Origin of the sequence: Umezawaea tangerina, from assembly GCF_003002815.1 — a bacterium.
Taxonomy (GTDB): domain Bacteria; phylum Actinomycetota; class Actinomycetes; order Mycobacteriales; family Pseudonocardiaceae; genus Umezawaea; species Umezawaea tangerina.
Genome location: NZ_PVTF01000005.1, coordinates 1 through 115343, shown reverse-complemented (window position 1 = coordinate 115343; position 115343 = coordinate 1). Strand labels below are relative to the sequence as shown.

Genomic DNA, 115343 nt, shown 5'->3' with positions numbered 1-115343 from the left:
GGACGGTCGCGCTCACCTGACCGCCCAGGGCGTTCCGCCGGATCTGCACGACCGGTTGCTGAAGATCAGCCGTGGTCATCCCCTGACCCTGTCGATGATGGTGGACGCCGTGCGGCGCGGCGCCGTGCCGCGCACCCTGGACGACCTGCCGGACGTGGTGGGCGCCCTGCTGGCGCAGCTGGTCGACGAGGTGCCGAGCACCCGGCACCGCACGGCGCTGGAGGTGTGCGCGCTGTCGGCCGTCACGACCGAGGACCTGCTGCGCGCGCTGGCCGACGGAGACGCGGGCGAGCTGTTCGCCTGGCTGCGGACGCAGGCGTTCGTCGACGAGTCCCCCTACGGGCTCTACCCGCACGACGTGGTCCGCGACGCCATCACCGCCGACCTGCGCTGGCGCGACCCAGTCCGGTACGCCGACCTGTACCGCCGCAAGCTCGCGTTCTTCCACGACCAGGTCCGGGCGACCGCGGGTGAGCGCGAGCGGCTGGACCTGGTGGTGCTGACCGTCGTGCTGAACGGCGCACGGTCCCCTTACGCCGCACTGGCTTCGCTGCCGCCGCCGATGCGGACCCGCGCCGACGGGCTGCGCGACGGCGACCGGGCACCGATCGCCGCCATGACCGCCGAGTGGCAGGGGAGCGAGCAGGCCGAGCTGGTGGCGCACTGGATGCGGCGCCGGCCCGAGTCCTTCCGGGTCTTCCGCGCCGAGACCGGTGAACCGCGGGGCTTCGGCGCGTGCCTCGACCTGACCGCGGCCGATTCCGGTGTGGACCCCGGCGCCGACGCGATGTGGGAGTACGCGGAGCGCCACGGGCCGCCGCGCTCCGGTGAACGCGTCCGCGCCTGGCGCTTCTTCCTCGACCGCGACCACGGGCAACGCCCGTCACCGTCGCTGACGCTGTTCGTCGCGTGGCAGATGCTGGACGTCCTGGTCGGCGACGACATGGCGTGGAGCTTCGTGGGCGCGTTCGCCGACGCCGAGCTGTGGACGCCCGCCATGGAGTCCCTCGACTTCTGGGCCGCCGCCGACTACACCGTCGGCGGGACGCGGTTCCCGGTGTTCGCGCACGACTGGCGCCGGACCGGCGTCGTGGGCATGGCCGACGTGCTGCACGCCCGTCGGATCGGCGCCCCGACCCGACCCGCCGGGCAGGTCCTCGCCGAAGCGGTGCTGTCCCGACCGGAGTTCACCGACGCCGTCCGCTCCGCCCTGCGCGCCTTGCGCACACCGGAGCTCCTGCGGTCGAACCCGTTGCTGCGCACGCGGATGGTCCGCGAGGACGGCCGAGCCGACCGCACGCCCACCGAGACCCTGCGGGACCTGCTCACCGAGGCCACCGCCGCGCTGAAGCCCGAGCTCGGCGTGGTCGTCGACCGCACGTTCCTGCGACCGGTCGGCGTCCAGGAGCACGTGGCGGACTCGCTGCACCTGTCGTTCAACACCTACCGGCGGCACCGGGACAAGGCGGTCGCACAGCTGGCGGAGTTGTTGTGGGACCGCGAAACGGGCAGCCCCCGTGGTTAGCCCGCTCGTCGACCACAGGGCCGAAAACCCGCACTCGCGCACTGTCCACTCGGGGCAAACACCGGCGGGTCGCGGAACAGGCCGGGATGGGACTCGCCACGGTCCACCTGCACCAGCCCGAGAAGCTCCTGTTGGAGGCCATCTCGAGCGTGAGCCTGCCGTTCTTCCTCGCCCCGGTCACTCCTGCGCGCGACTGGCTGCGAGGGCAGCCGCGCTACGGCTCATCGACAGCAGCGATATCCGGCGCGGATGACAGGAGTCCACACCACTCAGCGGGATCCCGCCGCACGGTCCATGCGGAAGAGGCCACTACTCAGCTCCGGTAGCAGGTCCATATGCCGATGGCGGGTTCTGGGCCTGCCGCAGGGCTGTTGTCGCTGTCCGAGCCGGTGGTGGTGTTCTGGTCGATCGAGGTGCTGTTCTCGGCGGACACCGGTCGAGGTCATCAGCGGGATCGGCGACGCACCAGGTCGACCACCAGGCGGGCTATGCGGCTCGTCTTCGGGGAGGTCTTGGTGGGCGCGGCGCTGTGGTCGACATGGCTGGTGGGAATTCTTCGCCGGTCGGTCGTGTCGGCTGACGTGGCATGCGTAATGCCGGGTTGCATGGTCGATCGGGTCACTCGGAGGCCGATCACGGTAACGAGCCCGTCAGTCATGGCGGCCGCTCGCCACAGCGGGTCGGCTTGCGCCTCCGGCCAGACGTGCACTACTGCGGGTTCCGGCGGTGGGCACTCGGATGAGCGGGGATCAGCGGTCAAGGGAAGCGGCCACGGTGCTGGTCCGGACTGAACGATCTGCGGGGAAACGGACTCCGCTGCCGAATGCGTCCACACCGGACTCATCCAGCGGTGGTACTCCACGCCTGCCCAGGTGTGGAAGTGCTTGCGCAGCGTGGTGAGTTCGGGTGGGGGTCCGGTGCCGTGCCAACCGACGAAGGTGTAAAGTTCCCGTGCGCCGTCGGAATGCATCGAGTCGCTGAGTTCGGCGGCCTGGCACGCGACGCCGACCACACACCACCCATCACGGCGCGCCAGCAGGAAGCGCGGACCGAAACGCAGGTCGCGGCCGCCCTGCACAACGGCGTGCACGACCGTGGCCAACCAGCCTGACACCGGGATGCTGGTGCCGTTCGGTACGGTTCGCCACCAGTTGTCGTGTGCGGGGATGCGTGCGTAGACCACGGGCGACCAGGTGTTGTCGGTCATGCCGAGCCCCTTTGAACGTGCCTGCCCTCGTGGATGATAGGTACGTCGGTGTCGATCTTGCTGGCCAGCACGGAGGACCAGTAGGCGGCCGTCGCGCGGGCGTGTTCCGCGGCGGCGAGCCGAGTCCGGGCTTCCCGCAGCGAGGACTCCACCTTGGAGCGCCTGCCTGGGAGCCGGAACGGGTGCACCAGCAGGGCGTCCAGTTCGGCTTGCCGCGCGGCAACCTCTCCGGTCAGCCTGGTGATCACCGCCCGTTGGCGGAACTCCTCCGTGAAGTGCTGGTGCCGCGCGCTGAACAGGATGGGCTGGTGCAACCGTTGGGTGTCGACGCGCGCGGGGTCGATGTTGTGCTCGGCTTCGCCGAACCAGCCGACCTGCACCGGGCACACCATCGCGGTGAGCCTCGTCCGGCTCAGGACTGGCAGCATGTCGATGACGGCCACGATGACCTCCGCCAGCCGCTTGTCGTGCGGCACGCCGTTGGCATGGGCAGCGTTGACGATCCGGTCGGCCTTGGTGATCAGCACGACGATCGACGGCAGCGCGAGCCCTTGTGCTGCTCGCGCGTCGACCACGCCCCGGACCAGCGTCGACATGCGTTCGGCGCCGAGCGTGGTCGCGAGACGGGGGACGTCGTGCGGGAGCCGGGCTTCGGCGAGCGTGCCGCCGTCCAGGACCAGGTGGATGGAGTCCGACTCCATCAGCCGCGAACGCAGGCGGAGCACGTCGCTGTGCTGGTCCGAACGGGTGAACAGGGCTCCGCCGCGGAAGTCGGCCCAGCTCATGGTAGCCGCGGTGTGCTCGCGGTGCTGGAGGACGAACTCGTAGAACCGCGGGTTCTCATCCGTGGCCTCGGGCACCACGCCGTGTTCGGCGAGCGCCCGCCACCCCTCGATGAGATCCAGTTCCAGGTCGGGATCGCGCTCGAACAGGCCGAAGTCGCCCGACCCGCGTGCGAGCTGCGTGAACATGCCGTGGAGGTATGTTGTCTTGCCGGACCCGGAAGCGCCCAACATCGTCACGGTTATGGATGCCAAGTCGCCCTCTTCCGGTCGAATCCGTTGCTACCCCACGACCAAGCCGGTAGCGGGCCGACGGGCCACACGGCAGTGACCTCATTCGCCATCGCGGGTATGCCGTGGCGGAGCCCCCACAACAGCGGCAACGCGCAGTGCCCACTGGGTGAGCCCGCGTTGACAGACACGGTGAGCCCGGTGATCCGCGAGCTCGTCGCGCCCACCGCCCGTAGGGGGTCGAACAGCGCCACCACCTCCTCGAGGGTCTTGTTCTTGTCCAACTGGTCCATGTGCGTGATCGCCAGCACGACAGGCAGCAGACGCGAGGGCTCCGTACCCGAAGGACCGCGTTCGTGGATCCACCGCCGTACGACGACGGCCAGGCGTGCCACGTCACTTGACGCCGAGACCCTGGTCAACGACGGCGCGTCGACAGTCAGCACCAGCGCCTCGGCCATGGAGGGCGCGGCGAGCATCCGCTCGTCCGCAGCGGAGCGCTCCAGCAGCCTGCCGTCGTGGTCGGCGCAGTCGAGCCACGTCCTGTCACGCAGCCGGGTTCGGTAGACCGGGAGGCCACGCGTTGGTCTGGGAGGGCGCCCTCGATCGACGGCCCGTCGGACCCGGCCGAGCCGCACTCGGTCGTCCACGGTGGTGCGTGAACCCAGGAGAAGCGTGAGCTCGGCGAGTCCTCGTGCGATCACCGAGGTCTTCCCGACCCGGGACCTGCCGAGGAAAAGGATCCTCATGGTTCGTCCCGGACGTAGATGACCCGGCCGGCATGGTCCTCCCCACCTGCGCGGAGGTGGACGCGCAGGCAGGCGAGGATCTGGCTGGGTGGACGTCCGGGGACCGGGCACGAGAGGTTGTGCTTGCCGACCCAGGCGCGCTGAGCGTCGAACGGGCCCGGCGGGATGACCCGGACCTCGACCACGTCCGGACCTCCGCGCAACGCGGACGCCGACTCGGTGAGCACCGCGCGAGATCGCTTCCCAAGCCTGCCCCACCAGCTCTCGGGGTGCGCGGGAGGCACGTGGACCACCGAGTTGAGCAACTCGTCGACGAGCACCAGTTCACGCAGCTCGCGCACTGATCCCACGGGGGCGTCGGCGAGGTAGGAGAACCGGTTGGCGGCGTCGCGCCTGAAGTCCTTGAGGTTCTTCGGCTCGGCGAGGGAGTGGAAGTCCTGTCGTCGCCTGCTCTCCAGGGCATGGTGCAGGGCCGGGTCGTGCCCGGCCATCGCGAGTACCTGACCTGCCACCGCGCGCAGGTCCGCGAACCGGTCCGGCAGGGCTTCCGCACCGAGTGGAAGGGCATCGGACGACTCCCGCAGTCCCGGGACCCCGAACCCCGGCTCCACGAGCACCTCGGAGGTACCCGGAACCTCCTGCCACGGCAGGTCCGCGTTGTCACGGGGCAAGGCTCGCGCTCGTCGCCGCCAGGCATCCGCGAGGTCGGGTGGCAGCCGGAGCATCGACAACCACAGACGCTCCCATGTCGTACCCTCCGCAGTGGTGCTCACCGCCGTGTCGCCCAGCCACACCGAGACTTCGGGGTCGGCCTCGAAAGTCGCGGCCAGAGTTTGAACCGGACCAGGGCTGACGATCGGTATCGGGTCGGAGCTGTTCGAATCGTGGTCGTCCGCCAGCAGTGACGCGAGCAGGTCTGCTGCTCTGGTCACGTCGTCGGGAGCGTCTGTCGCGCTGCGCAGAGCGGCCACCGCACCGGCCACAGCCGCACGGGCCGTAGTCGCCGACGACCCGTCCAGCGCGGCTCGCAGCACCTCCTCCAAGCACCGGTGGCTGCTCATTGGAGTCCGGTGAACGGGTCGCTCTGCGACTGGTAGTCCGGTTCGGCCGAGGTCATCATCAGCCGCAGGACCGAACCAGGCGAGTCGAGGAGCTCTTGGAGGTTCTGCGCTGCACGGTAGGGCGGCGGCCCTGCGACAACGTGGAGGATCCCCGTCTCGTCGAGCACCGCGTGGTGGCGCAAGCCGTCTGCGCAGTCAGGTGCCGGGATCACGACAGGCTCGGCGTAGTTGCCGCCGGTTGATCTGTGAAACCGCCATCCGTGGGCTTGCGGGACTTCCAGAGGTCCACTGATCTTGGCACGGCGGCGGCTTCCGCCCACCACGAGGACGCAGTCGAAAGCATCACCCGCGGTGAACACGGGCTCTGGCATGGAGTCGTCCATGAAGCCGGTGATGGTGGGATCCGCCACGACGTCGTCCAGTACCACGTCGAACCGATCAACGGGCTCAACCAGCCGCATCGACGTGGATGCATGGGGGAGAGTGATGTCCGGGACCCCGCCGCGGCACACCAGTGCCCACATCTCCAGGCTTGCGGACGCCTCGACCTGGACGAAGAGCTCGCGGGCCAGTGCGGGGCCGAACTTGTGGCCATCGAGTTCCTCCACCTTGAAGAACTCCTCCAACCGCAGGTACGCCCACTGGTGGGAGATCTCGAACGCCTTGAGCCGGTCCACCCGGAACGGGTTCTGGTACTGCACCCATCCGGCTCGCACGACCGGTTCGCCGCCGGCTTCGGTTGGTCGCAGCTCCGCGTCCATGCCGAACAGCGGCGTCGTACCACTCGGTCCGATCTCGGCCGCGGCCGGGACCACGAACGCGGCGGGCATCGAGCGGAAGAGGTTGTCCACCTCCACTGTCAACCAGGTGACGCCGTCGGCCAACCGCGCTCGCACGTTCTCCTGAGTCCTGCGGTCCACAGTGGATGCCCAGCAGGCGCCGATGGACGCCGCGTGCTTGGCGTAGGCGTCGCCGTAGCTCAGGATCGGGGGAACCGGCCGCGGCACCGGCTCCTCCGTGAACCACCTCGAGAGCGCCTGCACGAGCTGGGCGCGGACCTGCGGCAGCAGCGACCCCCGTCCGGTGAGCACGACCTGGTGCAGCTGGTCGTTCGGCAGGCGCGTGGCGACCAGGTCGGCGGCCAGGTTCATGGTCTGCCGGATTTCCGGTTCGAGCAGGTGGACGAAGTCCTGCTGCCGCAGCAAGATCCGCGGCGCCGTGAGCGACTCGCCACCGACCGCTTCGTGCATCTCACGCAACGAGTCGAACACCGCCCGCAGCGCGATGTCGTCGACCTCGACCGTCTCGTGCACCCCCAGGTCGATCTTGGCCTGTTCCGCGATCTCCCAGAGCTTGGTGAACAGCTGCTCGCGCTCGGCGGCAGAACCACGAAGGCCAGGGGTGGTGTCCCGCCACTGGGTGGGCACTACGTGGCCCGCTGCCGCGGCAGCCTGGCTCAGGTCCGACAGGACGTCCAGCGCCGAAGTGACCAGCTTGTCCGGCAAGTACACGTCGTAGGCGTCGAAGTACCGCCTGCCCAGTTGGTCGCGCACCGACTCCGCCACCCGCGGGGAGGACATCAGCACGTGGTTCGCCAGCAGCACCTTGATCCACCGGAAGACCTGTAGCGTGACGAAGTCACCGCCGCGTTGACTGTCCCCGGTGGTACCGAGCAGGGTCGGTTTGAGTCGGAAGTACCTACCGTAATGCGGCGAGTCCGCACCGGGGGCCGTGCGGTCGGTCTCATCGCGCAGACCCAGTCTGATCAGCGCAATGTCGACCGTACCCCCGCCGACGTCCACGATCAGGACGTGCTGTTGCCAAGCCGTGGGGCGTCCGTCGGGCGTGAGGTTCTCGCCGGGGACGGGATCGCACCGGGACGAGAACGACTCGACGGCCATGTCCGTGCGCCCGCCGACCGAGCGCAGGACGTAGAACATCGCGGCGGCGACCGCCTCGTCGAAGCTCGTGTCGAGGGTGAGGATCCCGACTTGGCCCATCATGGACCGCAACTTGTTCCGAGCCGACAACGGTGCCATCGTCGGATAGGTGAGGACCACGTCGACGAGCTCACCGCGGATCAGGTTGAGTTCTGTCCGGAAGTTCTCGAGGTAGCGGTTGGTGCGGTAGGTGAGGTCGTTCAGGGCACCGGTCATCAGCTGGTCGAGGGTAGGGCCGTCGGACGACCCGAACTGGCGGGGTGTACGCCGCCCGAGCTGCTGCTTCAACCCGCGGTAGGCGACCGGTTCCCACAGCTGCCCGTCCGACTCCGGTCTGCTGCCCAGTCGGAAGCGCCTGGCGTTCTGCTCGTGGGTGTCCCACACGACGCTCGGCAGTTCGTCGTGGGTCCGGCCCTCCAAGTACGCGCGGTGATAGCGCAGGGAGTCCAGCGGTGGCACAGCGAGTGCTTCCCGGTAACACCGGGCCAACTGAGGGGTGAGGTACCGGCGCATTTCCGATGTGCCGTTCACACAAGCCCGCTCCAACTCGGTGATCACGGTGTCGAGAGCAGTGCGGTGCCCGTCCCTGGTGCGCAGCCGTTCTGCCGTCCCCACCCGTTCGACCCGCCCCGGCACCGGGGACAGCTTGTCGGCCACGCTGCACCCGAACTCGCGCCACGCGATCCGCAAACCGCTGCCTCCAGGAGGTTCCTGGTCGAACAGGTCGGCGAACGCGTCGGCGAGCTTGTGCCGCTGGACCGGCGACAGCGATGGGTAGGTCGCCTCCTGCGGGTCCCACACCGTCACCGTGGAGGTGGTCGTGCCCAGGTCGAAGGCGGCCCTTCCGCCGTAGCCAGGTCTGATGCGGTCAGCGGTCCGCACTCCGCGGGTTTCAGGTTCCGGAGCCGGATGCTCCGGGTCACTCAGGTTTTCGGTCGGGGGTGAGGACCACCACGGGTTCTGCGGCCATGAGAACCTGTCGTGCTCTTCGGATCCGGTTCGGGTCATCGCACGATCTCCTCAGTGCCGTCCGCGCGGCGTGCCTCGGTGACAAGAGCGATCCAGTGCACGGAGTCCTGGTTGATGGTTCCGAACGTTCTCTCCAACCCACGAAGATCGCGTTCGAGCTGGTCGGCGGCTGTGGAGAGGACTGCGGCGAGGGTGCTGCGGCACGCGGCGATCACGGCGTCGACCATCGTCTGTCGGAGCCGCAGCACCTGGCCGATGCCGGTATAGGACTCGCTGCCCCGTCGTGGCGAGTCCTGGTGCCACGGCAGTGCGCGCGTCGGGTCCAGGGGGAAGTAGCGGTCATCGACTTCGGAGGTCGTGGTCGACAGCGTTTTGCGGACGTTGCCCACCAGCACTTCCAGGTGCGAGAGCGCGTTGACCGCGACCGCGAGCCTGCGGCCTCCGAGGTCGTGGCCCAGCCGTCGGAAGACCGACTCGGTGAGCACACTGCCGATCAGGTCGTGTTGGCCCGAGGTGATCAGTGCGCTTTCGTCCAGGTAGGTCTCCACACGGTCCTCGACCAGCCTCGTCAACGAAGTGGCCACCTCGGCGCAGGCTTCGCGGTACCGCCCCTCGAAATCCTTGACCAAAACGGGTGCGGCAGCATCGTCGAACAAGTCCGCCCACATGTCGCCCAGTGGTTTCGAAGCTGTCACCCGCACCATGCCGTCGGTCAGGTTCTCGAAGAGTTGTTTCCACTCCGGCCAGTCGTACACGGTGCGCTCCGCCAACTGGCGCACCCGTTCTCCGGGGGAGGCGCCGATCGACGGGAGGGCTTCGGGGTCGGCCAGTCGCCTTGGCAGCGCTTTCCGTGCTTCCGTGACGCGGTCGGCCAGCTCGCCCAGGACGCGCTCGAACAGCAGTCGGACATCGTCGTCCCCGGTCGGTACCGGCCCGAGGTCCACGCGATGGCGCTCCAACCGCTGGAAGGCGGTGCCGAGCTCGTCCGCTTGGCGGCGCAACCGGTCAAGTGCCTGGGCGACCCCGTGGTGCGCGGCGTGGCTCGTCATGCCGTCGCGGAGGCGGCGCAGGCCACCATCGACGGTGAACGCCGTCAGCCCCTCGCCCAGCCGACCGGGAACGTGCCCGACCTCGCGCCAGCGAAGTGCCTTGTCACGTGCCGAGGTCACTTCTTGACTCGCGCGCAAGTGTGCGACGACCTGGTCTGCGTCCCAACCGAGGTCGAGTTCGTCCGCCAGTGCCATCGTGACGTAGGGCGAGACGAAGAAGATTCGTTCGTCGTGGCCGGGCGGTAGCAAGTTCCTGGATGCCGTCACGAGCTGCTGCAACACGACCGAGCGGCTCAGGACGGCCGTCTCCTCTGCGTCGACCGGAGGTTCATCGAGCAGGAGCCCCGGTACTTCGGGGATGAGGTCGAACTTGGCAGCCACCACGAGGACTGCGTCGCGGAGCAGGTCGCCGTCCCGCTTTCCCGAGCTCATCAGGTCTTGCAGGGCGCGAGACTCATGGGTGCTGCCGGGGCGGGAGTCGAGGAAGAACAGCGCGGTGTCGACGGTGTCGAGCTCGCGCACTCGTAGGTACTCGTCGCGTATTGGTCGACGGCTGCTCAGCGAACCGGGGATGTCCACCAGCTTCACCGCGGCGCCGAACAGCTTGGCGGCCTCCCACACGTCGACGGGGATCTCCACCTCGGCGACCACCTTGCGCACCAGCGCCTGCTCACCCGCGCGCTGCGTACCCCCGTTTCCAGGCTCACCGTGGTCGATGAGCGCGCTCATCGCTGCGGCGTCGAAAAAGCCATCAGGGGTGACCAGGTCTTCCGTCGCACCAGGGTTGACGCCACGGGCCCGCAGGGATTCCTCCGCCCTTAGCATCTCGTCGACCTCGGTGCGCAGATCCACCAACCCGTTCGGTGGCAACCGCAAAGACTCCGGAGTGTCGAGCACCTGCCGCAACCGGTGCAGGCCGGACCAGTTGTAAGTGATGTCCTGCACGGTGGAAAGGTCACCGCCCGCCCCTCTGACCAGGCCCCCCACTTTGTGGGCCAAGTGCCGGACGTAGTCGTGCACCTCATCGTCGCTGAGGTACTCGACCCGCGCTCCGACGATGGTGGCTACTCGCACGGCCGCCGGGCGCAACCGGAGTTCGGTGATGTTGCACGTGACGGTGCGGCTGTCCACCGGCAGCAGCAACGGGTTGCCCAGCAGAGCCCCGAGCAGCAGTGACTTGCCGGCAGACGACTCTGCGAAAACGCCGTACGAGACCTCGCACACAGCGTTGTCGGCCAGCGACCGTGCGAGACCGAGAACCCGCTCCCTCTCGTCGTGGAGCTCGGCGTGGTCGAAGACGGACTCGACTGCTTCGCGAACCTCGTTCGCAAAGGCGGCGATCTCACCGAAATCGCCGCCTGGACCGCCTAACGCCATGCGCCACGCCCTCTCGTCCAGCCTTGCGCTTTTTCTCCACCGCGAAGTTCGCGAATCACGTCGCTGTCGTTACATCTCATGACATGGCGGCGGAGACGTCTTGTTTGAGCCGCAGTTCTGCGGACTTCTCTTGGCTGTAACGGATGTTCGGATCGAAACGACGGAAGCTGAGTCTTCGGCGGTTAGGTTCGGGGGCATCCTGGGCACGGTTGAAGGGACGTGGTTGATAGGGCGTTGCGGACACGGTGAGTCATGTTGCGGGTTCGCCCGCCTAGGATCTTCGATCGGATGTATTCGCTGTTCACAGTGTTGAGCTGTGTGCTGTCAGCATCCGGCGAACACTCTTGCTCGAGTTCGCTGAGGCGTCCGGTCGAGTGCAGTCGAATGTTCACGACGGGGATTCCCTGTCGTGGTCGAAATCGCATCTTTCGAGGTAGGGCGGGGAAAGCCGGCACGGTACTCGATATCCGCGCTTGCCGGCAAAGGTGCAACGTCGGATGTCATTGTGTCCTCAATAGACAGATGATCGGGTGGTTCGGGTGAGGGAAGGGGGATGGGCGTGATAGGACCGCGTGAGTACGGCGAACACCTGGACTGGATCGTCGCCGCACTCGGGCAGGTCGACCTGCCGCGTGGGCGCAGTGAGTGGGCGAATGCCGCGGTAGCGCGGGTGCGGGCGCGCATGGGCGACCCGGAGTTGCACATCGCGGTACTCGGTGAGACCTCCAGTGGCAAGAGCACGCTGCTCAACGCGTTCCTGCGGCAGCGGCTGCTGCCCTCGTCCGCGCTCGTCGCGACCCGTACCACCTTGACCATCCGACACGGCCCCCAAGCCCGTCTCACCGGCGGTCGCACCTGTTGGGTCGAGGACTTGGCGAGCGCGTTGCGCCATGCACTCACCACCGATGCCGCCGACGGTCTCCACGACCTCGAACTGTGCTGGCCCACCCCCTTGCTCGGTGATGGCGTCACCATCACCGACACCCCCGGCTTCAGCGTCGACGACGCGGGGCACCGCGAACGGGCTGTCGCCGCCGCCGAAAGCGCGGACCTGGTGCTCGTGGTCGTCCCTGCGGTAGCCGCGATGTCCCGAACGCTGGCCGAATTCCTGTCCGGACCGCTGCGGGACCACCGCGATCGCTGCGCCTTCTTGCTCACCAAGATCGACATGGTGGAACCGCACGAGCGCGCCGAGGTGCTGGAGGTGACCGCGCGTCGGTTGCGGGAGTTGGGCGTGGAGGAGCCCGTGGTGTTCCCCTGCGTGCCGCAAGCGGTACTGCGCACGGTCGACGAACCCGACGCGGGCATGCCGTTCGCCGATGTCGAGGCAGGGCTTGTGGCGTTGACCGCCCGACGAAGGCAGGCGGCGATCGCCGCGACGTTGTCGAGTCTGCTCACCGAGTTGCTGCGCACGGTCGAGCAGGCCGCGGTCCGGCGCGGTACGCGGCTGGCTGCGGCGGAGCAGGAGTTGGCCGGGCTGTCCCTCCCGGACCTTCGGGCGTTCCTCGCGACGTGGGCGCAGGACGCGGTGGCGGCTGGCGTCGACGCTGTCAGTCTTGCATGGGGCACCGCCGCTCACCGCTACTTCGCCTCCGACCTCGTTGACCGGATGCGCGAGGCTGTGGAGCAGGGCTCGGTCACCACCGCGGCCGAGATGGCGGCTGCGGCCATCGAGGCGGTGCGAGAGTGCCTGCACAGTGCTGCCCACACCGCGGTCACCGATGTGATCACCCGCATCGACCAGGCGCTTTCGTGCTCGGCGACGGCTCTCTCCGAGGAGTTCATCGACCAGTTCGCCCGGCTTGCCCGCTTGGCCGACGCCCACACGGCCGTACCCGCTCCACCTCCGGTCGCCGCGGCGGCGCCTGCCGCGCCCGACCTGACCAAGGTCAACGACGCTCTCACCGCTGTCGGCACCAGGCTGTCGAACTCCGCCGCTCTCCGTGCAGGCGGCGGTGCGGCCCTGGGCGCCGCCGCGGGCACCGTGATGATCCCGATCCCAGTGGTCGGCACCGTGCTGGGTGCCCTGTTCGGCAGCGTCGTGGGTATTCCCGGTACCGAGACTCAGCGCACCCGTTTCCTCGCCCAGGCCACCCCTGTGGTCGCCGAGGTGCGGACCGAGGTCGCGGTGATCGTCGAAGCCGCGGTGAAGCGCGTCCTCGCGGACCACGCCGACCGGGTCGACCACATTCGCGTTGCCTACCTAAGGGCTTGGCTGTCCGATGTGGACGACCTGGCGTGGCGGGAAGCGCGGTCTCGGGAACGGTTGGCGGACTTCATCACCGCCGCCACGCGGATGGCGGAACAGGCGCGCGAGCGTCGGGAGCAGATCGGGCGGCTGCGCGCAGCGCTGAGCGGACCACCAGCAGAAGCGGTCGTAGGAAGGGCAACGACATGAACACCGAACAGACCAACACCGAGAAGACGACGTCTGCGGAGACCGACGTGGGCCGCGTTGGTCCTCGCGCCCGGACCACAAGGTCGTCACTGGCCCGTCGGCTGCCGGGTTGGCTTCGCGAGGCGCGCGATCTCGCCGAACGCCACCACCTCGACACCATCACCGAGGCGTTGGATTCGTTGGCTGCGCAGCGGGGTCGTCCTGCGTTCCGAGTGGCTGTGGTCGGCGAGTTCAACCGCGGCAAGTCCACCCTGGTCAACACTCTCATCGGACGCAAACTGCTGCCCACCGGCCAGTCTCCTGGCGCGCAGGTCGACATCGCAGTGCGCGGCGTAGACCACGCTGAGGCGCTGCGGCTGACATGGCCCGACAAGAGTTCGCAGGTTGCGGAACTGGATGAACGGGCCGTGTGGCGCGAGTTGCTGGTGGACGACTCCGACGGCGACTCCGTCCCGTCCAGCGTGGTCGCCGACGTGGCGGGTACCTGGCTCACCGACATGGACCTCGAACTCGTCGACACCCCTGGTGCCAACAGCGGCGATGAGCCTGACGTCGAGCGGCTGCGCCGGTCGGTGGCCGGGGCGGACGGAGCGCTGTTCGTGATCTCGGCGATCTCACCGTTGGGCATCACCGAACGCCTGCTCCTGGAAGAAGAACTGCTCTGCCGCCACTTGCCGAACATCGCGGTTGTCGTGACGATGCTCGACAGGGTCGATGCGGACGATCGCGACAGCATCGTCGACGACCTGCGTGAGCGGCTGGCCGCGCTACCCGGTCGCGGCGCGCTGCCTATCCTGACTGCGCCGCACCCGGAGGAGGACGACGATCGGGCAACAGCCCTGCGGTCGCTGGTGGGCGGCTGGGCAACACAGGCCGACCGCGGAAGGTGGCGCGACCGCCGGATCGCGGCGACGGTGGCCGACCACTGCGACACCATGGCCAGGCTCGCCACGGAGGCCGCCGCGCTCGCCCGGCTCTCCGAGGCCGAACAACGCGAACACGCGGCCCGCGCTGAAGCGGATCTGGCCGAGGAGGAGCAGGTCTGGTCGGAGCTGCGCATCGGCGTCCAGTCGCGACAGCTCGACACCGCTCGCCGCGTCCAGGACTTGCTGGACGGGGAACGCACCAGCGTCATGGCGAGCCTGCAGAACGAACTGGAGGCGGCACGCGACCCGCACGCTTGGTGGCAGCGGGAACTGCCCACCCGCCTCCGCTGGCACCTCTCCGTGATGGCCAAGGCAGTCGAACGCGCGATGCTCGCGCGTCTGTCCCAGGACACCGATTGGCTCGACGCCGCGGTCCGCCGCGGCCTGCCCGAGGCGCACCCGTCTCCCGTGCCGCGCGCGTTGGGCTTGGAGTCCGCCCCTGGTCAACCTACCGCCGCGGTCGACGACCTGAGCAAGCTGCGCCTGGCCGCCAGGGTGGGTGCCCAAGGTGGCGCCGCCCTGGGCTACCTCGTGGCCGCCGCCCGGCACGCGCGCCTGCCGATGATCTACACCATCGGGTTCAGCGTGCTCAGCAGTCTGATCGCGGAGAGGGCGATCCGCTCGGCCACCGAGTCGCAGAGGCGGCAGATCGACGCGCTGCTTGTGCGGACCGTGGACGAGAGCATCAGCGCCTTCGGCGCGACCGCCGTCACCACCGTCGAGGAACTGTACGGCGACGTCGTCGGGCACCTCCATGGCTCCCACGAGATGTGGCAGCGGTCCTACGCGGACGTCCTAACCGCAGTCGACCCCGTGGATGCCACTGACTGGGTGGCTTTCGCCTTCGCAACGCAGGCTCTGGCTACTCGCGTCCGCGCTGATCTCGACCGTACCGCCACCGACCTTTCCGAGAGAGGGAACTGATGTCCACAGCACCGCAGACGGACGGCTTCGCGGCCGCGGATGACCAGCGGGACCGTCTTCTGGCCATCTGCGAGCAGTTGGGGCGGGCCGCGGGCCAACTGGGCGACAACGCGGAAGCCATCGCCGAAGAGGCCGAGATCGCCAAGGACGACGCGTTCCGGGTGATGTTCGTGGGCGACTTCAACCGCGGCAAGTCCACACTGGTCAACTCGCTGCTCGGCGAACCCGTGTTGCCGGTCAAGGCGGTCGAGACCACCGCTGTGATCACCTACGTCAAGTACAGGGAGCAGCGGTTGGCCAGGCTCTGGCCGACGGACACCACGGCGGCTCCGGTCGAGGTCGACCCCAAGGAGTTGGGCAACCGGATCACCGTGGACACCGCCGACCCGGACAAGGACAACCCGTACCGGTTGGCCGAGGTGTTCTGGCGGTTGGAGCTGTGCAGGCACAACGTGGTGATCGTGGACTCACCAGGACTCAACGTGCACAACAGCCGCGACGACATCACCCAGACGGAGCTGCGTCGCGCGGACGCCGTGGTGTTCGTGCAGCATGCGATCGCGTCGATGAGCACGGCGGAGACCCAGTTCCTCAAGAACCACCTCAGGGCACACGACCCGTTCTTCGTGTTCACCCGCTTCGACGACATCGACGAGGACGAACGCGCCACCGTCATGAGCGATGCGCGGGCACGCATCGCCGGGGTTCGCGAGAAGGACACCGACGCCGACCGCACCTTCTTCGTCGACGCCCGTGGCGCGCTCCGCGCGAAGGTGGCCGGGGACAAGGCCCGGTTCGTCGAATCCGGGGTCGAGGCACTGGAGAAGGCGATGGAGACCTTTCTCGTGCGGGACCGGCACCGGGCCAAGATGCTGCCGAGGGTCAACACGCTTCGAGGCTTGGCACAGGAACTGCACCGCACCGTGCCGCAGCAGCTGGCGCTGCTCGACGTCAAGTCCGAGGACTTGGCGCGCAAGTGGGAGGAGGCCCAGCAACCGCTGCGCTCACTGGAGAAGGAGGCGCAGCAGATCTCCGCCGAGCTGGCCAACCACCGGGCCATGGTCGAGGGACGGATCGAGTCCCTGCTCGCCGAGGGGCTGAGGGCTATTGCGGGCGAAGTGCAGGGCATCGCGGTCGAGGCTCCTGTGGAGACCACGCTGACCCTGGTGCCGTGGAAGGTCAAGGAACGAGCTGAGAACGCGGCGACCGAGATCGCCCAGAGCACGCTGAACATCGTCGAGGAACGCATGGTTCGGTGGGCGGAGGAGCGCCTGGGGCCGCTGGTCGTGCGCGAGATGGAGGCCGTCACCAAGCAGCTCAACACCCGCCTGTGCACGTTCGAGGCGAACCTGGAGAAACTGCGGACCGCTCTCAGCGGCATCGCGCGGGCGGACTCGATGACCGACAGCAGCGAGGAGACACCGCTGCTGCGGTTCATCGGTGCGGTCGGCGGACTCGCCTTCGGAGGCTTGGCGGGTGGCCTCATCGGTGCCAGGTTCGGTCCGAAGGAGGCACTGCGCACGTTGCTGCCAACCTTGGCGATCTACACGGCGTGGATGTTCACCCCGTTCGGCCTGCCCACCCTGGCGGGCATGCTGGTCGTCCAAGCACTGGTGCAGGGCAAGAGCGGGCTCAGCGGGGTCGAACGGAAGATCCGCGCGAACGTGGGCGCAGAACTGGCCAAGCAGCTGCGGCTCAAGGCGCCGGAGCTGGCGCGAAAGGTTGCGGGCCAGCTCGCCGAGGAGCACATCGAACCGATCGAGGAGGCGGTCTCCACCGGCATGGCCAACCGGCTCGCCGCGGTGGAGCGGTCGGTGCGGGAGGCGAGGCAGGCGACCGAGTCGGGAGCCGAGGAGGTCGACCGGCGCAAGGCCGAATACCAGGAGGTCGACCGCACAGTACGGCGTGCGATCAGGGACCTCGGCGACCTGGTGGACGAGCTGGTGGTGACCTGATGTTCGACGGCCGGGTCCGACTGATCCTCTCAGTGGACCTGCGCAAGTACAGCACCCACAACTACCGGGGCCAGCGGGACGCCCAGAACCGGCTGCAGCGGCTGATCGGATACGCGTTGCGCCGGTGCGGCGTCACCAAGGTACGGGTGCAGCGGCAGGAACAGGGGGACGGGCATCTGGTCGTCTTCCCCGCTTGGGCGGGTGATCCCGAAGTGGTCGCCGCCCTCATCCTCGGCCTGCGCGACGGGCTCTACCACCTGAACCTGGTAACCGGCGCGTTCGGTCGGATGCGGATGCGCGCCGCGTTGACCCAGAGCCCGTTGCGGCGCTCGGCGAACGGCTACCTCGGCGATGGAATCGTACGGGTCAACCGAATGCTCGACGCACCCGGTGTGCGGGCGGCGCTGGAGGACGCCGAGGACAGCGATCTCGTGGTGGCCCTGACACCGCAGCTGCACGAGGAGATCGTCGCGCTGCATCCACCAGGTCTCACGGCCGATGACTTCCGCTTGGTCGAGCTGTCGGTGCCGGAGAAGAACTACGCGACCGAGGCGTGGCTGCACGTACCCAAGGCGGGGCCGGCGCCGGACCCCCACCCCGGAGGGGTCCGCTGGGGCGAGACCGCGACCCGACGAGCGCTGAGCGACTACGCTCTGCCCTCCATCGCCGTGGTCCAGATCGCCATTGCCGCCCGCCACGTCGTTGCGGCGTCGTCGAAGGTGCAGGAATGGACGGTCGCCGAGCCGGATCACACCACTGGCCACCACAGATCCCACGGCCACTCGTCCAAAGTGAACGACGACACCTTCGACCGTCGCCCTGACCACCATGCATCCCACCCCGACCACGACACGGCGCATCACGGGGCCCAACACCACCTCGACCCCCACCACCCCGAACCACATCACCAACACGCAAGCCCTCAAGACCTCCACCACCGGCACGACTTGCACCACAACGGGCCCGGCGGTCAATCTCACGACGGCCATCACCACGGTGACCAACATCCGCTGCCCACCACGCCGCACGACAACCTGGACCAAGCTCCCGGCCACCACGACTGGTGGCACTCCAGTTGGCACACCCACGACCCGGGTGCAGGCCACTCACCCCACTCCTGAAGAACGAAAGCGACGAGGGGAGTCGCAGGGCGGGCGCATCGAACCCGGCGAGTCGCCTGGGTAGTGTCAGGCCCGTCAGATCGCCGAGGAAACATGGTCGATCATCACCACCGGGCTGATCCTCGACACCTGGGTGTACTACATCGACGCTGACAACCACTCGCCCAACCCGCGTCCGTAGAGGTCGTCGCCGGCCTATGGTGTCGCGTTGGGCGTGCGCCGACCTCGCCCGGTGTTCTCCGAGGGAAATGGGGATATGGGGGATTTGTCGTTCCGGTTGCTCGGTGGGTTCCGGGTCGTGGTGGCGGGGCGGGAGGTCGAGATCACCCGGCACCGGCAGCGGTGCGTGCTGGTGGCGCTGCTCGTCGACGTGAACCAGGTCGTGTCGACCGACACGCTGGCCCACCGGGTGTGGGGTGAGGATCCGCCGCGACTTCCGCGCGAGGCCCTGTACAGCTACCTCTCCCGGATCCGCGTGGCGCTGTCCGGTGTGGACGGGGTGGCCATCGTGCAGCGGCCGGGTGGGTACCAGCTCACGGCGGATCCCGCGACGATCGACCTGCACCGCTTCCGCGCCCTGCACGCCGAAGCCGTGTCGGCGCCGGACGACCGGCACGCGGCCGCGTTGCTGACCGAGGCGCTCGCGCTGTGGACGGGCCCGGCGTTCGCGGGTCTGGACACGGAGTGGATCGCCGGGCTGCGCGACGCCTTCGAGGGACGTAGGCTCGCCGCCCGGCTCGACCTGGTCGACATCCGGCTGCGCGGCGACGACCACGTCGGGCTCGTCGCCGAGCTGTCCGGGCTGGCGGCGGAGCACCCCCTGGACGAACGCGTGGCGGGCCAGCTCGTCCTCGCGCACCACCGCGCGGGCAGGCAGGGTGACGCGCTGCGGGAGTACGAGAGGATCCGGCGGCTGCTCGTCGAGGAGCTGGGGGCGGACCCCGGCGTGGCGCTGCAACAGCTGCAACGGGAGGTCCTGGGCGCCGAACCCGTGGCACCGGCCCGGGCCGTGCCACGCCAGCTCCCCGCCGCGCCGCGGTCGTTCGCCGGTCGTGTCGACCTGCTGGCGGCGCTGGACGCGGAACCGGACACGGGTGACGTGGTCGCGGTCAGCGGCATCGGCGGTGTCGGCAAGACGTGGCTGGCGCTGCGGTGGGCGGCGCACAACGCGGACGCGTTCCCCGACGGCCAGCTTTACGCGGACCTGCGCGGGTTCGACCCGTCCGGTGAGCCGGTGCGGGCGAGCGTCGCCGCGCTCGGGTTCCTGCAGGCGCTGGGCGTGGACACGAGCGCGGTGCCGAGCGACCCGCAGGCGCGGTTCGGGCTCTACCGCAGTGCCATCGCCGGACGGCGGGTGCTGGTCGTCCTGGACAACGCGGCGGACACCGAGCAGGTCGCGCCGCTGCTGCCGGGCACGCGGGAGTGCAAGGTGGTGATCACCAGCAGGCACCGGCTCACCGGGCTGGTCGCCACCCACGGTGCTCGACCGGTCGGGTTGGACATGCTGTCCGGCGCCGAGGCGAACGACCTGCTCACCCTCGTCGCGGGCCGGGACCGGGTCGCCGCGGAGCCGGAGGCGGTGGCCGAGATCGTCCGCCACTGCGCCGGGCTCCCCCTCGCGCTGGGCATCGTGGCGGCACGCGCCCGTGCCCACCCCGAGGTGCCGTTGTCCCTGCTCACCGAGGAGCTGCGCGACCAGGCGGACCGCCTCGACGGGCTGGACACCGGCGAGACCGGGCTGAGCCTGCGGTCGGTGTTCTCCTGGTCCGTGCGGATGCTCACCCCACCGGCCGCCGACCTGTTCGCCCTGCTCGGCCTCGCACCGGGACCGGACATCGCGCTCGCCGCCGCCGCGGCGCTGGCGGGCCTGCCGCCCGCACGGACCCGGCAGCTGCTGCGCGCGCTGGTGTCGGCGAACCTGGTGGCGCAGACCGCGGACGGGCGCTACCGGATGCACGACCTGGTGCGGCTGTTCGCCTCCGACGAGGCGGGGCGCCGCCTCGCGGAGGCCGTGCGCGCCGAGGCGCTGCACCGGGTCGTGGACTTCTACCTGCACACCGTCGCGCTGGCCGACCGGGTGGTCGAACCGGTCAAGCAGCTGGTCGAGCTCGGCGAGCCCGTGGCCGGGTGCGTGCCGCAGCAGCACGCGGACGCCGACGCCGCCTGGCGGTGGTTCGACGCCGAGCACGCGTGCCTCTCGGCGGCGGTCGGCCTGGCGGTGGAACTCGGTCTGCACACCAGGGTCTGGCAGCTGGCCTTCGTGCTGAACGACCTGCGCAAGCGCCGCGGCCACCTGCTGGAGAGCCTGGCCGACGCGAGGCTCGCGCTGGCCGCCGCCGAGCGGCTGGACGACCCGGTGGCCACGCTGATGGCGCACCGGCACTTCGCCAGCGCCGCCGTCATCGCCCGGCGGCCCGACCTCGCCCGCGCCGCGTTGCCCGAGGCGATGGCACTGGCCGAACGCGTGGGCGACGCCCACCAACTGGCCGCGCTGCACTACATCATGGGAGGCGTGCACGAGTCCGACGGCGACTTCGGCGCCGAACTGCGGCACGCGCGGCGGGTGCTCGAGCTGATCGGTCCGGAGGTGGACCCGAGGCTGGCGGTCCGGACGTACACCATGATCGGCTTCTGCCACGCGAAACTGGGCGACCTCGGGGCTTCGCGCCGCCACCTCCTGCGCAGCGCCGGACTGGCCCACGAGTACGGCAACCTCGACTCCGAGGCGTTCGCCGAGGCGAACCTCTGCCACGTCGACTACCTGACGGGGGAGTACACCCGAGCCGTCGAGCACGGCAGGCGGGCGGTGGGGATGTTCGAGGCGTGCGGGGACGTCCGCGCGGTCGCGTTCGTGTCGACGAACCTCGGCGAGTGCTACCGGGAGATGGGCGCGCACGAGGAGGCCCGCCGGTGGTGGCACCGGGCGCGCGACTACTACACCGCGCACCAGCCCGACGCCCCCGAGCTGGACCGCGTCTCGGCCGGGTTCGCCTTCCTGGCGACGCTCGCCTGAGACGGCCGCGCCACCGGGGCGCGGGCGTCCGGGTGACCGCGTTGGCGTGGGACCGCGCACCCGCGATCTCGCGACGGGTTGGGCCGGACGTCGCGGTCGAGTGCCCTACTTCCCGCCGCCCCCGTGGAGGAGTCCGGGGTCGGGCGACGCGGGGGCGACGGTGGTCCGCAGTGCGCGCAGCGCGTCGGAGAGGTGGCGGCGCAACGGGGTGCCGTCGTCGGCGAGGATCCAGCTCCGGACCGCCGTCTGCTGGACCAGCATTCCCGCGCCGGCGGCGAGGACGGCCGTGTCGGGGGCGAGGCCTCGCTCCCGCAGCGCGGTGGCGATGGCGTCGGTGAGCGCGGCCTGCTTGCCGAGCTCGCGCTCCAGCAGGTCCGGGTTGGCGCGGATGATGTTGTGGCGTCGGGTCACCGCTGCCCGTCGGCCCTCGAACGTCGCGTCGGAGGCGAGTTGCAGGGCCGCCACGACGACGTCGAGCGGTGGCGACCCGTCGCGGTGGCCCGCTATCCCGTCCACGACCTCCCGCTCGAACGCGGAGCTGAGGTTGAAGAGCACCTCGCGCTTGTCGGGGAAGTGGTTGAAGAAGGTCCGCTGGGTGAGCCCCGCCCGTCGGGCGATCTCGGCGACCGTCGTGCCCTCGAACCCCTGCTCGTCGAAGAGGTCGAACGCCGCTGCCTGGAGGCGGTCGGCTCCGTCTGGTCGCCATCTCGACATGGCCGGAGCATAGCGACTGCACTGTGTGCAATCAGTCGTGCTACGGTGATTGCACAGGCTGCAATCGCACTCGGAGGAGCGTAGCGGCGGCCGCTGTGCGGTCGTCGGGCGCTGGACGGATCAGCGCCCGGTCGGCGCCTGTCGGACGCGGATCCGCGCCGGAACCAGGAGGCAGAAGTGAAGGTCCTTGTCGTGGGAGCCGCGGGGAAGACGGGCCGTGCCGTCGTCGCGAAGGCCGTGGAGGCGGGCCACGAGGTCACCGCCTTCGTCCGCACCGCCGACGGCTACGACGTGCCGGGCGTCCGGGTGCACGCGGGTGACGCCCGTGACGCCGACGTCGTGGGGGCCGCCGTCGCCGGTCAGGACGCCGTGATCGACACCGTCGGCGGCAAGACCCCGTACAAGCGCACGACGCTCGAGACGGGCGTGGCGAAGACGATCATCGCGGCGATGCGGCTCCACGGCGTCCGCAGGCTCGTCGTCACCTCGTCGGTCGGCGTGGGCGACAGCATCGCGAACACGCCGTTCCTCGTCAGGATCGTGGTGGCCACGTTCCTGCGCGCCTCCACGCCGGACAAGGCGACCATGGAGGCCGCGGTGCGGGAGAGCGGGCTCGACTGGGTCATCACCCGTCCCGCCGTCCTGACCGACAAGCCCGCCACGGGGCGCATCGAGGTCATCCCGTCCGGCGGCCCCGGCAAGGCCCGTGCCATCCCGCGCGCCGACCTGGCGGAGTTCCTGGTCGCCCGGCTGACCGGCGGTGAGCACCTGGGCACGGCGGTCACCCTCGGCGGCCGCTGATCCCGCGCCAGGACCTGGCGGAGGCGCGGTGCGGGCGGAGGTCAGTCCAGCATCCGTCGAAGGGCCTCGGCGCTCGCGGTCACGGCTTCGCCGAAGCGGGGACCCAGGTGGACGAAGGGGAGGAAGCCGTGCGGCAGGTCGGCCTCGCGCACGGCCTCGACCGGTACGCCCGCCGCCCGCAGCTTCTCCGCGTACCGCTCGCCCTCGTCGCGCAGCGGGTCGAACCCGGCGGTGACCAGGTGGGCGGGCGGGGTCGCCGCCGCGACGGTGCCGTAGAGCACCGACACGAGCGGGTCGGTGCGGTCGACCCCGGAGGGCGCGTAGTGGTCCTGGAACCAGACGACGTCCTCGTCGGTCAGCAGGAAACCCCGGCCGAACCGGTCGCGCGACGGGTGTCGCGCCGCGAGGTCGGTGGCCGGGTACAGCAGCCACTGGCCTGTCGGGACGGGCCCGTCGGCGCGGTCGGCGGCGCGACGGGCGGCCACCGCGGCGAGGGTGGCTCCCGCGCTGTCCCCGCCGACGACGATCCGGTCCGGGTCGACGTCGAGCTCGTCGGCGCGCGCGACCGCGTCGTCGAAGGCGGCGAGCGCGTCGTCCACCGCCGCCGGGAACGGGTCCTCCGGCGCGAGCCGGTAGTCCACCGACAGCACCCGGTGGCCGGTGCGCTCGGCGAGGAACCGGCACACGTGGTCGTACCCGGCCCGACTGCCGATCACCCAGCCCCCGCCGTGGAAGAACACCAGCGCCCCGGAACGACCACCGGCGGAGGTCGGTGCGTACAGGGTCGCCTCCAGCGGCCCCTGCGGCCCGCGCAACCGCACGTCGGACGTCACCACGGCCCGTGACGGGCGCCTGCCCGCCCGCAGCACCGGTGCGTTGCGGTCGAGTGCGGCGCGGGAGAGTTCCGGCGAGTCGTCGACCACGAGCGCCGACTTCCCGGCTCCCAGCGACCGGATCAGCAGGCGGGCGTCGACGGCCAGTCGCGCGTCGTCGACGACGATCTCCGGCCCGGCCATCCGCGCCCGCACCGCGGCGGGCAGTCGGCCCAGCAGTCCGACCACGGCTCCCTGCGCCCGCACGGACAGCGGGACTCGGGGTGTGCTCGCCATGTCCAGTCCATCCCGATCAGTTGCAGCTTGACTGAAACTCACTTTCAGGCAGACTGTAACTCATGAGCACAACACCCGGTCTGCGGGCGAGGACGTGACCGGCGGCGCTCCGGACACCGGGCCGCCGCTGAGCGCGGCGTTCCTGGTGATGGCACTCGGCAGGCGGGTCCGCGAGCACGTCGAGGACGGTCTGCGCGAGCACGGCATCGCCCTTCGCCACCTCTCGGCGCTGGGACACCTGCACCGCAGGCCCGGCATCTCCTACAGCGAGCTCGCGCGCCGCGCCGGCGTCACGCCGCAGAGCGTGCAGGGCACGCTGCGGCTCCTGGAGCAGTTGGGAGCGGTCGAGCGGGTCACCGAGCCGGGGCGCGGCCGCACCGCGATGTTGCGGGTGACCGACGAGGGCCTGCGGTTGCGGCTGGTCGGACAGGCCGTGGTCGACGAGGCCGACGCCGCCATCGCCGACGCGGTGCCCGCGGACACCGGGGACCGGTTCGCCAGGGCCGTGCTCGCGGCCCTGGACCGGTTCCCCCGGCAGGCATGACGAGCGGTACGAGGAGGAACCGAGTGGTGGTCGCCCTGGACGCCGAGATCGCGGCCGCCCTCGCCCCGGTCCGCGAGGCGATGAAGGGCGTCCCGCCGCCGGCGCCAGGGGACTGGCGTGCTCGGCGCGAGCTGTTCGGCGCGGCCATCACCGCCCAGGCGGCCCTGTGGACGGCTCCGGACGGCGTCGTCGTGACGCCGTGCGCTGCCCCGGCCGAGGACGGCGCGGCGATCCCGATGCGCCTGTACCGGCCCGCGGAGGTCCGGTCGCCCGCGTTGGCCGTCCACCTCCACGGCGGCGGCATGTTCCTGGGCGGCCTCGACACCCACGACTCGCGCTGCCGCGCCTACGCCGGGCTCTCCGGGGTGCCGCTGCTGTCGGTCGGGTACCGGCTGGCACCCGAGCACCCGCACCCGGTCCCCGTGCGGGACTGCTACGCGGCCCTCCGGTGGGCGGTCGCCAACGCCCCCGGTCTCGGCGTCGACCCGAGCCGCATCGCGGTCATGGGGGACAGCGCGGGTGGGGGACTGGCCGCGGGCGTCGCGCTGCTCGCGCGCGACCGCGGCGGCCCCGCACCGGCCGCGCAGATCCTGATCCAGCCCATGCTCGACGACCGCACGACCGTCGCCCACCCTGACCTCGACGGCGTCGCCACCTGGACCGCCGCCGACAACCTCACCGGCTGGACCTGCCTGTTGGGCAGGTCGGCGGGCGGTCCCGACACCCCTGGTCACGCCGCGCCCGCACGGGCGGCGGACCTGCGCGGCCTGCCACCCGCGTACATCGAGACCGGACAGCTCGACCTCTTCCGCGAGGAGGACATCGGCTACGCGGACCGACTCGGCCGCGCGGGTGTCCCGGTCGAGCTGGTCCAGTACCCAGGGGTACCGCACGCGTTCGACACGTTCGCCCCCGCGGCGGCCGTCAGCCGTCGCGCCGTCGCCGGTCGCGTCCTGGCGTTGCAGGGCCTGTGACCGCGGCGCACCACCCAGGGGAAGCGAGGGACATGAGCCGTCGAGCAGTGGTGACCGCGGGCACCGGCGGCATCGGTCTGGAGACCGCGGCTGGGCTCGCCGCGGCAGGTTACGAGGTGACCGTCGTCGGCCGGGACCCGGACCGCGGGAAACGCGCGGTGGAACGGCTCGACGCCGCCGGAACCGGTGCGACGGCCCGGTTCCTCGCCGCGGACCTGGTCTCCTTGGCGTCCGTGCGGGCGCTGGCCGGGCAGGTGGCGGCCGAGGGGAGGCTGACCGTGCTGGTCAACAACGCGGGCGCGATGTTCGACGACCGCCGCGTCGGCCCGGAGGGGATCGAGGCGACCTTCGTGCTCAACCACCTGGCCCCGTACCTGCTCACCGAACTGCTGCTGCCGAGTCTGCGGGACGGCGCGCCCAGCCGCGTCGTCAACATCACCTCCGGCTCCGTGCGGATCGGCGCCCGCCGGTTCGACGCGGCCGAGGTCCCCGGTGGCTACTACGGGCTCCACGCGTACGGCCGCGCCAAGCTCGCCAACCTCGTCCACACCCTCGACCTGGCGGAACGGCTGAGGGGAACCGGGGTCTCGGTGTTCGCCGCCGACCCTGGGGGAGCGGTCACCGACATGACCACCGGCACCATGCGCTCGTCCCGAGTCGTCGCCCCGTGGCTGCGGCCCTTCTGGCCCCTTGTCCTGCGCGCGTTCCGCAAGACCACCGGCGGCACCCCGGCCGAGGCCGCGTGGTCGTCGATCGTCGCGGCCACCGATCCCTCGCTCGACGACCGGACCGGGCTGGTCATCGGCCGCGACGGCAGGCCCGCCGCCGCGCCGCGCGGTGCCACCGCGCCGGATCTGGCCCGCGCCGTCCGGGACCTCGGCCTGCGCCTCGCCCCTCTCGCAGGTGACTGACGACGCACGGACGTGACGACCGGGGAACGTGGTCGAGCCGGGCTCGCCGTCGTCGCAGGGGACGGCGAGCCCGGCTCGGTGTGCTGGTCGCCGATCAGGAGCCGCCGTGGAAGGTGACGGTGAAGCCGCGGCAGTTGGCGCACTGGAACACGGTCTGGTTACCGGGCTCGGTGTCCTGTTTGGACCAGGCGTAGGCCTTGGGGCACTTGGCCTTGACGGCGTTGCTGTAGCTGGTCGGGGCGTCGCGGTTGGGGTTGACGCAGTTGATCGCGGCGCCGTTGGGGCCGTAGCGGAGGTTCTCCGGCGGGCAGAAGGGCAGGACGTTGGTGGTGCACCCCGCCGTGGCGCAGGAGTTCGAGCCGGGTGGGATGGTCGCGCCCACGGACTCGATGGTGATCGGCAGCGAGAAGGCGTTGACGTAGCTGACGTTGTACCAGGGGGCGAGGCTGTCACGGGTGTCGAAGTTGAACTCGGCGAGGCTGGCGGGTTGTTCGCCGGTGGTGCAGCGGTTGGCCTGGACGCCGCAGTCGCCGACGACGCAGTGGAAGTTCTGGCCGGACGTGCCGGTGCAGCCCTGCCTGGCGAAGAACTTGCCCCGCCAGTGCCCCGGCTCGGCCGACTCCGGGACCGTCACCGTCGCCGACTGCCCGTTGGCGAGGGTCGGCAGGGTGGTGAAGTTGACCGACCCGTCGGCGTTGACCGTGCTGCCCACCCACACCGTCTGCCCGGAGCGGTTGACGAAGGTGACCGTGTGGTTGGTGGCGGCGTCGGCCGTGCCCACGGTGAGGGCCGAGGCGATCACCACCAGCGTGAGCAGAAGTCGTTTCAACACAACGGAAAGCATGGTTCGACTCCGTTCGGGGTGGGTGCGTGCTTCCTCCGGTTCCCGGCGCGTCACGAGCGCACGAACGACCACGTCACCGGGATGTTGCCCAGGGCGGTGTCGGCGAGCCGGGAGAACGCGGGCTGGCTGAGGTCGATGTGCCCGCTGTCGCAGCTCGGGCACTTGTCCGCGACCGGCACGGTGACGGTCCGGCCGTTGTAGGTGACCCGGACGGACACGCCGCGGCACAGCGGGTCGTTGTTGGGGTTCGCCGTGGTCCAGTACGAGGCGGGCACGGCGACCAGCAGCTGCGTCCGCGCGTCGATCTGCGTGCCGCAGGCGCCGAAGCCCGCGGCGTCGTAGTAGGTGGCGTTGCCGGTGACCGGCCTGTCGAACGGAATGTCGGCCCAGGCGGTGCCGACGGTTGACGCGGAAAGCGCGACAGCGGCGGTGAGCAGGGTCAACGACTTGATGGTTTTCCGCATTCCGACTCCTTGATTCGCACAGTCGGGGAGTGGTCATCATCGCAGGGTCCGCCACGTGCACAACCCGTGTTTCGACCGCGGGGAAACATTTGTCCTGGTGTCATGAACTGTCCGGACAGGATCCGGTCGCGCTGTTGACATCACGACGCCCCGGTCGGCCTTCTGTTGAAATGGGGGAATTCGACGCGGTCGTTGATGGGAACGGGTAGAGGATTTCGGCTGAATGGTGGAGTGCGGTGCCGTGTCGCGCCGGACACCGCCGACGGTTCGGACGCCCTGGTCGACATCGACATCGACACCGTCATCCTCGCCGGTCGTGCTTCGGGGTCGCTCGAACGCGCCGTGCGCGAGGCCGTTGACGCCCGCAACGCTCTCGTGCGAACGTTCCACACCGTCCACAATGGCCTGCTCGATCGCGCGGGCTCCGGCGGCGAGCAGGTCTCGACGGTACCGGCGTTTCCTGGTCAGGGGAGTCATGTCTCAGCGTTCCGATCCGATCGCGTCCTCAGGTGGACACGCGGCCACGCTCGTCCTGATGGTCGGGCTGCCGGCGGCGGGGAAGACCACCAGGGCGAAAGAGCTCGCGGTGGCCCGCCGAGCGCTGCGGCTGACGCCTGACCACTGGATGGTCCCGCTGTTCGGGGACTCGATGGCCGACGGCAAGCGCTGGGTGGTCGAGGGCCGGTTCATCTCGCTGGCCCTGCAGGCGCTGCGCGTGGGGATCGGCGTCGTGCTCGACTTCGGGCTGTGGGGCCGCGACGAACGGTCCGCGCTGCGGTGGCTGGCCCGGTCGGTCGGGGCGGCGTGCCAGGTCGTCTACCTGCCCGTGGACAAGGACGTCCAGCTCGCCCGCATCGCACACCGCCAGGAGACGACGCCGCACGAGACGTTCCCGATGAGCGAGGCCGACGTGGACGCGTGGCGGGAGCAGTTCCAGGTGCCCGACACCGCCGAGCTCGACGGCGGCGAGATCCCGGCCCCTCCGGCGGGGTGGTCGGACTGGTCGGCGTGGGCGGTGGACCACTGGCCCACGTGCACCGACGGTTGACGGGTCGTCGGGCTTCAGGGCGGGGGTGGGTCGCCGGGTGAGGGCGCCCTGGTGGTCCGGTTCTCCTGGACCTGGATCTCGATGTGCGTCCGGTGAGCGCTCGGGTCCCAGATGTCCTCGAACGGCGCCATCAGCGAGTGGCCGCTGCCCCGGCGCCGGGCCCGCACGGCGAACCAGGCGAACACGGCCAGGCTCACGGGTACGCAGGCGAACGTGGCCACGGGTGCCAGGAAGTCCATGCGACCGACCGTACAGTAACATCATGTATCCAGAAACAGTCCGTTACTGAATGGGTGGACATGGTCAGGCTGACACGCGCGGAGCAGCAGCGGCGCACCCACGAGCAGCTGCTCGACGCGGGGCGGAAGGTGTTCCTGCGGCGGGGGTACCTGGCGGCGACGGTCGAGGAGATCGCCGCCGACGCCGGGTACACCCGTGGCGCGCTGTACAAGCACTTCGACGGCAAGGAAGGGCTGTGGCTGGCGATCGTGAGCGGCCACGCCGAGGCGCACGTCCAGTGGCTGGGCGAGTCCCTCGCGCGCGCCGGCACCCGTGACGAGCTGGTCGCGGCCCTGTTCCCCGCGGGCCTGCTGGACGAGGACGCGGCCAGGTGGAGCGCGGCCGCGGCGGAGGTGCTCGCCGCGACGGCCCAGCAGCCGGAGACGGCCGCCCTGGTGGCCGCGGTCCAGCGGCGCCACGACGAGCAGGTCGTCGCCCTGCTCACCACCCACTGCGAACGCTTGCGCGTGCGGCCCGCGATGCCACCGCACCAGGCCGTCGTGATGCTCGGCGCCCTCGGCATCGGACTCGCCCTGCGCGACACCGTCGTCCCGTCCGCCGACGCCGCCGCGATCCTCACCCACGTGCTGGACATGCTCTTCCCACCGCCCGCTCCAGCGGATTCCGGGGAGACGGGAGGAAGGACCGGTCGATGAGCGGCATCGGTTCGGACCACCGCGAGGACCGGTCGACCGGCCCGCGGTGAACGGACAACTCACCGGACAGACGTGTGGTGACTCGTGGACGGTGGGACTTCGCTGCTGGTTCGCTGGACATCCCTGCCAACCCCAGTCGATGGGAGTTGATCACATGGTGTCCGGAGTTCGTCGGATCGGAGCGCTCGTAGCGGCGGTCCTACTGATGACCAGCGGGACCACGACCACGGCGAGCGCGTTCGCGAAGACCGGGCCGGTCTCCGTGGCGTACGTCGAGGTGAACAACAACAGCATGCTGAACGTGGGCAAGTACGCGTTGGCCAACGGCGGCGGCAACGTCTTCGACATCGGCGTGATCTTCGCCGCCAACATCAACTACAACACCACCACGAAGTCGGCCTACCTGTACTTCAACCCGAACGTGCAGCGCGTGCTGGACAACGTGGCCACCGAGGTCCGGCCCCTGCAGGCCAAGGGCATCAAGGTCACGCTGTCGATCCTCGGCAACCACGAGGGTGCCGGGTTCGCCAACTTCCCGACCAAGCAGTCCGCCGAGGCGTTCGCGAAGCAGCTGTCCGACACCGTGACCCGCTACGGGCTCGACGGCATCGACTTCGACGACGAGTACTCCGAGTACGGCAAGAACGGCACCGGGCAGCCGAACGCGAGCTCGTTCGTGTACCTGGTCACGGCGTTGCGCGCGGCGATGCCCACGAAGCTCATCACGCTCTACAACATCGGCCCGGCGGCGTCGCGGCTGTCCTACGGGGGCGTCGACATCACGTCGAAGTTCGACTACGCCTGGAACCCCTACTACGGCACGTGGAGCGTGCCGGGCATGGCACTGCCCAAGTCCAGGCTCTCGCCCGCGGCCGTCCAGATCAGCTCGACGTCCACCAGCACCGCCGCCAGCCTCGCGAGGCGGACGGTGAGCGAGGGCTACGGGGTCTACCTGACCTACAACCTCGGCGCTCCGGACGTGCACACCTACATCTCCTCGTTCACCAAGGAGCTCTACGGCACGGACGCCCGCTACACCGGATAGCGTTCGGCACCACCTGATCCCGTGAGGGGCGTCGCCGTCCTGGTCACGCCCCTCACGGCGGTCAGCCGACGACGTCGGCGTAGACGGCGCGCACGATCGGGGCGAACGGGTGCCGCTCCAGGTGCCGCTCGTCGAAGAACTCGTTGTGGCAGATCATGACGGCCAGCCCGGCGTCGAGGTCGGCGAAGCCGAGCGCCCCTCCTGCGCCGGGGTGCCACAGGACGCGGTCGCCGAACCCGAGGACGTCGGCGTGCGAGGGGACCTCGCCGCCGAGCATCAGCCCACCTTGCCCGATGACGCCCCGCGCACCGACCAGTCCACCCGCCGCGAAGCCGCCCGGTCGGGGAGCCAGGAAGGTCTCTACGCGGTCGGCGGGCAGCAGTCGGACCCCGTCCAGCTCCCCGCCTTGCGCGTAGAGCGCCCACAACCGGGCACCGGCGCGTGCGGTCGTCCACGCCCCGCTGGGATCCACCCGCCGCCGGTACTCCGCGGTGTTGATCTCGTGGTCCTCGGTGACGGTGAAGGACCCCTCGTCGCCGCTCAGGATGTCGCCCTTCATCACCGCGACGCGGTCGTGCACGGACTCGGGGAGACGGTGCCAGACCTCGTCGACGCCCAGCGGTGCAAGGACTTCCGCGCGGTCGACGTCCTCGAACGAGCGGTGTACCGGGTCCACCCGGCGGATGATCTCCCCGACGATGAAGCCCCAGGTCCGCGCGTGGTAGGCGTTGCGCTCGCCCGGTTCGCGGCTCGGCGCGGAGCCGGCGAGCCGACCGGTCGTCCACTCCCAGTCCCCGAGGCGTTCCGGGGTCGCGTCGCCCGGCAGCTCGGCCAGGCCGACGCGGTGGGTGAGGGCGTCGCGAACGGTGGACGACCCCTTGCCGCGGGCACCGAACTCCGGCCAGACCGACGAGATCGTCTGGTCGTAGTCGACGAGGCCCCGTTCCACCTGCCGGTGGAGCGCGGTCGCGGTGGACACCTTCCCCGCCGACGCGACCCAGAACACCGTGCCGGAGTCGACGGGTTCCCCGCCGACGCGCGTGTTCCCGGCGCAGACGTCCACCACCAGCTTGCCCTGGTGGTACACGGCGACCTGCACGCCCACCTCTCCGCGCGACAGCGCCTCGTCCACCGCGTTCTCCACCGCACTGCTCATCCTCGCTGCCAGCTTTCGTGTCGGGGTCGTGCGGCCACCGCGCGGCGGCCGTGGTGTGGCTGCTCGCCAGGGCAACGCCCGTCAGGCGGCGGTGTCGAGCGCCGACCGCACCGCGGCGGCGATGAAGTCGGTCCAGGGTTCGGCCGGGCGGCCCAGCAGGCGTTCGAGGTCGTCACCGGCGTCCAGCCACCCGGCCGCCGCGCCGCGGTCGCTGTCGGCGATCAGGCGGGCGAGGTGGTCGGGGACCCCCGAGGCGAGCAGCGGCTCGGTGAGGGCCTGCTCGGACAGGTCGGTGTAGGACACCGGCCGGCCCGCGCAACGACCGATGTGGGCGACCAGCTCCGCGCGGGTGAACCCCGGACCGCCGAGCTCGAACACCTCGCCCGCGGTCGTCCCGGCCCCGGTCAGCACGACGGCGGCGGCCTCGGCGTAGTCGGCGCGGGTGGCCGCGGCGATCCGCCCCGCACCGGACGCGCCGATCATCCCGTGGTCGACCTGGTCCGCCAACGACATCGTGAAGTTCTCCAGGTACCAGCCGTTGCGCAGCAGCACGTGCGGGACGCCCGCGTCCGCGAGCATCCGCTCGGTGGCGGCGTGCTCCCGCGCCAGCACGATGTCCGACGTCGTCGCGTTCAGGATGCTGGTGTAGGCGACCAGGCCGACTCGGGCCTCGGCCAGCGCGTCCACGACCGCCTGGTGCTGGTCGAGGCGCTTGCCGACCTCGTTGCCCGAGACGAAGAGCACGCGGTCGGCCCCGGCGAAGGCCGACCGCAACGACGCCGGGTCGTCGTAATCGGCCCGGCACACGTCGACCCCGCTGCCGACGAGGTCGTCGAGGGCTTCGGGGCGGCGCCCGGTGGCGCGCACCTCCGAGGCGGGCACGCGGTCGAGCAGCTTCTCGACGACCAGGCGTCCCAAAGCTCCCGTGGCTCCCGTGACGACGTGCACAACGCACTCCATTCCTCGGTGGTGCCGCACACGTGACGTGGACGCGGCGGTCTCGTTCAGTGCTTGCTGTCCGACTGAGTGGGACGTGTTTCTCACAGTAGAACGTCCTGGATGCGGGTGGCAACCCTGCCCCGCAAGGTGCGCTAGGGCATGTATCTGCCAACTTGCTCTGCGTCACACCAGGTGGACGGGCAGGTCTTGCGCGTCGATGATGTCGTGCACGCCGTCTCATCTGTCGGTGACTGTCCCGACAGGTGGGGCAGTGGTGAGATCGTCGGACCACCCGGACTGGAGAACACGATGAGAGTGGGCACCGTGCGGCGGGGCGCGACGGCGACAGCTGTCGTCGTCGCCGTCGACGAGCACACGGCAGCGGTCGTCCCCGGCTACCAGGACGTGGCCGAAACCCTTGCGGACCAAGGACACGGGGACACCGTGGCCCGCGCACGGGCGCGCGGTGAACGGGTGCTCCTCGCCGAGGTGCGGTGGGCGCCGCCGATACGGCGCCCCGGCAAGGTCCTGTGCGTCGCCTTGAACAACAGCGCCAACCCGCAGCGGATCCTGTCCGGCCCGCGGACGCCCGCGATGTTCACCAAGCCGAGCTCCTCGCTGATCGGCCACGGCGAGGAGATCCGGCTGCGGGACGACTACGGACGCGTGCACCCCGAGCCCGAGCTCGCCGTGGTCATCGGGACCGGGGGCTCGGACATCGGCGTCCCGGAGGCGTGGTCGCACGTCTTCGGCTACACGATCCTCAACGACCTGACCTCGCCCACCATGCGCGCGGAGGACACCTTCCACTACCGCGCGGTCCACCCCGACCCCCACGACCCCGCCGCGGCGCGCCACGTCGAGAGCTGGGTGAGCTACCCCGCCCGCTACAAGGGCACCGACACCTTCGGTCCGATCGGGCCGTGGGTGGTGACCGCCGACGAGGTCCCCGACCCGCACACCCTGCGGATCCGGTGTCGCCACAACGGTCTGGTGGTCACCGACGACACCACCGCGAACCTCCGCTTCGGGGTCGCCGAGGTGATCTCGTTCGCCTCCCGCTACCTGGCGCTGGAACCGGGTGACGTGATCGCCATGGGCACCGCGCTGCGCCCCTCGGCGGAAGGCGGCGCCGTGCAGAACGTCGACCTGACGCGTCTCGGCGGCACGGTCGAGGTCGAGATCGACGGGATCGGGCTGCTGGCCAACCCGGTGGTGCTCCGGTGACCGGCGTGGACCCGGCGACCCGTGCCGCACTCGCGGACCTGAACGCCCGGTTCGCCTGGTCGCTGGACCGGCACCGCTACGAGGACCTGCGCGACGTGCTGGCGCCGGACGTGCACTACGTGGGCGCCGGCGGGGAGCTCACCGGAGTCGAGGCGGTCATCGCCTCGTTCCGGGCCCGCACCGGCCCCCGCACGACCCGGCACGGCCTGGGCAACCTCCTGCTCACCCCGGCGGGCGACGGGCGCGTCACGGCGCTCTCGAGCTGGCACACCTTCGCGAGCAACTCCGCGCACCCGAGAGGTGTCGGCCTCTACCAGGTGGCCGACTTCGCCGACGTGTACGCGCGCGGTGGCGACGGCGACTGGCGCATCGCCGAGCGCGTCATCCGCCCTGTCTTCCGCGAGCCGGGACTGGCGCCCGGTCCCGGAGCGACGTCCGGAGGAGCACTGTGACCGACGCCGAGAGCAGGATCCACGACCTGGCCCACCTGGGCCACCACTGCCTGCGCACCCCCGACCCGGACCGGACGGTCGGGTACTTCGTCGACCTGCTCGGGATGGACGTCGTCGCGCGGCAGGGCGACGCGACGTACCTGCGCACGTTCGGCGACTACGAGCGGTGGAGCCTCAAGGTCGTCGCGTCGCACGAGGCCGGGCTGGAGTACGCCTCCTGGCGCACCCGCAGCCCGGAGGCGCTGGACCGGCGCGTCGCCTGGCTCGAGTCCCACGGGTACGGCGGTGCGTGGACCGAGGAGTTCGCCATCGGCCCCTGCTACTCATTCCAGGACCCCGACGGGCACCCCTTCCGCCTCTACTACGAGACCGAGCGCTACGTGCCGACCGGCGCGGACACCCCCGCGCTGCCGACCTCCCCGCAGGCCTACGCGGGGCGGGGCGCCAACGTCCGCCGCCTCGACCACGTCAACCTGCTCGCCCGCGACGTCCGGCGCTGCCGGGAGTTCTGGGAGGACGGTTTCGGGCTGCGCACCTACGAGGTCGTCCTCGGACCGGACGGCGTCGCCGAGGCGGGCGCGTGGATGAGCGGCAGCATCCAGGGGCACGAGCTGATCTACACCCAGGAGCGCTCCACCGGCAGCGGCAGGCTGCACCACCTCGCCTACTGCGTCGACAGCCGCGAGGAGGTGCTGCGCGCCGCCACGATCTTCGCCGACGCCGGTGTGCGCATCGAGGCCGGACCCTCGCAGCACACGGCTATCCAGGGCTTCTACCTCTACACCAGAGAACCCGGCGGGAACCGCGTCGAGATCGCGAACGGCGGGTACCTCGTGTTCGCCCCGGACCACGAGACGTTCGTGTGGGACGCGGACCGGTGGGAGACCAAACCCGGTTGGGGCGCGCGCATCCCGCCCGAGTTCCACACCTACGGGACGCCCGACATCACCTGACGGCCGGTCACCGGGCTCGGGACCCCGGAGCCCCAGTCGGCGGCCGGTGGCCACGAGCACGATCCCGGCGAGCACCAGCGCGATGTTCCCGCCCGCGATCCCCAGCACCGCCCCGATGACGTGCCCCGGCATCATCGCGGCGGCCGCTGTCGCCTCGCCCGCCCGGAAGACGACGGCCGCCGCGATCAACGCGACTCCGGCGATCGTGGCGGCAGTCCGGCCTCTCGTGTTCGACCCTGGCGGGCCGGTGTGGTCAGTCGACGCGAGTCGGGCGCGTCGCGTGCAAGGAGGTGAGGAGCTGCAAGCGGTCCGCGTCGGCACTGCCCGGTTCGACGGTGAAGACGAGCATCACCGGTCCGGGGTTGCCCGGCAGGGGATAGGTGTCCCACCCCAGGACGATGTCGCCGACCTGCGGCACCTGGAAGGTCTTGGTGCCGCTGACCGTCTCGCGGACGTCGTGCCGGGCCCACAGCCCGCGGAACTCCGCACTGCGGATGCTCAGCTCGCCCACGATCGCGGTGGCACGGGGGTGGGTGGGGTCGGCGGCGACGGCGCTGCGCATCATGCCGATGTACTCCAGCGCCTGCTCCTCCCAGCCGGGGCAGGTCCGCGGGTCGGTGAACGTCTCGTCGAACATCAGCAGGAGCATGTTCAGCCGGTCGGGCGGGTAGTCGTCCGGGGATCCGAGCAGCGCCTCGGCCATCTCGTTCCAGTCGAGCAGGTCGAGGTGCCTGCCGAGCACGAGTGCCGGTGTGGCCATCAACCGCAGCAGCCGCCGGGTGCTGTCCGGCACCCGCTCCCTGCCGCGGTCGGCCTTGGTGGGCTCCGGTCGCCGGGCGGCGCGGGCCAGCGCGAACAGGTGCCTGCACTCCTTGTCGTCGAGACCGAGCGCCCTGGCGAGCGCGTTGAGGATGTCGTCGGACGGGCGCACCTCCCGGCCCTGTTCCATCCGCTGGTAGTAGTCGGTGCTCACCCCGGCGAGCAGTGCCAGTTCCTCGCGCCGCAGCCCGGTGACCTTGCGCCTGCCTCCCGGTACCAGGCCGACGTCCTGCGGACGCAGCTGGCCGCGCCGGGCGCGCAGGAAGTCTCCGAGCTCCCGCGCGTGCGGTCGAGAACTGTTCATACCGCCAGTGTGCCGCGACCCGGCGGACCAAGGTAGGTCCCGCAGACCTGGGCAACCGCGGACGATCGAGCCGTGCGAGGTCGCTCCTAACGTCGTCGTTGCCGCACAACGACGACACGAGGAGAAGAAGATGACCGGATGGACCGCGGACCGCATCCCCGACCAGCGCGGCCGGGTCGCCGTCGTGACCGGCGCGAACTCGGGTCTCGGCCTGGCGACGGCCACCGAGCTGGCCCGCCGCGGTGCCCGTGTCGTGCTGGCCGTGCGCAACACCGCCGCCGGTGACGACGCCGCCCGCCGGATCGGGGGCGACGTGGAGGTGCGCGAGCTCGACCTGGCCTCGCTCGACTCCGTGCGCGAGTTCGCGGCGAGAATGGCGGTGGACCACCCGGTGGTCGACCTGCTGGTCAACAACGCCGGGATCGAGCTGCTCGGACCGCGCCGCACGACCGCCGACGGCTTCGAGCTGCAGTTGGGCACCAACGCGTTGGGGCACTTCGCGCTGACCGGCCTGCTGCTGGACGGCCTGGGCGCGGCTCGGGCGGCCAGGGTGGTCAGCCTCAGCTCGATCACCCACAAGAACGCGCACCTGGACTTCGACGACCTGCAGTTCGTGCGCGGCTACCGGGGGACCACCGCCTACGGCCGGTCCAAGCTCGCCACCACCGTCTTCGGCCTGGAGCTGGACCGCAGACTGCGTGCCGTCGGGTCGTCGATCGTGAGCGCGCTGGCCCATCCCGGTCTCACCCGCACCAACCTGACGCCGAAGGCCTGGGAGCACCGCGGCCGGGTCGGGAAGGTGCTCGCGATGGCCGGTCTGCTGGTCACCCAGCCGGTGGAGCAGGGCGCGCTGCCGCAGCTGCGCGCCGCGACCGATCCCGCGGTGCGGGGCGGCGACTTCTTCGGCCCGGCGGGACTGGGGGAGACGCGAGGTCGGGTCACCAACGCCAAGCTGAGCCGGGAGGCCGCCGACCCGGCGGTCGGCAAGGAGCTCTGGGCGGCGGCCGAACAGCTGACCGGCGTCCGCTTCCTCTGAACCGCCTGTGCCATCGGCGTTCCCGCGCACCGGCCGAAGACCGCGTCGGGTCCCCCACCCGGTGTGGATGGAGGACCCGACGCGGTCGGATCGGGGCTGTGCCGGACGATCAGCGTTGCAGCGTCAGCACACCGGGCCGCCAGGGCAGGCGGTTGTAGTCGCCGCCCGCGCTCGGGTCCTTGCCCTGGTAGAGGAACTGGAGGTTGCAGGGGTCGATGGTCTTGGTCTGGTCGGGGTTGGTGCGCACCAGGTCACCGTGGCTGATGTCGTTGGTCCAGGTGGCCCCGCTGTTCGCCTTGCCCGCGAAGGGGTTGCCCTCGCTGGCGGCCTGCGGCGTCCACGACCCGCCGAGGCTGCTGGACGTGAACGAGCGGAAGTAGCGCCCGTTGGAGCCCATCGCCTCGACGATCATGAGGTACTGGTTCTGGTCCTTGACCTTGTAGACCTCGACCGCCTCGAACAGGTTGGCCTGCGTGTCGCTCATGATCTGCGTGTACGACGAGCCGAAGCTGCCGGGGAAGTTCCCGATGGGCATGCTCGCGCGGTAGATCTTGCCGTTGTCACCGGCGAAGAACAGGTACATGTTCGAGCCGTCGGCGATCAGGGTCTGGTCGATGGGGCCGGTGCTGGAGTTGGGGATGCTGCCGGTGAAGAGGGTCTGCTGCGCCGACCACCCGTTCGCGTTGGTCGGGTCGCTCGACGTCCGGTAGCTGAACGCGGTCCCGCCCCACTGGTAGGCGAGCACCCAGACGTTCTTCGGCGCGAAGTAGAACAGCGTGGGCGCGACGGTGCCGGAGTTCATCCCGTTCTGGCTCGCCGAGGCCATGTCCGACCAGTTGGTGAACGTGCCGAAGTTCATCGAGCCGTAGGACGCCGACGAGTTGACGTTCGACCCGTAGACGAGGTGCTTGCCGTTGTAGACGACGCTGGTGAAGTCCTTGAGCGAGAGCCAGCCGTTCTTCGGGCTGGCCAGCGACCCCGTCGACGACCAGCGGTAGCTGGACGGGAGGGAGCACGAGCCGCTCGGGGCGTCCAGCTTGACGAGCTGCCACTGCTGGCTGGTCCCGTTCGTGTCGGCGTTCTGGACGACGGCCGCGCCGTCCGCGGTCGACGCGCCGGTCACCTCCACCGCCTTGCCGCTGTTGCGGTTGATCAGCTTGACGTAGCCGCTGTCGGTGTCGGTGAGGCTGAACTGCTGGTTGGTCCCGTTGAGGTCCGCCCACTGCTGGACCTTCGCGCCGTCGGCGGTCGACTTGCTGTCGATGTCGAGGACCTTGCCGGAGTTCTTCGACTTCAGCTTGTAGTAGCCGCTCCCGGAGTCCACGAACTGCCACTGCTGGTTCCCGAGGTCGTGGCGGGACCACTGCTGCACCACCGCGCCGTCGGCGGTGGAGGTGCCGGAGACGTCCATCGCCTTGCCGCTGTTGCGGTTCACCAGCACGTACCACGCACTCGTGTCGACGGTCGCCGCCGACGCCACACCGGTGTCGACCGCGACCGCCGCCCCGGCCATGAGGGCGGTCGCGAGCAGGGTGATCAGCACGCGTCCCCAACGGGTCCGCCGCGGGCGACCCGAACGGCGGGGTGGCGCTGTCGACGGGGCTTGGCCCATCGAGTTCATGGTGGTTCTCCTTCGGCGTGGGGGCCGTGTGGGGCCCGAGGTGCGGGACAGGGATAGGCAGGGTGCTCTGGTCGTGCCGCCACCACTCCGGTGTTAGCGTTAACAATTCGGCCCGCGCGAAGTGCTCGTCTCGAACGGGGCAGTGGACGTGGTGGTGGACGTCGCCGTGTTCGCGGCGTTGTCGGATCGCGGTCGAACCTTCAGGGCGTGGTGGCCCGTGCGTGCGCGGAAATGCTCAACCTGGGGTTTCCCACCTCCGCGACGTCATTGTCGGCGCTCAAACTTTTAGCATTTTCACCTGAAGTTTCGAGCCAATGTAACCAGTTGTGCTGCCGTCGTCAACGGCAAGGGCTTGCGAGGTTCGTGGCTCCCTGAGGTGTCCCTACCTGCGACGTTGTCGAATGGCATTCGACACGGCGTCTCGACTTGGGTGTGTCGCCCGTTGTGCCGGATCGTGATAGGTGTGGGTGAGTAGGGAACTGGAGAACGAAACTTTCGATTGATTCGCAGGGTGACGGCCTTGGCGGGGGATCGACTCCCGAACGAGTTCGCGTTACGCTTGAGGGCTTTCCGCATCCGCGGATCGATCGGTTCGGAACAAGGGAAGGGGTGAGGTCGTGCGACGGAGGATCTAGCCGCCCGTCCGGACGGTCCGGGGTGCGGGCGGCGGGTTCCGAGAGGAACGAGATGTCCCGCACGGACAAGACGAAACCGCTCTGGGTGCGCTCCGCGGAGCACGACCCCAGGCCGGTCCACGACCACCGCTTCGGCGACTGCGACCTGCCGCCGCGGCAGACCAAGGAGCTTCCGGACACCCGGTGCCGTTGGGAGCACCCGTACACCGTGCTGTTCGGCGGTACGTGCTGTTCGGGCTGCTCCTCGCGCGTCTGCGTGAAGGAGCGGCAGGGCATGGTCAAGGAGGCCAACCGCAGGCAGCGGTACGCGGGCAGGCGTGAAGCGCGCCGGTTCTCCACCGGCGACGACCGGTACTGAACCGGGGAGCGCGAGCCGTCACGACGCACCGGCCCTCGACAGGTGGACGGGCCGGCCGCGTCGTGGGCTACGGCCTGCGGAAGATCGTGATGGAGTGGCCGACCGCGTCGATCGCTGTGCTGCCGCGGATCAGCGCGGCCAGGCGGTCGTCGGCCTTCGCGATCGAGGAGTCCGACACGACGAGCAGCCCGTGCACCCGGTCGGGAGGTGCTGTGAGCGGGTCGGAGGCGGTGATGCCGTAGTGGGAGGGCACGCCGCTGCCCTTGTAGACCAGCCAGACCCGTTCGCCGGGGTAGCGCCGCGCCAGGCGGTCGGCGAGCCTGCCCAGGTCCTGGCCCCAGTCGACGTTCGAGTCGTGCAGGCGCAGGTGCGTCCGCGCGGGGCCGCCGAACGCCTCGTTGGAGTACGGCAGGTAGTACGGGAACGTCCGCAGCGAGCTGACCGCGGTGAAGACGACCAGTGCCGCCACCACGACCCGCGCCCACCGCCGCCGCGTGCCGACCACACCCGCCGCCACACCCGCCGCCGCGACCGCCAGGAAGACCGGCACGAAGATCGCGTACCGGGCGCCGAGGTCGCGGTTGCCGGACATGGCCGCGACCAGCAGCACCGCCGTGGGGGCCAGCAGGTAGGGCGCCACCGGGCGCAGGCGGCGGACCGCGACCAGCGCGACGGCACCTGCCGTCCACAGCGCCATGGCGCCCAGCGGCGTCTTCACCAGCAGGGCGGCGGGCAGGTAGTACCAGAGTGATCCGAGGTAGTGCCTGCCGAACAGGAAACCGCCCCACACCCGGTCCTCGAAGCCGAACTGGACGAGCATCCCGTCCCGGTACGGCTGGGGGAACGGCAGCCAGGTCACCACCGCCCGCAGGCCCTGGGCGGCGGGCAGATCGCCCGGCGCCTCCCACCGCAGCCGCGGATCCACCACCAGGTAGGAGATCCACACCACGGCGACCGCGACCAGCACCACCGCGACGACCGCACCGCCGAGCCGGAGGAGCCCGCGGGACCTGGTCGAGTCGGGATCGCCGGTGTGCCGCACGGACAACACGACCAGGGCGAGCAGTACCGGAACCGCGGCCAGGGCGCTCATCTTCGTGGCCAGCGCCGCCCCGAGCGCGAGGCCCGCCAACACGAGGTACGGGACCGGTCGGCCGCGAGCCCGCCACAACGACCAGACCGACGTCAGCAGGAACCCCGCCGTGGGCACGTCGAACGTCGCCAGCGACCCGTGCGCGATGACGTCGGGCGAGAACGCGTACAGGGCTAGCGCGACCAGCCCGCCGGTGGGACCGAACAGGTCGCGGGCGAACGCGAGGACGACCAGCCCGAACAGCAGCGTGAGCACGATCATCGGCAGGCGTGCGAACAGCAGCAGTCGCTGCGGATCGTTGCCCGACTCGTAGAGGACGTGCCTGCCCAACTGCGTCTGGTCGCCGACGAAGGCGGCGTCGAACCGCACGTCGGCGAACGCCAGCCCGGCGGCGATGACCAGCTTGCCCAGGGGAGGGTGCTCGGGGTTGTACCGCAGGCTGTGCTGCTCCAGGTAGACCACCGCGGTTCCCACGTACACGGGTTCGTCGATGGTCGGCGACTGCTCCACAGCGGCCGTGACCATCGCGGCCGCCATGCTGCCCAGCAACACGACCACGACCAGCACGAACACCCACCGCCCGCGGCCGTGCTCACCCGCCGTACGGGGTGGCGCGCCCTCGGGGACCGCCTCGCTGGTGACCGGTCGCGGGATCGAGGTGAGTGACAAGCAGGAAGTCCTTCCACACCAACGCACCGGGCCCACCGCCTTGTTGCGCATCACCCCGGCCCCCTTGCCACGCCTGGGCCGTCTGGAAGGTTGCCTCGCTGTTCTTGCCGATTCGCTGTTCGCCGGGTGGGGCGGGTCGCGAACGCCGTCGCTTCGCGGGCCACTGTCGACAATGGACAGTCGAGACGTGGAATAGTCGATTCCGCCGCTTCTGTTGCGCAGCGGGATTCGCCTGCGGGTGGACTACGGCTGCGCCTCGACCGCTGAATGTCTCCGTGGTGCAGGGCAGCTGTGGGTTCCGCCGTCGGCCGGCAGTGATCGGCGTGCAGCCGAATCAACCGGTGACCGTCGACTCCATGGCGGATACCGGCGCTCAGTCCACCGTGCGAGGATGCTCTGTTGCGGCGCTCGAGGTAGGAGGCTCCCGGGATGGTCGGGTCGGATGTCGAGCACGTGTCGCCTCCGCCCGCACTGCTGTCCATCGGGGTGGTCTCGGCCGACCGCTTCCTCCGGGTCGGGTCACTTCCCAGACCCGAGGAGAAGGTCAACGGCAAGGACCTCGGCTGGTTCGTCGGGGGCATGTGCGCGAACTTCTCGGTCGCAGCACGACAGTTCGGCGCCAGGACGCGGTTCATGACGGTCTTCGGCGACGACGAGCAGTCTGCGCGGATCCAGGACGGCCTCACACGCCTGGGGGTGGACCTGCAGGGATCGGTCACCCTCGGGAACAGGAGCAGCTGGTCGTCGTTGACCCTGTTGAGCGACCAGGGGGAGAAGGTACTCGTCATCCTGGAGAGCGATCTGCCACTGCCGGCCTCGGAGAACTGCGTTCCCCACCTGTCCGAGGGCTGGGACGTGGTCTACCCGGTGTCGATCGACGCCGCTTGGTGCACGGAGATCGGCGTGGTGGCCCAGAGCCACGGGGCGTTGGTCGCCTACGACCTGGAACCGTATTTCGTCGAAAGCGCCTGGGGTACGCGGCAGTTCGCCGAGATGATGAGCTGCGGCGATCTCGTCTTCACCAAGATGGACGCCATCCGGGTCGCGGGTTTCGACACGAAGGCCGACGCCGCCGCGGCGTTGATGGATCTGGGGCCGCGGTTGGTCGTCATCACCGACGGACCCCGACCGGTGTACTGCGCCGGCGCAGGACGGACGATGTCCGCCACTCCACCATCGGTGCAGGTCGTGGATTCCACTGGTGCCGGAGACGGTTTCGCCGGTGCGTTCTGCGGCCTTTATGCTCAAGGCAGGCCACTGGAGGACTGCCTGTCCGTAGCCACCGCGGTCGGGACGCTGTGCGTGACGAGCCTCGGATGCCAGTCCTATGCGCCGATTGAGTGGTCTGCGTTCGATGCGATGCACAACCGGGTGATGTTTGCTGATCTTTGACACCCAAGGGTGTACGCCATGGGGTGGACTCTCCGTGGTGGTCTGGCCAACGCGGCAGGCGCTGGAATACTCGGGTTGTGCTTCGAGCCCCAGGTTGTTCGGGACCGACTGGCCCAGGAGGTCTCACCGCATGAAGTCCGTACATCGCGAGAAGACCGAGCACGCCGACACCCCGCTGAGCGAGAAGATGGCCCAGATCGGAATCGTCCAAGCGGACAATCCCGTTCTGCGGCAGGTCGCCAGGCCGTTCGACCTCCCCGAGGAGGCGGCTGAAGCACGGCAGGTAGTGGCCAAACTCCATGTGGCGATGACCATGGCGACCGGGATCCACCGCTTCGCCAAGGGAATGGGGGTCGCTGCGCCCCAACGCGGGATCGGTCGTGCGGCGGCTGTGGTGAGGACCGTGGACGGTGACGTGGTCGAACTGCTCAACCCCAGGATCGTCGGCCAGTCCGCTGAGACCGACGAACAGTACGAAGGCTGTTGGAGCTTTTTCGACGTCCGAGGCCGCGTTCGCAGGCCGTTGTGCATCGAGGTCGAATACCTGACGCTGGACGGTGCCACCATCACGACGTGGTTCGATCACGGTACAGCCCGGCTCGTCGCGCACGAGGTGGATCATCTGCAAGGTCGGTTGTACACGGACTGGATGGATGATTCCGCACCGCTCCTCCCTGTTGCCGAGTACCGCGAACTCGGCCTTGCCTGGAAGTACTCGTCGTAGCTGATGCGCGGCGACGGTGAGGACCAGGTCACGGCCATCACGGCGGCGAGGTCGTGCGCGGTCACGGCGCTGGGAACGGTGTTTTCGCGGGACATCACGGGCTTGAGCGAACGCGATCTCCACGACAACTGGCAAGCCGAGATCGCGAAGACACCCACGGTCACACCGCACGGTTGGTACGCGCCGCCACCGGCCGGTATGAGTGTGCTGGTCGGCGCACCCCCGGACTACCGCCGTGCGAACTTCACCTCACTGCGCGACCACGCCAAGTGGCCACGACCCGACAAGTTCGCCACCCGCGACAGTCTCCTGTTCGTCTACTGCTCACCAGTCGATCGCCGCACAGCGATGCTCGGTGACTTCCAGGCCACCTTGTACGGCGGTGACGTCGCCGAGGTCCAGGACCACATCACCGTCGCCTTGGAGGTCACGCTCGACGCGGTCGCCTACGCCGAGGTCGGCATGGAGTACCGGGAGTTGTACGACCACGCGGTCGCCGCAATGCGACGGCGGGAGGTCACCAATGACACGCACAGTTCCACGGACCGCTCCGGGGACACCAACATCGGGCACACGGTGCCGTGGTTCGGTGCGGAGCCCGAGGACGCGGTCCGGGCGGCGTTGCGCGACGAGGACCACCTTGCGCTGGCGGCGGCGATGAGCGGTGCTCGGAGGTTCCTGACCGAACGGCAGCGCGCGAGAATCGGCTGTGACGAGGCGTTCACCGTGGAGCCGCAGATCACCAGTCGACGGGGAGTCCTGGCGAGTTTCCACTTCATCGTCGTCTTCACCGGGGGTGCGAAGCTCGTGCTGGCGGGATTGTCCCCGCTCTTCGCCCGGTTCGACATGGCGCGCTACTTACCCGGTGAGCTGACCGCGGCGGTAGCCGAGCACGACCGGCAGGCTCAGTCCGGCGTACCACCGTCCGCCTGACCACCTGGCGAGATGCTTCGCCGGTTCGGCGTGGCAGAGTTCAGCTCGGCGGTGATCGCTGCGGCCCGTGCACGCAGCGATGGTGCTTGCCCGGTGTGGTCGAGACTGCCTGTGGTCAGCACATGGGCGATCCTGAGCAGGATCTCCGCGGTTGTCGACCGGTCGCCTATGGCCTCGTAGAGGACCGATGCCTCGGTGTAGGCCGCTAACGCGCCCGCGTAGTGCTCCTGCAACCGCAGCGTGTCGCCCATGTTCATCAGCACGCCTGCCTCGACCACGCGGTGTCCTAGGTTGCGGCTGATCTGAAGAGCTTTGATGTGCTGCGCCGCCGCGGCGGCGTAGTCACCCGACTGGTGGTACGCCGCACCGAGTTGGTGCAGCGCGAGCTCCTGGACTATCTGGTCGTCCAACGTGTCGGCCAATCGTAGGGATTCCCGTCCGGAAGCCAGCGCGTCCGGGAGCCGACCTGCGGCGACCTGGGCTTCACCGAGGTTGTGCAGCGTCCACGCCCTGGTCCACGTGTCGCCGACCTCCTCGGAGATGCGCAGCGATTCGCGGAAGATGTCGATCGCCCTGGCTGGTTCGCCGAGTCCGGTGACGCACAAACCGATGTTGCTGAGCGCCGTGGCGGCGCCAACGCGGTCACCGATCTCCTCGCGAAGCCGGAGCGCGCGCTCGAAATGCGCGAGAGCTTCCTGGAAGTGCCCGGCTTCCTTGTGCGCCACGCCGAGTCGGTGTGACATCACGCTCTCCGCCTCCCTGTCCGACAGCCGGGCAGCGACGCGTGAACCGATGGTGTACGACGCGACCCAGTCGTCGGAGTAGTTGCGCACGTAGAAGAAGCTGAAGAGCACTGCCGGCAGCTTCCAGCCGATCTCCGGGAACCCCGTCTCCTCTGCCGACCGGATCGCCGACACGAGGTTGAGCCGTTCCGACTCGCACCAGTCGATCGCCGACTCGTAGCTGGTGAAGTGCAGCGGCGTGACCCCGGGTGGTGGTGTGGGCAGGGCTACGTGCCGCCGATGCGGCGCCAGCACGCGGTTGGCGCGATCGGCAGTGTGGAGGTACCAGAAGAGGACGCGCTCGCGGGCAGCCCGTTGGAACTCCGCCGACTCCTCTTCGTGGACGCGCCGGATCGCGTACGCGCGCAACAGATCGTGCAGCCTGAACCGGTCCCGGCTTGTTTCCTTGATCAGGTGCGCGTCCACCAACTCCTGCGTTCCCTGGCGGGCCTCCCGCTCGCTTTCACCCAGCAGCGCGGCGATGGTGGGTACGGTGATCGAAGCTCCTGTGTGCAGCCCGATCAGTCGGAATGTCCTTGCCGCCCGGTGGGAGAGTGCCCGGTACGACCACGAGAAGACCGATTCGACGGCTGCGGCCTCGTCATCGCGCACGGTGAGCGTGTCCAACGACTGCGACTCGGTGCCGAGCTGGGAGATGATCTCGTTCAGGGGAACGAACTCCGTCCGGCTCACCACCTCAGCGGCCACCCGCAACGCCAGCGGCAGCCGTGCGCACCGGTCCGCCAACGTGGGCAGGTCATCGGGTCTGCCATCCGCGACCACCTGGGACGGGAGCAGTTTCGTCAACAACGACACCGAGTCCGACCGCGACAGCGGGGAGATGGTCACTCTGCTCGCACCGTCGCGGATCACCAGACCGCCGAGGCGGTGCCTGCTGGTGACCAGGGTGAAGCAGCCAGGACTGCTCGGGATGAGTGGTCTCACCTGCTCGGAGTCGAGGGCGTTGTCGAGCACGACGAGCATCCGCCTGCCCTGGGTCAGTGTCCGGAACAGCGCGGCACGCTCTTCCAGGGACGGCGGTATCGGGTGACGGCCAGGGAGGCCGATCGCTCTGATGAACTGGTTCAAGGCCTCACCCGGCTCCAGCGGTGCGTTGCTGGGGTCGAAGCCGCGCAGGTTGAGGTAGAGGCTCCCATCCGGGAATCCGGCCGCGACACTGTGGGCCCAGTGAAGCGCGAGCGCGGTCTTACCGACCCCGGCGGTGCCCACGATCGTCGCTACGGCTACCGACGAGCCAAGCCGTCCCAGGACCGCGAGCGAGTCCAGGCATGCCTGCTCCTCGTTCCGGTCGACGAAGTGGTCCACGCTTCGTGGTAGCTGGCGTGGTGTCGGCCACGCGAACACCGTCGCCGTTCCTCCGGCGTGCAGCGTGCCGATCTGGGTGACGTTGCCCGTCACGATGCCCTTGAGGGCGTTCTTGATCGAGTTCGTCAGGTCGTTCGACGGATCAGTCAATCGTGTTCACACCCGGTGGCTATTCGCCGTCGCGGGGCATGCGTCACTGATCCGCCGATTGACGGGCTTCGGTGCGTACGCCCCCTATGTAGACCAAGGGTACCGATGACGTGGCCGGCTTCTCTGCAATATCCGGGAGAGTGCTACCTCTGGTCGGGCGATCGCCACGCCGACGAACGAGTGATTTTCCGGCTGGATGGGACTGTGTTGGCGATGCCCCTTTCGATCGGGTGAGCCAAGCGTGTGAGATGGTACCGCCCGACTGTTCCGTGCTTGATGGCCGATCACGCATGGCTGTGAAATGTGAGGCGATGTCGAGGATGCGTCGGTGGGCGCGGTTTCGGCATGCGCATTCCAACTGTGACAGAAAAGGGCGTCTCGGTGAGTGTCGAAAGTGGAATGACCTACAAGGGCTCCGGTGTCGACATCGAAGCCGGTGATCGGGCAGTCGCCCTCATGAGGGCGGCCGTGTCGTCGACCGACCGGCCTGAGGTTGTCTCCGCGATCGGCGGTTTCGCGGGTCTCTTCGACGTCTCGCGCCTGAAAGGGATGCGTCGACCGCTGCTGGCGACCTCGACCGACGGTGTGGGCACCAAGCTGGCCATCGCTCGCGCACTGGGCAAGCACGACACCATCGGGCTCGACCTGGTCGCGATGGTAGCCGACGACCTGGTGGTCTGCGGTGCTGAGCCGCTCTTCCTCACCGACTACATCGCGTGCGGGAAACTGGTCCCGGACCGGATCGCGGCGATCGTCTCGGGTATCGCCGACGGCTGTCGGCAAGCCGGGTGCAGCCTCATCGGCGGAGAGACGGCAGAGCATCCAGGTGTGATGGCGCCGGACGAGTACGACGTCGCCGGTGCCGCCACCGGGATCGTCGAGGCGGATGCGGTGCTCGGCGCGGACAAGGTCCGGCTCGACGACGTGATCATCGCGATGGGTTCGTCGGGGCTGCATTCCAACGGTTACTCGTTGGTGCGGAAGGTGTTGCTGGACAACGCTGGTTGGGATCTGTCGCGGCATGTGGACGAGTTCGGTCGGACGGTGGGTGAAGAACTGCTCGAGCCCACGACCATCTACAGCAAGGCATGCCTCGATCTTGTTGCCCGAGCCGAGGTCCACGCCTTCTCCCACATCACCGGTGGAGGCATCGGCGGCAACCTCGGCCGTGTGGTGCCGGAAGGCCTCATGGCGACGGTAGATCGGTCGACCTGGTCGCCGCACCCGATTTTCGGAGTGGTGGGCGAAGTTGGCGGAGTGGCTGTGGAGGAGTTGGAGAAGGCTTTCAACATGGGTGTCGGAATGATGGCGGTGGTGGCGCCGGACAGTGCGGACGCCGCGGTGGACGTCCTGGTCGAGCACGGTTTGTCGGCCTGGGTGGTCGGTCGGGTGGATTCGAGTGACGGCACCAGTGTGGAACTGGTGGGTGAATATAATTGACAGGTCACTGTCGTGACCATTCGGAGGCCGCCTTGTTCTTGATGTCCTGAGTACCTCCTCTGCCGCACGTAAGCAGCTCAGGAAACCTACGATCATCACAACCGGTGTTCCCCATATGACTAGGGCGTTTTTCTGATACTGACCACGGCGCGGCCTTGATGACAGGCCGGTCTGGCAGGTTGTCGGACGTCCCGCTCTCGGGGGCATCCGGGTGAGCGGGCTTTCCGCCGTGCGGGTGGACCGGTGCGAAACGCCGGTCGGGCGCGGGTGGCGTGGTTACGCTGCTGGTATCCGATGAGGGGGGCCTCAGATGGCGGATTTCGAGACTGATCTCCAGGACGTCGAGAACGGGATCGTGCGCGACGTGGTGCCGATGGTCGAGCACTTCACCAAGGTCGTGTCGGACCTGGAGACGATCACCGAGGGTCGTGCGGCGGCGATGTTCGGCGGGGGAGCGTTCTTCAGCACTGTGCAGGCCATGTCGCTCTACGAGTCGACCAGCACGGCGGCGGTGGAGGGGCAGAGAGCGGTCGTCGGGTCGCTGGAGGCGTTCCGCGAGGCGTTGGAGGATGTCGTGCGGACGTACCGGGCGGTGGACGAGGGCGCGGCCGACGGGTTCAGGGGGTCGCTGTGACCGACGAGCTGGATCCCGTGTTCACGCAGGGCATGCGCGGGATGATGCCCTTCATCGTCGAGTACCTGAACTGGGCCGCGTTCATGACCGGGAAGCAGGTCGGTTTCGGGCTGCCGCAGACGGGGGAGGACCTGCCGCTGTCGGGCCGTTCGGCCGACGACTTCATGCGGGTCCCGCGGATGCTGTCCGGGCAGTCGTTGGACGACGTCGCGGCCGTCTACGAAGCGCTGGTGCGCAACACCCGCGACATCGACGACGGCGTGGAGGCGTTCCAGACCGCGTGCGGCAACATCTTCCGCAACTGGGAGGGCAGGGCGCAGGAGGCGTGCGCCATGTACGGCGCGCGGCTGATGGACTACGTCAACGACGAGCGCGACGTCACGACGCGCCTGGCCGCGGCCGTGCTCGCGTACGGGGCGATCATCAAGTCCGCCCGCGAGGACTGGGTGAAGCTCGCGAACCAGTTCCTCGACGCGCTGGCGCAGAAGCTGGAGGAGGACTCCGCGTCGGGTTGGAAGGTCGTCATCACCGCGCTGGGCGTCATCGCGACCGCGGCGCTGTCCACGACCGGCGGTGGGCTCGCGATCGCGATGACGTTCGCGGGAGCCGTGTACAACGTGGTCGTGGCGGCGGGCACGGAGGCGTTGAAGGAGTCGCTGGACGGCGAGACGTTCGGCCAGATCGGCCACAAGTTCCTCAACGCCTGCGACGAGCTGGAGGACCGCGTCAAGTCCGCGCTGCGGACCGAGGTCGAGGACAAGCTCGCCAAGCTGAACCTCGAACGCCCGTCGCCGCCCGCGCTCCCGGTCGACGTGGGCTCGTTCGACCGCGACCCCGGCGCCGAGCTGGTTCCCGAGCACCGCACACCGGGCGTGGACGGGTGGCTGGAGCGCAAGGCGGAAGAGGGCGGGCAGGCCGACCGCGCTTCGGCCATCACCAACCGCCTCGGCACATGAGGGGCCTGGACGACGAGTTCCGCGAACGCCTCCTGAGGTCCATGCGCCGCAACCCGGCGAAGGCCCTCGACGACGCGCTGGCCCGGACTCGCGAGGTGACCGGCGCCGCACGTTCCCCCGACGGCCGGGTCGAGGTGGCCGTGGACGCCACCGGCATGCTCACCCGCCTCGACCTGGGTCCGTCCCGCCACGACGAGGCGCTGGCGAGGCAGATCTCCTACGCCGTCCTGAAGGCCTCGGCCGGCGCACGGGCCGAGGTTCGCAACCTCTACGCCGGACTGGTCGACGCGGGCGTCATCGACGAGCTCCCCGCCTGGCTCCCCGAACCCCCACCACTGCCCGCCGCACCACCCGCCCGTCGCGGCCCGGACCCGGAGGAACCGCCGTACGAGCTCAGGTCCGAGGACGCGTGGTGAGCACTCGCCGCCGTCACGTGTTCCGGAGCGCGCTCATCGGTGAGGTGCGTGCCGCCCGTCGTGCGGGGATGACGGCGGCGAGGAGGGTGAGCAGCAGGGAGCACGCGGCGGTGACGGCGAGTTGCCCGAAGGGCACGGTCACCGCGTCGAAGTCCGGGAGCGCTCTGGTGGTCAGGGCGCCGTAACCGGTACCCAGCAGGAGGCCGGGAACGATCGCGCAGAGCGCGAGGAGACCGGCCTCCCAGGCGATCACGGAGCGCAGCCCGGAGCCGCGCAGGCCCAGGGCGCGCAGTACCCCGGCCTCGCGGGTGCGTTCCAGCACCGAAAGGCCCAGCGCCACCGCGACGCCGACCACCGACACCAGCACGGTGAGCCCGACGAGGGCCAGTGCGACGAGGCGGAGCGCGTCGACGGTCTCCTGGTCGGCGGCCCGTTCGTCGGCCGGGAAGTCGAGTCGCAGCAAGGGATCCAGCGGTACGGCCGCGTCGAGCGGGCCGTGCAGCGCGGCGGGGTCGACGCCGTCGGCGGCGTTCACCAGCAGCGAGCGGATCGGGGCTTCCGGTGCCAGCGCTGCCATGTCGGCCGGGTGGAGCACGACGTCGTCGAGCGGGACGTCGTCCGGGAACACCATCGCGACGACACCGGTCGCGGTGCGACCGGACAGGGTCACCGCGATCCGCTCGCCCACCTCCGCGGCGAGCGCTTCGGCCTGGCGGTGGGACAACGCGATCCGGCCGGGTGACCAGCCTCCATCGGGGTGGGGGAGGCGGGGGTGCACGGTCAGGTCCGGGGAGCCGACGGACGTCCGGGTCGACGAGGCCCCGACGGTCGCGGTGGTTCGCCGCACCGGTACGACCGCCCCGACCAGGGGCACCGCCCGCACCGCGTCGACCACGGCCGGGGAGATCGCTGCCTGCTCGTCGGAGGACCAGCAGGCGATCACGGCGTCGCTCGGGGAGCGGCCGTACACCTTGTCGTGGCTGCCGTCCTCCAGCGACGCGAGCACCACCAGCACCGCGCAGACCATGGTCGTGCCCAACGCCACCACCGCCGCGCACGCGGCACTGCGCCGGGGCACGCGCACGACGTTGCCCGCGGCGAGCCTGCCAGGCAGGCCGCCGAGCCCGCGTCCCACCGCGGTGAGCACCGGTGCGGCCTTGCGCAGCAACAACGGGCCGAGCGCCAGCAGGCCGCCGAACAGGGCCAGACCGGACCCGACGGCGGACAGGACCACGACGTCGGGCACGCCGGTGCCGAGGTGGGCGACGACGCCGAGGAACGCCGCGGTCGCCACCGATCCGGCGGCCAGCAGCACGCGGGGGACACCGATCCGGTCCGCCGTGTCGCGCACGGCGGAACCGCTCAGCGCCGCCACCGGTGGGACGCGAGCGGCCGCGAGAGCCGCAGGGAGGGCGGCGACGACCGCGAGCAGCACCGAGACCGCCACGCACAACGGGATGCCCGCCCACGGGAGGGACAGCGCGGGAACCTTCGCGACACCGCTCGCCGTCGCGACCGCGAGGCCACCACGCACCGCTCCGACCGCCAGTGCCGCGCCCGCGACCCCGGCCACCAGACCGGACAGCGCCGCCTCGGTCACCACTGCCCGGACGACCTGCCCCGGCCGCGCTCCCACGCAGCGCAGCAGCGCGAGCCGCTTCTGGTCGCGGGTGAGCAGCACGCGGAAGGTCGAGGAGACGATCACCGCGGCGGCCATCAGCGCGACCGCGATGAACGCGAGCAGCAGCAGGAACACCGAGTCCACCGACTCCAGCGCCCGCGCCTCGTCCTCCGCGCGGATGCCCGCCCCGGTGCGGACGAGGACGTCCTGGCCGCCGAGTCCGGCCTCGATCGCCCGCACGGTGGCCGCGGGGTCCGCCGAGGTGGTGTCGACCCGCTGCCAACCGGTGGTGTCGAGCCAGGTCCGCGCGTTCGCGGGGGTGGTGAGCACCGCCGAGCGCAGCCCGTCGGGGACAGCCGCGATCGCGCTGACCCGGACGGTCACCGCGGGTGCGGACGTCGGGTGCACCACGATGGAGGTGCCGACGCGGGCGTGCAGCCGCTCGGCGAGCCCCGGTGGCAGCGCGACCTCGTCGGGACGCCGCGGGGGAGTGCCCTCGACAAGGCGCACCGGGCTCATCGGGCCCTCCATCGCGATGCCGTGCAACGCCTTCGGGGCGCGGCCGGTGCCCTCGACGAGCACCGGACCGTAGGTCACGGGGGACACGCCGTTCACACCGGGCGCTGCGGCGATCCGCGTGAGGTCGTCGTCGGTCAGCGGTGTGTCGCGGTCCTCGGTGGTGACCACGACGTCGGTCGACGCCGTGGTCGTCGCCCCGGCGCCGATCACGGCGGCCCGCAGCGACGAGCGCAGGACCACCGATCCGGAGAGGAAGGAGGTCGCCACGAGCAGGGCGACACCGGTGAGCAGCAGTCGCGACGGCCGTCGGCGGATCTGCCGCAGGGTGCTCTTCGCCAGTCCCATCCCCTTCACCCGGCGAGTTTTTCTGGCTCTACGGCGATGTCCTGGGACGTGGACCCGTGCAGCTCGCCCGCGACCCGGCCGTCGGCGAGCAGCACGACCCGGTCCGCGTAGCCCGCGGCCACCGGGTCGTGGGTCACCACGACGACGGTCCGGCCCAGCGACCCGGTCGACCGCCGCAGCAGCTCCAGGACGTCCCGGCTCGCGGCCGAGTCCAGGTTGCCGGTCGGCTCGTCGGCGAACACGACCGCGGGGCGGGTGATCAGCGCCCGCGCGATGGCGATCCGCTGCTGTTGACCGCCGGAGAGCTCGGTGGGACGGCGGTCGAGGTGCGGCCCGATGCCGAGCGCGGCGACGATCCGGTCGAACCAGGCCCGGTCGGTGCGGCGGCCCGCGATCTCCAGCGGCAGCAGGACGTTGTCGCGTCCGCTGAGCTCCGGCAGGAGGTTGTACTGCTGGAAGACGAACCCGATCCGGTCGCGCCTCAGGTCGGTGCGCCTCCTCTCGTCCAGCCCGGTCAGGTCGGTGCCCTCCACGGTGACGGTGCCCGCGCTCGGGCGGTCGAGACCCGCCAGGCAGTGCATCAGGCTGGACTTCCCGGATCCGGACGGACCCATGATCGCCGTCAGTTGTCCTTTGTGGATCGTCAAGTCAACGTCGCGCAGCGCGTGCACCTCGGTCGGGCCGCGGCCGTACACCTTGCGCAGGCCGGTCGCGACGACAGCGGGGGTCGGCATCGGCTCAGTCCTGGTTGTTGGCGTTGCAGGCGGCCTTGCCCTGGTCGTCCACCTTGGACTCCTGGCGCAGCTCCCCGTCGACCAGGATCCGGCACACCGTGCCCGGCCCGGCGTCGCTGACGGAGACCGTGTTGAACCCGAACCCCACGTTGCGGGCCGTCTCGAACGGCAGCGGCGTCGACTTCGGGACGGCGTCCGTCTCACCCGCGAACTGGACCACCACCTTGGCGGTGCCCTCGCCGCGCACCTCCACCCGGACGTCCCAGCTCTTGCCGAACAGGCCGCAGCCCGTGAGCGAGGTGGCGGACAAGGCGAGCACGGGGAGGAGCAGGAGCAGCTTGCGGGATCGCGGGTTTCGGGTCATCGGTGGTCTCCGTTCCGGTCGGTTCTGGTGTGGACTCCGATCCTGGCGGCTTCCCGGCCTGCCGGGGTCGTGCGCGAGTACCGATCCAGGCCCCCGACGTTCAACCGAAAGTCTGAACGTCGGCGGGCCGCGGGCGGGTAGCGTCGGCCGTCGTGAACTTCGCTGTCCGCGCGTCGCGGGAGCTCGGTGCGGACGTCCTGGTGACCGCCGGTGTGCTCGCCGTCCTCGCCCTGGTCGACCTGGGCACCTTCACCCCGCGCACGCCGACGGGACAGGCGCTGATCGCCTCGGGCGTGGTCGTCGGTGTGCTGTGCGGGCAGGTCATCCGCCTGGTCGCCACGGCGAGGCCCGCGCGGGCGGTCGTGCTCGCGCTGGTCGCCGTCGCGGTCTCGACCGGGGTGACCGCGTTCGTCGAGGACGTCGTGCGCCAGCGCGAGTGCGGACTGGTCGAGCTGGCCGCGCTGCTGCTGGTGCTGCGGGCGTTCGTGCGGGGGACTTCCTGGCCGTGGCTGCCGGTCGGCGTGGTCCCGGTGGTGGGCGCGATCGAGCTCCTCCAGCTGCGGCTCGCGCCCGACATGGCGTTGCCGTTGATCAGCGATGTGGACGTGTGGTTCGTGCTGCTCCCCGCGGTCTTCCTCGGGTGGGGTGTCCACCTGCGGTCGCAGGACCTGCGCCACGCCTCGGAGGCCGAGCGCGTCCGCCGGTCCGAACGGCTGGAACTGGCCCGCGACCTGCACGACAACGTCGCGCACTACGTGACGGCGATGATCGTGCAGGCACAAGCGGGCGAGGCCGTCGTGGACCACCCGCAGGGGCGGCAGCTGTTCGGCAACATCGAGCGGACCGGGCAGGACGGGCTGGTGGCGATGGGCCGGATGGTGCGGCTGCTGCGCGACGGCGAGCAGGAGGCGCCCTGCGTGGTCCGCAGCGTCGACAGCATCCGCGGCCAGGTCGACCGGTTCGCCGAGGAGGGCACGGCGGCCGAGCTGGTCCTGGGGCCCGGCGTGGACTCGGTGGTGTGGTCGCCGCAGGTGGCGAAGTCGGTCGAACGGCTCGTGCAGGAGGGACTGACCAACGTGCGCAAGCACGCCAGGTCGGCCACCTCGGTCCGGGTGACCGTCGAACCGGACGGCGACCGGCTCGTCGTGCGGGTCGTCGACGACGGCGCGAGGACCGCGAGACCGAGGTTCCGGTCGAGCGGGTTCGGCATGATCGGGCTGCGCGAACGCGTCTCCGCTCTCGGCGGCGAGCTCGTGAGCGGCCCGGTCGACGGCGGCGGCTGGCAGCTGCGCGCCTCCATCCCCCTCCGGTGAAAGGGTTCCCGTGGCGGTGACCGTGGTGGTCGCGGACGACCAGGAGATGATCAGGGCGGGGTTCCGCCTGATCCTCGACGCCCAGGACGACATCACGGTCGTCGGCGAGGCGGGCGACGGTGCCGAGGCCGTCGAGCTGGTCCGCTCGCTGCGCCCCGACGTGTGCCTGATGGACATCCGGATGCCGAAGGTCGACGGGCTCCAGGCGACCAGGACGATCAAGCGCGAACCGTCGACCGCGACGACGAACATCGTGGTCGTCACGACCTTCGACCTGGACGAGTACGTCTACGGCGCGCTGCGGGCGGGCGCGGGCGGGTTCGTGCTGAAGAACTCCGGCGCGCGACTGCTCACCGAAGCGGTGCGCGCGGCCAAGAACGGCGAGTCGCTCGTCTCCCCGTCGATCACCCTGCGGCTGCTGGAACACGTCAACGCCCACCGCGCGCGGGACGACACCGCCGCGACGACCTTGACCGCCCAGGAGCTCAAGGTCGTCACGCGGGTCGCACGGGGCTGGACCAACAGCGAGGTCGCCGCCGACCTGCACCTGGCGGTGAGCACGATCAAGACCCACCTGGGCCGGATCCAGGACAAGCTGGTGCTGCGCAACCGCGTCGAGATCGCGGCTTGGGCCTGGGAGCACGGCATCGTGACCTAGCTTGAGTTTTAGACCTTCTAACACAATGGGGTGATCGGCAGACGAACTCCCTGAGCGGGGACGTCACCCCTCCGACGGGGTGGAGGTGTCGAAGCCGTGGCTGGTCGAGGACGAGTTGTGGGATCTGGTCGACCCGTTGATCCCGGTGCCACCGCGTCGGACCCGTAACCCCGGCCGGAAGCGATTACCGGATTGTCCGTGCCTGCAAGGCATCCTGTTCGTGCTTCACACCGGCATCGGCTGGGAACACCTGCCCCGGGAGTTGGGGTTCGGGTCCGGCATGACCTGCTGGCGACGACTGCGGGACTGGAGCGAGGCCGGCGTCTGGCAACGCTTGCACGAGGTGATGCTCGCCGGACTCCGCGAGGCCGACCGGATCGACTGGTTCCGCGCGGTCGTGGACTCCTCCCACGTGAGGGCGTTAGAAGGGGGCCGTGCACCGGCCCCGAGCGCGGTCGACCGCGGACGTGTCGGTTCCAAGCACCATCTGATCACCGACGGTGGAGGCATCCCGTTGGCCGTGATCCTCACCGGCGGCAACAGCCACGACATCACCCGACTACTACCGCTGGTCGACGCGATCCCGCAGGTACGCGGCAAGCGCGGCCGCCCGCGCCGCCGCCCGGACACTGCTGGGGGACCGCGCCTACGACAGCGACAAACACCGCCAGGCGTTTTGCGGCGCCGAGGCATCACCCCGGTTCTGGCTCGGCGGCGCACGCGCACGGGTCCGGGCTGGGAACCCTGCGCTGGGTCGTCGAACGCAGCAACTCCTGGCTGCACCAGTTCCGGCGCCTGCGCATCCGCTGGGAACGCCGCGTCGACATCCACGAAGCGTTCCTCAAGCTGGCCTGCGCACTGATCTGCTACCGGCGACTCCACTCATTCTGATAGGAGGTCTAAAACTCAAGCTAGCCGTCCGCACGGGGCTCCCGCCGGGACGACGACCTTCCGAGGTCGTCGTCCGGCGGGAGCCCCGTGCTGTCAGGCCCGCTCCCCGGTCCGCGGGGCGTCATCGGTCGTGCGCCGATCGGTCCGGAGTGCGGCGAGCTGCTCGCTCAACCTCGCCCACGACCCGGCGTTGTACTGGGCCAGGTCGGCCACCGTGCCGATGCAGTGCGTCGGGATCGCGTCGAGGGGCAGTGCCGCCAAGCCGTCCTCGACGGTGTGCGCGCCCAGCCACCGGAGCAACGACTTCCCGGCCTCGGTGAACCGCAGCGACGGGTCGTTCCGCAGCCGTCGTAGGATCTCCTCGGGATTCACCTCCCGTTGCGGCTGCGGTGTTCCGGCCGACACCGGACCGGTTTCCGCCTCGGTGGCCTTGCGCCGCGTCACCGCCGGATCGGCGCCGGACTGCAACCGCCTGCGCACGTCGAGCGCGGTCGACGGCGCTATGCCCGCCACCCGCGCGATGTCCCGCAAAGACCGTCCCGGATTGGCCCGCATCAGCTCACCCGCGATCCGCCGCCCGTCCGAGCTGTCGAGCGGACGCACCCGCCCGTCCCGGCCGACCCTGGCGGTCGGCCCGTCGCCTCCGGGGTTCGAGTACTTCCGCATCGCGCCGACCGTGTTCGCCGACAGTCCGCTGACCTGTGCGGTCCACCGGTCCGACCGGTGCGGGTGCGTGGACATGATGCGCGCCGCGGCGACCCTCCGGTCGGCCAGCGACAAGGGCAGGCCGTTCCTGGTGTTCGCCTCGACCGCCAGCACGAACGCGTCGTCCTCGGTGCCGTCGAAGAACTGCACCTCGATCTCTTCGCGAGCCCGCAGCAGGGCCGCGCGGAGGCGGTGCATCCCGTCGACGACGCGCATGGTGGGCCGGTAGACGATGATCGGCGGCAACGGCGCGTCGACCTCCGCCAACGCGTACACGTGGTTCGCGTCCTCTCCCGCCGTGCGCGGCGAGTCCGCCGACCGCAACACCTTGACCGGCACCGACTCCACCGGCCGCACCCCGGACTGATGTGCCAGCCAGGGCGACAGCGCCTCATCGCCATCGGACAACGACACGCTCAACGCTCCGAAACCCGTTTCCGCCGGCAGGCGCCAGGACGTGGATCCTCCGACGACCCGGGCACCACATCCGCAAGGCTCGCCCCCAGCAAGCGTTTCCCCATCCGTGAACCTCCTCGTCAAGGCAGCGGCGCCGACCAGGTTTCGCGGAACCGGTACAACCCCGGTACAGACCCCGAAGCAGGTCGGGGCTCCACAGTGGATAACCGGTGGCGGGGCTCGTCGCAGTTGCGCGACACTCGCCTCCTCGGTTGTTCCGGGCACGTCGCAGCACTCCGGCTACCGCAGGTGAGGAGGACCCGATGACTTCACCACTACGGCCGACCGACATCCGGCTGGTCGGTGACCGACTGGTCCTGCGCGAGTTCGCCGACACGGACCTCGACGCGGTGCACTCCTTCGCCGCGGACCCGTTGGTCACCCGGTACACCGACTTCGGCCCCAACAGCCTCGACGACACCCGCGCGTTCCTGGCGGAGGCCACCTCCCAGGTGACCACTCCCGGACGGACCCACTTCGCGCTGGCGGCGACGCTGGCGGACTCGGGCGAGCTGATCGGTTCGGTGGCGATCGGCGTCACCAGCGCCCGACACCGGCAGGGCGAGTTCGGTTTCGTGTTCCACCGCGGGTTCTGGTCGCGGGGGTACGCCACCGAGACGGGCGCGCTGCTGCTGCGGTTCGGGTTCGACCACCTGCGCCTGCGCCGCGTCAGCGCGACGTGCCACCCGGACAACCACGCCTCGGCCCGTGTGCTGGAGAAGGTCGGCCTGCGGTTCGAGGGCAGGATGCGCAGCCACCTGTTCGTCCGCGGCTCATGGCGCGACTCCCTGCTGTACGCCGCCGTCGACGACGATGGCGGGGTCGGCCTCGAACGCGGGCGCACCGGCTGAGACGAGGTGGACGGCTAGGGCGTGTTCCACATGTGGCGCAGCCAGATGGTGATGGCCGCGACCTGAACTGTGGCCAGGAAACGGACCGCGAGCTCGTCGTAGCGAGTGGCCACCGCCCGGTGCTGCTTGATTAGGCCGGCCACGAGGTCTCCGGTGGTGGGGGTTTGCTTGGTCGCCAACCCGTCTACCGGAGACCTCGCCTTGCTTCAGGCACCGACACACCGCTGGTCAAAGCCTGTGAAACACGACCTAGAGCGCTTGGCGGTTCCCGACGATGTGCTCGGCGAGCCTGCCGACCGAGGAGGCGCTGTCGATCGCGACGTCGTCCTCCATCAGGGAGACGCCGAACACCTCCTCGGCGTGCGTGAGCAGCTGGAGGATCACCAGCGAGTCGAACCCGGCGAAGTCGCGCAGGTCGCTGGTCTCGTCGAACGCGACCTCGCGCAGCTCGGGCATCAACAGCGTGACGCGCTCCGACAGCTCCCGCACCACGGACTTGCGATCGTCAACCATGTACGTCCTCTCCACTGACACGCGGACCGGCAGGTTCTTCAGCCCCCTGGTGACCGAGCTGCGCCACCAGGTCGGAGCGCCGTCGGGCCGCAGGTCGGGGAACCGGCGCAGGAGCGCCCCGATCGCGATCCGCGCCTCGATCGCGGCCAGCGGCGCCCCGAGGCAGCGGTGCAGGCCCGACCCGAAGGCCAGGTTGCCGCCCGCCGAGCGCGTCACGTCGAACGCGGCCGGGTCGGTGTACCGGTCGGGGTCGCGTCCCGCGGCGGCCAACCCGAGCAGCACGGTCTCGCCGTCGCCGGGCACGGCGGTGTCGCCGATGGTGATGCCCGCGGTGGTGAACCGCTCCGCGGCGAGCTTGAGCGGAGCCTCGTGGCGCAGCGCCTCCTCGACGACCCCGGCGACGAGGTCGGGGTCGTCGCGAACGCGGGCCAGCTGGGCGGGGTTGGTCAACAGCAGGTGCACGGCGTTCGCGATGAGGTTCACCGTCGTCTCGTGCCCGGCCACCAGCAGGAAGAACGTCATGGACAGCAGCTCGGCCGCGCTCAGCGCGGTGGGGTCGTCGCGCCGCGCCTCGATCAGCTCGTCGAGCAGCCCGTCTCCCTTGTCGTGCTCCTTGGCGGCCAAGAGCCCCGCGAGGTACTCGTGCATGGCGGCAAGCGCTTCCCGCGCCTCGGCGCTGCCGCCGTCGGAGACGACGATCGCGTTCGTCCACGCGCGGAACCGCGTCGGGTCGAGGTCGTGGACACCGAGGATCCCGGTCATCACCGTGACGGGCAGGGGCAGCGCGAACGACTCCACGAGGTCGACCGCGCCCGCGCGCTCCACGTCGTCCAGCAGGCCGTCGACGATCTGCTCGATCCTCGGGCGCAGCAGCTCGACCCGGCGCGGGGTGAAGTGCTTGGCCACCAGCTTCCGCAGCCGCGTGTGCCGCGGCGGATCGCTGAGCAGCAGGTGCGCGCCGGAGGTGTCGCGTCCCCGTTCCCGACGCGACCGGGCGACGTCGTTGCTCAGACCGGGATCGGCGAGCGCGTCGCGGACCTCCTTGTACCCCAGCACCAACCACGCGGTCCTCCCGTCCGGCAGGAGCGCCCGGTGCACCGGTCCGCGGTCGCGCAGCTCCCGGTAGACCGAGTGGGGGTCGTCGTAGTACCTCTCGCCGAACTCGCGCAGGTCGATCAGGTCCGGGTCCAGCACGGCGCGGACTCCTTCCGGGGGCTCAGGTGCGGCCGTCGAGGCGGATCGGTGTGCGGACAAGGCATTCGAGGAGCTGCCCCACCGCCCCGCCGACCGCGGGGGAGGTCGCGCGGTTGGCGAGGAACGCGGCCAGCGCGAGGAGCAGCCGCTCCGGCTCGGCCAGCGCCAGGTGGCGGCGGTCCACGATCAGCACCGACTCGGGGCCGTCGGCGCCGTCGCGGACCTCGAGGTAGAACTTGCTGCCGTGCAACGGGAGCCGGAGCGCGGGCACCGCGGAGGACACCTCCCGCAACGCCGTCACCTCCTCGACCCTGGGGGGCTCGCCCGGTCCGCGCCGGTCGACGTCGCGCAGGTCGTTGTGGAAGCAGTCGAACAGCTGCGGCGGTGCCACGTCGTAGATGTCCGCGAGCCGGTAGCGGCCCATCGAGTAGCCGCGCACGCTCGCCGTCATGGTCCGGGTCACGACCTCGTCGAACGTGGACCCGCCCACGTGCACGACCGTCGCGCAGGACTGGGAGATGGTGCCGACGAACGCCTTCTCGGCGTCGGTGAAGCGGTTGGAGATCATGTTCTTGAGCACGACCGTAGGTCTGCCGGACAGCGCCGAGACCAGCACGGCCGTCGCGGCCATGAACACCGCTGGGGTGGTGACGCGGCAGCGCCGGGCGATGAGCTCGACGGCGGGCGCCACCACCGGCGCCGACATGCTGCTCACCAGCCACCGGGGGTCGATGTCGGAGTCGTGCAGCGCCAAGGGGAAGTGCACGACGTCGTGGGTGTCCACCAGGCGGTGCCAGCGGGCGACCGCGGCGGCGTTGCGGGCCTGCGCCGCGGGTGACTGCTCGTCGATCGCGAGGTCCGCGGCCGTCATCGGAGGGGTCCGGTCGGCCCGCGGTCGTTCGCCCGCCAGCCGCGCCGCCAGGTCCTCGTGGAGCAGGTTCTTGCCGATGCCGTCGAACGACAGGTGCGAGCCGACGAACAGCAGGTGGGTCGGCGTGCCGTCGTCGACCAGCACCGCGAACCGGACCGGCCAGTCGGCCGCGTGGTCGAAGGCCCGCTCCGCCAGGTCGTCCAGCACGGTCAGCACCGGCGTCGCGTCGGAGGCGCGCACGGTGACGGGGAGCTCGCCCGACCGCTCGACCACCTGGGTGATGTGCCCGTCGGCCGACTCCGGGTACCTGGTCCGCAGGGCCTCGTGCGCCGCGGCGGCCTCGCCGACGGCCCGGCAGACGTCGTCCACCGTGCGGCCCTCCGGCACCGCCAGCGCGAACTTGGCGTTGAGGAAGGCGTCGTTCGGCCGCATCCGGCCGATCGTGTTCCACATCGCCTGCTGCGCCCAGGTGGGGGGAGCGGTGATGGACCGGGAGCCGTGGAAGACGGCGCCCGCCGTGCGGACTTCAGTGCTCATCGTTCATCACTGCCCGTCCTGTCGCGTCGGACGCCGGTCCGACGTAGGAGTCGCGCTGCAAGGTGTAGAGCCGGGCGTACGTGCCGCCGGCCGCCATGAGGTGGTCGTGGTCGCCCTGTTCGACGACCGCGCCCCGGTCGAGCACGATGATCAGGTCCGCCATCCGCACCGTGGAGAACCGGTGCGACACCACCACGGTCACCGTCCCGGACCTGCGCGCCATCGCGCGGGCGTAGGACAGCTGCCTGGTGTAGACCTCGGACTCGCTCAACGGGTCCAGTGCCGCCGTCGGTTCGTCGAGCACGACGAGCAGCGGGTCCTGCCGCATGTGGCCGCGGGCGAGGGCGACCTTCTGCCACTGGCCGCCGGACAGGTCCACGCCCCCGAACGTCGTGCCCAGCTGGGTGCGCAGGCCTTCCGGCAGCGCGGCCACCACGTCCTCGGCGCCCGCGTCGCGGACCGCGCCCTCGACGCGCGGCAGGTCGTCGACGGCCGTCAGGTCGCCCACGCCCACCGACTCGCGCGCGAGTGCCTGCAACCGCACGAAGTCCTGGAACCCCGCGGCGACGCGCGCCCGCCATGCCTCGGGAGCCATCGTGTCGAGCGGTCGGCCGTCGACCTCGATCCGTCCCGACGTCGGCGCGTGCATCCCGGTCAGGAGCTTGATCACGGACGTCTTGCCGGATCCGTGCGCGCCGACCAGGGCGACCATGGTGCCGGCGGGCAGCTCCAGGTCCAGGTTCGCGAGGACGGGCCGTGAGGTGCCCGGATAGGTGAAGGAGAGGTCGCGCAGGGCGATGCCCCGGTGCAGTCGGCCGCCGATCCCGTCGTGCTCCCCGGCGGCCTGCCGCGCCGTCGGCGCCACGGTCGCCCGCACCTCGTCGTAGGCCGCCGCGGTGACGACGCCCTCGGACATCCTGCTGAACCCGTTCACGGCCATCTGCACCGAGAGCTGCTGCTGGCGGGCGATCGCCAGGATCATGACCAGGTCGCCCGCCCCCACCCGGCCGCTGTCGATCTGCGTCGCCGCCCAGACCAGACCCGCGCCGATCGCGAGCACGTACACCAGCCAGCCCGCCGCGAGCAGGACACCGGCGCGGGCCTCGGCCCGGTCCAGGACGCGCGAGGCGGTCGCCCACTGGCGCTCGTGCTCGTCGAGCACCGCGCCACCCGCGCCGGTCACCCGCAGCTCGCCCGCCACACGGGGGTCGTGCGTGAGCCGCAGCAGGTTCGCGCCGACCCGCAGGGGCTCGTCCGCGGTCTCCACCGCGCGCCGGACGCCGTCCTGGCCGACCTTGTTGAGCCACAACGTGATCAGGATGACCGGGAGCACCAGCAGCAGCGCGGGGGAGACGGTCGACATGACGACCAGGGTCAGGGCGACCGTCAGGCTGATCGCGGCGACCTCGAGCGCGGCCCAGACGGTGTCCGCGATCGTGTACCCCTTGGCCGAGACGCGGTCGACCTGGTCGAGCGTGCGCGGGTCCTCGAGGTGGTCGACGCGCGGCTCGGTCGCGGTCAGGCGCATGACGTCCTCGGTGACCAGGTGCCCGACCCGGTCGCGGACGTCGTTGCGCAGCTGGTTGCGGACGCCGCGGCTCTGGCTGACCGCCGCCCACGCCGAGGCGGCGAGCACGGCGTGGACACCGGCACCCGCGGGGTCGCCCCGCAGCGCCGCGTCGGTGAAACCGGCCAGCAGCACCGCGAACGCGGGCTGGCCGACGACGTCGATCGCCAGCGTGAGCAGCACCGCGGCGCACCGCCACGGGCTCGCGCGCCACATGGTCCCGGCGAACGCCGACCACCGGCGGGTGGAGCGGATCATGAGAGGTCCTCCGCGAACGGGCTCGCCTGCACGTCGAACATCCGCGCGTAGTCGGCGGGCGAGGCGATCAGGTCGGAATGGCTGCCGAGCTCGCTGACCACGCCGTCGCGGAAGACGGCGATCCGGTCGGCGAAGCGCACCGTGGCCAGCCGGTGGGAGACCAGGATGATCGACGCGCCCCTCATCGCGGTCACGACCTGGTGGAACACCGCGAACTCGGCGTCGGCGTCGAGGTGCGCGGTCGGCTCGTCCAGGACCAGCACCTGTCTTCCGGCCCGCACCGCGAAGAGAGCGCGCGCCAACGCGACGCGCTGCCACTGCCCGCCGGACAGGTCCGTGCCGCCGGTCCGGCCGCGGGAGAGCGGCGTGTCCCACCCGGTGTCGGCGGGCACCAGGTCCGCCAGGTCGAACTCGGCGGCGACGGCCTCGAACAGCTCGTCGTCGTGACGGCGCTCCGGCGCCCCCAGGGTGACGTTGTCGCGCAACGACAGGTCGAGCCGGGCGAAGTCCTGGCCCACGAAGGCGATCCGGTCCCGCCACGCCCGCGCGTCCAGGTCGCGCAGGTCGACGCCGTCGACGGTGATCCGGCCGCGATCGGGCTCGTACAGCCGTTGCAGCAGCTTCACGCACGTGGACTTGCCCGCGCCGTTGACCCCGACGACCGCCACCACCTCGCCGGGCGCGACGTCGAGGGTGATCCCGGACAGCACCGGATCGCCGTCGCCGTAGGCGAAGGCGACGTCCTCGAAGCGGATCGAGGGCGGTCCGCCGGTGGGCGGCGCGAACGGTTCCGGTGCGGGAGCGGGGGGCAGCACGGTCCGCAGCCGGTCGTAGGCGTCGAGCGGGGCCCTGCCGTGCGCCAGCACGAAGACGTCCCAGCTGACCGCGCCGAGTCCCAGGGCGCCGAACACCGCCATGACGTGCTGGGCGACCGGCCCCGGCTCGGCGACGCCGACCACGGCGAGCAGCCCGACCAACGCGGCCGCACCCACCGGCGCCAGGGGCAGCCAGGCCAGCACGAGCGCGCGGGCCCGTGCCCGCGACACCGTCCGCACCCGGTCGGTGTGCCGGTCGCGCCAGCGGTCGACCACCCACTCCGCCAGCCCGAAGACGCGCACCTCCTTGGCGCCCTCGATCCCCGTGGCCAGCCTGCGCCAGTAGTCGGCCCGCCCGGCCAGGGCACCCGCCCGCACCACGACGTCGTTCAACCGGACCAGCACGCGGGTCGTGGACACCCTGGCCAGCACCAGCAGCACGAGCATGGCGAGGGCGGCGAGCGGGGCGCGGAAGGACAGCAGCACCAGGCACCCCAGCGCGGCCGCGACCTGGCTGATCACGACGACCTGGGCGGCGCTCGCCCGGCCGGGGGTGAAGCCGTTGACCTCGGACGTGGCCCGGCCGATGAGGTCGGCGACCACCGGGTCGTCCAGGTGCGAGACCCCCACCGGGGACAGGGCCAGTGCGCCGACCGACCGGCGGAACCGGCCGTCGATCTCGCGTGCGACGCGCTCCCTGATCGGGGCGATCGCGATCTCCGACAGCTGCTGCACGGCCAGCAGCGCCACCAGGGTCGCCGCGGCGACCACGAGGGGACCACCCGTGGAGGACCGCTCGACCAGCGACCCGAACGAGAACGCGACCGCCGGGGGCAGGCAGCTCTCCACCACCCCCATCGCGATCGCGATGATCCTGACCCGCACCGGCACCAGCCCCAGCAGGGCCAACGGCCGCACCGATCGACGCAACCCGCTCGACGAGAACAACGACTGCCTCCGGTTGGGACATTTCCGGTGACGACCGGGGGAAACCCGATTCCTTTTCGTCGAGCGAGCCTAATGGCAACGGCGGAAAAGGGATATGCCTCTGGTCGAACAACCGTTCCGAACGCGCTGGCCGCGCTTATCGGCGCCGGTTAGCGTGACGACTCCGCAGAAAGCGAGGGAACAAATGCCGGATGACGTGTCCAGCGCACTCCACGGGAACGATCACGACGTGGCCTTGGTGAACGGGTCGGGCTCGCTCACCCGCGGGGAGTTGCGCGCGGGCGCCGCGCGGTTCGCGGACTTCCTCTCACGGCGGTGCGAATCAGGTGAGATCGCCATGGCGCAGGTGGACGACGGGGTGGCCACCGCGGTGGTGTCGATGGGGTGCGCCATGGCGGGCGTCCCGCTGGCGCACGTCGACCCGAGGTCGGCGGTGCCCCGCACCGGTCTGCTGGTCCGCGACGGGGGGCCGTCCGACGGCGACGCGCACGAGGTCGTGGGCCTGCGCCTGTCCGTCGTGCGGTCGGGCGAGGGGTGGCACGCCCCCGACGTGCCCGCCGGGTCGCAGCTGTTCCCGACCTCCGGGTCCACCGGCGCGCCGAAGTGGGTGGTCCGACCACCGGCGAGCGTGCTCGCCGACTGCGCGCGGATCGCCTCGGCCCTGGACTACCGGCCCGGCGCCGCCGTGGTGACCACCGCGCCGGTGTTCCACTCCTACGGCTTCAACACCGGACTGGTCGCGCCGCTGCTCGCGGGCGCCGCCGTGCGCCTGGTCGGGCCGAGGACGTTGCCGTCCGCGATCGCGAAGGCGGTGGCGGAGGTCGGGGCGGTGGTCCTGGTCGGGCTGCCGTTCCAGTACCGGCTGGTCGTGGACTCGTCGTGGCCGGGCTCGCCGACGTTGGAGAAGGCGGTGTCGTCGGGGGCGCCGCTGCCCGACACCGTCGTCGGCGGGCTGCTGCTCCCGCTGGTCAACGCCTACGGCTCGTCGGAGACGGGCACGGTGTCGATCGGCCCGGTGACCCCCGTGCTGGAACCCGGCACCGTCGGGCGGCCGCTGACCGGGGTGGAGGTCCGCGTGGAGGGACCGGACGGCGAGCTGGTGGTCGTCACCGACTCACTGGCCGCGGGCTACCTCGGGCCCGACGGGGTGCGGCCCCTGCCCGTCGACGGCGCCCGGTCCTACCGGACGGGGGACCGCGCCGTCCTCGGCGCCGACGGGACCATCCGGCTGCTGGGGCGCATCGGTGACGTCATCAACGTCTCCGGCAAGAAGGTGAGCCGGTCGACCGTCGAACGCGCCCTGTGCGCGCACCCGGCGGTGGGGGAGGCGCAGGTGCTCGCGGAGGCCGACCCGGTGCGCGGCGAGGTGCCCGTCGCACGGGTCGTGCTCCGGTACCCGGTCCCGGTCGCCGACCTCGTCCGGTGGGCGCGCGGGCGGTTGGACCCGCACGAGGTGCCCCGGAAGGTGGAGATCCGCGACGAGCTGCCCAGGTCGGCCACCGGCAAGCCGATCGTCGGCTGACGACCACGGCCGGGCGGCGGGTCGGCGCCTGTCGCCCGGCGGTGGGCGGGCTTGTGCCGTTGGGCGGTGGGTCAGCTCCGGTCGCCGGGCGGCGACGCAGCTCCTGCGGCCCGGCGACCTGTCACTTCCCGGCGGCGGGCGCCAGCGCGTCGAGCTCGCGGAACCGCCGGTCGTCGAGCTCGACGGTCCGCGCGGCCATGTTCTCGTCGAGGTGCGCGAGCGACTTCGTGCCGGGGATGGGGTGGACGACCGGGGAACGCCTGAGCAACCACGCCAGGCAGACCTGCGCGGGCGTAGCGCCCAGCTCGTCGGCCACCCGGCCGATCGGGCCTTGGCGCAGCGCGTGCTCGCCGCGTGCCAGTGGCCACCACGGGATGAACGCGATCCCCTCGCGCTCGCAGTGCTCCAGCACGCCCTCGTGCTCGCGGTCGGTCAGGTTGTACCGGTTCTGGACGCTCGCGATCCGGGCGTGCCCGCGCGCGGCCTCGAGCTGGTCCGCGGTCACCTCGGACAACCCGATGTGCCGCGCCTTGCCCTCCTGCTGCAGCTCCGCCAGCGTGCCCAGCTGGTCCTCCACCGGCACGGTGGGGTCGATCCGGTGCAGCTGGAGCAGGTCCAGCGTGTCCACGCGCAGGCGGCGCAGGCTCAGCTCGGTCTGCTGACGCAGGTAGGCGGGGCGGCCCAGCGGCTGCCACTTGCGCTCGGCGGAGCGGACCTGGCCCACCTTCGTCGCCACCAGCACGCCGTCCGGGTAGGGGTGCAGCGCCTTCGCCAGCAGCTCCTCGTTGGCGCCCAGCCCGTACCCGTCCGCCGTGTCGACCACACCGGCGCCCAGCTCGACGGCGCGCCGGGCCAGGCGCACCATCGCGTCGGGATCGCGCGCGGGCCCGTACCCGGTCAGCCACATGGCGCCGAACCCCATCCGGTCCACCGGTGACCCGCCGCGGGGTGAGAGCAATGGCAATTCTCGTCCGTGAATCACGGCCGGAGATTAACAGGAAAGGGGTCGAAAACAATTTCTCCGGTCGAACACCTGTGTCCTGTTCCGGTGCGCGTTGTTCAACTGCGCGATAACGCCGGTTGAACAGGTCCGGTGTGCTGCATTCGTCGGAATGCGCAGACCCGGACGGGTGTGCGCGGGTGTCGTCGGTGGCGTCCCCGAACGGTGGTCGAGCGCTTTCCGGTCGTGTTGTCACCCGATTCGCGGGTCGCTAGCGTCGGCCCGGACGAGCCGGTCCGGCGTTCTGCGCGGATTCCCGGCCACACTTCCCTATGCGAGGGGAAAATGACCCCAACAGTCCTTCCGGAGAGGGCGGCCCCGGTCGTCCGGGCCGACATCGGCGGCGAGCGCGGGCGCACCGCCCCGAGGATCGTCGGCGTCGGTGTCGCCACCCCGCCCTCCTCCTACACCCAACACGAGCTGGTGGACCTCTTCCGCGTGCGGGACCCGCGCATCCGGTCGCTCTTCCTCAACAGCGCGATCGAGCGCCGTTCCCTGCGACTGCCGCCGGAGCTGCCCGACGGGACCAGGCGCGTGGAGACGCAGGGCGAGCTGCTGCGCAAGCACCGCGACTCGGGCCTGGACATGGGGCGCCGGGCGCTGCTCGCCTGCCTGGAACGCGCCGGTGCCGTCCCCGACGACGTGCGCTACCTGTGCTGCGTCACCACGACCGGCTTCCTCACGCCGGGGTTCAGCGCCCTGCTGATCAAGGACCTGGGGCTGCGCCCGGACACCGGCAGGCTGGACGTGGTCGGCATGGGCTGCAACGCCGGGCTGAACGCGCTCAACGCCGTGACCTCCTGGGCGGGCGCCCATCCCGACGAGCTGGCGTTGATGGTGTGCATCGAGGCGTGCTCCGCGGCCTACGTCTTCGACGGCACGATGCGGACGTCGGTGGTGAACAGCCTGTTCGGCGACGGCGCGGGCGCGGTGGCGCTGGTCGCGGGCGACACCGGCGGCGCGCTCGCCCCGGAGGTGCTGAAGTTCGCGAGCCGCATCATCCCCGAGGCCATCGACGCGATGCGCTACGACTGGGACGACGAGCACGCGAAGTTCAGCTTCTTCCTCGACCGCGACGTGCCCTACGTCGTCGGCGCGAACGCCGGGGCCGTCGTCGCCGAGCTGCTCGCGGGCACGGGCCTGCGCACCGACGACATCGCGCACTGGGTGGTGCACTCGGGCGGGAAGAAGGTCATCGACTCGGTGATGGTCAACCTCGGCCTCACCCGGCACGACGTCCGGCACACCACCGGGGTGCTGCGCGACCACGGGAACCTGTCCAGCGGGTCGTTCCTCTTCTCCTACGCGCGGCTGCTCGACGAGACGTCGGCCGGACCGGGCGACCACGGCGTCCTCATGACCATGGGACCCGGATCGACCATCGAGACGGCGCTGCTGCGGTTCTGATCCGGTGACGACTGAGCGGAAGGTGGTGGGGGACATGTCCGTGGAACACGGGTGGTCCGGCTCGACTGCGCGCGCCCTGGAGGTCGACAGCGCGCAACCGGTGACGCCGTCGCTGGTCCAGGCGGTGCACCGGCTGTGCGACGAGGCGGCCGACGCGGTCCTGGTGCTGCGGCTGGGCGGGGCGGACGAGCCCTCCGGGCGCGCCGACCTCGCGATCGACGTGGTCGGCAAGTGGGAACAGGCGTTGCGCCGGTTGGAACGGGTCGCGTCGGCGACCATCGCGGTGGTCGACGGCCGGTGCGCCGGTCCCGCGCTCGAGGTGCTGCTGGCGTGCGACTACCGGATCGGCACACCCGGCTCGCGGCTCATGCTCCCGCTCGCGGCGGGCGAACCGTGGCCGGGCATGGTGGTGTACCGGCTGGCCAACCAGCTCGGCGTGGCCACCGCGCGACAGCTCGTGCTGTTCGGAGCGGAGATCACCGGCAGGCACGCCGCGCGGCTGAACCTCCTCGACGAGGTCACCGACGACCCGGACGGCGCACTGGCCGCGCAGGTCGAGCTGGCGGGCGGTGTGGCGGGCACCGAGCTCGCCATCCGGCGCAGGCTCCTGCTGGAGGCGCAGGGGATCAGCTTCGAGGACGCGCTCGGCACGCACCTGGCCGCCTGCGACCGCGTCCTGCGGCGGACCGCCGCCGGGGTGACGCCGTGACCGCGAGCGGCACGACCGAGCGGTGGGTGCGAGCGCTGCCCACCGTGACGGGCAGGTTCGACCCCGACGCCGCGGCGCTGGCCGCGCACCTGGCCCACGGCGAGGACCTGCTGGCCGCGCTACCGTCCAAACCGGACCGTTCACCGCGGCAGCACGGGCTCGCGGACGTCGTGCACCGCTCGGCACGACGCCTGCGGTCGTCGTTCCTGCGTGCACACGCCACGACCGTGTACGACGAGGTGACCGAGCGGCGGACCCTGTCCCCCCGGCTCCCCGAGCTCGCGCGGGGAGCGGCCCGGCGCGTACCCGGCCTGCTGCCCGACCCCGACCAGATGGCGGCCGAGCTCCGCCACGCGCAGGCGGACAAGGAGGGGCGGGAGATCGACCAGGCGATCTTCTTCAGCGAGCTGCTGCGCCTGCCCGACGTCGGGGCGCACGTGCTGGAGTCGATGCGCGGGCCGACACCCCGCGCCCTGGCCCTGCTGCCCGAGTTCCGCCGCGTCGGCGAGCTGCACCTGGGCTCGGTGCACCTCGTCCGCCTGCACGGCGTCGCCCACGTGACCATCCACAACGGACACTGCCTCAACGCCGAGGACGACAGGCTCGTCGACGACCTGGAGACCGCGGTGGACCTGGCGCTGCTGGACGACGACGTGCACGTCGGCACGCTGCGCGGGGGAGAGGTGGACCACCCGCGCTACGCGGGCAGGCGGGTGTTCAGCGCGGGCATCAACCTCAAGGACCTGCACTGCGGCCGGATCACCTACATCGACTTCCTGCTCCGCCGGGAGACGGGGTTCATCCACAAGCTGCTGCGCGGCCTCGCGGTCGAGGACGACCCGTCCACGTGGCCGCACGACGCGGTGGAGAAGCCGTGGGCGGCGGGCGTGGACACCTTCGCGATCGGCGGGGGGATGCAGCTGCTGCTCGTGTTCGACCGGGTGGTCGCGGGCGCGGACGCGTACTTCAGCCTGCCCGCCGCACGGGAGGGCATCGTGCCCGGCGCGGGCAACCTGAGACTGGGCAGGCTGGCAGGCGGACGGCTCGCGCGGCAGGTGATCCTCGGCGGCCGCAAGCTGTGGGCGGGCGAGCCCGACGCGCGACTGGTCTGCGACGAGGTGGTCGAGCCGGGCGACGTCGGCGACGCGCTCGACCGGGCCGCGCACGACCTCGACAACCCCGCGGTCGTGGCCAACCGCGCGATGCTCACCCTCGCCGAGGAGCCGCCCGACGTGTTCCGCGCGTACCTGGCGCGGTTCGCTCTGGTCCAGGCACAACGGCTCTACAGCCCGGACGTGCTCGCCAAGGTGGGGCGGTTCGCCTCGTGAAACCGGTCGACGCGCTCCTGGCCGTGCTGCGCGACGAAGGCGTCGACAAGGTCTTCGGCAACCCCGGCACCACCGAGCTGCCGCTGCTCGACGCGCTGGTCGACGCGCCCGACATCGACTACGTCCTGGGCGTGCAGGAGGGCTCGGTCGTCGCGATGGCCGACGGCTACGCGCGGATGACCGGCCGCCCCGCCTTCGTCAACCTGCACGTGGCGGCGGGCCTGGCCAACGGGCTCGTCGGACTGCTCAACGCGGGGCGGTCCCGCACACCGCTGGTCGTGACGGCCGGGCAGCAGGACCGCAGGCACCTCGTCGAGGACCCGATGCTGGCCGGCGACCTGGTCGGCATCGCGGGACCGGTGGTGAAACAGGCCTTCGACGTCCAGCACGCGCACGACCTGCCGGTGCTGCTCCGCCGGGCGTTCCGCCTCGCCGTGCGACCACCCGCGGGCCCGGTCTTCCTCTCGCTGCCGATGGACCTGCTGGCCGAGACCACCGACGTCGACCTGCCCGCCCGGTCGGTGATCGCGCCACCGGCACCGGCGGGCGGACTGGCCGAAGCGGCGGCCCTGCTCGCCGGGGCGCACAACCCCGCCATCGTCGCGGGTGACGGAGTGGGGCGCGACGACGCGGTCGCCGAGCTGGTCGCCGTCGCCGAGGCGCTGGGCGCCACGACGTTCCACCAGCCGATGAACGACGGCGTCTGCTTCCCCACCACCCACCCGCTGCACGCCGGGGTGCTCGACCCGGTCAACGCGCGCGTCCGCGAGGCCCTCGCGGGCCACGACGTGGTGTTCGTCGTCGGCTGCCACGCGTTCACACCGCACCACTACACACCCGGCGGCGCCATCCCCGACGGCACGCGCGTGCTGCAGCTGGACTCCGACCCCGCGGAGCCGGGCCGGACCTTCCCCGTCGACCTCGGTCTCACCGGTGGCGTCAAGCCGAGCCTCGACCGGCTGGCGCGGCTGCTCCACGGTCGCGTTCCGGATGCCGCCGCCCGCCTCGACGTGATCGCTAGGAGGCACGAAGCGCGGTGGACCGAGCTGGACCGAGCCGCCCGAGCGGCCCGCGGCCCGGCTCCGCTGGACCCGCTGGCCGTGGCGCACGCCATCGCCACCGGCCTCCCGCCGGACGCGGTGCTCGTCGAGGAGGCCATCACCACCGGAGCCCAGCTGCGCCGCGTGCTTCGCCAGACCCGGCCGCGTTCCTACGTGCACACGGTCGGCGGCGGCCTCGGGTCCGGGATCGGCGCGGCCGTCGGCGCGCGCATGGGCGCCCCGCACCGGCCCGTGGTGGCGGTGCTGGGCGACGGGTGCACGCTGTTCGGCCTGCAAGGGCTGTGGAGCGCGGCGCGGTACCGGGTGCCGGTCACCTTCCTGGTGATGAACAACGGCGAGTACCGCACGCTCAAGGAGACGCTGGACTCCTGGGGCAGCCGCGCGACACGGGTGGGGGAGTACGCGGGACTGGACCTCGGTGAGCTGGACTTCACCAGGGCCGCCGGGTTCTTCGGCGTCGCCGCGATCCGTGCCGGGCACACCGACGACGTGGTCGACGCCGTGGCGAGGTCGGCCCACCTGGACGCGCCCCTGCTGGTGGACGTCCCCATCACCGGACACACGCGGAGGGGTACCCGATGAACCGCCTGTTCGCCCCGACCCCACCCGGACCGGGTACCAGGGAGGTCGTCGAGCCCGCCACCGGCGACGTGCTCGACCACGTGGTGCTCTCCGACACCGCGGCCGTGCACGCGGCGGTCGACGAAGCCGTTGCGGCACAACCGGGTTGGGCCGCCACGTCCCCGATGGAGCGCGCCGCCGTGCTGCGGCGGACCGCCCGCGTGCTGGAGGAGCACACCGACGAGGTGGTCGAATGGCTGGTCCGCGAGAGCGGATCCGTGCGCGCCAAGGCGCGGCACGAGGTCGCCTCCGTGCTCGACGAGCTCTGGAGCGCCGCGGCGCTGCCCGCCCAGCCCCACGGCGAGCTGCTGCCGGACCCCGACGGCAGGCACAGCATCGGGCGCAGGCTGCCGCTCGGGGTGGTCGGCGTGATCAGCCCGTGGAACGTCCCGCTGCTGCTGGGCATGCGCGCCGTCGCTCCCGCGATCGCCCTGGGCAACGCCGTCGTGCTCAAACCCGACCCGCACACCCACGTCGCGGGCGGCCGGGTGCTCGCCGCGCTCTTCGAGCACGCCGGACTCCCGGCCGGGGTGCTCAACGTCGTCGCCGGGGACGCGCGGGTGGGTCGCGCGCTCACCGGCCACCCGGACATCGCCATGATCGCGTTCACCGGTTCGACCGACGTCGGCGTGGAGATCGGCGCGGTCACCGGGCGCGCCCTCAAGCGCGTGTCGCTGGAGCTGGGCGGCAACAACGCCATCATCGTGCTCGACGACGCGGACCTCGACCTGGCGAGCTCGGCGGGCGCGACCGGTTCGTTCTTCCACCAGGGGCAGATCTGCATGGCGGCCGGGCGCCACATCGTCCTGCGCGACGTGGCGGAGGAGTACCTGGCCCGCCTCACCGCACGGGCGCGGGCGCTGACGACCGGCGACCCGTGGCGCGAGGACGTGGCCCTCGGCCCCCTGATCGACCGGGCGCAGCTGGCACGGGTGGACCGGATCGTCCGGGACACCGCGGCGGCCGGTGCGCGGCTGCTCACCGGAGGCACCCACCACGGCCTGTACTACCGCCCGACGGTGCTCGCCGACGTCACCGCCGACATGCCCGCGTTCACCGAGGAGATCTTCGGACCGGTCGCACCGGTGATCGTGGCCGAGGACGAGGACGAAGCCGTCACCCTGGCCAACCGCACCTCCTACGGGCTGGTCGCCGCGGTGCAGACCGGCTCGGCCGAACGCGGGCTCGCGCTGGCCCGACGACTCGCCACCGGCATCGTGCACGTCAACGGCCACACCGTCGACGACAACGCCTTCGTGCCGTTCGGCGGGCGGGGTGCCTCCGGCAACGGCAGCAGGCACGGCTTCGGGCAGAGCTGGCACGAGTTCACCCAGTGGCAGTGGTCGACCGTGCGGTTCGCCGCCGTCCCGTCGCAGTTCTGAGCTGTCGAGAAGAGGGTGCATGTCCACTGTGGACTTCCAGCGGCGTGGACGGGTCGCCCACGTGACCCTGAACCGCCCGGCCGTGCTGAACGCGATGAACCTGCGGATGCACGAGGAGCTGGCGACGGCCTGGGACGAGTTCGAGCGCGACGACGACCTCTGGGTCGCGGTGCTCAGCGGCGCGGGCGACCGCGCGTTCTCCGTCGGCCAGGACCTCAAGGAGCTGGCCGAGCGCAACGCGAACGGCACCGCGGCCCCGGCCACGTTCGGCAGCCGGGGACAACCCGGCTGGCCACGCCTGACCGAACGCTTCGCCCTGGCCAAACCCGTTGTGGCGAAGGTGAACGGCTACGCGCTCGGCGGCGGCTTCGAGCTCGCCCTGGCGTGCGACGTCATCATCGCCGCCGAAGGCTCCCGCTTCGGCCTGCCGGAAGCCAGGCTGGGCCTGGTCGCCGGCGCGGGCGGCGTCTTCCGCCTCACCCGCCAACTCCCGTTCCGCACCGCCCTGGGCCACCTCATCACCGGCCGCGACCTCACCGCCGACCGCGCCTGGCACCTGGGCCTGGTCAACGAGGTCGTCCCCGCCGACGAGCTCGACTCCACAGTGGACGGCTGGGTGACCGACATCCTCCGCTGCGCCCCACTGGCCGTCCGCGCCGCCAAGGAAGCCGCCGCCACCTCCGCCACCCTGCCCCTACCTCAGGCCTTCGCGACCCGGTACGTGTGGGAGGAACGGCGCACGCGCAGCGCGGACGCCGCCGAAGGCCCCCGCGCTTTCGCCGAAGGCAGGCAGCCGCGCTGGCAGGGCCGCTGACGGCGGTCAGCGGTCGGCCGTTCTGGTCGAGCGGGTGTACTCGGTGGGGGTTTGGCCGTAGTGCTTCTTGAAGGTGCGGATGAAGTGGCTGCTGTCGGCGAACTGCCAGCGGGCGGCGAGGTCGGAGATGTCGGGTGGGCCGGTGGGGGAGGTGAGGGCGAGCCGGGCTTGTTCCAGGCGTCTGCGGCGGATGTAGGTGGTGACGGGTTCGCCGGTCGCGGCGAAAGCCCGTTGCAGGGTGCGCATCGAGACGTTGAGCTCGCGGGCCAGCATCGCGGTGGACAGGCCGGGTTCGGTGAGGTGGGTGTCCGCGAGCTCCTTCGCGGCCAGGGCGAGCGCGGGTGCGAGCAGCGGTTCGACGTCGTCGAACTGGCGCAGGGCCACCGCCTTGACCAGTTCGACCAGGGCGTCGCGGGCGGCCTGCACGCCGGCCGGGCCGAGGTCGGAGGCGTTCTCGTGGACCAGGTTCGTGTGGGCCAGCAGCAGGCGCATCTCGGCCGAGTCGGTCGACCCGCTGATCATCCGGTTCCCGAGCAGCGGGGTAAGCGTCGAGGCGGGCAGGAAGAGGAACTTGACCGTGGTGTGCCGCACGAGCTCGTAGCGCGGCGCGCGCTTGAAGAAGCGGATGAGGAACCGGCCCGCCGACACGGTGCCGTCGGCGTGCTCGCGCACCTCGCCGACCCGCAACGTCCCGCGTCGCACCACGTGCATCCGCACCAGGTCCTCGGCGCAGTGCGAGGATCCCGCGGCCTCCACGGCCGACACGCCGTGGAGGTTGATGATCGCCACGTCCCGCATCCTGGTGCCGCAGCTCCTGACCCGGAAGTCACCGGTCGTGGCGGGGCTGAAGGCGGGCATCCGGAAGCCCCCGCCGAGCTGCGACTCCCACTCGCGGCGGAAGGCGGCGAAGCCGCGGGCGGACGCCCCGCGGACGGTGGAGTCCACCGAGAACGTCCCTTCCGCCCGTGATCCAGTGCTGTCCATCGCTGCTCGTCCACCTCGCGGGATTGTGGCGCCGATGTTCAATCCGGATGTCGCTGTGGTTCAACCGCGTGCCGCGCCTGCCTCCCTAGCCTCGACGGGAGGCACCACCACGGTTCACCGCCCGACGATAGGAAACCGCTCCACCGGGCATACGCGATCCCGGCGTGCCCGATGGTGGCGAATATTCGACAACCGGCGCGCGACGCGGTCGCGCACAACCTGGGGGTCCGCCGATGAGAAGCCCGAGTCCGGTCGGAGCAGCGGGTGCGCCGGGCCGGTGGCCCGTCGTGGGCCACGCGCCCGCGCTCATCGCCAGGCGCCTGGAGTTCCTGTCCTCGTTGCCGTCGGTCGGCCAGGTCGTCGAGGTCCGGCTCGGGCCGATCCCCGCCTACGTCGTCACCGACCCCGCCGTGGCCCACCAGCTGCTGGTGCCCGGCGACCGGGACTACGACCGCGGCAGGCTGATGACCAAGGCGAGCGCGTGGTTCGGGGACTCCCTGCTCACGTCCTACGGCACCGCCCACCAGCAGCAGCGCAGGTCCCTGAGGTCGGCGTTCACCAACGAGCAGGTCGCGTCCCACGTCGACCACGTCCGCGACTCCACGACGGCGCTCGTCGAGTCCTGGACGGCGGACGAGGTGCTCGCGGTGGACGAGCAGATGAAGGACCTGGCGCTGACCAACACCGCGCAGAGCCTCTTCTCCACCGACCTCACCGCGGCGAACCTGGAAAGTCTCCGGCTCCACATGCCCGCGCTGTTCAAGAGCGTCCTCTTCCGCACGATCCTGCCCAGCGGACTGGAGCGGATGCCGACGGTCGGGAACTTCCGCTTCAAGAAGGCCATGCGGAGCCTGGACGGCGTCGTCGGCACCATCATCTCCGCGCGGCGTGCGCGCGGCGAGGACGCGCACGGCGACCTCCTGGGGTCGCTCCTCGCGGCGCAGGACGACCACGGGCACGGGCTGTCCGGTCGGCAGGTCCGGGACCACGTCATGACGATGCTGGTGGCCGGGAGCGAGTCCACCGCCGCGGTGCTGAGCTGGGCGCTGTACGAGATCTTCCGGAACCCGGACATCGCCCGCCGGGTGCGCGAGGAGCTGGCGACCGTCCTGGCGGGGCGCGCGCCCGCCGCCGCCGACGTGTCCTCCCTGACCTACCTGAACAACGTGGTCAGCGAGACCCTGCGGCGCTACCCCGTCCCGTTCATCATGCGCCGGACGCTGAAACCGGTGCGCCTGGGCGAGGTCGAGCTCCCCGCCGGGGCCGAGATCGTCTACAGCCCGCACCTGCTCCACCACGACCCGCGTTGGTTCCCGCAACCACGGCGGTTCGACCCCGACCGGTGGTCGCCCACGGGCCACGGCGCGGCCACCAAGGGCTGCTACCTCCCCTTCGGCGCGGGCGCGCACGTGTGCATCGGGAAGAAGATGGCACTGGTGGGCCTCACCACGACCCTCGCCGTGATCTGCTCCCACTGGCGGCTCGAACCCGTTGCCGGGCAACGGATCCGCGAGGTGGCGACCGGGACCGTGCACCCGAACCGGATGCCGATGATCCCTCGGCGACCGGCCGCCGACGCCCGTGAGCAGACCGGATGACCGCCGCCCAGGGCACCCCGACGCTCGTCCTGCCCTTCGACGCCGGTCGCTACGAGCCGGAAAGCCTGGTCCGGCACCGGGCCCGCGAGGTTCGCGAGCGCTTGGAGGCCGCCGGGCTGGGGCACTTCGTGCAGGGCGACGACGTCATGGTCGACCTGATCTGCCGCACGTCACCCCAGGCCGAGGCCGACACGATCGGGCCGGTCGCCGAGTGGCTGCTGTGGCTGTTCCCGCTGGACGACCTCTGCGAGGACGTCTTCGCGGGGAGCACCACGGGCGCTCCCGCGGACCTGGCGGCCACCGGGTTGCCGCGTGCGGTCACCGCCGGGATGGACGGGTTCCGCGAGGACGTCACGGCGCGCATGAGCCCCGGTTGGGGCGAGAGGTTCCGGCGGGACTTCGACTCCTACCTGCGCCACGCGATCCGGTTCGCGGGGACGTCGACCGCGGACGACCTCCCGGAGCCGGCGGAGTTCCTGGTGCTGCGCAGGGAGGAGGGCGCGGCCAAGCCGACCATCCACCTCGTCGAGGTCGTCGCGCGGACCGATCTGCCCGAGGAGTTCCGGGGCTCCGCCGCGTGGCGCGGACTCCACGACGCGTGCGCCGATGTGCTGACGTGGACCAACGACATCTACTCCTACCGGAAGGAACGGCGCTCGGGGAGCCGGTTCAACCTCGTCGACGTGCTCGTCCGGCACGCCGACCTGCCCGAGCACGACGCCCTCGCCCGCGCGGTCGACATGACCAACGCGAAGGCGCGGGAGTTCGTGGCGCTGGTGGCAGAACTGCCGCGCACCAAGGAGTTCGCCTCCCTCAGCGAACGGGACAGGTCGGGCGTGCTGCGCTGCGTCACGGGAATGGGGTACTGGATGCGCGGGCAGTACGACTGGTTCGTGATCACGAGCCCGGCCCGCTACCAAGTGCTCCCGCGCGGGTAGGCGCCGTGATGCCGGGCTCCACTACGCACCCAGCACTTCCCGCCGCCCTGCCGGTGCTCGGTCACCTCCCGTGGCTGCGGTGGCGTCCGCTGGAGTTCCTGGAGCGGCAGCGGACCGCGGGCGCGGTGGCGCCCTTCCTGCTGCGCGGCCACCCCGCCTACCTGGTCAACGACCCCGATCTGGTCTGGAGCCTGCTTACGGAGCTCTCCGGCCAGGTCGGTCGCGGCACGACGGGGGACAAGACCCGCGCGTTGACGGGCAACGGGCTGGGCAGCTCCGACGGCGAGTTCCACCGGCGGCAACGGCGGCTGGTGCAACCGGTGTTCCACCACGAGCAGGTCGCCTCCTACGTCCCGCTCCTGCGGCAGGCGGCGGAAGCGCAGGCCGCGCGGTGGCGGGACGGCGGGACGGTCGACCTCGTCCGGCAGATGCTGGTCGTCGCCACCACCGGGGTGCTCACGAGCCTCTTCGGCGTGCGGTCGCCCGAGGGCATGGCGGACGACGTGTCCGCGGCGCTGCCCACGTGCCTCGACATCGCCTCCCGGATCGCGCTCGCCCCGGTCAAGCTCGTGACGAAGCTGCCGACCCCCGCTCGCAGGCGCTACACCGCCGCGCTCGGCCGGCTGCACGCGATCGCCGACGCGCTGGGCGCGCACCAGCCCGAACGGCCCGCCGGTGCCGGTACCGACCTGCTGGGCAGGCTCCGGGACGCCCAGGCGCAAGGGGTGCCGGGGCTGGACGACCGGCAGATCCACGACGAGATCATGACGATGCTGGTGGCCGGGGTCGAGACGACCGCGACCACGGTGTGCTGGGTCTTGCACCTGCTGGGCCTGAACCCGGACAGCGAAGCCCTGGTGCGCCAGGAGGTCGAGGACGTCCTGCGAGGCCGACCGGTCGAAGCCGACGACCTCCCGGAGCTGGAGCGCCTGCGCCGCGTCGTCAGCGAGGCCCTGCGGCTGTTCCCGCCGGTGTGGCTGGTCCGCCGCCGGGCCACGGCACCCCTGAGCCTCGGCGGCCGGGACATACCCGTCGGCGCCTCGGTGTACTACAGCCCCTACGCGCTGCACCGGGATCCCCGCTGGTACCCGGACCCCGAGCGGTTCGACCCCGACCGGTGGCTGCCGGAACGGCGGGGCGCACTGCCCCGCGGCGCCTACTGCCCGTTCGGCGCCGGAGTGCACCGGTGCGTCGGCGAGGCCTTCGGGGTCACCGAGGTCATGACGATCCTCGCGAGCCTGCTCCCGCACTGGCGGGTCGTGCCCGCCTCGTCGCGGGCCGTCCGGCCGAAGGCGGTCGTCACGCTGCGGCCGGAACGGATGCCGGTCGTCGTCCGCCGCCGCCCCTGAACCAGCACCCGTCGCGCCCCACCCGAGCACCCAGCGAGGTCCGCCATGCGCCCCCTTTCCCACCACGGCGGCGAACCGTGGCCGTCGTCGTCAGTTCCAGACTCGCTCGGGGACGCGACGGCCCGGCTGTCCCGGTACGTCGCCTCGCACGTGGACCCCGATGGCGCGGTCCGGTTCCCCTGCCACGGCCGTCCGCTGGAGACCGCCCTCCTGCTGCGCCTGCTGCAGAGCACCGGGCAGCCGTTCGACCGGCAGACCCGCTACCTGCGCTCCCTTCCCACGGGCACCGAACCGTTCGACCTGGCCATCGCCCAGGCCGCCCTGTCCCGGGGCGGAGGGCCCACCGGTGAGCTGCGCGCGAGCGTGGTCGCCAAGTGCCCCGACTTCACCGGTCCGCGCAAGCGCGCCCTGCTGGACGGGGTGTTCGCGGTGCTCGGCGAGTCCGCCGCCGCCGACCGGGCCTACCGGGACGTCCTGCGCCGCGACGGTCTGCACTCCTGGGCGCAGGTCCAGGTCACGGCGTTGAAGGGCGTCCTGACCGGCTCGCTCGCCGACGAGGACGCCCACGTCCTGCTGGCCACCCAGCGCTCGCCCGAGGTCTGGGAGGGCAACCTGCTCATCCACCTGTTCACCCTGCACGCCCTGCAACGGTTGCCCGGCACCGAGACCGTGGTCGCGGACGGGATCCGCAAGGCCCTGCGGCACGTGCGGTCCGACGGCGGCGTCCCGTTCGTCACCGACACCGACACGTGGTGCACGGTGACCGCCGGGGTCGCACTGGCGGCGGCCGGTGCCCCGGAGCCGGTGCTGGACCGGATCGCCGCGCGCCTAGTCCGGAGCCAGCTGCCGGGCGGCGGCTGGTCGGTCACCGACGTCGCGCTGCAGACGGACGTGGACGACACCTCGGTCGCCCTGCAGTTCCTCCAGTCCCGCACCGGGAACGCGAGCGACCAGGCGGTCAAGCGCGGACTGGCGTCGCTGCTGGCCGTGCGGCATCCGCGGGGCGGTTTCCCCACCTACGTCCGGGACTCCGCGCCCGAGGCGTGCATGACGGTCGCCGCGCTCGACGCCTTCACCTACGACCGCACGCAGCACCGGCAGGTCCTCGCGGACGGGTTGTCCTTCCTGGCCGACGAGCAGCTGGCGGACGGCACCTTCCCGCCGGACTGGAGCAGCAGCCTGCTGCACACCGTCTTCCGGGCCGTGCTGATGGCGTCCCGGATCCCGGACGGACCCGCGGGCCGGATCGCCGCGCGGGGGTTGGACTTCGTGCTCGGCGGCCAGAACGACGACGGCGGCTGGGGCCAGCGCGCCGACAGCCCCAGCGACCCGATCAGCACCTCCTACGCCGTCATGGCCCTGTGCGCGCAGGACGACCCGCGCCCCGCGGCCGAAGGGGTCCGGTTCCTGCTGCGGCACCAGCAGGAGGACGGGAGCATCCCCTCCGTCAGCGACTCCATCGGCCCGCGGCCCTTCATCTTCCACGTGCCGCTGCTGGCCGACGTCTTCGCGCTCATGGCCCTCGGCCACGTGACCAGGCGGTTCGGCGGTCCTCCCGAGCTGCCCGGCCGGGCGTGGTAGAGCCTGCTCCACCGGCGATCCGGGTGTTGAGGGGCTCAGCGGAGCGGCGTCCGATCACTAGCGTTTGGGCCATGACGAACACCAAGACCTCGCGCAAACACCCGGTTCTCCTCTGGACGACGCTCGTCGTGGGCGGCCTCTGCAACGCGGCCGCGTCGCTGCTGGGCCTGGGCGTCGCCGTCAGCATCCCCTTCGGTCTGCTGACGGTCGCCTGCATCGTCGGCCTGGTCACCCACTACCGCGGTCGTTGAGGACACGACCGCCCGTCCGCCGTCACGCGTCGAAGCGGAAGTGCAGGGAACGGTGGTAGTTCCCGGCGGCCGCGTTCGGCGCGCTCTCCGGACCCAGCTGGCCCACGTCGTGGAACTTGTTCCCGATCGGGGGAATCCCGTCCAGGAACGACAGACCGCCCGCGGGGTAGGGGGCGGTGGCGTGCAGGGGATCGGGCCCGACGGCGGGGGTGAACAGCCGCAGGAACAGGCCCTCCTGCTCGGACACCACGGTGATGGTGCCCTCGGAGGTGGCCAGCGCGGCCCAGCACACGTTGGCGTGGTACCCCTTGAACTGGGGGTACTGCCACTTGCTCGCGCCGACGGCCGTGTCGTTGTACGCCTTGGCCCACACGTCGGGCGTCGCACCGCGCCTGCGGTTCTTGTACACGTTGTGCGGCCCGTCGCCGAGCCACGTCACACCGCGCACCTTCGCCTCGGGGTAGTCGAAGCTCACGCCGAGGAAGTCGTGGTTCCCGGTGCGGTGGTAGTCGTACTCCAACCGCAACCAGCCGTTGGAGTCCAGGCGCCACCGCACCGAGGTCAGGTCACCGCTGTAGTCGGCCCGCACCACCCACCCGGTGCCGTCGCGGAAGTGCTGGAGACCGGTCAGCTCGGCCGTCCCGACCGCCAACGCCGGACCGTTGGCCAGCGACACGGCCACCCCGTCGCGGGTCACGCCCACCAGCCGCCCGGAGGACTTGCCGACGGTGATCCGGGTCGACCCGGCCGTCATCGTCACGGTGGTGGCGTCCTCGGTCGCGGTGACGCTCCCCGACACGGGCACCACCAGCCGCGCGGCGTGCTCGGGTGCCTTCCTGATCCGCCACGTCCACGCGCTGACGACCCGGCCGGTCCGGTCCGTCGCGGTCAGGCTCAGCGCGTCGGCGCCCGTCCACGTCGAGGGCAGGCCCAGTGCCACGGCCCCCTTGGCGCCGGGCGCGACGTCGGGTCCGGCGACCGTGCCCTCGGCGACGACCGCGTGGCCCGCGCCGCCGCCGGGAGCCGCGAACGCCAGCAGCCGCCAGGTGAACGAACAGCGGTCGAGGTTGGTGAAGTCGTACCTGTTGACGACCTTCACCGTCTTGTCGAACGCGCTCGGGAACGTCGTGGCGTAGTAGTCGGGGCTGGCCAGCTGCACCGGCGACCAGATGTCCTTGACCGTGTGGTAGCTGGCCTCCTTCTCGCGGAACGGGCCCAGGATGCCGTCCGGCGCCAGGTTCCCCGCGGTGTCGAGGGCTCCGCCGCGGTCGTCGCGCACGACGCTCTCGTCGACGAACGACCAGATGAACCCGCCCGCGGACCGCTGCGCGCCACCCATGACCTTCCAGTAGTCGTTCAGGCCCGCGCCCGCGCCTCCGTCGTAGAGGCCGTGCAGGAACTCGGTCGGCATGAAGACGGCACTGCCCGCCGCCTTGGCGACCGTGCTGGAGTAGGACTGGTAGTGGCTGGTGTCGACCCCGCTGAAGGTGGTCCACGGGTGCAGCACCTTGCGCTTCTGCGGGTCGTGCAGGGCGAAGTCGTCGTCCAGGGCGGTGTTCCAGCCGCCCTCGTTGCCGTTGTCCCAGAACAGGATGGACGGGTGGTTCACGTCGCGGGTCACCGTCGCGGCCACCAGCGGCGCGCCGACGCCCTCGTCGTAGCGCTTCTGCCACCCCGCCAGCTCGTCGAGGACGTAGAGCCCCAGCTCGTCGCACAGGTCGAGGAAGAAGCCGTCCGGCGGGTAGTGCGACATCCGGACGGCGTTCATGTTCATGTCCTTCATCAGCCCGATGTCCTGCCGGGCGAGCCGCGGGCTGGACGCGCGGCCCAACGTGGGCCAGAACGTGTGCCGGTTGGCGCCCTTGAGCACGACCCTGCGCCCGTTGACGTAGAGCCCGTCGCCCGCGCGGACCTCGACCGTGCGGAACCCGAACCGCACGCCGGTGGTGTGCAGGGCCGTGCCCGCGCCGTCGGTCAGCGTCACCTCCACCTGGTGCAGGTTCGGCGTCTCGGCCGTCCACAGCAGGGGTTGTGCCGCGGTCGTGGTGATGGTCGCCCTGGTCGCGCCCGCGGCGACCGCCACCGAGAACGGCTCACCCACGGGGGAGCCGTCCGGGCGCCTGATCAGCCCGGTGACCCGTCCGGGCGCGGTGACGCCCGCGAGCACGACGTCGGCGCCGAACGTCCCGTCGGCCCGCGCGTCGACGGCGACGCGGTCGACGTGCGCGGCCGGACGGGCCTCCAGCCACACCGGGCGGAAGATGCCGCCGAAGTTCCAGTAGTCGCCCCGCCGTTCGGCGTTGTTGACCGAGTTGTCCGCGGACTCCTTGCTGACCGTCACCTCGAGCAGGTTGGTGTGGCCGAGTTCCAGCAGGGACGTGACGTCGTAGCGGAACCGGTAGAAGCCGCCCTGGTGGGTCGGCCCAGCGGAGACCCCGTTGACGCGCACGTCGGTGTCGGTCATGGCCGCCTCGAAGACCAGGAAGACCCGCCGGTCCGCCCACGAGGCGGGCGGGGTGAAGGAGCGCCGGTACTCGCCCTTCTCGTCGGGCACCAGCGCGGAGCCGTAGTTGTAGCTGCCGAAGCCGTGGAACTCCCAGTTCGACGGGGTGGGGATGGTGCTCCACACCCCGCCGCGCCGCCCCGCGGTGACCCGGAAGTCCCAGTCCACCGTGTTGTCCGCGTCGGTCCCGGTGAGGAGCAGCTCCTCCGTCACGGGTGTGCCGGGCGCCGCGCCCGCGGGTCCGGCGAGCGGGACGCCGATCGCGGAGAGACCCGCCGCGCCCACCCCCGCCGCCAGCAGACTGCGTCGTTTGATCTCCACGTCGACCCTTCCCTAGCGCGTCGCGGGCGTGGCGCGGCTCCGCGACCAGGGCGGGTGGCAACGGTGCCGGGGCGGTCAGAATCTGTGGAAGCGCTCTCACCGCCCGGTGGCCACTGTTCCAACGGCGTGCTTCCCCGTCAACCCCTCCATGGGACGGACCCCGCCGCTCCTCCGATCGACCGGATCCCTTGGGGGTAAGCGCATTCCTGTCAGACCGGGGTCGAGGTCATCCGGTCAGGCGGACGGATGTCCACAAAGGAGGCCCCCGGCCGAGGGCGGGGATCCCGGGGCCCGCGGTTCACCGCCGCGCCGCCGGAGTGGTCGTCCCGGTCCGCCATCCCGCCGCGGCGAGGGAGGCGGCGAGCTCGTCGACCAGCGCGGGCAGGTCCTCGATCTTCTCCGCGGTCCCGAAGACGTAGTGGTCGGGCCGTTCGACGTAGGCCTTGCGGCCGTTCGCCCGGAACCACCGGTCGTAGTCGATGTCGAGGTCGACGAGGGCGCCCTCGGCCGCGCCGGGGGTGACGTGCGCGAACCGCACCCCGAGCCGGTCGAGGAAACGGCGCTGCTCCGGGGTGAAGATCGTGCGGTCCACCCGGTGCCTGCTGACGATCCGCCACCCCGGCCCGACGGCGTCGTCCAGCCGCTCGACGGCGCCGGACTTGACCACCCGCGCCTGCAGCCCCGGCCTGCCGTCGCCGCCGGTGGCCTCGATGGAGCCCGGCCAGTCCGACGACACCACGATGCCGTCCCCGAGCCGGGGGAAGATCGGCGGAGGTGGCAGCTCGCCCGCCCGGATCGCGGCGTCGCGGGCGGCGGCCGCGGCCGGGTCGGTCATCGTGACCATCTCCCCCGTGGCGATCGACCGCTGGGTGAGGTCGAGGACGTGGGGCTCGCGCTCGCTCTGGTAGGTGTCGAGCAGGGACTCGTCGGCCTGGTCGCGGAGCACGGCGGTGAGCTTCCAGCCCAGGTTCACCGCGTCCCGGATGCCGGAGAGCATGCCCTGGCCCATGAACGGCGGCTGGGTGTGCGCCGCGTCGCCGAGCAGGAGCACGCGGCCGCGCCGCCACTGCTTCGCCACCGTGCTGCGGAACTCGTACACGGCGCGCCGGATGATGGTGGCGTCGGACGGGGTGACGCCCCAGGTCGCGAGCAGGCTCCACGCGAAGTCGTCGCGCTCCAGGGACTCGCGGGTCTCGCCCTCCAGCGTCGCGTACTCCCAGCGCGACCAGCGGGCCCCGTTCCAGCGGCCGCCGAGCACCGGCCGCGCGGGGTCGAGCACCTGGTACACCTCGGGCAGCGCCACCAGGTCCCGGTCGGGGTCGACGTGCTCGACGTCGAGCACCAGGTCGGGGTGCGGGAACTCGCCGAGCTCGTCGAGACCGATCCCGAGTGCGCGACGCACGAAGCTGCCCGCGCCGTCGGCGCCGAGCACGTATCGCGCGCGGATCGACACCGGCTCGGCGGCCGGCTCCGCGCGGTACCGGGCGGTCACGGTGACGCCGTCCGCGTCCTGGGCGATCTCCGTCGCCTCGACCCCGAGCGCGACGCGGGCGCCGAAGCCCCGTGCGGCCCCGTCGACGATCGTCTCGATCTCGGGCTGGTAGGAGATGTAGTCGGGCTTCCAGCCGTGGCCGTCCTCGCCGACGTACAGGCTCAGCAAGGGCTGCCGTTGTGCGTCGACGAGCGCGAAGTCCACGACCGGTCGGGCGACGATCTCCACCTGCTCGCCGATGCCGAGCCCCTGGAAGGTCCGCAGCGTCTCCCCGTCGAGGTGACCGGCTCGCGGCAGGTTGTACAGCTTCGGGTGCTTCTCGATCGCGATGACGTCGAGACCCTGCTGCGCGAGCAGGGCCGCCGCGGTCATCCCCACCGGGCCGTAGCCGATGACGAGGACGTCGGCCTCGGTCTCCGGGGCAAGCGCGCCGTTGGACATCTCGTTCCCCTCCCCATGCGTGCCGGCCTCCCCGGCCGAGCTGTTATCGATATGTCCAAAGATTATCGATAATCTGGGGATCAGTGGTTGATCTGTGACGCCGGTCGCAGGACGAAGTCGTAGGTGAGGCTCCGGTGCGGCCGGTCGGGCTCGCGGGTGGTCGACTTGACCGCGGCGGCGGGGACGGCGCCCTCGACGGTGCTGGTGACGAGCGGGTCGCCGTCGAAGTAGATCTGGGTGGTCAGCGGCAGGCATCCGGCGGCGGAGACGATCGAGTGGATGTGCAGGGGCCGCATGCCCTGGAGCCGCAGGGCGTCGACGAGCGTGGTGAGCGGGGTGTCCGGGGGCAGCCCGAAGGTCTCGGTGCCGGGCATGACGGTGCGGAACTCGTAGCGGCCGTCGACGTCGGTGACGACCCTGGCCCGGAGGTTGTAGGTGGGGATGCCGGTGGAGTCGTTGGGGATGTCCAGGGGGAGGAAGGCGCTGCTGTCCACGCCGGAGTAGACGTCGTCGGCGTCGATCTGCCAGACGTCGAGCACGGCACCGGGCAGCGGGGTGCCTGCGGTGGTGCGCACGGTTCCGGACACCACAAGGGGTTCGCCGGGCTCGTCGGGGCGCATGGGGAGCACGGCGGGGCTGGGCAGGACGGGGGAGTCGGGGATGCGGGCGGGGCCCTCCATCTCCCAGTAGCTCGCTCCGTCCTTCTCCGGGTGGGCGTAGGAGGCGCCCGCGGTCGCCTTGAGGACGGTCTTGTAGAACAGGATGCTCGCGGCTTGCAGTTGGCCCGCGTCGGCGACCTGCCGCACCCAGTCGAGGGTGGCGAGCAGCTCGTCGAGGGTGACCTCGTGCTTGAGGATGACGTCGTCGACAGCGCGGCGCAGGTCGGCGAACACGACCTGCAGACGGCTTTCCGGTTCGGACAAGGGAGTTCGCTCCTCTGGTGGTGGTGTGCGGGAGGGTCAGCGCCGGATGCCGGCGACGAGCGCTTCCCAGTTGCGGTGGGCGACGCGGTCGCGGTCGTCGGCGCTGATCGGTGCTGTGTCGAGGAAGCGCCGCGCGGATCCGGCGCGCTCCTGGTTGAACGGGTAGTCGGAGGCGTACATGACCCGGTCGACGCCGACCGTCTCCAGCGTCCAGCGCAGGTACTTGTGGCTGGAGATGCCGCCGGGGGTGATGTGGACGTTGGTGCGGAAGTACTCCGCGACCGGGCGGCGCAGGTCGGTGACGCCGTCCAGGGCGGCGACGCGGTCGAGGTAGAACAGCACGACCTCGCCCCAGTGTCCGAGGACGACCTGGAGGTCGGGGAACCGGTCGAACACGCCGGAGACGATCATCCGCAGGACGGTCAGGCCCGCGTCGTAGTGCCAGCCGAACGTCCCGGTCGCCAGCAGGCTGTCCACCCGCTCGCCGAAACCGCGGTAGTAGGCGTCCTGGACGGCCCGGACGGGGACGCTGGGGTGCAGGTAGACGGGCGCGCGCAGGTCCTCGGCCGCCTCGTAGACGTCCCAGAACTCCGGCGCGTCCAGGCTTTTGCCGCGGGAGCTCGCGTTCACCAGGGCCCCGTTGAGCCCGAGCCCGGTGACCGCGCGCCGCAGTTCGTCGGCGGCGGCCGACGGCGCCGAGGTGGCGAGCGCCGCGAACCCCTGGAAGCGCTCGGGGTGGCGGCGCACGGCGGCGGCGATGACGTCGTTCGTGGGCGCCTGCAAGGAGACCGCTCGCGCGGTGTCGATGTCCTGCAGGCCCGGCGTCGTGAGGGACAGCACCGCGGTGTCGATCCCGGCGTCGTCCATGGCGGCGATCCGGGTGTCGTCGAGGTCCAGCAGCGCCGGGGTGGTGTCGCTGGCGACGGCCCACTTCATCATCGGCGCGGAGAGCGTCGGGTCGTGCCGCTTCCACGCGTCGACGACGTCGGCGGTGACGAAGTGCTCTTCGAGTCCGTACAGCTTCACGGAGGCTCCTCCACGTCGTCGTCCACGAAAGGCCGTTCCCGACCGTCACGTGAAATTTCAACTACGAACGTAGCGACGCTGACGTGAAGATTCAAGTCACGGTCGAAGGTCAGTAGACTGCGCGCATGTCCGATTCAGGGGAGTCCGAGCCGCGTTGGCTCGCCGGTGACCAGCTGGCGGCGTGGCGTGCGTTCATGAGGCTCCTCCAGACGCTGCCCGCCGTCCTGGGGGCCCAGCTCCAGCGGGACTCGAAGCTCAGCTTCATCGAGTACTACGTGCTGGCGCACCTGTCCGAGCAGCCCGAGCGCCGCCTGCGGATGAGCGAGCTCGCGATCCTGGCGGGCTCGGAGCTGTCCCGGCTGTCGCACATGGTCACGCGCCTGGAGAGCCGCGGCTTCGTGCGCCGCGAGCCCGACCCGCTCAACGGCCGGTACATCCAGGCGATCCTGACCGACGCCGGTCACGCCCACCTCGTGGACTCGGCGCCCGGACACGTCGGCCGGGTGCTGGACGTGTTCGTCGACGTCCTGGACCCCGACGAGCTGCGGACCCTGCACCGGATCTCCGACAAGGTGCACGCCCGCATGGAGCGCGAAGGCCGCTAGGCGTTCACGTGATCGGGTTTCGCCGCCTTCGGTCCGGTGAACCACCCGGCGTAGGTGAGCAGCAGGCCCATCACGGCCAGCGCGCCGAAGAAGACGCGGGCCAGGAGCACTCCGGTGGGCGAGAGCATGGTGGCCTCGACACCCGACTCGACCGTCGCGGGCGCGACGACCAGGAGGGCTCCGCGCAGGGCGACGAACCAGCCGAACAGCGACACGGTGACCGCGAGCGGTCCGCGCCAGCTGCGGTGGAGGCCGATGACGACCAGTCCGGCACCGAGCATGAGGGCGCCGAGCAGCAGCACCAGGATGGGCTGGGCGAACAGGTCGCCGATGGCGTCCAGCCCGTCGGGCAGGCGGATCGCGTAGACGGTGGTGAAGGTCGCGACGTAGGGGCCGATGACACGGGCGAAGGCCCTGGTGCGCTGCTGCGCTTCGACGGTGGCGGTCGACACGGTGCTCTCCTTTGTCCTCGGGTGCTTACTGGTCTCCCTCGACGGGCCGGCCCGGCCGGTAGCCGACCTGGTGGAGCACGGCGCGCAGGAACCGCTCGACCTCGTCGGCGGTGCCGGTGTCCGGTCGGGTGGCCAGGTGCTGCCACCCCGCTCCGGTGAGCACGTCCAGCACGACGTCCGGGTCGCTGTCGGCGGGCAGCAGACCCCGGGCGCGGGCGCGCTCGAACACCTCGCGGCGGGCCTGGTCGCGGTGCCGGCCGAACTGGTCGTGGTAGGCGCGGGCGAGCTCCGGGTTGTCCTCGATCGCCCCGTAGACGCGGCGCAGGAGACGGCGTTGGCGCGGGTCGGAGAGGACGAGGGTCCACCCGGCCACCAGCTGCTCGACGTCGACGATCCGCGGGCTCCGCGGGGGGTTGCCGTAGGCGGCCTCGAGCGTGGCGATCAGGAGCCGGGTCTTGTCCGGGAACCGCCGGTACACCGTGGCCCTGGTGACCCCGGCCCGCCGGGCGACCTGCTCGATGCTGGTCGCCTCCGCGCCGCGCTCGATGAACAGCTCCAGCGCGGCGCCCAGGATCGCCGCGTCGGCCTCCTTGCTGCGCGGGCGGCCGGGAGCGCGGTCGTCGGTTCCCATGGCCCTTACAATACAGTGCAGACCTGTATTGGAAATAGACCGAAGGGGGTGCGGGTCCGGTCGGGGTGGGGACTACCGGCGCCGGGCCGACGCGCGCCGCTCGCGTGACGCGCGCAGGTAGCCCATGGCCAGCGACTCCAGGTCGGGCTCCGAGTCCGCCCAGCCCTCCGGTACCGGTCCGGCGTCCCGCACGAGCAGGGTGGACTGGCGCTGGGTGCGGGTCGCGCTGACGAGCGTTCCCTCCACTGTGGACTCCCCGGTGGGCGGGCCGACCAGGATCCGGTGCCGCGCGAGGACTTCCTCGATGTCGCCGTCGACCTGGACCAGGCCGTCGTCGACCAGCAGGACGTGGTCGCACACCTCGCGCAGGTCGGCTAGCAGGTGCGAGGACATCACCACCGTGGTCTCGCGTTCGGCCACCTCGGTCATGATGATCCGCAGCGTCTCGTCGCGGGCCAGCGGGTCCAGGTCGGCCAGCGGCTCGTCCAGGAGCAGCAGCCGGGGGAGTCGTCCCAACGCCATCGCGATGGCCACCTGGGTCACGACGCCCCCGGACAGGGTGCCGACCTTCGCGTCGAGGTCGACGTCCGCCAGCAGCCCCAGCACCTCGTGGACCCGGTCGGTGGACCAGCGGTCGTTCATGGCCGCGCAGAAGCGCTCCAGCTCGCGCACCGTGAGATCGCGGTGCAGCGGCCGGTCCTGCGCCAGGAACGAGACGTCCGGGTGGATGCGGCCGCGGACGGGTGCGCCGAAGGTCCTCAGCTCACCGGTCGTCGGGCGGACGAGGCCCGCGGCCATGCGCAGCAGGGTGCTCTTGCCCGCGCCGTTCGGGCCGATCAGGGCGACGACCTTGCCCTCGGGGAGGGTGAAGGAGCAGTCGCGGACCGCCCAGCGGTCGCGGTATCGCTTGCCCACGGCGGTGGCGCTCAACGGGGTCATGATCGTTCCTCGGCGGGGTAGAGCTCGTCTCGGACTGCGGAGTACAGGGCGTCGACGTCCTCGACGGCGAGACCGCCGTCGCGCGCGTGGCCCATCCAGCCCGCCAGTTCCTGGCGGAGCGGCGCGTCGTCGCCGGTGGTGGCCGCTGAGGACAGCGACTTGGTCACGAACGTGCCCAGCCCGCGGCGGCCCTCCACCAGCCCCTCGCGTTCCAGCTCGCGGTAGGCCTTGTGGACGGTGTTGGGGTTGACGGCGGTCGCCTCCACCACCTCCCGCGCTGAGGGCAGCCGGTCACCGGGGTTGAGCAGTCCCAGGCGCATGGCTTGTTTGACCTGCTGGACGAACTGCATGTAGGTGGAGACCCCGGAGTGCCGGTCGATCCGGAACTCGATCACATCGGTCAGCATAGGTGCTCCCGCAGCTCAGGGCCTCCACCACACGCTCAGCTCTGGCGCCGCAACGCCCAGGCGGTGCCCACCAGCAGCAGGCCCGCCAGCACGCCGAAGACCGCCAGGTCGACCAGGTGCACCTGCCACGCCTGGCTCTCCGGGATGTAGTACGCGTACCTCTTGGCGAGCCCGGAGCGCGGCAGGCACGCCAGGAACTCCTCCTGGCTCGGCTTCGCGCCCGTCGGCGCCTTGCAGGCCTGGATCAGGGTCCGTGCCCGGTCTTCGGGGACCGGCAGTCCGGCGGCGTCGAGCCAGCCCCTGCCGAGCACCAGGCTGCCGTCCGTCTCCACGCCCAGGCTCTTGTCGCCCGTGGTCTCCATGCGCTGGGTGGGGGCGAAGCGGTCCACCACGGCGGACAGGGCGAACCGCATGGCGATGAACGCGGCGAGCCCCGCGGTCATCGCGACCAGGGTGCGGCGGGACACCACCCCGAGGAAGGTGCCGAGCGCGAAGGCGAACAGCGCGTAGCCGACGGGCGAGGCGTGGGCGATGCTGAAGTTGATGGCGTTGTAGGGGCCGTTGTTGAGCGGTCCCAACGCGCCCGCCGAGGACAGCCACCACCAGACCAGGTACTGCAGCACGGCCAGCACGATCACGGCGGGCACGAGCGCGACCACCAGCTTGCTGACCATCCACCGGGTGCGGCTCACCGACTGGGTGAAGGCCAGGACGTGCGTGCCCTGCTCCAGCTCGCGGGCGAAGAGCGGGGCACCGATGAACACGCCGACCAGGGCGGGCAGACCGAGGATCGCGGCCTGCCCCAGGTAGAACAGGTTGCTCCAGGCCGCCCGGAAGTCCGTCATCGCCTCGGACGCCGTGCAGTCCTTGACGTCCTGCGTCACGCACTGGGCGAGCCCGGTCGAGGTGATGGTGTCGACCATGTTCGACCGGAGCAGGACGATCGCGGCCGCGCCGACGACCAGCATTCCCAGCAGGGTGAGCAGCTGCAGGCGCTGCAGCCGCCACGAGGTCCAGATCATGCCGCTTCCTCCTGTGCAGCCGCACGCATGCGGTCGAGAGCCAGCTGTCCGAGCGGGACGCCGCTCGCGCTGAGGTCGCGGACGTCACCGGCCAGCAGGATCCGTCCGTTGTGGAGCAGGACGAGGTGGTCGCACACGCCTTCCAGCTCCGCCAGCACGTGCGAGGACAGCACCACCGTGATGTGCTGGTCCCTCGCCTCGGTGATCAGTGCGCGCAGCACGGTCTCGCGGGCCAGCGGGTCCAGCTCGGCCAGCGGCTCGTCGAGCAGCAGCAGCTTGGGGCGCTTGCCCAGAGCCAGCGCCAGGGAGACGCGGGTGCGCTGCCCGCCGGACAGGGTGCCGACCTTCGCGCCCATCGGCACCCCCGCCTGCGCGACCAGGTGCTCGGCGTAGCCCTGGTCCCAGGTCGGGTTGGTCCGCGCCCCGAACGTCAGCGTCTCGGTCACGGTGAAGTGCTGGTACAGGGGCTTCTGCTGGGCCAGGTAGGACACCGCGGGGTGCAGCCCCTTGCCCGTCGGGTGGTCGCCGAACACGGTGATCCCCCCGGTCGTCGGGCGCAGCAGACCGGTGATCAGCCCCATCAGCGTGCTCTTGCCCGCCCCGTTCGGGCCGACGAGGGCCACGACCCGGTTCCTCGGGATCACCAAGGTCGTCTCCCGCAGCGCCCAGCCCCGGCGGTACTTCTTGCCCACAGCACTGGTCACGACCGGAAGTGCCTGGTCGGGCTGCCTTCGCGTGTTCAAGGCCGTCTCCTTTCCGTCATCGGCTGCGGCCCAAGGTAACACCTTTCACTAGTGAAGTAGTAGATCGGTGAGATGCGCCTCGCGGAGGCAACCTCCGGACGGGAAGCGGCCACGCCCACGACTGTCCACTGTGGCCGGTGGGGCGACGGGCCGATCGGATGGCTGTCGTGACCGGTAGCCGGACCGCCGGTGGCAGCGCACACGCTGAGCGAGACCCGCCACGCCCTGGGCAAGACCGTGCTCACGTGGTGAACCGCGGCCGGGCGGTCAGCACAGCGGCAGGCTCGTGATGGTGAACACCGGACTGGTCAGCGGGGTGCCGTACAGGTAGGTGTCCATCTGGGAGTTGGTCACCAGCAGGCGGTTCCCGCTCACGGCGACGCCGGTGGTGGTGTCGGCGCCGGGGTAGGTGCGCACGGAGACGACGGTGGCGCTGGTGCTGTCGTCGGACAGGCGCATGGTGGTGACGGAGTTGTCCGTGGAGCGGGCCAGGTGGAGGGTGTTCCCGCGCAGCGCGAGGCCGTCGGCGCTGGGCAGGGCGGGTGCGGTGATCCTGCGGACCTCGCCGGTGGCGAGGGTGAGCCGGTAGAGCGCGCCGCTGTACCAGTAGCCGATGACCAGGAACCTGCCGTCGGGGGTGGCGACGACGCCGTTGCCGTTGGACTGGCCCGCCACGTAGTCCGGCAGGTGGTGGGCGACCTCCAGGGTCCGGTGGGTGCCGGTGGCGGGGGAGCGCACCTCGGCGGCCGGGATCCGGTAGACCACGGCGCGGAAGGAGTCGGTGACGTAGACGTCCCCGTTCGGGGTCACGGCCGCGTCGTTGACGAGGGTCGGCTCACCGGTGTCGGGGACGGTGTAGGCGGAGACGAGCTGCCCGGCGCCGGTGTAGACGAAGAAGCGCCCGGTGAAGGCTCCGGCGACGAGCAGTCGGTCGCCGGAGATCTTGATCCCGGTGGCCTGGGTGCGGCCGTCCTGGCCCGCGGGCAGGAACGGGTCGAGGGTCTTCGCCCCGCGGCGCCCGCGGTGGACGGCGCCGTCGCCGATGCTGGTGGTGTAGACGAAGTGGTCGTCGGCGGCGACGCTCTCGGGGAAGGCGTTGCCGCCGTTGACGGTGATCGTGCGGACGTCGTGGTCGTCGGCGGGCACGGCGGTGGCGGGGACGGCGAGTGCGGCCAAGGTGGCGGACGTCGCGGTGAGGGCGAGAAGTGCGCGTCGGGTACTGCGGCTGGACATCGGTTGGACCTTTCCGGTCGGCTCCGGGGGAGCTGTTCTCGTCGTGCTGGGTGACCTTCGAGGCCCAACCGTGTCCCCATGGCTCACCAAGGGGAAGTAGCCACCTTTTGGTAAGGTAGCCACCCAGTGGAGAGTGGAGAGGTGGGCGTGGTGGCGGACGGCGACGCTGTGATCAGGACGACAACGTCGTGGGACCCGTACACGCGGGGCTGCCCGTCGCGGGACCTGCTCGACCGGATCGGCGACAAGTGGTCGGTCCTCGTGCTGGGCGAGCTCATCGCGCAGGGGACCTGCCGGTTCACCCACCTGCGGAACCGGCTGTCGGGGGTCAGCGAGAAGATGCTCACCCAGACCCTGCGCGCCCTCGAACGCGACGGCCTGGTCCTGAGGACGGTCCACCCGGCGGTGCCGGTGCGCGTGGAGTACGAGCTGACCCCGTTGGCCGAGACGCTCCGGGTGCCGCTGAAAGCGCTCACGCAGTGGTCGGTGGACCACCTGGCGGAGGTCCTCACCGCCCAGGAGGCCTACGACACCCGCACCAAGCCCGCGGGCTGAGAGCCCGGTGCTCCCGGTCGGACAGGGCGAGCCGGGTGCGGACGTCGCCGCGTGCCAGCTGGTCGAGCGCTTGCTGGACGCGGTCCGAGGGCGGGATCCCGGGTGAGCGCCGGTGGTCAGCGGCGTTCGGCCGCCGTGCGCAGCACCTCCCACACCGCTGCCACGTCGCTCCGCTCGGTCCGCTCCGCTCCGATCGACACCCGGACAGACCACCGCCCGTCCAGCAGCGACGGCGTGATGAGCGTGGCGCCCGAGGCGTTGACCTCGTCGACCCAGGCGAGCGTGTGGGCGTCGAGCGCGTCGCCGTCGGTGATGCCCGCCGGTTCGTAGCGCATGCAGACGGTCTGGAGCGCGACGGGGGCCAACAGGCGCCAGCCCGGTGCGGCCTCGACCTGCTCGGCCAGCCAGCGGGCGTTGTCGAGGTCGCGCCGCAGCCGGTCCTGGATGGCCTCGACGCCGTCCAGGCGCAGCTGGAACCAGAGCTTGAGGGCGCGGAACCGCCGTCCCAGCGGGATGCCCCAGTCCTTGTACTGGGTGACCTCTCCGTCCACAGTGGAACGGAGGTAGGAGGGGTTGCTGGACATCACCCGCACCAGGTGGTCGGGGTCGGCGACGTAGAGCAGCGCGCAGTCGATCACGGTGCCCATCCACTTGTGCGGGTTCCACGACAGCGAGTCGACGCCCTCGACGCCGTCGATCATCCACCGCATCTCCGGCAGCAGCAGCGCCGAACCGGCCATCGCGGCGTCGACGTGCACCCACATGCGGTGCTCGGCGGCGATCCGGGTGATCTCGGCGAGCGGGTCCATGGCCGTGGTGCCGGTGGTGCCGAGGCCCGCCATCACCGCGGTGGGCCGCTTCCCGGCGGCCACGTCGGCCGCCACCGCCTCGGCCAGCGCCTTGGGCGACATCGCGCGGGTCCACGGGTCCGTCTCGACCAGGCGCAGGTTGTCCATGCCGAAACCGGCCAGCGCCACCGCTTTGGAGATGGAGGAGTGGGCGTGCTCGGTCGTGTAGACCGTCAGTGGCGCCTGTTCGGCCTGGAGGCCGCCGCGCGTCCCGGAGTAGTCGGTCGTGCGTTCACGGGCGGCCAGCAGGGCCAGGTGGCAGGCGCTGGACGCGGTGTCCTGGATGGACCCCCGCCACGACGCGGGCAGTCCGGTGAGCTCGCGCAGCCACTCGACGACGACCTCCTCGACCTCGGTCAGCGCCGGAGCGGACTGCCAGGTGATCCCCAGCGCGCCGAGACCGGACGCGGCGATGTCCCCCAGGACCGAGCTGAGCGTGGCGTTGGAGGGGAACCAGCCGAAGTAGCGGGGGTGCTGGACCTGGGTGATCCCCGGCACCACGACCCGGTCCAGGTCGCCCAGGACGGCGTCGAACCCCTCCGGTGCCGCCGGTGGCGCCGCGGGCAGCTGGGCCGCCACCTCTCCCGGCTTGACCCGCGCCTGGACCGGCAGCTCGGGGACGCGGGTCCGGTAGTCGGCGATCCAGTCGACCAGCTGATGGGCGGCGGCGCGGAATTCCTCGGGGTTCATGCGTTACCTCATCCGACGGTCACGGGCCGACGTCGACGATCGGGCCGACCTCGACGTGCAGGGCTTTGAGCTGCGTTGTTCTACGCTGGTAGAGTCAAGATACACCGACGTCGCAGGGGTTCGGCAGCAGAGCGGGGGAAATCTTGCCGAAGTTGGTCGACCACGCCGAACGCCGTCGCGCGATCCTCGAGGTGACGTGGCGCCTGATCGCCACGCAGGGGCCGGACGCCGCCACGATGCGCGAGATCGCGCGGCAGGCGGGCTACGCCAACGGCGCGCTCGTGCACTACTTCCCCAACAAGGAAGCGCTGATCGAGGCGGCCTACGTCTACGTGTCCGAGCAGACCGACCTCCGCATCCGCGCCGCCGCCTCCGGCAAGCGGGGGCTGGCCGCGTTGCGCGCGTTCCTCGTGGAGCTGGTGCCCACCAAGGAGGTCACCCTGCTCGAGGCCCGCATCGTCCTGCCGTTCTGGAGCCGCACCGTCACCGACGGGGCGTTGGCGCGCACCAGCGACGCCCGGATGCAGCGCTGGCGCGACGACATGGTGGTCCTGCTCGCCGAGGCCCGACGGGACGGCGAGGTGCGGACGGCCGTCCCCGACGCGGTGATCGCGGAACAGCTCCTGGCGATGGCGATGGGGATGCAGGTCCTCGCCCAGCTGCCCGACCACGCCACGACACCGGACCTGCAGCTGCGGGTGATCGAGGCGCACCTGGCCGCCCTGGCCTGAACGGCGGTCCGGCTCCACCACCGGTGGAACCGGACCTTGCGGCGTCAGGACTTGTAGTGGGGGTGGGGCGGTGTCGCCGGCCTCGGCGCAGGTGTCCCAGACCAGGCGGAAGATCGCCTCACCGTCGTCGGTCTTGTCGTCGGCCCGGTGGGCGTTGACGGCCAGCGTGTCGAAACCGTTGGCGGAGCTGTGCTTCCCCCGTGGCTTCGGCACCTCAACGTTGCCACGGTGCTTCCGACGCGGTGTACGGCTTGGCTGGCAAGGGTTCTCCGGTGAGGAAGGCGACCACGGCCGCGCCGGTCTCGGCGGGCTTGTCGGCCAGGGCGGTGTGCCCGGCGCCGTCGACGGTCAGCATCGTCGCACGGGGGAACGTGTCGCGGTATTCGCGGGTCACCTCCCAGCGCAGGTAGTCGCACTGCGCTCGCAGGACCAGCACCGGGGTTTGGTTGTGGCGCAACGCGGGTCGGGGGTCGGCGGCCTTCGACGCCGAGGCGAGGGTGGCGATGTTGACCCAGAGGCTGTAGCCGGCGGTGGCCTCGGCGGGCCGGTCGGCGGCGACGGCATCGGGACAACCCGAGCTCATGTTGAGGCTGTGCACGAACTGCTGGTAGAGACCGTCCGCGGTGTCGGCGGGCATCAACGTCCGGGCCGCGCGCAGTCCGCCCAGCTGGGCGAGGAAGTACGTGGCCGCGAAACGGGTGTGCTCGGAGAACCGGCGGGTCTGGTCGCTGCTGCCGGTCGGGGTGAGGCTGCCGTCTTCGAAGGAGTCGCTGGACATGGCTCCGGGACTCGCGACGACCGCCTTGGCGACGTTGTCCGGATGCGTGGCCATGTAGTGGGCGGTGAGCTGCCCGCCCCAGGACGAGCCGATCAGCACCACCTTCGGGGCCGCCAGTTCCTGCCGGATGGCTTCGAGGTCGGCGACGTGCCGGTCGAGGGTGTACTCCTCCGGGTCGAGCCTGCTCGACTGGCCCGCACCGACCTGCTGGTAGGTGTAGACGGCGAACCCGGCGGCCGCGAGGCGCCCGGCGAACTCGGCGCTCTCGGTCGCCGGGGCTCCGGGGCCGCCGTGGACGAGCAGCACCGGTTCGCTGTGCGTCACCGTCCCCGCCGTGCGGACGTAGCCGATCCGGGAGCCCGTGGGCAGATCCCAGTACTGGACGGAGGAGGAGTCGGGCAGCGGCGTGTAGGTCGCGGGCGCCCCGAACCACGTCCAGGACAGCCCGGCCACCAGCAGGAGTGGGACCGCGATGCAGAGGCCTTGGGTCAGGCGCGTGCGGCCACCTCGGAGCCGAACCGACCACCGCGCCAAGCCGATGGCGCACCCGAGCGCGACGAGTGCGGCCAGAACGTATGACAGCACGGCGTTCCCGGTCGTCTGCGCGGTCACGAGCAGGACGGCGAAGTAGAGCAGGACGGCGGTGGACACCGCCAGAACCGTTACGAGCCAAGCGAAGGCGAGGCGGAGTCGGCCGGGCCGGGATCCGTTGTCCACGGCGGCCTCAGGAGTGACATCGGTCATGGCTTCGACGCTATCGAGGCGGAACCGCTCCCCCCATCCACCCGCGGTGGCCCCTGGCGGTGATCCTTCCGTACTACCGCGGGTGATACCGCAGGACCACCACGGTGGACGTTCGCGTTGACAGGAACGACGTGCTGCGCCGGTCCAGCCGGACGATGGCGGCTATCCCCGCAGCTTCGTCCAGTGCCCTTCGGAGATCACTTCGACGGAGCCGTCGACGACCTCGATGGCCGTCTGCTCGTCGATGGCGTAGGCCGGGACGTCGATGTCGGCGGCCCAGCGCTCCGCGTCGGCCAGGGTGTTGGTGGGGAAGGCGTCCAGGTGCGGGAAGATCGAGAAGTCGACGACCCCCAGGGTGCGGTCGTCGGGCGCGGAAGGCCATTCGACGAAGTACGACCCGATCCGGGGCGTCATCACCATGCTGCCCGCACTCACCCCCACCCAGACCAGGTCGGGCAGCGACGGCAGCAGGTCCGCCAGCCCGGACTCGCGCATCCAGTGGCACAGGTAGGTCGCGTCGCCGCCGTCGACCAGGAGCACGTCGGCCTCCCGGATCCAGGGAACCCACCGCTGTGCGCCGATGGTGGGCAACGCGGTGAGCTCGAGGACGCCGAGCGACGCCCAGCCCAGGCCGGAGAAGTGCTGCCACGCGGGCTTGGCGGCCAGGAACCCCTGCACCGATGCCGGTCCGCACATCGGGTGCCCCCACTGGGCGGTCGGGACGCAGAGGGCGCGGCACTCGGGGATCGGCTTGCCGAGGAGCCGCACGAGCGCCGCGTGGATGCTCGGGTTCGTGACGCCGCCTGACGTGAGCAAGAGTTTCACAGCTGCCTCCGACGCGGGGAACGTGTACGTGTCTGAAGACCATGCACCGGGCCCGGACTCATCGCGGTTCGAGCGTTCTGGTCTCGCCGGGGTGCTGGACCGCTCGTGGACGACGTGCCGGAACCTCCGGTCATCCGCCGATCGGACCTCACGCCGTCGTAGGATCCGGGCCGTGGTCCGAACGGGTGAGCGGGGGGCGTCGTGAGCGGCATCAGGGTGTTGGTGGCGGGGGCGAGCATCGCCGGGCCCGCGCTGGCCCACTGGCTGCGTCGGCGCGGAGCCGAGGTGACCGTGGTGGAGCGGGCTCCCGAGCTGCGGCCCGGCGGGCAGGCGGTCGACGCGCGCGGGGTGGCCAAGGACGTCATCGTGCGCATGGGCCTGGACGCGGCGGTGCGCGCGGCGTGCACCGACACCGCGGGCGCGCACACCGTGGACGTGGACGGGAACGTGCTGGAGACCTTCCGCGCCGACGACGACGGCGGTGACGGGTTCATCGCGGACATCGAGATCCTGCGCGGGGACCTGTCGCGGGTGCTCTACGACGACACCCGCGACGGCGTCGAGTACCTGTTCGGCGACCGGATCGCCGAGCTCACCCAGGACCCGGACGGGGTCGACGTGGTCTTCGCGGGCGGGGACCGGCGGCGCTTCGACCTGGTGGTCGGGGCGGACGGGCTGCACTCGGCGTTGCGGGCGATGGTCTTCGGACCGCACGAGCGGTACCTGCGCCACCTCGGGCACGTGCTGGCCTTCTACAGCGTGCCCAACGGGTTCGGGCTGGACCGCTGGCTGCTCGAGCACCAGGAGGTCGGGCGCTCGGTCCTGCTGCGCCCCATCCAGGACGCGACCCGTGCGATGGCGATGTTCTACTTCGCCTCGCCCGACTTCGACGTCGACCACCGCGACGTCGCGGCCCAGAAGTCCATGCTGCGCGAGCGGGTGGCGGGCCTGGGCTGGCTGACCCCGGACATCCTCGAGCACCTGGACGACACCCCGGACTTCTACCTCGACCAGGTCGCCCAGGTGGTGCTGGACCGCTGGTCGAGCGGACGGGTCGGACTGCTCGGGGACGCGGCGTTCAGCTCGTCGCCGATGTCCGGGCAGGGCACCGGGCTCGCACTGGTCGGCGCCTACCTGCTGGCCGGTGAACTGGCCGCCGCCGGGTGGGACCCCGAAGTCGGGTTCGCCCGCTACGAGGAGCGGATGCGCTCGTACGTCGAGGCCAACCAGGAGATCGGCAGGCTGAACGCCCGCACCCGCGACCTGCCGGCGCCGGACGCCGAGCCGCTCCCCGACTTCTCGGGCGAGTGGTTCGTGGAACTGGTCGGGCGTGCGATCAACGGCGTCGAGCTGCCCGACTACGCGGGGGTGCCGGACTCCGGAGTCCGGAGGTAAGCCCCCAATGGGTGTGTAGGACGTCCCGCGAGCCGGCAGGCTGCGACCTGTGAACCCGATCGTTGCGCAGGTGTTGACCATCGCCGGTGTCCTGCTCGGATCAGCCGCCACGTTCCTCTTCACGTCCACCGTCGAACGAGCCCGCTGGCGACGGACCCAGTCCGCCCGGTGGGACGAGCAGCGCCTCCTCGCGTACTCGGAGTACGCCCACGCGGTCAAGCGCATGGTCCGGCTGTGCCGTCGGATCGCGGAGACCAGGAAGCTGTTGTCCACCGGTCAGCCCGTCGACCTCGACACCGCGTTCACCGACCTCGCCGAAGCCGAGACCGACCGAGCGGCACGCTGGGAGACCGTCCTGCTCCTCGGCGACCCGACGACGATCTCGGCCGCGCGGGCGTGGAGCGAACAGGTGTGGCAGCTCGAACACATCCTCCGCCAGGAACACCCCGACCCGTCCGCGTTCACCGACGCCTACCGCAACGCCATGCGCCTGCGCAACGACTTCTACGCCCACGCCCGCGGCGACCTCGACATCACCAGCGGCCCACTGCCCGAGCTCACGTGGAACTCCCTCCACCCCAAGCCACCGCTGCCCGACCGCTCCACCACACCGTGACGACGGATCGGCCGCACGCGATCCGGTGTTGGTCGCGGTTGTAGCGCCCTCGGCCGCGCCGGCGATCATCATGGGTATGCGGAAGGCGTTGGTCGTCGCGGATGTCGTGGTGCTCACGGTCGCCGTGGCCTACTTCGTCAACCTCGTCACCACCGATCCGCCCGAACTGCTGAAGACCTGGGCGTGGCCGGTCCTGGCAGTCCTGGTACCCGCCCTCGCCGTGGCGACCTACCGGCAGGCGGTCGAGTCCCCGGAACGCCTCCTGGTCGCCCGCCGCCAAGCCGTGGCCAGGGTGCTCGCCGCCGAGCAGGCGAGGCTGGACGCCACCTTCGCGGAGGTCCCCGAACTGCCGTTGGAACTCGCCGACGCGCAGTCGCGCCGGTACTCCGACGTCCTGACCGCCTACGAGGCCAACGGGCGGGCGGTGGTGCTGCTGGGCGTGGGCGGCAGCGGCAAGAGCACGGTGCTGACCCGGTTGTGCGTCCGGCTGTGCCGCGAGGAGACCCACGCGGTCCCGGTTCTGGTCGACGCCGGGACGTGGCGGGGTGCTCCCTTCCCCCGCTGGCTGCGCGACGCCGTGGTCGACACCTACCCCGGCGTCAAGCCCAAGGCGGTCGCGCGCTGGATCGCCGACCGGACCGTGGTCCTGCTGGTGGACGGCCTGGACGAGGCCGACAAGGGTTTTCTCGACGCGCTGCACGCCTTCCTGGACGCACATCCCTGCCCGGTCGCCGTGGCCTGCCGCACGGAGGACTTCGCACGGGACCTCCCACCCACGCTCGTCGGCACGGTCACCGTGCTCGAACCGCCGAGGGACCGGGTCGTCGCCTACCTGCGGGCGTTGGAGAACCCGGCCGCCGACGCCGTCGCCGCCGTGTCGGAACGCGACAAGCAGTGGTGGGACCTGGTCCGCCGACCGCTGATGCTCGGCGTCGTCGCCCACCTGGCGACGGCAGGCACGTCGCTGGCAGGCCTTCCGGCGCGGCACCGCCGCAAGAAGATCCTCACCCTCTACGTCGACTCGCTGATCGGCCGCAAGGGACGTCCGCCGTGGCCCGAACAGGACGTGCGGAGGTGGCTTTCCTGGCTGGCGAGGTGGATGGCGCTGCACGGCCGCACGGAGTTCTTCGTGGACCGGATCCCGGCGAAGTGGCTCACCGATGTGACTGAGCGCTCGGGGTTGCGGCTCCTGGACCGCGCACTGCGCCGGGTGGTGCTGATCGCGGTCGTGGTCGGCGCGGCGGTCGGCGTGGTCGCCACCCGCGGGACCACGACGGTGAAGTTCCTGTTGCAGGTGCTGCCGATCGCGATCTTCACCCGGATCAACCTCGCCGCGGACCACGCGGACGACCTGCCCATCCCGTTGGCTTGGCGGGTGCGCGGCCTGCGGTCGTTCGCCAAGGCGATGCTGCTCCCCAGCGCGCTCGTCACGGTGCTGGTGCTGGTGCAGACTGCGGGCAGACCGTTCGCGCCGGCGGCCTTCTCGGTCGCCGTGCTCACGATCATCGTCCCGAACGTACCGCTGCTGCTCGCACTCGGCGTTAGCCGGGAGAGCCGGCCCAACTCGGCCGGTTCCCCACCTGGTGAGCGGATCCGCCGGTCGGCACGCAATGGGCGACTGGCGGTGCTGCTGATCGTGCTCCCCACGTCGCTGGTGAGTCTCGCGGCGCTCTACGCCGCGTACGGCCCTGGTGTGGCGTCCGCCATGACCCTGCCGTTGGCGCTCGTGTCCTCGACCTGCTGCTACCTGTTGTTCGGCGGCCTCGCCCACCTCGAGTACCGGGCGTTGTTCCACGCGCTGCACGACACCGGGCGGGGGCCGGTGGACTACCTGGCGTTTCTCGCCTGGGCGCAGGAGAACCTGCTGCTGCGCGCCCACGGCAGCGCACTGCGCTTCCCGCACCGGGAGATCCAGGAGCACCTGGCCGCCAACTGGACCAGGGTGGCCGCGAAGGTCGCCGCCTGACTCCGGCATGGATGGATGTCGGCGCGCGGGCGTGCCCGTCGGGAATACTGCCGGTGTCGTCGACGCGTGAGCGTTGACCTACGAGTGGACGGACTGGCCGCGGACCATGACCCTGTACGACGGCGAAGCGGTGGAGTCGACTCGCACCCAGCGGCTCGTCAGGGTCGGGCCGGGATCGGCGAGGTGACGCTGGGCGGTCGTTTTCACCGGCTTTTCGGTGCCACGCTCGTGTCGTCCGTCGGCACCGGTATGCACGCGACCGCGTTGCCCCTGCTCGCCCTGCAGAGCACCAGCGGTCCGATCGCGTTGAGCCTCGTCGTGGTGGCCGCCGAGCTTCCTTGGGTGCTGGCCTCGCTGCACGCCGGTGTCGTGGTGGACCGGCTGGACCGCCGGCGTGTGATGGTGTGGGCCGACCTCGGCCGGTTCGCCGTCCTGGTCGCTCTTGTGGCGCTGATCCTGACCTCGCGGGTGGACCTGCTGGTGTTGGTGTTCGCGGCGTTCCTGCTGGGCTTGGGCCAGGTCTTCTTCGACGTCGCCGCCCAGTCGGCGATTCCCGACTTCGTGTCGAGGGATCCGGGGAGCTTGGCGACGGCCAACGGGCGGATCACCGCCGCTGAGAGCGTCGGTGAGGACTTCGCGGGGCCGCCGGTCGGCTCCGCCCTCTTCGGGGTGGGGAACTTCCTGCCGTTCGCGGGCAACGCCCTCTCGTTCGCCGCCAGCGGCCTGTTGATCCTCTCGATCCGGACGGACGCCGAACCGGAGGAGAAGTCGGACGTTCCGCGCGAGAGCGTGTGGACGGACATCGTCGAGGGCGTCCGGTGGTTGGTCGGGAACCGGACCCTCCGGGCGCTGGCCGTGGTGTCCTGCCTCGGCAACGTCGTCGTCACGGCCCAGTTCGCGATGCTCGTGCTGCTGGCCAAGGAAGTCCTCGGACTTCCGGACTCCGGTTTCGGTCTGCTGCTGACGGCCACCGCGGTCGGCGCGACGGCCGGAGGACTGGCGGCCGCGGCCGCCGCCAAGCGGTTCGGCCCCGGCGCGGTGCTGCTCACGGGCAAAGCCGGCGTGGGCGCGGCCGTTCTGGTCTTGGGACTTGCCGCCGACGCGTGGGTCGCGGCCGCGATGATGATGGTGACCGGTGCGCTGATGACCGCGGAGAAGGTCGTGGTGAGCACGCTGCGCCAGCGGATCGTGCCCCGTGGGCTCCTGGGGAGGGTGCTCTCGTCGAGCAGACTGGTGGTGATGGCGGGAGGGCCGGTCGGTGCGGCGCTCGGCGGCGTTCTCGCCGGCGCGTTCACCGTCCAGGTCCCCTACGTCGCCGGTGGTGTCCTCCTCATCCTGGTGGCGCTTGCCTTCTACCCTGTGCTGAACAACCGCGCCCTGGCCCGCGCGACGGACGAGCCGGTCGGGTGAGTGCGAAGACGCGCGGCTCCGGTTCGTCCAGCAGGTGCCGGGGATCCGCCGGTGGCGCCGTCATCACCACCCTCGCCGCTCCTCACCAGGTGACCGGAAGCGTTGTCACGCCGTGGATGTCCGCTCCTTCGCGCAGCACGACGTCGTCGGCGGGGACGGCCAGGCGCAAGCCGGGGAACCGGGCGGCCAACGCCGGGAGCGCGACCCGCATCTCCACTCGGGCCAGCTGCTGACCGAGGCACAGGTGGGGGCCGTGGCCGAAGCCGACGTGTCCGGCGGGATCGCGACGCAGGTCCAGGGTGTGCGGATCGGGGAACTTCGTCGCATCGCGGTTGGCCGCCGCCATCGCCAGCACGACCGTGGACCCGGCCTTGACCAGGTGCCCGTCGAGCTCGACGTCCTCGAGCGCCACGCGCGCCAGCGTGGGCACGATCGTGAGGTAGCGCATCAGTTCCTCGACCGCTGGACCGACCAGGTGCGGGTCCGTGCGCAGTGCCGCCCACTGGTCGGGGTGCCGCAGCAGCGCGAAGGTCCCCAGCGCGATCATGTTGGCGGTGGTGTCCAGGCCCGCCGCGAGGAGCAGCCCGCCCATGGCGGCGAGCTCGTCGACGGTGAGGTCGCCTGCGGTGAGCTCGCTGAGCACGTCGTCGGTCGGGTCGGCGCGCTTGGCCGTGATCAGCCCTCGCACGTAGGCGCTCAACGCCTCGAACGCCTTGTACTTCCCCGCGGGTGTGGTGTTGGGCCCGAGGAGCTGGGCGGCGTCGGCCTGGAAGCGCTCGCGGTCCGCGTAGGGGACGCCGAGCAGCTCGCAGATCACCATGGCGGGGATCGGGAGCGCGTAGGCCGCGACCAGGTCGACCGGCCCGCCATGCCGTTGCATCGCGTCGAGGTGTTCGGCGGCGATCAGGTCGACCTGCTCGGTGAGCTGGGCCATCCGGCGCGTGGTGAACTTGCCCGCCAGGAGTTTTCGGTACCGGGTGTGCTCCGGCGGGTCCATCTTGAGGAAGTCCCCCGGCTGCGCGGGCGGCGCCGTCATCCCCGCGTGCTCCGGGAACGGTGAATGCTGGAGTTCGCCGCGGTTGCTGAAGCGCGGGTCGGCCAGCACGCGGCGCACCGCGGTGTAGCCGGTGGCCAGCCACCCCTCGTGCCCGTCCGGGAAGTGCAGAGGGGTCAGCGGCGCCCTGCCGCTGAGGTCGGACAGTTCCGCGGGCGGGTCGAACGGACGGCCCGGAGTGCGTTCGGTGGGCAGTTCGACGGCGGACTCGGCCATGCAGGTACCTCGCTTGTCGCTGGGAGGTCGCCGAATACCGTTGTCCGGCTTCCTGATCCGGGACGTTAGGCGGACGCCGAAAGCGGGAGCAATCGAACCGCGACCGGATCGACGCCGTTCGCGCTGGTCGTGCTCATGATCGGTAGTTGCAATGACAGTGCCGACCAATGCACGCCCAAGGGCAGTGCGTTGCAACGGCCGACGACCGGCCCGCATACTGCACGTCACGACGGCGAATCGGGGGAGCCGGAAGGATGCCGGGACGCAGACTGACCGGAGCCGACCGGCAGCGAATCGCCGCCGGATTGGCGCAGGGGCTGGATTTCGCCGAGATCGCCCGACGCCTGGGCCGTCCCGCCTCGACCGTGAGTCGTGAGGTCGCGCGCAACGGCGGGCCGGGCCACTACCGCGCCGAACTGGCACAGCTCGCCACCGCCCACCGCGCCCGGCGCAGGCCCCGCCCGCACGCGGCGGCGCGGTCGATCACCGACCTCGACCACACCGCTCCGTTCGTCACCGATCTCACCCGCGCTCTCGTCGAGACCGGTCTGCCGCGCACCGCCGCCGGTGTGATGGCATGCCTGCTCACGTCCGAGACCGGCAGTCGCACGGCCGCCGAGTTGGCGCGACACCTCCAGGTCAGCCCGGCGACCGTCTCGGTCGCGGTCCGCCTCCTCTTGGACCAGGGACTGGTCCGCCGTGGTCGTGACGACCGGAGCAGGCGCCACCGGTACTTCATCGACGAGGACGCGGGCTTCCGCTCCGCCGTGGTCGGATTCCGCGCCAACCAACGACTTGCCGCCACCGCGCTCCGCGGAGCCGAGGTCTTCGGGCCCGATACGACTACCGGATCCCGGCTCGCGACAGCGGGCCGCTTCCTCGAACAACTCGGCAACGACATCATGCGCTCCGCGGAGGAGCGCTGGCGTGCCGCGACCGGGACGGCGTTCGCGGACCCGAAGGGGGGCCTGTACGGGCTCCGAGCCGTGGAGCCCGCACAGGCCTGGCAAGCGCCTCGGGGGTTACTGGTTCCGGCCCGCCATGACTCCGCCGTCGACGTCCCAGATCGCGCCGGTGACCCAGCCCGCCTGGTCGGAGAGCAGGAAGGTGGCCGCGGCGGAGATGTCCCGGGTGGTGCCGATCCGGCCGATCGGGTGGAAGTCGTCGAACCCCGCCAGGACGGTGTCGACCTCGGCCGGTGGGATGAAGCCCTCGTAGATGGGGGTGGCCACCACGGCGGGGGAGATGGCGTTGACCCGGATCTTGTGGGCGGCCAGCTCCAGGGCGAGGTGCTGGGTCAGGGCGTGCAGGCCGGCCTTGGCCATCGAGTACGCCGATGACGGGGTCGCGGCGATGGCCTGCTTCGCCCACATGCTGCCGATGGTGACGATGGCGCCACCGCGGCCGCTGTCCACCATGTGCCGCGCCACGGTCTGGGTGATCAGGAAGGTGGCCTTGTTCAGGTCCAGGTAGGCGTCGTAGTCGGCGGGGGTGTGTTCGAGGAACGGCAACGGCTTGAACACGCCTGCCGCGTTGACCAGCAACGTCGTGTCGGCGTGCTGGTCGGCCAGTTCCTCGCGCACCCGCGTCACCTCGGCGGGATCGCGCAGGTCGGCGGTGATGCCCCACGCCTGTCCGCGGGTGGCGAGGTCGGCCACGGTCTTCTCGACCCGCTCGCGGCGGGAACCGATGACGACCGCGCTGCCGCCGCGGTCGACGACGTCCTCGGCGATCTGACGGCCCATGCCGCTGCTGCCGCCGACCACGACGAGCTTGCGAGCGGTGAAGTCCTGTTCCATGGTGGTTCTCCTCATCTGACTACCTACTAGTTGGAAGGTTGACTGGTCATGCGAAAGGCCGCCGCTGTGTGCCACGCGCGGCGGCCTTGGGTGGTGCGTTGTCAGAGCAGGGCGTCGACCAAGGTCGCCGCCACCGACCGGACCACATCCCGATCCTGTCCGGCGGCGCCGTCCGGCTGCCCGTGGGCGCGGGCCAGCAGCAGCGCCCCCTCCAGGGACGCCAGGTAGGCCTCGGCCGCCGCGCCGGTCCGGGTGGCGGGCATGCCCGCCTCGGCCAGCACGCCCGCCACCCATTGCCGCTGATCGGCGAAGAACGCGTCCGTCGCCTGCCGCACCTGGACGGGCAGGCTCTCCGCGTCCACGGCGAAGACACCGCAGAGGCAGATGCGACCGCCTTGGGCGAAGGTCTCGGCGTACAGCCCGGCGTAACCCACCAGGCGCTGCCGCGCACCCGCCGCGTCGTCGTCGACTTCCTTTCGCGCTACGGCGAACCGTTCCCGGTAGCGCGCGATCAGCGCCTCGGCCAGGGCGGCCTTGGTGGGGAAGTGGTGGTGGATGCTCGGCTTCGTGATGGACAGCTCGGCACTGATGTCGGCGTAGGAGAAGCCGTTGTACCCCCGAACCTGCACGAGCGCCTGAGCGCTGTCCAGGATCCGATCCGCTGTCGTGGTCACCCGACAATTTCTACCTTCTAGTTGGTAGGCAGTCAAGATGGGTGACCGGCGTCACGGGGTGGGGGCAGTGCCCCGCAGCAGGACTTCGTGGAGACCGGTCCGCAGGACGTGGCGGGGTGCTCGTCGGTCTGCTGGTGGTGCTGGTGATCCAGACCTGGCGGCTGGCGGTGGTCCTGAGGTCGGACGGGGTGCTCGTGCGCAACTCGTGGCGCGACCTGTTCCTGCCGTGGGACGAGAGCAGGGGCATCGACCGTGAGACCGGCCGCGTCCAGCGCGTGTCGTTCCCGATGGCCGACTCCTGTCCCTGCCCGCCGGGGGCGGTACCCGGCGGTGTACGGGCTGGTGGTGCGTCCCTGGTGTGCGCGCTTCCGAATGTCGTTGTGCGACAGGCGCTTCGGCCGGTTATGGGTAGGCGGGGCGGTCGATGTCGTAGCCGAGTGCGTGGCAGATCGCGGTGCTGCGGGGCGCGTAGCCTGCGCGGAGGTCCTGGAAGGCGGACCACATCTGGTCGTGGTCGCGTTCGGGTTTCAGGCCTGCGTCCGTCGCATAGCGGACCGCGTCGCCGAACGTGTTCTCCTCTCGCCCCTGGTGGCTCGGTCCGGTGGCGGGCGTGGTGAGCCCGGCGGCGGCGCACAGCTTGGTGAGGCAGTTGACCCCGCAGGTCAGCAGCACGCGGGTCTGGTGGGGGGCCCAGCCGGGAGCCATGGACACCACGAGGGCGGCGGAGTCCAGGGCGATCACCGCGGCCCTCGTCCACGAGGTGTCGCCCGCCGGGCGGGAGTACAGCAGCACCGGGTAGCTCAGGTGGGTGTACTGGACGTCGGCGAACCACGACGCCCACTCCTCGAAGCGGTGGTCGATCCGCGCCCGCGACGTCGAGCCGATGCACATCGCCAGCACGGTGTCGATGTCGGCGGGCAGCGGCACCTCCGCGACCAGTTGCACGAGCGCCCGCTCCCGGCGGTCGTAGGCGTCGCCGATGCGCACCAGCATGGTCGTGAACGCCACCGCGACGAACACCACGAGCAGCACCGCCGCGGTCCCGGCGGCACCGGGGCGCTCGACCAGCGCGCGCACGGGCGTACCGGTGGCCACGGCGAGCAGCGCGCAGCCGCCGCACACACCCAGCAGCCACACCGCCGCGAGGGCGCACAGGCCGAGCGGGGCGCACAGGTCGAGCAGGCGTCCGGCGGTGTTGGGCGGCAGGCCGCGCACCGTCAGCGCCACCACCCGCGCCGCGAGCCGCGCCGTCCACCGGGCGGCTCTGGAGGACCGCTGTCCCGGTGCGAACACCGTTCTCAGCACGCTCAGGCACACCAGGACCAGCAGGACCGCGCCGGTCGCGCCGGCCGCCACCTCGGTCACCTCGGTCATCACACGAACTCCCGTTCTCGCGACCGCGCGTCCGCCCGCTGACAGGCCCGCGCGGTTCCATGATCAGCCGATCATGGGGCACCGCGGCCCGCTCCGGCAGAACGCAGCAGTGGTGGCACCGCCAGTTCCAGGCGACACGCCCGTTCGCGTTCGGTGAACGCGGTGATTCCCGAAGTCCCGGTATTGGGACGAATGGGTGCGGCAGTCGGTGGCGAATGGACCACGTGCCTGACCGGATATCGGACATACGGCCGGGAAAGAATGCGAACGGACAAATTCGGATGGTGCGGGATCCGTTCTCGTGGCTGGCACTCCCAGTGCCACCACCAGCGCATTCTAACCATTGTTCGATGTTGCTTGAGAGGCTTCCTGCGATCGGAGTGACCAGCGGGAAGGGATCGGCGCTTGTGCCGCGAGTGCCGGAACCGGGGACGAGGCTCGGATCGCCGTGGTCGCGACGTCGAGGTCGCGCCGCATCGGTCGTGCGTGGGGACACCGTTGTTCGAGCCGCGTCGCCGAAAGGGCGGGACGTGCTTCCGCAGGTGGTTTTCCGAAGAGGTGGAACCAGCTTTCGTGGGGATCGGTGAAATATTCCCCGTTTCCGCTGCGGTTTCCCGAACCGATCGCTCGAATCGTTCTTCTTCCGTCGCGAAGGGATGTTCGACAACCATGGAAACAGACCGGATCGCACCCGTCGAGTTCGACCTGCACGACCTGTCCGCCTTCTCCTCGTTCAGCCAGGGGGTGTTCTCCTCGGTGGCCCGCGCCGACCAGCGCCGCTGGGGCGAGGCGTACGTGCGCGGGCTGCTCAGCGTCCCCGGCCGCAAGTCGATACGCCGCATCTCCGACCAGGTCGTCGGGCGCGACGCGGGCCAGTCGTTGCAGCAGTTCGTCAACCAGAGCCCGTGGGCCTGGGAGCCGGTGCGGCGCGCGTTGGCCGAGCAGGTCGTGCCCGTGCTGCGCCCCCGCGCGTGGGTCGTGCAGGAGGTGGTCTTCCCCAAGAACGGCGACAGTTCCGCCGCCGTGGCCCGGCAGTACGCCCCGTCCGCCGGTCGGGTGCTCAACTGCCAGCGGGCGATCGCGGTGTTCCTGGTCGGTGACGGCGGCAGCGTCCCGGTCGACTGGCGCCTGGTGGTGCCGCGCGGCTGGGACGGCGACGTCGACCAGCGGTCGAAGGTGAGGCTGCCCGCCTCCGAGCGGTCCCGGCCGGACTGGGCGTACCCGCTGGAACTGGTGGACGAGCTGGTCGCCTGGGGACTGCCGCCCGCGCCCGTCGTGGTGGAGCTGCACGACGACCGCGAGGTCTACCCGCTGGTGCGCGGGCTCGAGCAGCGGGGACTGCCGTACGTGGTGCGGGTGCCCGCGTCGACCCCGGCGTTACCGGTGGGCGCCAGGGGTCGGCTCGTGCCCGGCACCGCGGTGCCCACCGTCGGACGACTGGCCGCCGAGGCGGCCGCACGGGGTCGGACCACCTTGTCGCGCTGGCAGGGAGCACGCGGCGACCTGGTCACGTCGCAGTTCGTCGTGGCCACCGTGCCCGGCGTGCAGGGGCCGGGTGAGGCGCGCGCCGGACGGCCTCTCGCGCGGTCCCGCCGCGTGCTGGCCGAGTGGACGTCGAGCCGGTCGGCCCGGCCGTCCTCGTTGTGGCTGACGAGTTCTGGTGCGTCGGGGATCGTCGAACTGGCCGCTCTGCTGCACGCGCGGGAGAGCGTCAAGGAGGACGTGGACGTCCTCGCGGAGGGCTCCGGGCTCCGGCACTTCGAGGGCCGCTCGTTCCAGGGCTGGCACCACCACGTGACGCTCAGCTCCGTCGCGCACGGCTACCGGCTCGTGCGCGAGCTGGAGCGGCAGCGGTCGGACGAGCGGTGGCTGCGGCCCTACGCCTGACAGCACGCAGCACGACCGACTTGGAGCAGTCGGATCCGGTGTGGACCGGATCGTTGAGACCACCGGGGCGACCCTGGTGTCGTGGCGGTGGACCGCCACGACGGCGGGTCGGCGGGATCGTCCACAGCGGACGGTCCCGCCCGGTGATCACCCTGTGGTGCTTAGGAGTACCGCCATGACGCACGACTTCGGCCACCCGCCCCGTCCGGCCACCGGCAAGCGGGGGAGGGCGGCGCGATGAGGATCGCCGTTGAGGACGTCACCCCGGTCGTGCGGCGACCCGCGAAAGCCGTTGTGGGGGAACACGTCCCGGTGCGCGCCGTGGTCTGGCGCGAGGGGCACGACGCCGTGGGCGCCACGCTCGTGTGGCGCGGACCGCACGACGAGCAGGAGCGCGCGACCCGGATGGCGCCCGGCCCCGAGGGGAGCGACACGCACCTGGCCGACGTCGTGCCGGACGCGCCCGGCGAGTGGACGTTCCGGGTCGACGGCTGGGGCGACCCGTGGACGACCTGGCGGCACGCCGTGCTCGCGAAGACCGCCGCCGGGGCGGGCGTCGCGGACGTGGCGGTCGACCTGGAGGAGGGCGCGCTGCTGCTGGAGCGGGTCGAGTCCGACGACCCCGTGCTGCTGCGCCGGGCGGCGGCCGCCCTGCGCGCCCGCGGCCTGCTGCTGGTCGAGAGGCTGCGGCTCGCGCTGTCCGACGAGGTCGACCGCGTCGTGGGGGCCGACCCGGTGCGCGAGTTCGTGAGCCGCGGCGAGACCCACCGGCTGCTGGTGGACCGCCCGCGGGCGCTGGTCGGCTCCTGGTACGAGCTGTTCCCGCGGTCGACCGGTGGTCGTGACGCGAACGGCGTGCCGGTGCACGGGACGTTCGCCACCGCGGCCGAGGAGTTGGACCGGGTCGCGTCGATGGGGTTCGACGTGGTGTACCTGCCGCCGATCCACCCGATCGGCGAGGTGAACCGCAAGGGCCGCAACAACTCCCCGGTCGCGCTGCCGGGTGACACCGGGTCGCCGTGGGCGATCGGTTCGCGTCACGGCGGGCACGACGCGGTACACCCGGACCTGGGCACGATCGAGGACTTCGACGCGTTCGTCGCCCGCGCCGGGGAGCTGGGCCTGGAAGTCGCGCTCGACCTGGCGCTCCAGTGCGCCCCGGACCACCCGTGGGCCGTCGAGCACCCGGAGTGGTTCACCACCCGCGCCGACGGCACGATCGCCTACGCGGAGAACCCGCCGAAGAAGTACCAGGACATCTACCCGCTCAACTTCGACAACGACCCGCGCGGCCTCTACGCCGAGGTGCTCCGCGTGGTGCTGCACTGGGTCGACCACGGGGTGCGGATCTTCCGGGTCGACAACCCGCACACCAAGCCGCCGGACTTCTGGGCGTGGCTCATCGCCGCGGTCAAGCGGGAGCACCCGGACGTGCTGTTCCTGGCCGAGGCGTTCACCCGCCCCGCGCGGCTCTACGGGTTGGCGCGCCTGGGTTTCACCCAGAACTACACCTACTTCACCTGGCGCACCACGAAGGACGAGCTGACGGCGTTCGGCGAGGAGCTCGTCGCCCGTGCCGACGAGTCGCGGCCCAACCTGTTCGTGAACACGCCGGACATCCTGCACGAGTCGCTGCAGACCGGTGGTCCGGCGGTGTTCGCGCTGCGGGCGGCGCTGGCCGCGACGCTGTCGCCGACGTGGGGCGTGTACTCGGGCTACGAGCTGTTCGAGCACAAGGCCGTGCGGCCGGGCAGCGAGGAGTACCTGGACTCGGAGAAGTACGAGCCGCGGCCGCGCGACTACGCGGGCGCACTGGCCGCGGGGCGGTCGCTGGAACCGTGGCTGGCCAGGCTCAACGCCATCCGCGCGGCACATCCGGCGTTGCGCCAGCTGCGGACGCTGCGCTTCCACGAGACCGACAACGACGCTCTGATCGCGTACTCCAAGACCGACGCGGCCACGGGTGACACCGTGCTCGTCGTCGTGACGCTGGACCCGGAGCACGTGCGCGAGGGCACCGTCCGGTGGGACGCCGAGGTGCTCGGCCTCGCGCCCGGAGCACGGGTCACCGTGCTCGACGAGGTGGGCGGCGAGGTCTTCGAGTGGGGCGGCGAGGACTACGTGAAGCTCGACCCGCGCGTCGCGGTCGCGCACATCGCCGCGGTGGTGCGGTCATGACGCGCCCGTTCGAGGCCGACCCGGTCGTCGAGCCCAGCGCCGCCGAGTTCGGCTCGGCCCGGCCGGCGCCGCGCGACCCGGACTGGTTCAAGGGCGCTGTGTTCTACGAGGTGCTGGTGCGGGCGTTCAGCGACTCCAACGGCGACGGCACCGGTGACCTGCGCGGTCTGGCCGACCGGCTGGACTACCTCCAGTGGCTCGGCGTGGACTGCCTGTGGCTGCCGCCGTTCTACGCGTCCCCGTTGCGCGACGGGGGTTACGACATCAGCGACTTCCGCGCGGTGCTGCCCGAGTTCGGGACGGTGGAGGACTTCGTGCACCTGCTGGACGAGGCGCACCTGCGGGGGATCCGGGTGATCACGGACCTGGTGCTCAACCACACCTCCGACGCGCACCCGTGGTTCCAGCAGTCCCGTGCCGAACCCGATGGTCCTTACGGCGACTACTACGTGTGGAGCGACGACGACTCGCGCTACTCCGACGCGCGGATCATCTTCGTGGACACGGAGACGTCGAACTGGACCTACGA

96 protein-coding genes and 2 pseudogenes (1 of these 98 running past the window's edge) are annotated in these 115343 nt (G+C 71.1%); 52 read left to right on the top strand and 46 right to left on the bottom strand.

The window, feature by feature from the left end:
* On the top strand, positions 1 to 1525 hold the 3' portion of the coding sequence (locus tag CLV43_RS18040; RefSeq protein WP_106188384.1) for an ATP-binding protein. 455 nt of this gene lie to the left of the window's left edge; the window shows 1525 of its 1980 coding nt (coding positions 456-1980); the start codon falls outside the window, past its left edge; its stop codon occupies positions 1523 to 1525.
* A 445-nt stretch (positions 1526 to 1970) separates the two neighbouring features.
* Here CLV43_RS18040 and CLV43_RS47115 read toward each other — a convergent pair whose 3' ends face one another.
* From CLV43_RS47115 to CLV43_RS18015, 6 genes are all read right to left on the bottom strand, one after another.
* Positions 1971 to 2732: a hypothetical protein gene (locus tag CLV43_RS47115; protein WP_146174795.1), complete on the bottom strand. Its 762-nt coding sequence runs from the start codon at positions 2730 to 2732 to the stop codon at positions 1971 to 1973.
* Positions 2729 to 3703 (bottom strand): hypothetical protein, encoded by a 975-nt coding sequence (locus CLV43_RS18035; protein WP_106188383.1) that lies wholly within the window; start codon positions 3701 to 3703, stop codon positions 2729 to 2731. Before CLV43_RS18035 ends, CLV43_RS47115 begins: the two co-directional genes overlap by 4 nt.
* A gap of 53 nt (positions 3704 to 3756) precedes the next feature.
* Entirely contained in the window at positions 3757 to 4494 is a 738-nt protein-coding gene (locus tag CLV43_RS18030) for a hypothetical protein (RefSeq protein ID WP_106188382.1), read from the bottom strand.
* Positions 4491 to 5165 (bottom strand): hypothetical protein, encoded by a 675-nt coding sequence (locus CLV43_RS47110; protein WP_146174794.1) that lies wholly within the window; start codon positions 5163 to 5165, stop codon positions 4491 to 4493. The genes CLV43_RS18030 and CLV43_RS47110 overlap by 4 nt, the downstream gene beginning before the upstream one ends.
* Positions 5166 to 5551: 386 nt before the next feature.
* Complete coding sequence (locus tag CLV43_RS18020; RefSeq protein WP_106188380.1) at positions 5552 to 8377, bottom strand: acetate and sugar kinases/Hsc70/actin family protein; 2826 nt, start codon at positions 8375 to 8377, stop codon at positions 5552 to 5554.
* A 122-nt stretch (positions 8378 to 8499) separates the two neighbouring features.
* Complete coding sequence (locus tag CLV43_RS18015) at positions 8500 to 10890, bottom strand: P-loop NTPase family protein (RefSeq protein WP_106188379.1); 2391 nt, start codon at positions 10888 to 10890, stop codon at positions 8500 to 8502.
* A gap of 553 nt (positions 10891 to 11443) precedes the next feature.
* On the opposite strand from CLV43_RS18015, the gene CLV43_RS18010 reads away from it, so the two are divergent.
* The 5 genes from CLV43_RS18010 to CLV43_RS17990 all read left to right on the top strand — a co-directional run bounded on the left by CLV43_RS18010 (position 11444) and on the right by CLV43_RS17990 (position 21227).
* The gene (locus CLV43_RS18010; RefSeq protein WP_106188378.1) at positions 11444 to 13288 is read left to right on the top strand and encodes a dynamin family protein; all 1845 of its coding nucleotides are present in this window, start codon (positions 11444 to 11446) and stop codon (positions 13286 to 13288) included.
* Positions 13285 to 15138, top strand: coding sequence for a dynamin family protein (locus CLV43_RS18005; RefSeq protein WP_106188377.1), 1854 nt, complete (start codon positions 13285 to 13287; stop codon positions 15136 to 15138). Before CLV43_RS18010 ends, CLV43_RS18005 begins: the two co-directional genes overlap by 4 nt.
* Entirely contained in the window at positions 15138 to 17093 is a 1956-nt protein-coding gene (locus tag CLV43_RS18000; RefSeq protein ID WP_106188376.1) for a dynamin family protein, read from the top strand. Before CLV43_RS18005 ends, CLV43_RS18000 begins: the two co-directional genes overlap by 1 nt.
* Positions 17093 to 18214 carry a hypothetical protein gene (locus tag CLV43_RS17995; protein ID WP_106188375.1) on the top strand — a complete coding sequence of 374 codons (1122 nt, stop codon included), beginning with the start codon at positions 17093 to 17095 and terminating at the stop codon, positions 18212 to 18214. The genes CLV43_RS18000 and CLV43_RS17995 overlap by 1 nt, the downstream gene beginning before the upstream one ends.
* Positions 18215 to 18470: 256 nt before the next feature.
* Positions 18471 to 21227, top strand: a complete 2757-nt coding sequence (locus CLV43_RS17990) for an AfsR/SARP family transcriptional regulator (protein WP_106188374.1) — start codon at positions 18471 to 18473, stop codon at positions 21225 to 21227.
* Positions 21228 to 21332: 105 nt separating this feature from the next.
* Here CLV43_RS17990 and CLV43_RS17985 read toward each other — a convergent pair whose 3' ends face one another.
* Entirely contained in the window at positions 21333 to 21941 is a 609-nt protein-coding gene (locus CLV43_RS17985; protein ID WP_106188373.1) for a TetR/AcrR family transcriptional regulator, read from the bottom strand.
* Positions 21942 to 22118: 177 nt separating this feature from the next.
* Between CLV43_RS17985 and CLV43_RS17980 the strand changes: the two genes are divergently transcribed.
* Positions 22119 to 22742 (top strand): NAD(P)-dependent oxidoreductase, encoded by a 624-nt coding sequence (locus CLV43_RS17980; RefSeq protein ID WP_170155889.1) that lies wholly within the window; start codon positions 22119 to 22121, stop codon positions 22740 to 22742.
* 41 nt (positions 22743 to 22783) lie between these two features.
* Here the strand turns inward: CLV43_RS17980 and CLV43_RS17975 are convergent, their stop codons facing one another.
* On the bottom strand, positions 22784 to 23851 hold the full coding sequence (locus CLV43_RS17975) for an alpha/beta hydrolase (RefSeq protein ID WP_106188371.1): 1068 nt from the start codon (positions 23849 to 23851) through the stop codon (positions 22784 to 22786).
* 94 nt (positions 23852 to 23945) lie between these two features.
* Here CLV43_RS17975 and CLV43_RS17970 point away from each other — a divergent pair, with 94 nt between their 5' ends.
* The 3 genes from CLV43_RS17970 to CLV43_RS17960 are packed head-to-tail and all read left to right on the top strand — an operon-like array spanning position 23946 to position 26280.
* Positions 23946 to 24395: a MarR family winged helix-turn-helix transcriptional regulator gene (locus CLV43_RS17970; RefSeq protein WP_245886628.1), complete on the top strand. Its 450-nt coding sequence runs from the start codon at positions 23946 to 23948 to the stop codon at positions 24393 to 24395.
* Between the two features lie 23 nt (positions 24396 to 24418).
* Entirely contained in the window at positions 24419 to 25369 is a 951-nt protein-coding gene (locus CLV43_RS17965) for an alpha/beta hydrolase (RefSeq protein ID WP_106188370.1), read from the top strand.
* A 32-nt stretch (positions 25370 to 25401) separates the two neighbouring features.
* Complete coding sequence (locus tag CLV43_RS17960) at positions 25402 to 26280, top strand: SDR family NAD(P)-dependent oxidoreductase (RefSeq protein ID WP_106188369.1); 879 nt, start codon at positions 25402 to 25404, stop codon at positions 26278 to 26280.
* Positions 26281 to 26374: 94 nt separating this feature from the next.
* Here CLV43_RS17960 and CLV43_RS17955 read toward each other — a convergent pair whose 3' ends face one another.
* Together CLV43_RS17955 and CLV43_RS17950 are read right to left on the bottom strand one after the other, a co-directional pair.
* Complete coding sequence (locus CLV43_RS17955) at positions 26375 to 27112, bottom strand: thaumatin family protein (RefSeq protein ID WP_245886625.1); 738 nt, start codon at positions 27110 to 27112, stop codon at positions 26375 to 26377.
* Positions 27113 to 27174: 62 nt separating this feature from the next.
* Entirely contained in the window at positions 27175 to 27588 is a 414-nt protein-coding gene (locus CLV43_RS17950; protein ID WP_106188367.1) for a cysteine/serine endopeptidase inhibitor, read from the bottom strand.
* 535 nt (positions 27589 to 28123) lie between these two features.
* Between CLV43_RS17950 and CLV43_RS17945 the strand changes: the two genes are divergently transcribed.
* Positions 28124 to 28636 carry a P-loop nucleotide/nucleoside kinase family protein gene (locus CLV43_RS17945; protein ID WP_211304403.1) on the top strand — a complete coding sequence of 171 codons (513 nt, stop codon included), beginning with the start codon at positions 28124 to 28126 and terminating at the stop codon, positions 28634 to 28636.
* 14 nt (positions 28637 to 28650) lie between these two features.
* On the opposite strand, the gene CLV43_RS17940 is transcribed toward CLV43_RS17945, so the two are convergent.
* Complete coding sequence (locus tag CLV43_RS17940) at positions 28651 to 28875, bottom strand: hypothetical protein (RefSeq protein WP_106188365.1); 225 nt, start codon at positions 28873 to 28875, stop codon at positions 28651 to 28653.
* Between the two features lie 60 nt (positions 28876 to 28935).
* Here CLV43_RS17940 and CLV43_RS17935 point away from each other — a divergent pair, with 60 nt between their 5' ends.
* Complete coding sequence (locus CLV43_RS17935; protein ID WP_106188364.1) at positions 28936 to 29571, top strand: TetR/AcrR family transcriptional regulator; 636 nt, start codon at positions 28936 to 28938, stop codon at positions 29569 to 29571.
* Positions 29572 to 29776: 205 nt separating this feature from the next.
* The gene (locus tag CLV43_RS17930) at positions 29777 to 30616 is read left to right on the top strand and encodes an endo-beta-N-acetylglucosaminidase H (protein WP_245886623.1); all 840 of its coding nucleotides are present in this window, start codon (positions 29777 to 29779) and stop codon (positions 30614 to 30616) included.
* Positions 30617 to 30677: 61 nt separating this feature from the next.
* Here the strand turns inward: CLV43_RS17930 and CLV43_RS17925 are convergent, their stop codons facing one another.
* Together CLV43_RS17925 and CLV43_RS17920 are read right to left on the bottom strand one after the other, a co-directional pair.
* Positions 30678 to 31772: a serine hydrolase domain-containing protein gene (locus tag CLV43_RS17925; RefSeq protein WP_106188362.1), complete on the bottom strand. Its 1095-nt coding sequence runs from the start codon at positions 31770 to 31772 to the stop codon at positions 30678 to 30680.
* 81 nt (positions 31773 to 31853) lie between these two features.
* The gene (locus tag CLV43_RS17920) at positions 31854 to 32720 is read right to left on the bottom strand and encodes an NmrA family NAD(P)-binding protein (RefSeq protein WP_106188361.1); all 867 of its coding nucleotides are present in this window, start codon (positions 32718 to 32720) and stop codon (positions 31854 to 31856) included.
* Positions 32721 to 33020: 300 nt separating this feature from the next.
* Here CLV43_RS17920 and CLV43_RS17915 point away from each other — a divergent pair, with 300 nt between their 5' ends.
* From CLV43_RS17915 to CLV43_RS17905, 3 genes are read left to right on the top strand one after another with little or no spacing between them, the layout of a single operon-like run.
* Positions 33021 to 33938: a fumarylacetoacetate hydrolase family protein gene (locus CLV43_RS17915; RefSeq protein ID WP_106188360.1), complete on the top strand. Its 918-nt coding sequence runs from the start codon at positions 33021 to 33023 to the stop codon at positions 33936 to 33938.
* Entirely contained in the window at positions 33935 to 34390 is a 456-nt protein-coding gene (locus CLV43_RS17910; protein ID WP_106188359.1) for a nuclear transport factor 2 family protein, read from the top strand. Before CLV43_RS17915 ends, CLV43_RS17910 begins: the two co-directional genes overlap by 4 nt.
* Positions 34387 to 35343, top strand: a complete 957-nt coding sequence (locus CLV43_RS17905; protein ID WP_106188358.1) for a VOC family protein — start codon at positions 34387 to 34389, stop codon at positions 35341 to 35343. The genes CLV43_RS17910 and CLV43_RS17905 overlap by 4 nt, the downstream gene beginning before the upstream one ends.
* A gap of 253 nt (positions 35344 to 35596) precedes the next feature.
* Here the strand turns inward: CLV43_RS17905 and CLV43_RS17900 are convergent, their stop codons facing one another.
* Entirely contained in the window at positions 35597 to 36466 is an 870-nt protein-coding gene (locus tag CLV43_RS17900) for a helix-turn-helix transcriptional regulator (RefSeq protein WP_106188357.1), read from the bottom strand.
* A 130-nt stretch (positions 36467 to 36596) separates the two neighbouring features.
* Here CLV43_RS17900 and CLV43_RS17895 point away from each other — a divergent pair, with 130 nt between their 5' ends.
* Positions 36597 to 37502 (top strand): oxidoreductase, encoded by a 906-nt coding sequence (locus tag CLV43_RS17895; protein WP_106188356.1) that lies wholly within the window; start codon positions 36597 to 36599, stop codon positions 37500 to 37502.
* 109 nt (positions 37503 to 37611) lie between these two features.
* Here CLV43_RS17895 and CLV43_RS17890 read toward each other — a convergent pair whose 3' ends face one another.
* Complete coding sequence (locus CLV43_RS17890) at positions 37612 to 39123, bottom strand: non-reducing end alpha-L-arabinofuranosidase family hydrolase (protein ID WP_106188355.1); 1512 nt, start codon at positions 39121 to 39123, stop codon at positions 37612 to 37614.
* Between the two features lie 687 nt (positions 39124 to 39810).
* Here CLV43_RS17890 and CLV43_RS17885 point away from each other — a divergent pair.
* The gene (locus CLV43_RS17885) at positions 39811 to 40116 is read left to right on the top strand and encodes a hypothetical protein (protein ID WP_106188786.1); all 306 of its coding nucleotides are present in this window, start codon (positions 39811 to 39813) and stop codon (positions 40114 to 40116) included.
* Positions 40117 to 40183: 67 nt separating this feature from the next.
* Here CLV43_RS17885 and CLV43_RS17880 read toward each other — a convergent pair whose 3' ends face one another.
* Positions 40184 to 41878 (bottom strand): ArnT family glycosyltransferase, encoded by a 1695-nt coding sequence (locus tag CLV43_RS17880; protein WP_245886620.1) that lies wholly within the window; start codon positions 41876 to 41878, stop codon positions 40184 to 40186.
* Positions 41879 to 42307: 429 nt separating this feature from the next.
* Here CLV43_RS17880 and CLV43_RS17875 point away from each other — a divergent pair, with 429 nt between their 5' ends.
* The 3 genes from CLV43_RS17875 to CLV43_RS17865 all read left to right on the top strand — a co-directional run bounded on the left by CLV43_RS17875 (position 42308) and on the right by CLV43_RS17865 (position 44927).
* Positions 42308 to 43270: a carbohydrate kinase family protein gene (locus tag CLV43_RS17875; RefSeq protein WP_106188353.1), complete on the top strand. Its 963-nt coding sequence runs from the start codon at positions 42308 to 42310 to the stop codon at positions 43268 to 43270.
* Positions 43271 to 43400: 130 nt separating this feature from the next.
* Complete coding sequence (locus tag CLV43_RS17870; protein WP_106188352.1) at positions 43401 to 43994, top strand: peptide deformylase; 594 nt, start codon at positions 43401 to 43403, stop codon at positions 43992 to 43994.
* A 3-nt stretch (positions 43995 to 43997) separates the two neighbouring features.
* Positions 43998 to 44927 carry a hypothetical protein gene (locus tag CLV43_RS17865; protein ID WP_106188351.1) on the top strand — a complete coding sequence of 310 codons (930 nt, stop codon included), beginning with the start codon at positions 43998 to 44000 and terminating at the stop codon, positions 44925 to 44927.
* On the opposite strand, the gene CLV43_RS17860 is transcribed toward CLV43_RS17865, so the two are convergent.
* Positions 44900 to 47185, bottom strand: a complete 2286-nt coding sequence (locus CLV43_RS17860) for an ATP-binding protein (RefSeq protein WP_146174793.1) — start codon at positions 47183 to 47185, stop codon at positions 44900 to 44902. The genes CLV43_RS17865 and CLV43_RS17860 overlap by 28 nt on opposite strands.
* A 381-nt stretch (positions 47186 to 47566) precedes the next feature.
* On the opposite strand from CLV43_RS17860, the gene purM reads away from it, so the two are divergent.
* The 4 genes from purM to CLV43_RS17840 all read left to right on the top strand — a co-directional run bounded on the left by purM (position 47567) and on the right by CLV43_RS17840 (position 50631).
* Positions 47567 to 48625: a phosphoribosylformylglycinamidine cyclo-ligase gene (purM, locus tag CLV43_RS17855; protein ID WP_425445762.1), complete on the top strand. Its 1059-nt coding sequence runs from the start codon at positions 47567 to 47569 to the stop codon at positions 48623 to 48625.
* A 310-nt stretch (positions 48626 to 48935) separates the two neighbouring features.
* Positions 48936 to 49259 carry a hypothetical protein gene (locus tag CLV43_RS17850; RefSeq protein WP_106188348.1) on the top strand — a complete coding sequence of 108 codons (324 nt, stop codon included), beginning with the start codon at positions 48936 to 48938 and terminating at the stop codon, positions 49257 to 49259.
* Complete coding sequence (locus CLV43_RS17845; RefSeq protein ID WP_106188347.1) at positions 49256 to 50215, top strand: hypothetical protein; 960 nt, start codon at positions 49256 to 49258, stop codon at positions 50213 to 50215. The genes CLV43_RS17850 and CLV43_RS17845 overlap by 4 nt, the downstream gene beginning before the upstream one ends.
* The gene (locus CLV43_RS17840; RefSeq protein ID WP_106188346.1) at positions 50212 to 50631 is read left to right on the top strand and encodes a hypothetical protein; all 420 of its coding nucleotides are present in this window, start codon (positions 50212 to 50214) and stop codon (positions 50629 to 50631) included. The genes CLV43_RS17845 and CLV43_RS17840 overlap by 4 nt, the downstream gene beginning before the upstream one ends.
* 13 nt (positions 50632 to 50644) lie before the next feature.
* Here CLV43_RS17840 and CLV43_RS17835 read toward each other — a convergent pair whose 3' ends face one another.
* Genes CLV43_RS17835 through CLV43_RS17825 form a run of 3 tightly spaced genes read right to left on the bottom strand, consistent with a single transcriptional unit; the run spans position 50645 to position 54214 of the window.
* Positions 50645 to 53116 carry an FtsX-like permease family protein gene (locus CLV43_RS17835; protein WP_146174792.1) on the bottom strand — a complete coding sequence of 824 codons (2472 nt, stop codon included), beginning with the start codon at positions 53114 to 53116 and terminating at the stop codon, positions 50645 to 50647.
* Between the two features lie 5 nt (positions 53117 to 53121).
* Positions 53122 to 53850: an ABC transporter ATP-binding protein gene (locus CLV43_RS17830; RefSeq protein WP_106188344.1), complete on the bottom strand. Its 729-nt coding sequence runs from the start codon at positions 53848 to 53850 to the stop codon at positions 53122 to 53124.
* Positions 53851 to 53854: 4 nt separating this feature from the next.
* Positions 53855 to 54214, bottom strand: a complete 360-nt coding sequence (locus CLV43_RS17825; RefSeq protein ID WP_106188343.1) for a hypothetical protein — start codon at positions 54212 to 54214, stop codon at positions 53855 to 53857.
* 152 nt (positions 54215 to 54366) lie between these two features.
* Between CLV43_RS17825 and CLV43_RS17820 the strand changes: the two genes are divergently transcribed.
* From CLV43_RS17820 to CLV43_RS17810, 3 genes and pseudogenes are all read left to right on the top strand, one after another.
* Positions 54367 to 55527 carry a sensor histidine kinase gene (locus tag CLV43_RS17820; protein ID WP_106188342.1) on the top strand — a complete coding sequence of 387 codons (1161 nt, stop codon included), beginning with the start codon at positions 54367 to 54369 and terminating at the stop codon, positions 55525 to 55527.
* Between the two features lie 10 nt (positions 55528 to 55537).
* Complete coding sequence (locus CLV43_RS17815) at positions 55538 to 56185, top strand: response regulator transcription factor (protein ID WP_106188341.1); 648 nt, start codon at positions 55538 to 55540, stop codon at positions 56183 to 56185.
* Between the two features lie 85 nt (positions 56186 to 56270).
* Positions 56271 to 57076 (top strand): annotated as a pseudogene (locus CLV43_RS17810) (IS5 family transposase).
* Between the two features lie 93 nt (positions 57077 to 57169).
* Here the strand turns inward: CLV43_RS17810 and CLV43_RS17805 are convergent.
* Entirely contained in the window at positions 57170 to 58195 is a 1026-nt protein-coding gene (locus tag CLV43_RS17805; RefSeq protein ID WP_245886618.1) for a streptomycin biosynthesis protein, read from the bottom strand.
* Positions 58196 to 58500: 305 nt separating this feature from the next.
* Here CLV43_RS17805 and CLV43_RS17800 point away from each other — a divergent pair, with 305 nt between their 5' ends.
* Positions 58501 to 59088, top strand: a complete 588-nt coding sequence (locus CLV43_RS17800) for a GNAT family N-acetyltransferase (protein WP_106188340.1) — start codon at positions 58501 to 58503, stop codon at positions 59086 to 59088.
* 14 nt (positions 59089 to 59102) lie between these two features.
* Here the strand turns inward: CLV43_RS17800 and CLV43_RS49305 are convergent, their stop codons facing one another.
* From CLV43_RS49305 to CLV43_RS17775, 5 genes are all read right to left on the bottom strand, one after another.
* Positions 59103 to 59231: a hypothetical protein gene (locus tag CLV43_RS49305; protein ID WP_425445760.1), complete on the bottom strand. Its 129-nt coding sequence runs from the start codon at positions 59229 to 59231 to the stop codon at positions 59103 to 59105.
* Positions 59232 to 59337: 106 nt separating this feature from the next.
* Entirely contained in the window at positions 59338 to 60795 is a 1458-nt protein-coding gene (locus CLV43_RS17790) for a cytochrome P450 family protein (RefSeq protein WP_106188339.1), read from the bottom strand.
* Between the two features lie 22 nt (positions 60796 to 60817).
* On the bottom strand, positions 60818 to 62203 hold the full coding sequence (locus tag CLV43_RS17785; protein WP_106188338.1) for a condensation domain-containing protein: 1386 nt from the start codon (positions 62201 to 62203) through the stop codon (positions 60818 to 60820).
* Positions 62193 to 64028 carry an ABC transporter ATP-binding protein gene (locus CLV43_RS17780; RefSeq protein ID WP_106188337.1) on the bottom strand — a complete coding sequence of 612 codons (1836 nt, stop codon included), beginning with the start codon at positions 64026 to 64028 and terminating at the stop codon, positions 62193 to 62195. Before CLV43_RS17780 ends, CLV43_RS17785 begins: the two co-directional genes overlap by 11 nt.
* On the bottom strand, positions 64025 to 65761 hold the full coding sequence (locus tag CLV43_RS17775; protein ID WP_106188336.1) for an ATP-binding cassette domain-containing protein: 1737 nt from the start codon (positions 65759 to 65761) through the stop codon (positions 64025 to 64027). Before CLV43_RS17775 ends, CLV43_RS17780 begins: the two co-directional genes overlap by 4 nt.
* 259 nt (positions 65762 to 66020) lie before the next feature.
* Between CLV43_RS17775 and CLV43_RS17770 the strand changes: the two genes are divergently transcribed.
* Positions 66021 to 67313 (top strand): class I adenylate-forming enzyme family protein, encoded by a 1293-nt coding sequence (locus tag CLV43_RS17770; protein ID WP_170155888.1) that lies wholly within the window; start codon positions 66021 to 66023, stop codon positions 67311 to 67313.
* A gap of 121 nt (positions 67314 to 67434) precedes the next feature.
* On the opposite strand, the gene CLV43_RS17765 is transcribed toward CLV43_RS17770, so the two are convergent.
* Positions 67435 to 68235 (bottom strand): aldo/keto reductase, encoded by an 801-nt coding sequence (locus CLV43_RS17765; RefSeq protein ID WP_106188334.1) that lies wholly within the window; start codon positions 68233 to 68235, stop codon positions 67435 to 67437.
* A 363-nt stretch (positions 68236 to 68598) separates the two neighbouring features.
* Between CLV43_RS17765 and dpgA the strand changes: the two genes are divergently transcribed.
* Genes dpgA through dpgD form a run of 6 tightly spaced genes read left to right on the top strand, consistent with a single transcriptional unit; the run spans position 68599 to position 75635 of the window.
* A complete protein-coding gene (dpgA, locus tag CLV43_RS17760) occupies positions 68599 to 69720 on the top strand; it encodes a 3,5-dihydroxyphenylacetyl-CoA synthase DpgA (RefSeq protein ID WP_106188333.1) in 1122 nt (373 codons plus the stop codon).
* 34 nt (positions 69721 to 69754) lie between these two features.
* On the top strand, positions 69755 to 70429 hold the full coding sequence (gene dpgB, locus CLV43_RS17755) for an enoyl-CoA-hydratase DpgB (protein ID WP_106188783.1): 675 nt from the start codon (positions 69755 to 69757) through the stop codon (positions 70427 to 70429).
* Complete coding sequence (gene dpgC, locus CLV43_RS17750; protein WP_245886616.1) at positions 70426 to 71757, top strand: (3,5-dihydroxyphenyl)acetyl-CoA 1,2-dioxygenase DpgC; 1332 nt, start codon at positions 70426 to 70428, stop codon at positions 71755 to 71757. The genes dpgB and dpgC overlap by 4 nt, the downstream gene beginning before the upstream one ends.
* Positions 71754 to 73400: a thiamine pyrophosphate-binding protein gene (locus tag CLV43_RS17745; RefSeq protein WP_106188332.1), complete on the top strand. Its 1647-nt coding sequence runs from the start codon at positions 71754 to 71756 to the stop codon at positions 73398 to 73400. The genes dpgC and CLV43_RS17745 overlap by 4 nt, the downstream gene beginning before the upstream one ends.
* Positions 73397 to 74821, top strand: a complete 1425-nt coding sequence (locus tag CLV43_RS17740) for a benzaldehyde dehydrogenase (RefSeq protein WP_106188331.1) — start codon at positions 73397 to 73399, stop codon at positions 74819 to 74821. Before CLV43_RS17745 ends, CLV43_RS17740 begins: the two co-directional genes overlap by 4 nt.
* Before the next feature lie 19 nt (positions 74822 to 74840).
* Positions 74841 to 75635: an enoyl-CoA-hydratase DpgD gene (dpgD, locus tag CLV43_RS17735; protein WP_106188330.1), complete on the top strand. Its 795-nt coding sequence runs from the start codon at positions 74841 to 74843 to the stop codon at positions 75633 to 75635.
* A 6-nt stretch (positions 75636 to 75641) separates the two neighbouring features.
* On the opposite strand, the gene CLV43_RS47825 is transcribed toward dpgD, so the two are convergent.
* Positions 75642 to 76619 (bottom strand): helix-turn-helix domain-containing protein, encoded by a 978-nt coding sequence (locus CLV43_RS47825; RefSeq protein ID WP_170155887.1) that lies wholly within the window; start codon positions 76617 to 76619, stop codon positions 75642 to 75644.
* Positions 76620 to 76852: 233 nt separating this feature from the next.
* Here CLV43_RS47825 and CLV43_RS17725 point away from each other — a divergent pair, with 233 nt between their 5' ends.
* The 5 genes from CLV43_RS17725 to CLV43_RS17705 all read left to right on the top strand — a co-directional run bounded on the left by CLV43_RS17725 (position 76853) and on the right by CLV43_RS17705 (position 82336).
* The gene (locus CLV43_RS17725) at positions 76853 to 78217 is read left to right on the top strand and encodes a cytochrome P450 (protein WP_106188329.1); all 1365 of its coding nucleotides are present in this window, start codon (positions 76853 to 76855) and stop codon (positions 78215 to 78217) included.
* Positions 78214 to 79155 (top strand): terpene synthase family protein, encoded by a 942-nt coding sequence (locus CLV43_RS17720; protein WP_106188328.1) that lies wholly within the window; start codon positions 78214 to 78216, stop codon positions 79153 to 79155. The genes CLV43_RS17725 and CLV43_RS17720 overlap by 4 nt, the downstream gene beginning before the upstream one ends.
* 8 nt (positions 79156 to 79163) lie before the next feature.
* Positions 79164 to 80504, top strand: a complete 1341-nt coding sequence (locus CLV43_RS17715; RefSeq protein WP_106188327.1) for a cytochrome P450 — start codon at positions 79164 to 79166, stop codon at positions 80502 to 80504.
* A gap of 45 nt (positions 80505 to 80549) precedes the next feature.
* Positions 80550 to 82085 (top strand): prenyltransferase/squalene oxidase repeat-containing protein, encoded by a 1536-nt coding sequence (locus tag CLV43_RS17710; RefSeq protein WP_106188326.1) that lies wholly within the window; start codon positions 80550 to 80552, stop codon positions 82083 to 82085.
* 71 nt (positions 82086 to 82156) lie between these two features.
* Positions 82157 to 82336: a hypothetical protein gene (locus CLV43_RS17705; RefSeq protein ID WP_106188325.1), complete on the top strand. Its 180-nt coding sequence runs from the start codon at positions 82157 to 82159 to the stop codon at positions 82334 to 82336.
* A 22-nt stretch (positions 82337 to 82358) separates the two neighbouring features.
* Here the strand turns inward: CLV43_RS17705 and CLV43_RS17700 are convergent, their stop codons facing one another.
* The 4 genes from CLV43_RS17700 to CLV43_RS17685 all read right to left on the bottom strand — a co-directional run bounded on the left by CLV43_RS17700 (position 82359) and on the right by CLV43_RS17685 (position 89042).
* Entirely contained in the window at positions 82359 to 85160 is a 2802-nt protein-coding gene (locus CLV43_RS17700) for a glycoside hydrolase family 2 TIM barrel-domain containing protein (RefSeq protein ID WP_245886615.1), read from the bottom strand.
* A gap of 298 nt (positions 85161 to 85458) precedes the next feature.
* The gene (locus CLV43_RS17695; protein ID WP_106188324.1) at positions 85459 to 87093 is read right to left on the bottom strand and encodes a bifunctional 3-(3-hydroxy-phenyl)propionate/3-hydroxycinnamic acid hydroxylase; all 1635 of its coding nucleotides are present in this window, start codon (positions 87091 to 87093) and stop codon (positions 85459 to 85461) included.
* Positions 87094 to 87173: 80 nt separating this feature from the next.
* A complete protein-coding gene (locus tag CLV43_RS17690; RefSeq protein ID WP_245886614.1) occupies positions 87174 to 88016 on the bottom strand; it encodes a dioxygenase family protein in 843 nt (280 codons plus the stop codon).
* 36 nt (positions 88017 to 88052) lie between these two features.
* A complete protein-coding gene (locus tag CLV43_RS17685; protein ID WP_106188323.1) occupies positions 88053 to 89042 on the bottom strand; it encodes an amidohydrolase family protein in 990 nt (329 codons plus the stop codon).
* A gap of 125 nt (positions 89043 to 89167) precedes the next feature.
* Between CLV43_RS17685 and CLV43_RS17680 the strand changes: the two genes are divergently transcribed.
* Complete coding sequence (locus CLV43_RS17680; protein WP_106188322.1) at positions 89168 to 89647, top strand: MarR family winged helix-turn-helix transcriptional regulator; 480 nt, start codon at positions 89168 to 89170, stop codon at positions 89645 to 89647.
* Here CLV43_RS17680 and CLV43_RS47820 read toward each other — a convergent pair.
* From CLV43_RS47820 to CLV43_RS17645, 7 genes are all read right to left on the bottom strand, one after another.
* Positions 89644 to 90099, bottom strand: a complete 456-nt coding sequence (locus CLV43_RS47820) for a hypothetical protein (RefSeq protein ID WP_170155886.1) — start codon at positions 90097 to 90099, stop codon at positions 89644 to 89646. The two genes, CLV43_RS17680 and CLV43_RS47820, sit on opposite strands and share 4 nt — an antisense overlap.
* A gap of 25 nt (positions 90100 to 90124) precedes the next feature.
* Complete coding sequence (locus tag CLV43_RS17670) at positions 90125 to 90730, bottom strand: TetR/AcrR family transcriptional regulator (protein ID WP_106188321.1); 606 nt, start codon at positions 90728 to 90730, stop codon at positions 90125 to 90127.
* A gap of 72 nt (positions 90731 to 90802) precedes the next feature.
* Positions 90803 to 91669 (bottom strand): ATP-binding cassette domain-containing protein, encoded by an 867-nt coding sequence (locus CLV43_RS17665; RefSeq protein ID WP_106188320.1) that lies wholly within the window; start codon positions 91667 to 91669, stop codon positions 90803 to 90805.
* The gene (locus tag CLV43_RS17660) at positions 91666 to 92064 is read right to left on the bottom strand and encodes a GntR family transcriptional regulator (RefSeq protein WP_211304432.1); all 399 of its coding nucleotides are present in this window, start codon (positions 92062 to 92064) and stop codon (positions 91666 to 91668) included. The genes CLV43_RS17665 and CLV43_RS17660 overlap by 4 nt, the downstream gene beginning before the upstream one ends.
* A 47-nt stretch (positions 92065 to 92111) precedes the next feature.
* Positions 92112 to 93098 (bottom strand): ABC transporter permease, encoded by a 987-nt coding sequence (locus CLV43_RS17655; protein ID WP_106188318.1) that lies wholly within the window; start codon positions 93096 to 93098, stop codon positions 92112 to 92114.
* Positions 93095 to 93841, bottom strand: coding sequence for an ABC transporter ATP-binding protein (locus CLV43_RS17650; RefSeq protein ID WP_106188317.1), 747 nt, complete (start codon positions 93839 to 93841; stop codon positions 93095 to 93097). The genes CLV43_RS17655 and CLV43_RS17650 overlap by 4 nt, the downstream gene beginning before the upstream one ends.
* A 267-nt stretch (positions 93842 to 94108) precedes the next feature.
* Positions 94109 to 95074 (bottom strand): SMP-30/gluconolactonase/LRE family protein, encoded by a 966-nt coding sequence (locus CLV43_RS17645; protein ID WP_146174790.1) that lies wholly within the window; start codon positions 95072 to 95074, stop codon positions 94109 to 94111.
* Positions 95075 to 95200: 126 nt separating this feature from the next.
* On the opposite strand from CLV43_RS17645, the gene CLV43_RS17640 reads away from it, so the two are divergent.
* Positions 95201 to 95629 carry a winged helix-turn-helix transcriptional regulator gene (locus tag CLV43_RS17640; protein ID WP_342749789.1) on the top strand — a complete coding sequence of 143 codons (429 nt, stop codon included), beginning with the start codon at positions 95201 to 95203 and terminating at the stop codon, positions 95627 to 95629.
* Positions 95630 to 95745: 116 nt separating this feature from the next.
* On the opposite strand, the gene CLV43_RS17635 is transcribed toward CLV43_RS17640, so the two are convergent.
* Complete coding sequence (locus CLV43_RS17635) at positions 95746 to 97167, bottom strand: pyridoxal phosphate-dependent decarboxylase family protein (protein WP_106188315.1); 1422 nt, start codon at positions 97165 to 97167, stop codon at positions 95746 to 95748.
* Positions 97168 to 97310: 143 nt separating this feature from the next.
* On the opposite strand from CLV43_RS17635, the gene CLV43_RS17630 reads away from it, so the two are divergent.
* Positions 97311 to 97898, top strand: coding sequence for a TetR/AcrR family transcriptional regulator (locus CLV43_RS17630; RefSeq protein WP_106188314.1), 588 nt, complete (start codon positions 97311 to 97313; stop codon positions 97896 to 97898).
* A 214-nt stretch (positions 97899 to 98112) separates the two neighbouring features.
* Here CLV43_RS17630 and CLV43_RS17625 read toward each other — a convergent pair whose 3' ends face one another.
* Both CLV43_RS17625 and CLV43_RS17620 read right to left on the bottom strand, forming a co-directional pair.
* Positions 98113 to 99327: an alpha/beta fold hydrolase gene (locus CLV43_RS17625; RefSeq protein ID WP_170155885.1), complete on the bottom strand. Its 1215-nt coding sequence runs from the start codon at positions 99325 to 99327 to the stop codon at positions 98113 to 98115.
* A 255-nt stretch (positions 99328 to 99582) separates the two neighbouring features.
* On the bottom strand, positions 99583 to 100245 hold the full coding sequence (locus tag CLV43_RS17620; protein ID WP_106188312.1) for a Type 1 glutamine amidotransferase-like domain-containing protein: 663 nt from the start codon (positions 100243 to 100245) through the stop codon (positions 99583 to 99585).
* Positions 100246 to 100446: 201 nt separating this feature from the next.
* On the opposite strand from CLV43_RS17620, the gene CLV43_RS17615 reads away from it, so the two are divergent.
* The 4 genes from CLV43_RS17615 to CLV43_RS17600 all read left to right on the top strand — a co-directional run bounded on the left by CLV43_RS17615 (position 100447) and on the right by CLV43_RS17600 (position 105632).
* A complete protein-coding gene (locus tag CLV43_RS17615) occupies positions 100447 to 101640 on the top strand; it encodes an FAD-dependent monooxygenase (protein ID WP_170155884.1) in 1194 nt (397 codons plus the stop codon).
* A 49-nt stretch (positions 101641 to 101689) separates the two neighbouring features.
* Complete coding sequence (locus CLV43_RS17610; protein ID WP_245886613.1) at positions 101690 to 102256, top strand: hypothetical protein; 567 nt, start codon at positions 101690 to 101692, stop codon at positions 102254 to 102256.
* 76 nt (positions 102257 to 102332) lie between these two features.
* On the top strand, positions 102333 to 104222 hold the full coding sequence (locus CLV43_RS17605; RefSeq protein WP_106188311.1) for an NACHT domain-containing protein: 1890 nt from the start codon (positions 102333 to 102335) through the stop codon (positions 104220 to 104222).
* 15 nt (positions 104223 to 104237) lie between these two features.
* Positions 104238 to 105632, top strand: a complete 1395-nt coding sequence (locus tag CLV43_RS17600) for an MFS transporter (RefSeq protein ID WP_106188310.1) — start codon at positions 104238 to 104240, stop codon at positions 105630 to 105632.
* 82 nt (positions 105633 to 105714) lie between these two features.
* Here CLV43_RS17600 and CLV43_RS17595 read toward each other — a convergent pair whose 3' ends face one another.
* The gene (locus CLV43_RS17595; protein ID WP_106188309.1) at positions 105715 to 106902 is read right to left on the bottom strand and encodes a cytochrome P450; all 1188 of its coding nucleotides are present in this window, start codon (positions 106900 to 106902) and stop codon (positions 105715 to 105717) included.
* A gap of 167 nt (positions 106903 to 107069) precedes the next feature.
* On the opposite strand from CLV43_RS17595, the pseudogene CLV43_RS49300 reads away from it, so the two are divergent.
* Positions 107070 to 107570, top strand: a pseudogene (locus CLV43_RS49300) (helix-turn-helix domain-containing protein); the annotation flags it as partial.
* Positions 107571 to 107924: 354 nt separating this feature from the next.
* Here CLV43_RS49300 and CLV43_RS17585 read toward each other — a convergent pair.
* The 3 genes from CLV43_RS17585 to CLV43_RS17575 all read right to left on the bottom strand — a co-directional run bounded on the left by CLV43_RS17585 (position 107925) and on the right by CLV43_RS17575 (position 110749).
* Positions 107925 to 108701 (bottom strand): SDR family NAD(P)-dependent oxidoreductase, encoded by a 777-nt coding sequence (locus CLV43_RS17585; protein ID WP_106188308.1) that lies wholly within the window; start codon positions 108699 to 108701, stop codon positions 107925 to 107927.
* 101 nt (positions 108702 to 108802) lie between these two features.
* On the bottom strand, positions 108803 to 109375 hold the full coding sequence (locus CLV43_RS17580; protein ID WP_106188307.1) for a TetR/AcrR family transcriptional regulator: 573 nt from the start codon (positions 109373 to 109375) through the stop codon (positions 108803 to 108805).
* Between the two features lie 402 nt (positions 109376 to 109777).
* Positions 109778 to 110749: a hypothetical protein gene (locus CLV43_RS17575; protein ID WP_106188306.1), complete on the bottom strand. Its 972-nt coding sequence runs from the start codon at positions 110747 to 110749 to the stop codon at positions 109778 to 109780.
* A 669-nt stretch (positions 110750 to 111418) separates the two neighbouring features.
* On the opposite strand from CLV43_RS17575, the gene CLV43_RS17570 reads away from it, so the two are divergent.
* The 3 genes from CLV43_RS17570 to CLV43_RS17560 form a co-directional block, all read left to right on the top strand.
* Positions 111419 to 112636 carry an IS701 family transposase gene (locus tag CLV43_RS17570; protein ID WP_106188305.1) on the top strand — a complete coding sequence of 406 codons (1218 nt, stop codon included), beginning with the start codon at positions 111419 to 111421 and terminating at the stop codon, positions 112634 to 112636.
* Positions 112637 to 112873: 237 nt separating this feature from the next.
* Positions 112874 to 114814 (top strand): alpha-1,4-glucan--maltose-1-phosphate maltosyltransferase, encoded by a 1941-nt coding sequence (locus tag CLV43_RS17565; RefSeq protein ID WP_106188304.1) that lies wholly within the window; start codon positions 112874 to 112876, stop codon positions 114812 to 114814.
* Positions 114811 to 115343 (top strand): alpha-amylase family glycosyl hydrolase (locus tag CLV43_RS17560; protein ID WP_245886611.1); only part of this gene is annotated, 533 nt, incomplete at its 3' end. The genes CLV43_RS17565 and CLV43_RS17560, both read left to right, overlap by 4 nt.

What these genes read in the sequence shown, in the direction of transcription:
- CLV43_RS47115 (WP_146174795.1), bottom strand. Translation starts at nt 2,732, where the DNA reads ATGACCGACAACACCTGGTCGCCCGTGGTCTACGCACGCATCCCCGCA.
- CLV43_RS18035 (WP_106188383.1), bottom strand. Translation starts at nt 3,703, where the DNA reads ATGTTCACGCAGCTCGCACGCGGGTCGGGCGACTTCGGCCTGTTCGAG.
- CLV43_RS18030 (WP_106188382.1), bottom strand. Translation starts at nt 4,494, where the DNA reads ATGAGGATCCTTTTCCTCGGCAGGTCCCGGGTCGGGAAGACCTCGGTG.
- CLV43_RS18015 (WP_106188379.1), bottom strand. Translation starts at nt 10,890, where the DNA reads ATGGCGTTAGGCGGTCCAGGCGGCGATTTCGGTGAGATCGCCGCCTTT.
- CLV43_RS18010 (WP_106188378.1), top strand. Translation starts at nt 11,444, where the DNA reads ATGGGCGTGATAGGACCGCGTGAGTACGGCGAACACCTGGACTGGATC.
- CLV43_RS18005 (WP_106188377.1), top strand. Translation starts at nt 13,285, where the DNA reads ATGAACACCGAACAGACCAACACCGAGAAGACGACGTCTGCGGAGACC.
- CLV43_RS18000 (WP_106188376.1), top strand. Translation starts at nt 15,138, where the DNA reads ATGTCCACAGCACCGCAGACGGACGGCTTCGCGGCCGCGGATGACCAG.
- CLV43_RS17995 (WP_106188375.1), top strand. Translation starts at nt 17,093, where the DNA reads ATGTTCGACGGCCGGGTCCGACTGATCCTCTCAGTGGACCTGCGCAAG.
- CLV43_RS17990 (WP_106188374.1), top strand. Translation starts at nt 18,471, where the DNA reads ATGGGGGATTTGTCGTTCCGGTTGCTCGGTGGGTTCCGGGTCGTGGTG.
- CLV43_RS17985 (WP_106188373.1), bottom strand. Translation starts at nt 21,941, where the DNA reads ATGTCGAGATGGCGACCAGACGGAGCCGACCGCCTCCAGGCAGCGGCG.
- CLV43_RS17975 (WP_106188371.1), bottom strand. Translation starts at nt 23,851, where the DNA reads ATGGCGAGCACACCCCGAGTCCCGCTGTCCGTGCGGGCGCAGGGAGCC.
- CLV43_RS17960 (WP_106188369.1), top strand. Translation starts at nt 25,402, where the DNA reads ATGAGCCGTCGAGCAGTGGTGACCGCGGGCACCGGCGGCATCGGTCTG.
- CLV43_RS17950 (WP_106188367.1), bottom strand. Translation starts at nt 27,588, where the DNA reads ATGCGGAAAACCATCAAGTCGTTGACCCTGCTCACCGCCGCTGTCGCG.
- CLV43_RS17945 (WP_211304403.1), top strand. Translation starts at nt 28,124, where the DNA reads ATGGTCGGGCTGCCGGCGGCGGGGAAGACCACCAGGGCGAAAGAGCTC.
- CLV43_RS17940 (WP_106188365.1), bottom strand. Translation starts at nt 28,875, where the DNA reads ATGGACTTCCTGGCACCCGTGGCCACGTTCGCCTGCGTACCCGTGAGC.
- CLV43_RS17935 (WP_106188364.1), top strand. Translation starts at nt 28,936, where the DNA reads ATGGTCAGGCTGACACGCGCGGAGCAGCAGCGGCGCACCCACGAGCAG.
- CLV43_RS17930 (WP_245886623.1), top strand. Translation starts at nt 29,777, where the DNA reads ATGACCAGCGGGACCACGACCACGGCGAGCGCGTTCGCGAAGACCGGG.
- CLV43_RS17925 (WP_106188362.1), bottom strand. Translation starts at nt 31,772, where the DNA reads ATGAGCAGTGCGGTGGAGAACGCGGTGGACGAGGCGCTGTCGCGCGGA.
- CLV43_RS17915 (WP_106188360.1), top strand. Translation starts at nt 33,021, where the DNA reads ATGAGAGTGGGCACCGTGCGGCGGGGCGCGACGGCGACAGCTGTCGTC.
- CLV43_RS17900 (WP_106188357.1), bottom strand. Translation starts at nt 36,466, where the DNA reads ATGAACAGTTCTCGACCGCACGCGCGGGAGCTCGGAGACTTCCTGCGC.
- CLV43_RS17895 (WP_106188356.1), top strand. Translation starts at nt 36,597, where the DNA reads ATGACCGGATGGACCGCGGACCGCATCCCCGACCAGCGCGGCCGGGTC.
- CLV43_RS17890 (WP_106188355.1), bottom strand. Translation starts at nt 39,123, where the DNA reads ATGAACTCGATGGGCCAAGCCCCGTCGACAGCGCCACCCCGCCGTTCG.
- CLV43_RS17885 (WP_106188786.1), top strand. Translation starts at nt 39,811, where the DNA reads ATGTCCCGCACGGACAAGACGAAACCGCTCTGGGTGCGCTCCGCGGAG.
- CLV43_RS17875 (WP_106188353.1), top strand. Translation starts at nt 42,308, where the DNA reads ATGGTCGGGTCGGATGTCGAGCACGTGTCGCCTCCGCCCGCACTGCTG.
- CLV43_RS17870 (WP_106188352.1), top strand. Translation starts at nt 43,401, where the DNA reads ATGAAGTCCGTACATCGCGAGAAGACCGAGCACGCCGACACCCCGCTG.
- CLV43_RS17865 (WP_106188351.1), top strand. Translation starts at nt 43,998, where the DNA reads ATGCGCGGCGACGGTGAGGACCAGGTCACGGCCATCACGGCGGCGAGG.
- CLV43_RS17850 (WP_106188348.1), top strand. Translation starts at nt 48,936, where the DNA reads ATGGCGGATTTCGAGACTGATCTCCAGGACGTCGAGAACGGGATCGTG.
- CLV43_RS17840 (WP_106188346.1), top strand. Translation starts at nt 50,212, where the DNA reads ATGAGGGGCCTGGACGACGAGTTCCGCGAACGCCTCCTGAGGTCCATG.
- CLV43_RS17835 (WP_146174792.1), bottom strand. Translation starts at nt 53,116, where the DNA reads ATGGGACTGGCGAAGAGCACCCTGCGGCAGATCCGCCGACGGCCGTCG.
- CLV43_RS17830 (WP_106188344.1), bottom strand. Translation starts at nt 53,850, where the DNA reads ATGCCGACCCCCGCTGTCGTCGCGACCGGCCTGCGCAAGGTGTACGGC.
- CLV43_RS17825 (WP_106188343.1), bottom strand. Translation starts at nt 54,214, where the DNA reads ATGACCCGAAACCCGCGATCCCGCAAGCTGCTCCTGCTCCTCCCCGTG.
- CLV43_RS17800 (WP_106188340.1), top strand. Translation starts at nt 58,501, where the DNA reads ATGACTTCACCACTACGGCCGACCGACATCCGGCTGGTCGGTGACCGA.
- CLV43_RS17785 (WP_106188338.1), bottom strand. Translation starts at nt 62,203, where the DNA reads ATGAGCACTGAAGTCCGCACGGCGGGCGCCGTCTTCCACGGCTCCCGG.
- CLV43_RS17780 (WP_106188337.1), bottom strand. Translation starts at nt 64,028, where the DNA reads ATGATCCGCTCCACCCGCCGGTGGTCGGCGTTCGCCGGGACCATGTGG.
- CLV43_RS17765 (WP_106188334.1), bottom strand. Translation starts at nt 68,235, where the DNA reads ATGGGGTTCGGCGCCATGTGGCTGACCGGGTACGGGCCCGCGCGCGAT.
- dpgA (WP_106188333.1), top strand. Translation starts at nt 68,599, where the DNA reads ATGACCCCAACAGTCCTTCCGGAGAGGGCGGCCCCGGTCGTCCGGGCC.
- dpgB (WP_106188783.1), top strand. Translation starts at nt 69,755, where the DNA reads ATGTCCGTGGAACACGGGTGGTCCGGCTCGACTGCGCGCGCCCTGGAG.
- CLV43_RS17740 (WP_106188331.1), top strand. Translation starts at nt 73,397, where the DNA reads ATGAACCGCCTGTTCGCCCCGACCCCACCCGGACCGGGTACCAGGGAG.
- dpgD (WP_106188330.1), top strand. Translation starts at nt 74,841, where the DNA reads ATGTCCACTGTGGACTTCCAGCGGCGTGGACGGGTCGCCCACGTGACC.
- CLV43_RS47825 (WP_170155887.1), bottom strand. Translation starts at nt 76,619, where the DNA reads ATGGACAGCACTGGATCACGGGCGGAAGGGACGTTCTCGGTGGACTCC.
- CLV43_RS17725 (WP_106188329.1), top strand. Translation starts at nt 76,853, where the DNA reads ATGAGAAGCCCGAGTCCGGTCGGAGCAGCGGGTGCGCCGGGCCGGTGG.
- CLV43_RS17720 (WP_106188328.1), top strand. Translation starts at nt 78,214, where the DNA reads ATGACCGCCGCCCAGGGCACCCCGACGCTCGTCCTGCCCTTCGACGCC.
- CLV43_RS17715 (WP_106188327.1), top strand. Translation starts at nt 79,164, where the DNA reads ATGCCGGGCTCCACTACGCACCCAGCACTTCCCGCCGCCCTGCCGGTG.
- CLV43_RS17710 (WP_106188326.1), top strand. Translation starts at nt 80,550, where the DNA reads ATGCGCCCCCTTTCCCACCACGGCGGCGAACCGTGGCCGTCGTCGTCA.
- CLV43_RS17705 (WP_106188325.1), top strand. Translation starts at nt 82,157, where the DNA reads ATGACGAACACCAAGACCTCGCGCAAACACCCGGTTCTCCTCTGGACG.
- CLV43_RS17695 (WP_106188324.1), bottom strand. Translation starts at nt 87,093, where the DNA reads ATGTCCAACGGCGCGCTTGCCCCGGAGACCGAGGCCGACGTCCTCGTC.
- CLV43_RS17680 (WP_106188322.1), top strand. Translation starts at nt 89,168, where the DNA reads ATGTCCGATTCAGGGGAGTCCGAGCCGCGTTGGCTCGCCGGTGACCAG.
- CLV43_RS17670 (WP_106188321.1), bottom strand. Translation starts at nt 90,730, where the DNA reads ATGGGAACCGACGACCGCGCTCCCGGCCGCCCGCGCAGCAAGGAGGCC.
- CLV43_RS17665 (WP_106188320.1), bottom strand. Translation starts at nt 91,669, where the DNA reads ATGACCCCGTTGAGCGCCACCGCCGTGGGCAAGCGATACCGCGACCGC.
- CLV43_RS17655 (WP_106188318.1), bottom strand. Translation starts at nt 93,098, where the DNA reads ATGATCTGGACCTCGTGGCGGCTGCAGCGCCTGCAGCTGCTCACCCTG.
- CLV43_RS17645 (WP_146174790.1), bottom strand. Translation starts at nt 95,074, where the DNA reads ATGTCCAGCCGCAGTACCCGACGCGCACTTCTCGCCCTCACCGCGACG.
- CLV43_RS17635 (WP_106188315.1), bottom strand. Translation starts at nt 97,167, where the DNA reads ATGAACCCCGAGGAATTCCGCGCCGCCGCCCATCAGCTGGTCGACTGG.
- CLV43_RS17605 (WP_106188311.1), top strand. Translation starts at nt 102,333, where the DNA reads ATGCGGAAGGCGTTGGTCGTCGCGGATGTCGTGGTGCTCACGGTCGCC.
- CLV43_RS17600 (WP_106188310.1), top strand. Translation starts at nt 104,238, where the DNA reads ATGTCGGCGCGCGGGCGTGCCCGTCGGGAATACTGCCGGTGTCGTCGA.
- CLV43_RS17595 (WP_106188309.1), bottom strand. Translation starts at nt 106,902, where the DNA reads ATGGCCGAGTCCGCCGTCGAACTGCCCACCGAACGCACTCCGGGCCGT.
- CLV43_RS17585 (WP_106188308.1), bottom strand. Translation starts at nt 108,701, where the DNA reads ATGGAACAGGACTTCACCGCTCGCAAGCTCGTCGTGGTCGGCGGCAGC.
- CLV43_RS17575 (WP_106188306.1), bottom strand. Translation starts at nt 110,749, where the DNA reads ATGACCGAGGTGACCGAGGTGGCGGCCGGCGCGACCGGCGCGGTCCTG.
- CLV43_RS17570 (WP_106188305.1), top strand. Translation starts at nt 111,419, where the DNA reads ATGGAAACAGACCGGATCGCACCCGTCGAGTTCGACCTGCACGACCTG.
- CLV43_RS17565 (WP_106188304.1), top strand. Translation starts at nt 112,874, where the DNA reads ATGAGGATCGCCGTTGAGGACGTCACCCCGGTCGTGCGGCGACCCGCG.